Genomic DNA, 115,343 nt, shown 5'->3' with positions numbered 1-115,343 from the left:
TGCAGGCGATCGCCAGTCTTGACCTGGGCGCAGATACCCAGGCCACAGTAGAGCGGCTCAAGTCTCTAGTGGCTCTGCTGCGGGATGTAAAACCAGACCAAGTGGGAGCAGGGGGGACCAGTACTCCAGGTCTTACCCTCGACCTGAGCCTAATTCAGCCCTTTGACTACTACACAGGGCTGGTCTTTGAGGTTGTGACTGGCCCCGAACAGGGCTGTCAGGTTTTGGGGCAAGGAGGGCGCTACGATCATCTGCTGGGGGTGTTTCAGGGCGAGGGCGAGGGGTTCCCAGGAATTGGCTTTGTCTTAAATATGGAGGCGCTGCACCAGGCCCTGCTGCCCACGGGTTACCTGCCCCAAGATACTCCCGCCAGTGACTGGCTGGTGGTGCCGACGGTGCCCCAGGCGGCGGCGGCAGCTTTTACCTATGCCCAGACCCTGCGGGACTCTCCCAGCCTGGTGCGGGCTGAGGTACACCTAGCGGCGGGAGAATCTGCGACGGCAACCCGCGATTTAGCCCGACAGCGCCGCATCAGCCGCATCGCCTGGATTGGCCCTGACGGCTTGCCAGATATTGAATCTCTGAACTAACGTGATGAATGGCTGTGGCTCTCTCTGCACCCAAGTTTCTCGCTCAAGGGCAGGGGCAGGGTAGGTCAATCAGTCTGTAGCTATGCCCGTGAGGAGAATCTGTGGCCCATACCATTGTGACTAACGTTTGCGAAGGCGTTGCCGACTGTGTCGACGCCTGCCCCGTGGCCTGCATCCATGAAGGGCCAGCAAAAAACATCAAAGGCACCGACTGGTATTGGATTGATTTTTCTACCTGCATTGACTGCGGCATCTGTCTTCAGGTCTGCCCTGTGGAGGGGGCAATCTTGCCCGAAGAGCTGCCCGAGTTGCAATGTACTCCTACCTAAAGGTATTCCAACTTAAAAACATCCCTTCCCATAACGCGAACTCGGCCCGTTGGGCCGGTCGCAGCGGGAGACTGGATAGGTATGGAGCTGGAACTCTCTAAACTCGCTTAATCGCTAGGATTAGGCTGACTCCATTGCTGGGCTGAGCCCCGTTGTTTTTACTATGGCCAAATATAGCCTGCGTAGTCGCTTGTTTTGGTCCCATCTGGCGGTGATGGGGGTGGGTATTTTTACCCTGGCGCTGTTTGGTCGCCTCTACACCCCGCGGCTATTTATCGTGTTCTTTGAGCGCTATGAGAACGGGGTGCTGAGCGTGCAGCGGCGCACCCAGATGGTGGAGGGGCTAGAGGCTGCCTGGAGCCGAGGCATGCTGTGGGCTATTTTGGTGGGCGGGGGCACGGCGGGAGGGCTGAGCTACTGGGTGTCGCGGCGCATTATTCGCCCCCTCGATCGCATGGCCGATGTGACGCGATCGGTGGCAGCCGGCCATTTAGACGAGCGGGTGCCGCCGTCGGAAATTATCGAAGTCCAGCGGCTGGCCAGCAGCTTTAACCAGATGGCGGCAGAGCTAGCCGGGGTCGAAGAACATCGCCGGGAGCTAATTGGCGACCTCACCCACGAGCTGCGCACACCCCTAACCATCATCCATGGCTATCTGGAGGGGCTGGCTGACGGGACAGTGCTGCCTGAGACAGAACTGTACCAGCGGCTAGCGGGCGAAACTACCCGTCTTCAGCGGCTGGTAAATGACCTCCAAGAACTGTCTAAGCTAGAGGCGGGCTATCTGCCGATTCAGGCCCAGACGGTGGCTCTGTGTCCGCTGCTCGGTGGCCTAGTGCGCCCCTTTGCCGATCAGTTTCTCAGCGACGATCGAGTGGTGATTACTCTGCAGTGCCCTCCTGATCTGCCTTCGGTCTACGCCGACCCCAGCCGCATTGAGCAAATTGTGATCAATTTGATCAGCAATGCCCTGCGCTACACCGAGAAGGGAGCAGTGACGGTCAACGCCTGGGCCAAGCCGGGGCGGGTCTATGTTGCCATCGCCGACACTGGCATCGGGATTGCCGAGGAAGATGTACCTTACGTGTTTGAGCGGTTCTGGCGGGCCGATCGCTCCCGCAATCGCAACTCTGGCGGCACTGGCCTGGGACTGACCATCTGCCGCCGCTTAGTAGAGGTGCAGGGGGGTGAGATCGAGGTCAAAAGCCAGCTGGGGCAGGGCACTGAGTTTATCTTTTGGCTACCTCAAGGACAGGCAAAATAGCAGATTGCCCTTTACTTGACCTGGGTGACGCGCCAGCTGAGCTTGAGATTGAGCCAGAAGTTCCAGAAGGTGACGATCGCGATCGCCACCAGGTTTGCCAGATAAGCCCAGCGCTGGCCAAACACCAGGTTGTAGACCACATTCAGCACCAGCACGTTGAGCACCAGCCCCGCTAGGCAGACCAGGTTGAACTTGAGCAAGCGCTTCAGCCGAGCTGACCAGCCCCGTTGCAGCATACTGATGTCAGCAAAGGTCCAGGCGTCATTCCAAATGAAGTTGTTGAGAATGGCCACCTCCGCCGCCACAATTTTGCTGCGGGTGAGGGGTAGTCCCAGGGTGCTGTGGAGCAGGTAGAGAATTGCCATATCCACCACTACGCCACTGAGGCCTACCAGGCCAAAGCGCACAAACCGCTGCATCGGAAACCGCTGGTGTAGCTGTCCTAGCCGCCCCCCCAGCCGCAGCCGTAGCAGGTGATGGATGTAGTCGATGTACTGTCGCCAGGTGACCTTGCTGGCCCCTTCCTGGCGCTCTTGAAACACATAGCCCACCTCAGCAATGGTGTCGATGTCACCGCGCCCCAGCACCTCAATCAAAATTTTGTAGCCCTTGGGGTTGAGCAGCGGGCCGGCGATCGCATCCCGCCGCACCATAAAATAGCCGCTCATGGGGTCACTCACCCGGCCTACCACCTGAGGCAACAGCAGCAGCCCCAAGGTCTGTGCCCCCCGAGACAGCACTCGCCGGGCCAGGCTCCATTCGCTGACGCCGCCGCCCTCCACGTGGCGACTGCCCACCGCTAGATCGGCCCCCTTCCCAATGGCTTCTAGCAGCTCGATTAGCACCTCGGGCGGGTGCTGGAGATCGGCATCAATCACGCCCAAAATTTGCCCCTGTGCCCGCTGCCAGCCCCGAATGACCGCCGACGAGAGACCCCGCTCACCTTGGCGACGGATCACCCGCAGCTGTGGGTAGGTAGCGGTAAGGGCCAGAGCCTCCTGCCAGGTTAGATCAGAGCTGTCGTCGTCTACCACGATCAGCTCGTAGTCGTTGGGTAGTGCCGCGTCAAGCAGCGCGGTCAAGCGCTCTACCAGGGGGCGAATGTTTTTACCTTCGTTATAGGTAGGTATTGCTAACGACAGGGTCAGCGTTTGGTGCGTCAGACCAGTTTCTCCACTGCCCAGCCCTCTATGAGCTAGATCTTCAGCTGCGGCTGCGGCTCGGGGCAAAATCTGCAATGGCCCCTCGGGGCAAGACTCGAGCTTTTGCAACTGAGATTGAGGAATCATGGCAACGATGTCACAGACCAAGAATGGCGCAAGCCCGAGACGCTGGGCGCCCGATCTGGTGACGCCGATGCCTGAACCTGACCGGAATTTTACATAAGCACCTATCCTACAGCAGCCGATTCACTGTCGTAAACGACCGAGGTGCCCAAGCGAAAACCGAGCCATCGGGTTTCTCAAACCTCTGGGTCTTGTGCTAGCTGAGCCTCCCTCCGCCTTTGGGCCAGCGCCTCAACCCCTTGGCGGCCAAACCTCAACCCGCAGAATGTGTCCGGCGGTAGAGAGGGGCAGCCATTGGGTTTCGTACCATACAACTCAGTCGACACAGCTCAGTCAACTTTTGGTCATCGCAGCCAAGTTGTACCGACGCTCACCGCACTTCGACTTCTCTACCCAGGCAACCTGTTCTCACCCTAAAAAAATCAGGAGACTGTATGCAACGCTTAATTGCCCTGACGCAAGCATTCTGTGATCGTCATCTGCGATCGCTCGCCCTAGCTGGCCTGGTGGGCCTCATGGGCTGGCTCATGGTCACCTCCCAGCCTGCCTATGCGGCTAATATGGCTGATGCGTCGATCCCAGTCGATCAAGTAATGACCCACGAACCCCGCGGCCAGGCCTACGAAGAGGCCCTTGAGGTGATTGACGACCCCAACGGCGTGCAAAAAACCTATAAAGACAATCTCAAACAGTACCGCCAAGCTCACCCCAAGCAAGAAGGAATCGTTGACGAAGTCAAGGATTTGGTCGATAAAATAACACCCGGCCAAAAGTAAAACTCTATGGGGTCTGCCATTACTCCAGGGAGGGCGATCGCCCTTCCTGGAGTAACGCTGAGGGTTATTCCCTAACTACTGTTTCTTGAGGCACCCGTGGCGAGGCTCGATGGCTCAGCCCTACAGCCTCGCCAATCGTCTCTATCTGGTGCTCCTCAAGCTTTGCCAGCAACCCCTGGAGAATCTGAGGTACCAGCCAAGGCCCTTCATAGACCCAGCCGGTATAAATTTGTAGCAAAGTGGCCCCGGCAATAATCTTCTCCCAGGCGTCAGCGGCGGTAAAAATGCCGCCCACCCCAATAATTGGCAGAGTGCCTCCGGTGCGTTGGTAAATGTAGTGAATGACCTCGGTGGATCGCTGCCGGAGGGGAGCGCCACTAATGCCCCCGGCCTCGTCTGCGACCCGATTGCCGGTTTGCAGCAGGGTTTCGGTTTTGAGCCCCGCTCGGGCAATGGTGGTGTTGGTAGCAATGATGCCCGCTAGACCGTAGGTCTGGGCCAGATCGATAACAGTATCGATGTCGGCCCAGGATAGATCAGGGGCAATTTTGACCAAAATCGGTTTGCTGTCGCGGTTTTCATCCTGCAAGGTGGCCAAGATGGGGCTGAGCTGATCGGCAGCTTGCAGCGATCGCAGCCCCGGCGTATTGGGCGACGACACATTCACCACAAAGTAGTCGCCGTAGGGGTAAAGCTGTTGAAAACTAAACCGGTAATCGGCGGCGGCCTCGGTCAGGGCTGTCACCTTTGACTTGCCCAGGTTGATGCCGATGGGAATGGTGGGGCGGGCCGTTGGCCAGTCAGAACGCAAGCGATCGGCCAGGGCAGCAGCACCCTGATTATTAAAGCCCATGCGGTTGAGCACGGCTTGGTCTGGCAATAGGCGAAACAGTCGGGGCGGCGGGTTGCCGGGCTGGGGGTGGCGGGTCACAGTGCCCAGTTCAGCAAAACCAAAGCCCAGCAGGGGCCAGGCTCCTGCCGCTTGGCCATCTTTGTCAAAGCCAGCAGCCAGCCCCAAAGGATTGGCAAAGGTGAGGCCCCAGCAGGTCTGGGTGAGGCGATCGTCGGCTAAGCAAAACTGCCGCTGGAGCCAGGGGCGAGCGTGACTCAGCAGTGGCCCGGAGTCTGTCTGCCCCAGCCAGGCTAACAGATCGATGGCGCGCTGGTGTAAAAACTCGGGGTCAAGGGTGACCGCATGAAATAGCAGCGGTCGGACAAACTGACGGTAGGGATCTTTCACGGCCTTAGGGGTGTGTGCAAAAGGGTGGGCAGGGTAGACTGGTAGTTAGGCTAGATGTAGACAGACTGCCTGGGCAGTACTGGCTTACCTTAGCCCTTACCTGAGAGAGCACACCAGGTGAGTAATGAGGGTTAGCAGGCTTAGGCAAGGGCGCTGCTGCGGCTTTCGATTAGTCCTCATTGAGGATTAGTCTGCCAAGGGCCATTGCTCTTAGTGTCTATTTCTTATTAAAGCAGCCTCATCTACCATCACCCTAGAACCAACTCAAGGCTGCGAACAGATCGGGGTGGAGTCTACAGAAATAATGGCCGGTAAACCTGATTGACTGTCGTCTTGGGGGGGAAGTCTCCAGGACGGAGTAGGACATGCATCGGGCGGCGGCTCTGCCCTGGGCCTCAAGCAGACCTGGGGTTGAGATTGATGCTGCTCTCTAAGCCAGGTGTAGTCTACTAATCCATTTCCCTGTAAGCGAGGAGACTGTTCACACCAATGGCGCAATCGCGATCTAATGATTCTCCCAGTGATAGGCATGACCAGAAAATCATGGTGCTGTCGCGCCTGCTAAAAGCGCTGCGGGGGGCGACTACGGCAGAGGAGGCGGTGACCATTGCCCTCGACCATGTGCACCAAGAGCTGGAGTTTGAGGTGGCTTGGATGGGGCGCTACGATCGCGTCAACCATCGGCTGATGGCTAAGGGCTGTCACAGCCCAGCCCAAATGCGATCGATTCGCACTGTCATCAACCTGACCCCTGGCGATGTGATGGAGCAGGTGATCGTGCAACAGCGCCCGATGGTTGTAGCCGACCTGCAAAACGAAATTCGGGCCGGGGAGTGGGGCACCATCGCCAAGCAGTTTGCGCTGCAAAGCGCCATCATTTTTCCCATTCGTTACCAGGAGGTTTGCTATGGCCTGCTGGTGCTGGCCTCTACTCACTGGGGCAAAAGCGCCTCGCTGGGAGAGCGATCGTACCTGGCCATTGTCATGGGCGAACTGGCTGAGGCGCTGCACCACTTTGAGTCGGAGCAGCAGCGGCAGCAGGCCAAGCGACTAGACCAACCGCTGCTAGCGCTCATTGGTCATCTAGGCTCTCTCCCCGACATTGACAGTCAGCTCAAAGAAGTGCTGCGCGAGGCCCAGCGGTTTATTGCACCCCACCGATCGCGGGTGTTTTGGCTAGAGCCCAAGGGCAACTATTTTTGGCAGCGTATGCCCTGTGCGGCCCTGCGAGCCACCGTTCAGTCAGGAGGCTACGGTACACCAATTCCTCTGGAGGAGGTGCGGGCGCTGTACCAGGCTCTCTGTAACCAGCAGCTGGTGGTAGTGGGCGAGAGTCGGGGCGCGCACAAAGCGGTGGTATCTGACCGACTGATGCAGCACCTTCAGGCAGAGGCCGTGATGGTGGCACCGATCAGCTCCCAGGGAGACGTGGTGGGCTTTATCTCAGTGGAGAGCAACCGCCCCCGGGTATGGGCCGACACCGAAAAGCAGTTTCTCATCGGGGTGGCCCAGCTGCTGAGCCTGACTTTACCAGCGGCGGCCAGTCGCGAGAGCGATCGCCTCATTCAGCTCGACCGGCACCTCACCGCTGGAGTGATCCAGGGCATCCACGGCGATGTGGACTGGCAGCAAACCCTGCAAACCTGCTTTACCGTGCTGCAAGATCGCCTGGCGATTCAGCAGTTTTTTGTGCTGCTGTTTAACCCCGATCGCAACGGCTATGACCTCTGTTTTCAAAGCCAGGCCAGCCAGCCCCAGGGGGTGCCCATGGTGTGGCCCTGCCTTGACGACGTCGACTGGCAAATGCTGGAGCGCAGCCCTGCGCCGATCTCGGTTGACGACCTGACCCACGACCTCAAGCTGATGGCCTGGCGGCCCTACCTGCTAGAGCTGGGTGCCCGTTCAGTGCTGGTGTGCAATGCGGCCCCCGGTAGAGCGCCAGAGGGCATTGTGCTGGTGTGCGATCGCGTCAGCCGCCAATGGATCGCCACAGAGCAGTCTCTCCTTGAGGCCGTAGCCCGACAGATCGGCGTCATTTTGCACCAGTGGCAGCTCCAGCGCCAGCTCGACCAGCAGCAGCATATCTACGAATCGATTCAGTGGGGGCTGCAGGCGTTGCACAAGGGACTTCTTCCCGATCAGCTAGAGCAGACCACCTTGCAGCACATCATGCAGCTGCTCCAGGGGGGCACGGTGCTGTTGATCAGCTGGCCCGCCGACAGCAGCACCGCTGCGGTGACCCAGGTGGTCAGCCAAGACAGCAACATTCGGGTCAACGCGGCCCATCTCATTCCCCTCAGCAGCGATGCCGTGATTAACTGGGCGCTCCAGACCGACGGCATTTTGCCCCTCAGCGTAGATGAGCTGCCCGCCGACACCGCCGCCTGGTTTAGCGCTCCTAAGGGAAGTCGGCTACTGGTGACCGCCCTCAGAACTGCCCCCACTCACCTGGTCACTGGCGTCGTGGTGGCGGTCTCACCTGAACATCGGCAGTGGACCAGCCACCACCTGACGATCTTTAAGCTGCTCACCAGCCAGCTGGCCTGGTCGCGACGACACCTGGCCATGACTACCATGCTGACCCAGCAGCGCCAGGAGCTGGAAAACCTCAACTGGTACAAGCACCACCGCCTCGAAGATCTCTACCGTACCCTAGGTAAGCTGGGTCAGGAGCTAGGCTACCTGCAAGGGCTAGAATCTCCTATCAGAGAAGAGCTCAAGCTGCTCCACAGCCAAGTGACCGCCGCAATGGAAAATGCTGAGGCAGTGCTGGTAGGCGAACGCTGGCAGATTCATCATCACTATCAAACCATGCCCCTGATCAGCCTGATCAATCGGCTGATCGATCGGGTTAACCCGATTTTAGAAGCCCGTCAGCTCTGGTCTAAGGTGCACAACGAGAGCAACGTAGTCCTGGGCGGCGACATGCTCAAAGTCGAGCTGATTCTCTACGAAGTGATGGCAGCAGCCTGCAATCGATCGCCCCTAGGAGGCCGCATCGATTTGTGGTGTCGTTCCCTGACCCTCGACTGGGTGGAGATTTCTATCACCGACGACGGTCACTGCTCGCCTCGGCTACTAGACGACCTAAACCAGGGCTATCCGGCAGATGTGCTCGCCCCCTCAACCCTAGACGGCCCACCAGGTCTACACCTGGCCATCTGCAAACTGCTCATCGATCAGCTGGGGGGCGAGGTAGCTTTCTCTATACTTGACGATGGCCGCACCCACAGTCGGCTGTTGCTGCCCCTAGCTGGCCATGCCGATCAACCTCGGCCCCAGCTGGCCCCGGCCTCTGCCCAAAGCTCTAACCCAACCTAGAATTAATGTAGGCCCCATTTTCAGAGTGCGGTGTTAGCCAGCACTGGCAAGGAGAGGCGAGGTAGTCTTGCGCTTTTAAGGGCGCTTTTAAGGCGATTTCTGAGTAACAGTTTCACCAATGGTTGGTTCTCGCCTACCCCACAACGACTGTAGCTGCTGTGGGGTAGGCGACCATTCTTGCCCAAAACCTGTCTAGGCGCTACCCCGTCTAATTTTGCTCTAGGGCAGGCCCGGGGGTAATGGCGACCTGGGCCGCAGGGCTTTGTAGCATAGGTGTGTTTATCACTGCCTGGTTGGCGATGGTAAACAGCGGGTTTGACAAAATGCCTGCTAGGGAGGTTGCCACGACCGCCAAAATTAGGCTGACCTGCATGGGGCGCAGACCGGGAAGATCCCAGCGAATGGTGGGGTAGTTTTTGACGACGTCAGACATTTCCTGGGGCTCTTTGACCACCATCATCTTGATCACACGGATGTAGTAGTAGATCGAGATCACGCTGGTGACCAGGCCTACCAGAACCAGCCCGTAGGCACCCGCCTGCCAGCCCGCCCAAAAAATGTAGATCTTGCCAAAGAAACCGGCCATGGGGGGTATGCCGCCCAGGGAAAGTAGACAAATGCTGAGACCGAGGGTGAGCAGTGGATCTTTTTGGTAGAGACCGGCATACTCGCTAATCTGATCGGTGCCCGTACGCAGCGAAAACAAGATCACGCAGGTAAAGCCACCCAGGTTCATAAACAGATAGACCAGCAGGTAGTAGATCATGCTGGCGTAGCCTGCGTCGGTGCCAACGACTAGGCCAATCATCAAAAAACCAGCCTGGCCGATAGACGAGTAGGCCAGCAGGCGCTTCATGCTGGTTTGGGCCAGGGCTACTACGTTGCCTAGCACCATACTGAGAATGGCCAGGGCGGTAAAGACAAAGTGCCACTGCTCTGACACTAGAGGAAAGGCGGTTACCAACAGACGAATGGCCAGGGCAAAGCCAGCCGTCTTAGAGCCTACTGACAAAAAGGCCACAACCGGCGTGGGCGACCCTTCGTAGACGTCGGGAGTCCATTGGTGAAAGGGTACGGCGGCAATTTTGAAGGCAATGCCAGCGATCACAAACACGAGGGCAACAACCAGGCCGATGGGCGCTTCGGTACCGTCGCTGACGATGTTGGCGGCGATCGCCCCCAGCCGAGTCTGGCCCCCAGACAGCCCGTACAACAGCGACGACCCGTAGAGAAAGATGGCTGAGCTGGCTGCGCCAATCAGCAGATACTTAAGCGCTGCCTCATTGGATCGGGGGTCGCGCTTCATGTAGCCAGTGAGCAGGTATGACGAAATACTTAGGGTCTCTAGGGCGACGAAAATCATCACCAGTTCGCTGGCACCAGAGAGAAACATGCCCCCTAGGGTGGCAGTCAGCAAAATCACCAAAAACTCGGCCAGAGAAGTACCTGACTGCTCCACATAGCGAATGGCCATGGGTACCGTGACCACCGCCGACAGGGCAATAATGGCGCGAAAAACAATGCTCAGGTCGTCGGCGTTGAAAGCACCCAGGAAGCCGACGGGGTTGACCATTGACCACTGTAGGACCAGGGCCACCACCGATCCTAGGCCACCGACGATGGCGGCATAGGGCGTCCAGGTCGATGAAGAGCGGCCCTGAATCAGATCGCCCACCAGAATCACTAAAATCGTGGCCAACAGAATGGCCTCTGGCCAGATGGTGCCAGCGTTGAGCAGCGCCCCGAGATTGCCGAGATCCATGGATACCTTTCCGCGAATTTATCCTTAAGCGTACCGTAGTAGGTCAACTGTGCCGTAGCCAGTCAATGGGTCTTTAGTACGTGATGGGCCGATGGTAGCGCGATCGCGCCAGCCCCGCTAGGGGTCACCCAAGCCCTTTTTAGTTTACATAGAGCTAGACGATAACCTAGGAATGATCTATCTATGTAGCTTATAGACCAACCTCAACATGTCCCTCCAGAGTCTCCCCAGGAGACTCCCTGAGCCACTAGATGCTGAAGGTGAATCATTAAGTTTTCATGGATGGGGACACCGAAGAACCTCTCCCTATGCCATACAGTGTTGATCACTGGGGTACGCTCACCCTCGGGTTTGCTCCCGGAGGTTTAACCTAGTGATTGACCACCGCGCCCAAACCGCCGCTCGCTCGCCCATCAACGCCCACACCCGCAACGCCAACCGCCCTATGTCAACCCTTGTCATTGTCGAGTCACCCACCAAGGCCAAGACGATTCGCAACTACCTGCCGGCGGGGTACCAGGTTGAGGCGTCTATGGGGCATGTGCGCGACCTGCCGCGATCGGCCAGCGAAATACCAGCTAACGTCAAAGGTGAGAAGTGGGCTCAGCTAGGGGTCAACCCAGACGATGACTTTGCCCCGCTGTACATCGTGCCCAGCGACAAAAAAAAGGTGGTCAAAACCCTCAAAGACGCCCTCAAAAACGCTGACGAGCTGCTGCTGGCCACTGACGAAGACCGCGAAGGCGAAAGCATTAGCTGGCACCTGCTCCAGGTGCTCAACCCCAAGGTTCCCACCCGGCGCATGGTGTTTCACGAAATTACCCAGGAGGCGATTCAGGCTTCCCTCAGCAACTGTCGCGACATTGACAGCCAGCTCGTCCACGCCCAGGAGACCCGCCGCATTTTAGACCGCCTGGTGGGCTACACCCTGTCGCCGCTACTGTGGAAGAAAATTGCTGGAGGGCTGTCGGCAGGCCGAGTGCAGTCGGTGGCCGTCAAAGTCGTGGTGAAGCGCGAACAGGAGCGCCGCGCCTTTCGCCGAGGCTCCTATTGGGATCTCAAGGCCAGTCTGCTGAAAGACAGCAATGCCTTTGAGGCCAAGCTTTACTCCCTGGGGGGCACTCGCCTGGCCAACGGCAGTGATTTTGATGAGGCGACAGGTCGCGTGGCCGAGGGCCGCGAGGTGGTGCTGCTCGACGAGGCCCAGGCCCGTGACCTCCAGGTTCGACTCCAGGCTGGATTGTGGACGGTCAGCAACCTGGAGGAGCGCCCCAACACCCGCAAACCCTCCCCCCCCTTTACCACCTCCACTCTGCAACAGGAGGCCAACCGCAAGCTCAGACTCTCGGCCCGCGACACCATGCGGGTGGCCCAAAATCTCTACGAGCAGGGCTACATCACCTACATGCGTACTGACTCGGTGCACCTATCAGAACAGGCGATCGCCGCCGCCCGCGCCTGTGTCACCACCAAATACGGCACCGACTACCTCAGCCCCAAGCCCCGCCAATACGCCACCAAATCTAAGGGCGCTCAGGAGGCCCACGAGGCGATTCGCCCTGCTGGTAGCACCTTTAGAACCCCTGCCGAAACTGGCTTGAGCGGTCGCGAAGCTTCCCTCTACGACCTGATCTGGAAGCGCACTGTGGCCAGTCAGATGGCCGAGGCCCGCCAGACCAATATCACCGCCTCTATTGAGGTGGAGAACGCGATTTTTCGCGCTACCGGCAAGCGCATTGACTTTCCCGGTTTCTTCCGCGCCTACGTCGAAGGTTCGGATGACCCCGAGGCGGCGATCGAAAACCAAGAGGTGCTGCTGCCCGCCCTAGCCCAGGGTGACGCGCTCGGCTGTACCGATCTAGAGGCGATCGGCCACGAGACCCAGCCCCCTGCCCGCTACACCGAGGCTACCCTGGTCAAAACCCTTGAAAGCGAAGGCATTGGTCGCCCCAGCACCTACGCAACCGTAATCGGCACCATTATCGATCGCGGCTACGTCAACCTGGTCAACAACAGCTTGATCCCCACCTTTACTGCCTTTGCAGTGACCGAGCTGCTAGAGCAAAACTTCCCTGACCTGGTCGATCTGCATTTTACCGCCCGCATGGAGCAAACCCTCGATGACATCTCTACCGGCGAGGTGGAATGGCTACCCTACCTGAAAGCCTTTTATTCCGGCGATCAGGGTCTAGAGACCATGGTGCAGGAGCGCGAAACCCAAATCGACCCCACCGCTGCCCGTACGGTGCTGCTTGACGACCTGGAGGCCAAAATTCGCATCGGTCGCTACGGCCCCTACGTGGAAATTGGCAATGGCGAAGAGTCGGTCAAGGCGTCGATACCCGCCGACGTGCCCCCCGCCGATCTCGACGCCGAGCAGATTGAGCGCATTATTAAACAAAAGGTCGAAGGCCCTGACAAAGTCGGGCTGCACCCCGATACCGGGGAGCCAATTTTTATGCGCATCGGCCCCTACGGCCCCTACGTACAGCTGGGCGAACCCACCGACGAAAACCCCAACCCCAAGCGGGCCTCGCTCCCCAAGGGCACCCAGCCCGAGGCGGTCACCCTAGAGATGGCGGTGGGATTGCTGATGCTGCCTCGAAACCTGGGAGCCCACCCGGAAACCGGCAAGTCTATCAAGGCGGGTCAGGGGCGGTTTGGCCCCTACATTGTCCACGACCAGGGTAAAGAGGGCCGCGACTATCGATCGCTCAAGGGCGACGACGATGTGCTGACCGTCACCCTGGATCGGGCGCTCGAACTGCTGGCCCAACCCAAGGCAGGGCGAGGCCGCAAGAAAGTCGACCCTCTCAAGGAACTGGGTGCCCACCCCGACGACAATGAACCGATCGCAGTGTTTAATGGCCCCTACGGCCTTTATGTCAAACACGGCAAGGTCAATGCCTCGGTGCCAGAGGGTACCGAGTTAGACAATATCTCCCTCGAAGAAGCCCTGGGGTGGATTAACGCCAAGGCCTCGACCAAAAAAGGCAAGGCCGGTGGTCGAGGCAAAGGAACCAGCTCGCGCACAACCAAGACGGCGGCAGCCAGCAAGGCCAGTGGTACGAAGAAAACCACTAAAGCCTCGACGGCCAAGACCGCTAAAACCACCAAGTCCTCAACGGCCAAGTCAGCGGCTAAGGGCACTGGCAAGAGTGCTGAGACTAAGTCCTCAACCCGATCGAAAACCTCAAAGACCACAACCGGTCGATCGCCATCGACTAAATCCACTGCCAAAACAGAGCCGTCTGACGACGGTGACCTGTAGATCAACCACGCGGGCTGGGGCTGGGGCCAGCCTGCGGCCCTACATAATAAACGACTGGTGGTCAGAGGATTGATGTGCATGGCTAGCAGCGAACTGCTGAGAGCTTTCGTCCGATTCGAGCCGACCGTCGACCAGGTTAATGATGCGATCGGCCACATCGAGGATGCGGTTGTCGTGGGTGACCATGAGAATGGTGCAGCCACGTTCCTGGGCCAGGTGCTGCATCAGTGTCACCACGTCACGGCCCGACTGTTTGTCGAGGGCGGCGGTGGGCTCATCCGCCAAGATCAGCCGGGGCTGGTTGACCAGGGCGCGGGCGATCGCAACTCTCTGCTTTTGCCCCCCCGACAGCGCCGCAGGCTTATAGTCGGCCCGTTCTGCCAGACCCAGTTGACTGAGCATATCCACCGCCCGCTGGCGCTTGCCGCGAAAGTTGCCGGTCAGCTCTACCGCCATTTCCACATTTTGGGCGGCGGTGAGCGACTCAAACAGGTTGTGGGCCTGAAAGATAAAGCCAATGTTGCGGCGAATCTCCACCAGCTGGCGATCGCCCAACCCCACCAACTCTTTGCCCAAAACTTGCAAACTGCCCTCGGTGGCCGATCGCAGCGCCCCGATCAACGTCAGCAGCGTGGTTTTGCCCGAGCCCGATGGCCCGGTCATGATCACAATCTGGCCAGGGTTGAGGTCGAGGCTAATGTCGAAGAGTACCTGTTTGCGCAGGTCGCCCCGGCCAAAGAAGTAGTTAAGATTGCGCACCTTGATGGATGCCTCGACGGGCGGCATCGAGGACGGCATCGAGGACGAAGCAGCAGAATTCATAGCCCAAAAACCTCAGCAGGGTCAGTGCGCTGCACTTTGCGGACGGCCACAGCGCCAGAAATCAAACACATAATGAAAGTGGCTAGATACAGATTAACCACCCGCTCTAGGGTCATTTTGAACAGCAGCCCGGTGACCGCCGCCCCCAGGTTATAAAACAGGGCGCTGATCAGCAGCCCTGGAATAAACCCCAGCACCGACAGAATGATCGCCTCCTGAATCACTACCCCAAACAGGTAGGCGTTATCGTAGCCGATCGCCTTGAGGGTGGCGTACTCCGACCAGTGGTCGGCCACATCGGTGTAGAGAATCTGGTAGACCAGAATAATGCCCACCACAAAACCCATCGCCGTCAGCAGCGAGAACACAAAGCCAATGTTGGTGTTGACTTCCCAGTAGGTGCGCTCGCGGGCGATGAAGCCCTCCGGCCCCTCCATTGGCAACACCAGCACATCCTTGGGTAGACCGTCGCGCAGGGCCGCCACCAAGCGATCGATGTCGGTACCAGGGGCGGTACGCAGCAGGCCAATGTCGGCGGTGGCAAAGCTGCGCTCCTCTTCTTCGGGGCCACGGTTGGCAAAAAACCGCAGAAAGTTCTGGTCGCTCATGATCAGATTGCCATTGCCTGAGGCAAAGTCAGTACCCAGGCTAAAGGTGCCCACAATGCGAATCTCGCGATCGGCCAGCTCGGTGATCACGCCGGTTTCGCGGGGGCCAACCTCAGTGCGCGATCGCTCGTCGATCAGCGCCGTATTTGGCAGGCGCAGCTCCTGCTGGCGGCCTAAAATTTCTGGCAGGGGCAGCACCGGGTCGCTGGGATTGTAGGCGATCACCCGCACCGGGCGGGTTTTGCGGGTGTCGGGGTTTTTCCACCGGGCGTCGCTGAGGTAGAGGGCGTAGGCCCCCTCCACCCCGTCAAAGGCCTGGGCCTGGTAGAGGCGGCGGCGGGCAAAGGCCCGGGGCACAAACATGTTCTCCTTCAGCCGGTTGATGATCACGATCTCGCCGTTGAGCCGCTCTAATAGCTGGGTCTGGCTGTCGTAGAGGGCGTTTTTGAACCCCGTGAATAGAAACATCAGCAGCACCGCAAAGGCTACCCCCGCCATGGAGGTGAGAAATTTCTTGCGATCGTGAATTAGGTTCAGTAAAGCGAGGGGGGTTCGCTGCATGGGGCGATTTTAGATTAGCGGTTGTGGGCGGTGGGCTGGTCGATCGCTGAAAACAGCAGCGGGGGAAATCGTTTGGGCGGCGGCGCCGGGCAAGGCTGCTCACGCCTCCCTTTGCCCAGGGGGAAATCTAAGGGATTTCGTACCGCAAGAAACTGGGGAGATCGGGTTATATCAGGGCAACATTTCGCTGTACCAAAGCACCCTTTCAAATCCCAAATCCAACCTCTAAAATTCATGCGAATACCTCAGCCGGATCTGCCGTTACCGCTTTTCTGACTGAGATCAGCCCCGACAGGGCGCACATCACCACCGTTAGGGTAAACACAAAAAACACCCGAAAGATGGTCATCTGCATGGGCAGCGTGCCCGCCGTGGCGTTGTAGGCCAGATTGTAGAGCCCCAGGGCCAAAATCAGCCCCGGCACGTAGCCCATCAGCGCCAGCAAGATAGCTTCGTGAATGATGGTCTTAAACAGGTAGCCGCCGCTGTAGCCGATCGCCTTTAGGGTCGCGTATTCCCGCAGGTGATCGCGAATGTCGGTGTAGAGAATTTGGTAGACAATTACGGTGCCGACGATAAACGACACCAGCACCCCCAGGCCAAAGATAAAACCGATGGAGGTGGTCTGAATCCAAAACTGGCTCTCTTTGCGGATGATTTCCGGCTTGGTGTAGACCTCCACATCGGCGGGGAGCTGCTCTTGCAAGGCCGCTTTTACCCGCTGTGGGTCGGCCCCTGGCTCCAGCAGCACCAGGCCCAGGTTGATCTGGTTGAGCGATCGCGGCGAAAAGTAGCGCACAAAGTTTTGGTCGCTCATGATCAGCGTGCCGTCGGCGGCAAAGCCCCCGCCCAGATCGTACTGGCCAGCGATGGTGATGCGGCGGCGATCGGCTTCGGTCTCCAGACCGATGGTTTGGGGGCCAAACTCAGGGCGCGATCGCCGGTCGATGAATGCACTATTGGGCAGCTGGAGCGATCGCCGTTTCTCCACCGTGTCAAACTCCGGCATCAGAAACACCGGGTCTTCAGGATTGATAGCGTAGACAAACAGCGCCCGGCTGAGGCTAGTTTCAGGGTTTTTCCAGAGGGCGTATTCGGCGTAGAGGGGCATCACTTTTTGCACCCCCTCAATGCCCGCCGCCTGGTACAGCCGCTCGCGCGGAAAGGCCTTAGTGGAGCTAATTTCTAACGACTGAGGAGAAATTAAAAAAATATCGCCGTTGAACTGGTCGTAAAAATTGGTGGTGGTGCTGACCAGCGCCCCCAAAAAGCCCAGGTTCATAAACATCAGCAGCACCGCAAAGGTCACCCCCGCCACCGCCACCATCAGCCTGGCTCGCTCGTGGAGCAGGTTATGCCAGGCCAGGGGAATGCGGCGAGGGCTGGGACGATTGGGAATGGCAAGTTTCATTGGGCCACCTCAGGAGTCCACATCGATCGCCACATCCACCTGGAGGTTGGTCAGCGTCGCCACCACCTCGCTCTGGTTTACGGCCACCCGCACCTCGACCACGCGGGCGTCGGCGTTGGCGGCGGGGTCGTCGTCGAGCACATCGTTTTTGGCAATTTGCAGGCCAATTTCGGCCACGGTGCCGGTCAGGCTTTCGCCAAAGGCCCCGTTGCGGCTGGTGATGGTAACGGGCTGCCCCACCGCCACTAGCCCAATGTCAGATTCGTAGACCTCGGCCACCACCACCATCTGATTGGTGTCGCCCAGGGCCAGCACCGGGCCATCGTTTGGCGATACCGCCTCGCCGGGGTAGGCAAATACGTCAATCACCTGCCCAGCCAGGGGGGCACGAATAATGGTGCGGGCCAGCTGGGCCTCAGCCAGGGCCAGGCTCTGAACGGCGGAGTCAACCCGGCTGGCCACCTGGGCGCGGGTGGTGGTGGCGCGGGCCGAAACCACCTGAGCCTCGGCATTCTTTATGTCGTTGAGGCGGGCCTGCTCTAGGCGCTGCCGAGTGGCGGTGGCGTTGCCCAAGTCGGCCCTGAGGCGATCGACGGTGGCCTGCTGGCGGTCTAGCTCTTGGCGAGAGATCGCCCCCGACTCGTTGAGTTCTTGGAACCGGGCCAGGTCGATTTCGGCCACGTTTAGCTCGGCTTGGAGGCTGGCGATCGCAGACTCCTGAGCGGCGATCGCCGCCCGCTGCGGCCCGTCGATCTGACTAATGCGGGTGCTGGCCTCCTGCACCTGGGAATTGCCCACGGCGGTTTCAGCCACCAGCTGGGCACGGGCCTCGGCCAGCTGACTGGCCGCCACATCGCGCTCGGCCCGGCGCACGTCGTAGGTGTCCAGGTAGGCGAGAATCTGACCCGCCTGAACGCGATCGCCCTTTTGCACCTCCAGTCGCTCAATCCGTCCGGCCTCGGCGGTGGCTACATCGATAAGGCGGCTGGCAGGCTCGACCCGCCCCAGGGCCACCACCTTCACCTGACGGGGCGGCGGCAGTTCTGCCTGCTCGCGGGCCGCTTGGCGGGTCTGCAACACGTTGCGCACCGCTAGTGTAGATCCGACTCCCCCCAGCAGCAGGGCGGCTAGGAGCAGCCAGAGACCGGGTTTTTTCCAGGGTTGAATAGACTGGGATTGCATAGCTTGCAGATGTAGAGCGGTGAATAGCAAACCAATGGAGCGTGAAGCGAGCCAGTGAACTCAAATTTAACTGAACGGTGTAGTTTAGTCAATTGTTCAAGTAAAGCGTCGATCCCATATAGGGCTGTAGGATGAAATTCGGATTCGGTATCACGCAGCGGCGGGCCAGCGCTGAGGTGACGTCTCGCCCAGGGTTTCCCCACTGGGGGTGGGTGCCCGCTCTACAGCGGCTACATTAAGTCGGCATTGGCTTTTTAGGGATTCCCGTTGGGAGAACTTATACTAGATTCTCCTTGGCTACCCCCAATTCAGCAGGGCAAACAACCGTCTGCCCCTACGGTGCGGCCTTTTGGGAATCGGGGTTGTGTGACTCGGATTTGGCATTAGGCCAGCTTCTAGCTGCCCACTGTTGATTCCACCTTGGCGGCGGCGGGCTCTGGCTCTGCAGGGATGGCCGCTTCAGGATCTTTTTGGCTAAAGATTAGTTCCCCTGCCTCAAGGCTCACCCCAATGGTGCTGCCCGGAGCAAAGGTGTTCTCTAAAATCTTGGTGGCGATCGGGTTTTCGAGCAGTCGCTGAATGGCGCGCTTGAGGGGGCGAGCACCGTAGACCGGGTCGTAGCCACTCTCGGCAATAAAGTCGATCGCCCCATCGGCGATCTCTAGGGCAATCTGCTGGTCAGACAGGCGACGCTGCACCCGGCGAATTTGCAGCGCCACGATCTTGCGCAGCTCTGCTTTACGCAACGAGTGGAAGAGAATGAGGTCGTCTACCCGGTTGAGAAACTCGGGCCGAAACTGCTTTTGCAGCACCTTCATCACCTGCGATCGCATTTCGCCGTAGCGCTCGTCGTCGCCGCCCAGCTCTAAAATCAGATCGCTGCCCAGGTTGCTAGTCATGATCACCACAGTGTTGCGAAAGTCGACCCGGTGACCCTGGGAGTCGGTAATCCGCCCGTCGTCGAGCACCTGCAAGAGAATATTGAAAACATCGGGATGGGCCTTCTCCACCTCGTCCAGCAGCACTACCGAATAGGGGTGGCGGCGCACCGCCTCTGACAGCTGACCACCATCTTCGTAGCCGATGTAGCCAGGGGGTGCCCCCACCAGCCGCGATACGGCGTTTTTCTCCATGTATTCCGACATGTCGATGCGAATTAGGGCATCTTCGGTGTCGAAGAGAAACTCAGCCAGGGCACGGGCCAGCTCGGTCTTGCCCACCCCGGTTGGCCCCATAAACAAAAACGACCCCAGGGGGCGGCCCTGGTCGTTCATACCGGCTCGGGCGCGGCGAATCGAGGCAGCGACGGCCTCGACCGCTTCCTCTTGACCAATGACGCGCTCGTGCAGGTGGCCTTCGAGCTGGAGCAGCTTTTGGCGCTCCGACTCCATCAGCCGGTTGACCGGAATGCCCGTCCACTTGGCGACAATTTCGGCGATGTCGGCCTCGGTGACCTGCTCGCGCAGCATGGTGGTGCCCTGGGCCTGCACTTCGGCAAGCTGGGCTTCTAGCTCTTCGCGATCGCGCTGAATCGCCTCTAGCCGGCCGTACTTGAGCTGGGCGGCCTTGTTGAGGTCGTAGGCCCGCTCAGCCTGCTCAATTTGCAGCCGAATCTGGTCTTCTTCTTCTTTAAGGGCGTGGATGGCGTCAAGGGCCTGTTTTTCGCTTTGCCACTGGCCGCTAAAGGCTTGCTGTTTGGTCTGGAGTTCGACGATCTCGTGATCGATGCGACTGAGCCGTTCTCGAGAGGCTGGGGTCGCTGAGCCGTTTTCGGCCTCTAGGGAAAGTTTTTCCATCTCTAGCTGCATGAGACGACGCTCGATGCTCTCTAGCTCCTCAGGTTTGGAGGTGATCTCCATTTTGAGCTTGGCAGCGGCTTCATCGACCAGGTCAATGGCTTTGTCGGGCAAAAAGCGATCGGCAATGTAGCGGTCTGAGAGTACCGCCGCCGCCACCAGAGCGCTGTCGGCAATGTCGACGCCGTGGTACGACTCGTAGCGCTTCTTGAGCCCTCGCAGAATAGAAATCGTATCCTCGGCGCTGGGCTGACCCACGTATACCTGCTGAAAGCGGCGCTCTAGGGCGGCGTCTTTTTCAATGTGCTTGCGGTACTCGTCGAGGGTGGTGGCACCAATGCACCGCAGCTCACCCCGCGCCAGCATGGGCTTCAGCAGATTGCTGGCATCCATGGTGCCCTGGCCTGCCCCAGCCCCCACCACGGTGTGCAGCTCGTCGATAAACAGCACCACCTGCCCGGCGGAGTCGGTGACTTCCTTGAGCACCAGCCGCAGCCGCTCCTCAAACTCGCCGCGAAACTTGGCCCCGGCAATCAGCCCGCCAATGTCGAGGGAAATCAGGGTGCGGCCCTTGAGCGATTCGGGTACCTCGCCATTGATAATGCGCTGCGCCAGGGCTTCGGCGATCGCGGTCTTACCTACCCCCGGTTCACCAATCACCACTGGGTTGTTTTTGGTGCGGCGAGACAGCACCTGAATCACGCGGCGAATCTCGTCGTCGCGGCCAATAACCGGGTCGAGCTTGCCGTCTCGGGCCAGCTGGGTGAGGTCAATGCCGTATTTTTCTAAGGCATCGTACTGCGCCTCGGGGTCTTGATCGGTCACCTTTTGGCTGCCGCGCACCGCCTGCACCGCCGCCATTAGCTCTGGGCCACCGATGTTAAAGCCCCGCAGCAGCCGCAGCCCAATGCGCTCGTCTTCTTGAAAACCCAGCAGCAGATGCTCGACTGAGATAAATTTGTCTTTGAGGGTTTTTCGAGCGGCCTCGGCACTATCTAGCATGCGATCGAGACTCTGCCCCAGGTAGAGATTGCTGTCGAGACCAGGGCGCACGCGGGCCTGGCGCTTGGCAAAGGTCTCTAGCTCATCCAAGAGCAGGTCGCTGTCGAGCCCTGCCTTGGTCAAGACTTTATGGGCCAGCCCGTCTTCTTCCTGGTCGAGCATGGCGATGATGACGTGCTCAACCTCCATGTATTGATGTTTGCAGCGGCGGGCCACGTCCTGGGCTTCGACAATGGCGTCCCAGGCTTTGGCGGTAAACTTGTCGGGGTCGGTGGGCTGCATAGTCTCCGGGGCGGGCCAGCGCGTGCTTTGCTTTTTGTAACGGTTGGACGTTCAGTATATCAGGTGGGTGTTGGCAGGTGGGTGAGGCCGTGGATTGGGTGCACCTACCACCTCGCGCACCCGGTAGATGGGGCGCTGCTGCGATTCGTGGTAAGTGCGCATGAGCAGCTCGGCCAGCAGGCCAAAGCTAAATAGCTGTATGCCCGCCAGCAGCAGCACCACAGCGAGGACAAGCAGGGGGCGATCGCCGATATCCTGATCGGCCCAAATCTTTACCAGGGTCAGGTAAATGCCCAAGCCCACCCCCGCCGCCATCGACACCAGCCCCAGACTGCCAAAGACATGCATGGGCCGGGTGAGAAAGGTTTGCATAAAGTAAACGGTGAGCATATCCATCACCACTCGCAGGGCGCGGCCCAGGCCGTACTTGCTGGTGCCAAACCGACGGGGATGATGGCGCACCGGAAGCTCGGCAATGCGGGCACCCTCAATCAAGGCTAGGGCGGGCAAAAACCGGTGCAGCTCGCCGTAGAGGTTGAGGTCGCGAATGACCTCGGCCCGGTAGGCCTTGAGAGAGCAGCCGTAGTCGTGCAGGTGTACGCCCGTAACCTTGCCGATCAGCCAGTTGGCCACCTGGGAGGGAATCACCCGCGTCAGGGTATGGTCTTGGCGGTCTCGGCGCCAGCCACTGACCAGGTCGTAGCCCTCGCTGAGGCGATCGAGCAGCCGGGGAATATCGGCGGGGTCATTTTGCAGATCGCCATCGAGGGTGATGACGACACTGCCCTGAGCATGGTCAAACCCGGCAGCTAGGGCGGCAGTCTGGCCATAGTTACGGCGCAGCAAAATGGCCCGCAGAGAGGGGTATTGCTGGGCGAGCTGTCTCAGGCGATCGCCCGATCCATCCGTCGATCCATCGTCTATGCAGAGCAGATCGTAGGGGTGGCCCAGGCTATCCATCGTGGTGGTGATGGCCGCCACCAGATCGGGCAGACTCTCCACTTCGTTGTACACCGGCACCACCACCGAAACCTTTGTTACGTTGACGGCTTCGGAGTCTCCCGAATCAGTAGGGCCAGAACAGGTGGGCGAATGCATGGTAGCCACGAAGGGATGGTAGTCAGCAATTGGAAGCAAGTCCCTGGGCCAGAGATGGTTACGTACCGCCTAGAAAGAGCGCTGGCTCAAGCCTACCTGAGTGTACCGGTCAGCCTTGGAGCCAGGGTAGCCAGGGCAAACCCCAGAGCCTCAGCCAGGGTATTGATCAGCCGATAGAGCAGCACCGCACTCAACACCGCCGCTGGAGCAAAAACTCCCTGCAATAGCCCCAGGGCGATCGCCTCAAAAACTCCCAGCCCCCCCGGAGCCCCCGGTACGACCAGCCCAGCCAGCCAGGCCAGGCTAAAGGCGCTCATAGTGCGCGACCAGTCGCCCAGGGTCAACGGCGTCAGCGCCCCCAGCACCAGGGTAAAGCTCAACCCGCGCAGCAAAACATAGCCGATCTGGCTAGCCAGGGGTTTGAGGGGGTAGTGGCAAAGTCCAGCCGCCAGAATAGAAGGGATGGGTTGAGCGTGAGGTTCGACCGCAGCGGCTTTGGAACGTCCCCAGCGTTGGACAATGGGGTTGAGCCAGCGGGGTCTGAGCCCTTCTAAAACCAACCCCAGCAGCAGTATTTGCCCGACCCAATAGCGGGTTGGGGTAGCCAGCCCCAAGATCAGGGCGGCAGCGACCATGAGCAACGGCTCTAGGGCAACACCGACAATGGCCACGCCCCGATCGATGCCCACCGACTGGAGCGCCCGCACCCGCCCTAAAAAGTGCCAAACATTGCCCGGCAGGTACTTAAGCAGGTTGGTTTGCAGATACACCAGGGTGCTCCATCGCCCTGAAACACTCTGTTGCAGGGCTTGCAGCGTCCAGCTCCAAGTCCAGCCTGACCAGGTATGGGCACCTAGGGTGAGCCCCAAAGACGCCAGCCCTAGCTCCCAACCCCAGGCATCTAGGCGCAGGGTACTGACCTCTGACCGATGGCGGACTAAGGCCTGTAGAAGAAATCCTAGGGCTGCACCCAGACAGACCCAGTGCCCCAGGGTTTTGAGTCTTATAGCGATGGCCATACGCCATTGTGATTTCCTAGACTCGCCTGATCGCGCACATGCGTTGGCCCCACGGTCTCAACAAATATCTTGCCCGGTTAAACCCTTGGTCAGCCCGCTCAGTGGGATTCATGGTGAAAACCCGATCTAGTTCTGATCTAATTTTCTACGCCTTTTCTGCGCCATCACGGCAATCTTGCTACGGGAAAACCATGGCCGCTGACATGAATGCTGTGACCCCCCAAGGGGCCTAAATGCCTGAAACTACCGTACGGAGAGGGAGGGATTCGAACCCTCGGTGCTTGCGCACACCCGATTTCAAGTCGGGCGCATTCGACCACTCTGCCACCTCTCCATGGGGGCACTGTCGGCGATCGCAGCAGTGCCCCCCATCTGTTATATCACTCCCCTGGCCAGGCTCGAAGGGCTATTGAACAAAGCCAGGGGGGAATGCCTAGTTGCCAGCGGTGTGACAGACAATTCACAGGCACAAGGGTGAACAGAGATGGGGGGAGCGCTCGTCACAATGTTTCACATTAATCACGCTTTTCTTTGGAGCCACAGCGCTACCCCTGCGTTTGCCCTCGGGTCAATGCAGAAGTGCACATCAGATGTTGGCCTACTACCCAAATGTTATGAGTCAATCCATGTTCTCGACCTGGCCTGTTACGCTCACTGCCCCCAGGGCTGCGGTCAAGCCTGACCAATTGACCAGTACAGAGCTGGTAGCCCTCTGCCAGCAACGGTTAAGGCCTGAGCGCATGATCTTTGCCGAACTGTTGCGCCGCCACCAGAGTCATGTAGACAAGCTGCTCTATCACCTGGCTCCCGATTGGCCCGATCGCGCCGACCTAGCCCAGGAGGTTTGGATTCGCGTGTATCGCAACATGCGCCGCCTAAACGATCCGGCTAAGTTTAAGGGCTGGCTGGGGCGCATCACCACCAATCTCTTCTATGACGAGCTCCGTCGGCGCAAACGCAATCGCGCCACCCTATCTCTCGATGCACCGTTGCACCTAGAAGATGGCTCGGTTGACTGGGATGTGCCTGCCACCGACCCCGGCCCCGTCGATACCATGATGACCCAGGAGTTTTACAGTCAGCTACACCGGGCGATCGCAGACTTGCCCGAAGTGTTTCGTAGCACCATCGTGTTGCGAGAAATTCAGGGTCTCTCCTACGAAGAGATCGCTGAGATGACCGGGGTTTCCCTGGGCACCGTCAAATCTCGCATTGCGCGGGCACGGCAGCGGCTGCAGGCCGAACTGGAACCCTACGTAGGCCACTAATTCAAACGGCCACTAATCCAAAGCCGCAAGCTTAAGGCCTTGATTCCGTATCACGAGGTGCATCTACTCTTTATCGATCTACCCCCCATGACATAAATTCTCTTCTGGGGATTACCGATTTAAGGAAGTTAGCCTTATGATCGGCATTGGCGATAAAAGCCGATCTTTGGCCTCAACCTCCAATGGCCGGTGCTAGTCGTCTTGGTCGTTGTTAAATTGCATCTTTATTAGGTGTTGTTTCTGGTATGACTACCTCTTCCTACAGACCTAGCCAAGTTCAGCCACCCGCCTCAGATGAAGTTATGAATGAAGCTGAGCTGTCGGCTGCGATTGTGTCCTGTGGCTACGACCTAGATGCCACCAAGCGCGATCGCTTTGAGCTATTGAGCGCCTACCTCGACGGTGAAGTCACCCCCAGTGAGCGACGATACGTGCTTTGCTGGCTCAGAGACGACCCCAGTGCGCGCTGTCTGTACAACCGTCTATTGACGTTGAGGCAGGGCATTCGAACTCAGGCTTGCCCCCCCAACGACAGCGTTGAGAACACCCTGGCTGGGGTATTCCACAGCGTCAACCGGCGTCTGCGGCTGGCGGCTATGGCCACCGCCGGGGTCATAGCCATGGGCGTGATTCAGATGCTCTCAGCAGAAATGGGCGGCAGCTCTGGCCCCTGGCGCAGTGCCCTGGTAGCGCAACCGGAAGCGCTGCAGATTGCCCTTGATCAACCTGCCTTTCCTATTCCTGTAGACGCTGTGGCGCCGTTAGAGGCTGGCTACACCGAGGGGCAGCAGAGCCTCCCCATTAAGTCTGACCTCTAGGTTGCAGCGATTGCCCAATACCAGACCATCTAGAGCCACACGCTGAGTCAGGGCTTTGCCTTAGAGGCGGCATTGGCTGATGCGCATGTACCCTGGCTGAGCTGGCAACGTTGACCTAGAGGTTGTATTCATCTGAGCCAAACTGTGGGTTAATGGCAAGGGTTAATCTCTGTATCGTGCAATTTGAGGGTCAGCTATGACTGAAGCAACCAATCCAAGGGTATTTTTTGACATCACTATCGGTGGCACTCCGGTGGGCCGTGTCGTCATGGAGCTGCGGGCCGATGTGACCCCCAAAACCGCCGAAAATTTTCGCGCCCTCTGCACTGGCGAAAAAGGCGTTGGTGGTGCTGGCAAGCCTTTGCACTTCAAGGGTTCTAGCTTCCATCGCATTATTCCTGAGTTTATGTGCCAGGGGGGCGACTTTACCCGGGGCAATGGCACTGGTGGCGAGTCGATCTACGGCGCTAAGTTTGCCGACGAAAATTTTATCCTCAAGCACGATCAGCCCGGCCTCTTGAGCATGGCTAACGCTGGCCCCAATACCAATGGGTCTCAGTTTTTCTTGACCACCGTGTCTACCCCCTGGCTTGACGGCAAGCATGTGGTGTTTGGCAGCGTGGTTGAGGGCATGGATGTGGTTAGCGCCATGGAGCAGGTGGGCAGTCGCAGTGGCCAAACCGCTGAGCCGGTTGTGATTGCTGACTGTGGCCAGCTCTAGAGAGGGGGTCGAGCTTGGCCGCTGCCCCTTGGAGACAGACTAGGGGATACGGTAGTATCGGCATGAACTTCAGCAGTCGGGAGGGCTAGGCCCATGTTCCATCTGTACTTTGGGGCGTTTGATGTGGTGCTGTACCTGGGGGGCACCTACTTTGCGATCGCCCTGTCAAAGGCGATCTGCGATCAAATGGATGCCGCCGAAGCCCCCCAGCGGGTTACCCCTAAGGCTACCGTTGCACCCATGCAGCCGATCCCTCCCCACTTGGCCGCCCCAGCCACCAAGCGCCAAGAGGTCGGGGTCAAAGTCTCGGTCAGCTAGGCGATCGGCCTTGAAAAATAACCCAGCCACCTTAACCAGACTAGGCGGCTGGGGCAACACCGCGATCGCCTTTGTGTGGGAGGCGGTGTGGAACGCTACGGCGAGACCCTGGTCGCATACCAAACCCGCCGCCGCCCTATGGGTCAACTGCGCCGGGGTACTCTGGCGGCTGGGGCAAACCGATGCCGCTCTAGAATCTCGCCAGCCATTGATACTGACCCCAAAACCTACCCGGCTCTGGGTGGTCGCTCCATCCCCCCATCACCCGCCAGGCCGATGAATCACCTGCTCCATCACCCGCTGCTTGGTCTTCGGGTCAATGCCCAGCAGCCGTACATAGTCTTCGCTATGGTCGCCCAGGCAGCGCTCCAGCGCCGCAGCCACGGCGGCAGTTTCGGTGGGCAGCGCTGGCCCGCTCTGCCAGGCATTGGTGCGAAAGCGGCGCTGATCGACGTGTTCAACGGCAAGGCGATAGCCCTGGGCGAGGAGGGTGCTGATTTGGTCGTGGAGTTCGGAGGAGAGGGAGGAATTTTGGGTTGTGGAGTTTGGATTGTCGTCGGTGGGCAGGGGGTAGGTGGAGGCGTCTGACTCCTGCGGGGGGGCGGCAGAAGAGGCGGTGCCGTTGGCGGGAGGCTGGGGGCTGCGGTAGATGGGGGCTGCCTCAGCGCCGTTGACGGTTGGGGGATTCTGCTGGAGGACGCGGTTGTATTCGTTGGCCAGACGGTTGTGATCGACTCGATGTTGCTCGCGTACTAGGCGATCGCCCACTTCGATCAGGTGCGACAGGCTAAAGTCGGGCCGACGAAAGGTCGGCGGCGTGGTGGTGTTGACCACGCTGCGGGAGACATTCTCTAAACCCACGTCGTCGATAAAGGCGCGAATTTGTTCGTTGTAGATCTGAGCCCGCACCGCCCCAAAAAAGTCGATCGCCTGGGTGGGGAAGGTATCGACTAGCATCGTCACATCCTGAGGAGACAGGCCATCGGGGGCAAAGATGCCGCCGACAATGCCAATGCGATCGCTGCGGTCAGGCTCCCAATAAAACTTCTCCATGCGCCCATCGCGAATCAGCGGCGCGTAGAGGGTCGAGAGATCGTTGCCGGTCACAATGATCGGCACCCGCTGAATTTCGTTTTCGTCGTAGCTGCCGGGGAGCTGAACATTGGTGGGGTTGTCGGCAATGTTCATCAGGGTGTTGTTCACCAGCTGGGTATTGACGGTGTACTGGGTCAGCGCGTCAAACCGGCCCGCACCGGCATCAATGTCGTTGATCATCAGCACCGCCATTTTGCCTCGCACCCGCACCAGCTCCGCCGCCTCCCGGTAGCGCAGGCGAATCAGCCGCGCCGGGTCGCCCGCGTCGGGGCTCTCTAGCTCACCGCCAGAGATGCTCACCACCTCGACCCCCATGCGGTCATACACCAGGTCGCACTGAAAGGTTTTGCCCTCCCCCTTGCGGCCATGCACCCCCAGCAGCAGAGGAATCTTCACCTCCGGCAGCTTCAGGTAGTTTTTGGTGATGTGTACCGCCAGTTTGTCGAGGAACCGGGGCGAGATGTAGTAAGCCATGCCGTTGGTTAAAGGGAAAAAACACCGCGCGAATCAGCTGTACCCAGTACAGTTCAAAGCCAAGTACAGTCCGAGATCGAGCGTTTTTCCTTTAGGCAAAACGCTACGTCTGGACTTGGCTCTGGCTTATATCCAGCCTGCCGCGACTTCATTATTATCTCCCAGGGTGACCCTTCAACTGTCTCAAAAGCCCGCACCCCACCATAAGCAAAGACTATGGTGCTGTCCCGACTCTTCCAAGTCCCCATCCCCTACAGCTTCGCCCGGATGGTAAACGAGTAATCGCCACCGGGTTCCAGCTGGTAATCGCACCGTTCTAAAAAGCGGCTCAACGGCTCACAGATCAGCGCCCGCCCCAGGGATGGCTCTACCCGCAGCTGGCCCTGGCGAAAGCGCCACTGAAACTGCCATTCGTAGGTGCTGGCCCGCACTTCACCTTCAATGCGGCCCTGGCTCCACGACTGGTGGGTAATACGAACGTAGGCAGTGGTTTCAGAGGGGCGACGGGTCACGGCAGTAAACACAAAGCACTATCTAAACTAAACGCGAACAATCGGCCATCATTCAGAGAAATCACTCCCTCCCACAGGTACGATAACCGTAGCGTAGGCTGTGGTCTACCCCAGGAGAGCTATCTGCGATCGATGGGGCAATTCGACCCAGGGCTGTTCTACCCTAGACGAAAAAACGGTAGCCTAGGGAGAAGCTAAACTGTGATTCCCTCCAGTGTGTTCGGCATCTTAGCGGGTGCAGGACGCATTTTGTTTACCCGTTTTCACCAATTGTTAAGGTTGGACCCTGCCTGTGCCCAAGGTTGGCATTATCTACAACGACGTTAAGCCTGCGGCGTGCCAGGCCGCTCTCGAATGGGAGGAAAAGCTGGCTCGCCGTGGCTGTGAGGTCATCCTGGCCACGGGCATGGGCGGCATTCTCGGCTATTCTCAGCCCGATCGCCCTGTCTGCCATACCCCCTTCGACAGCCTGGTGCCGCCCCATTTTGACGCCGACATGAGCTTCGCCGTGGTGCTGGGGGGCGATGGCACGGTGCTGTCTGCCTTTCGCCAGCTGGCCCCCATCGGCGTGCCGCTGCTGACGGTGAACACAGGCCACATGGGGTTTCTCACCGAAACCTACCTCAACCAGCTGCCCCAGGCCATCGACCAGGTGCTGGCGGGCGACTACGAAGTCGAAGAGCGGGGCATGCTAGCGGTAAAACTCTTCCACGGAACTGACCTAGTGTGGGAGGCGCTGTGCCTCAACGAGATGGTGCTGCACCGCGAACCACTGACCAGCATGTGCCATTTTGAAGTGGCGATCGGCTACCATTCCCCGGTCGATATTGCTGCCGACGGCATTATCATCTCTACCCCCACGGGTTCGACGGCCTACTCGCTGTCAGCAGGGGGGCCAGTGATTGTGCCAGGAGTTTCGGTCACCCAGCTAATTCCTATCTGTCCGCACTCTTTGGCCTCGCGGGGGCTGGTGTTCCCCGATCGCGAACAGGTGGCGATTCGCTCGGCCAACCCCGACCCCCTAGTGCTGATCGTCGATGGCAATGCTGGCTGCTACGTGATGACGAAGGACGAGGTAACAGCCTGCCGCGCCCCCTACCCGGCCAAATTTATTCGCCTGAAGCCGCCGGAGTTCTTCACGGTGCTGCGCGAGAAGCTGGGCTGGGGTCTGCCCCACATCGCCAAACCCACCTCCGTGGAGCTGCCCTGAGATTAAGAATCCTTGGTAGATAGCTCTGCCTGTCAGCGTCCATAATTTGGAAACCGTTCTGGGGCAGACCATGGCTGACGATCGAGACCCCACCATTCGATTACAGCTAGACCTGTCGCCCGACCAGCCGGAGCTGCTGGCGGGGTTAGACAACTGGCTGCGGCTGGGGCTGATTTCAGATCGGCAGGTGCGCGACATTGGCCAGACCCAGCTCAGCTGCGAGCTGCCGCCCGAGGTCGCTCCTGCATTAGAACCGCTCCCAAATAACGAAACCAACCCCTTCGTAGAACCGGAAGCCCCCCCCAGCGAAGCGGTGCCCACTCAGGATGCGACCCCAGGGGAAAACCCGCCTATCACCGACTTTACCCCCGCTACCCTGCCGCCCCGCCGAGTCAAAACGACCCCCACCCTCGCCCAGCCTCGCCCCCCCCGTCCCCAACCTCGTCCCACCACCACCCACTGGCTCAACCGCCTGCTGGGCGAACTCAGTGTCGTCTGGCTGCTGGGCTTGGGCGTATTTTTGGTAGTGCTGTCGTCAGCGGTGCTGGCGGCGACCCAGTGGGCCAACTTTAGTGGGGCGGGGCAGTACCTGGTGCTGCTGGCCTACACTCTGGTGTTTTGGGCGGCGGGGCGGTGGTGTCGGCACCGCCCCAACTTGCAGCTAACAGCCAAAACCCTACAGATGATCACGCTGCTGCTGGTGCCCTTAAATTTTTGGGCACTGGATGGGCTGGGGGTCTGGGGTGGGGCGGGGGTGCTAGTGGGGGCAATTGCTGCCATACTCCTCACTCTCGCGGCCCTACAGATACTTCGCCAACAAAATAGCTCAGTGCTGGAGCAGATCAACACCCTTGGCCTGGCCTACCTGCACACCGGTTGGGGCGGGGGTGGCGAATGGGGGCCAGTGCCCCTGCTGGCGGTCTATGCCGGGGTGGTGGGCACCGCCGCTGCCACGGTCTACGACCAGCGCCAGCGACCCATAACGCCGGGGCTGCGCTGGCCCACGGTGGTGATCACCGCTGCCCTGGGGCTGTTGCTGGTGCGCGGTCTGACCACGGGCAACCCAGCGGGCCAGTTTGGCCTGGCCTTTGGCCTCTACGGGGCTACCCTGGTGTGGCTGGGCCAGCGGCGGCTGGTACCCAGGCGAGAGCCCATGCCTGCCTCGAATGAACCCGCCTCGAACGGAGATCTCAGCCCCAATGGAGAACCGGCTGCGGGTCGCCCCTTTCGGTGGGGCATTGCCGTGGGGCGATCGCTGCTGCTGTGGGGCTGGCTGCTGGCGATCTCAGACTGGCTCTTGCAGGCGTTTGGGGTCAGCGTTTTGGGCCTGGTGCTGCGGGGGCAGGCGCTGGGCAGGCTGGGTAAGCGGCGCGATCTGCTGATCGGCTACGGTATCGCCATCCAGCTGGCCTTTGTCGGCTGGGAGGTGTTGCCCAGAGATTTCAGACAGTTTCTCCTCAGCCCCTTCACCGGCTGGGATGGTCTGGAGTTTGGCCAGTGGCCCCTGCTGGGGATCTCGCTGTTTCCCTACGTGGTGGCCTTGATTGCCCTGGGCGACGGGTATCGGCAGCGGGGCAACGCCAAGCTGAGCGGCTTTAGCGACGGCATGGCCCTGGGCAGCAACGGCATGTTGACGGCTATTAGCTTGGCCAGCGGCCCGGTGCTAGTGGTGAATTTGATCGCCTCGGCGATCGCCTCGCTGGTGGTGACCCTGCGCCGTCCCCTGGCCCGCTGGCGGATTGTGCTCACCTACGGTCTGGCCCTGGGGGCAACCCTAGCCGCCATTGACCAGCAATGGCCGGGGCTGGGGCTCGATCGCTGGGTGGTGGTCATGCTCTCGCTGGCGGCGATCGCCCTGGGGATCAGCAAAGCTCTGCCCGGTCTGTGGGGTACGAGCGCCTGGCTCTACGGCGTGGGGCTGTCGGCGCTGACCTACGCTCTGCTCTGGGGCCACCTGGTGAATAGCGGCTATCGCACCGGGCTGAGCTGGGTGGGGCTGGTGATACCGCTGGTGCTGGCGCTGATCGGTCGCCACCGTGCCAGCGTGCTGACCACGGGCATTGCCCTGCCCCTGACCTTGGGTCTCCCCTGGACTAGGCTGGTGGGGTTGGGGACGGCCACGGTGCTGACTAGGGTCAACAGCAGGGTTTACCGGCGGCCAGGGGTGGCGTTTTTGGCGGTGGGCTTTGCCCTGGGCTGGGTCTACAGCAGCCTGGCGGACTGGCTACCCACAGCACCGCGTCAGGCCACTGGCTGGGGGCTGGTCACCGTGGGGCTGATAGCAGGGCTGTGGAGTCTGTGGCGGTGGCTGGGGACTGGTTCCGAGACCTCCCCCAGCGTGGCAATGCCCCCCTTGAAGTCGCTCTACGGTGTGGCCTGCGATCGCTGGGGGCACATTCTCACCGTGGGCTTGCTGCTGTTGAGCACCACCTTTACCGGCTTCTACTACCTGGGCTGGCGATCGCCCACGGGCTTGACCATGGTGGTTCTAGGTGGGCTGCTGCTGGCTTTAGGGCTACGCTACTGGGGCGTTCTGCGTCCCCCAGGGCTGTATCTTGGCGGCTGGAGCCTAGAGCTGCTGGTTGCGGCGCTCATGGTGCAGCGCTACTTTTCTACTGTGGCCCTGGCGGTGCCCACCCTGGGGCTGGGGGCGATCGCCCTGGCGATTTCGGCCAAATTGGGGCGAAATCGCCAGGGATCGCTTCGCGAATCGCACCCTGTATTAGCTGCCGCCCTCCAGAAGCTCACCCTGGCCTACGCGGCCCTGGCCCTGCTCCTGCGGGTCAACACCGCCACGGCCTGGACAGGTGGACTGGTGGTAGTCGCCTCCCTACTGGTGCTTGAGATCGGTCGGCGCAACCAGACCCCGGCGCTGCGGTGGCTGGCCCTAGCTGGCCTATCCATCGGCTGGTACGAGCTGGTGATCTACCAAATGTTGCGGGGGGCCGGAGGGGCCGCCGCCGATGCCCTGCTGGTGCTGGCAGGGGTGGCAGCGCTGATCATGGTGGTCTACCGCCTAGTGGCCGTTCACCTTGACCGCGCCATCGGTCTACCCCAGGGGGAATTGATCTGGGCAGCCCACCTACAGTGGTTTATCGGTAGCCTGCTGCTGCTGGGGGGTGGTCTGGGGCTGGGCTTTGGCCAGGCCACCCTGGGCGGGCTGGGTCTGGGCATCGCCGCTGCATTTTTGCTCTATGCCCTGGCCCAGGGCCGGGTAGGAGACCCCCAGACCGTTCGGCATGCCTGGGTCTACGCCGGGCTGGGGGAGCTAATGGGCTGGTTTGCCCTGGGGCGATCGCTGTTTCCGGCCCTGGCAGTGCTTGATAGCTGGTGGGGCGTGGTGGCCTGCGCCGTGGCGGTGCCGGTGTACTGGGTGCCCTGGGCCACCTGGGGCTGGCCCCAGCGCCCCTGGCGGGTGATGGCGGTGGGCGTTCCCCTGGCGATCGCCCTGGTTACGGGCGGGTTTGGCCACATTCCCACCCTGGGGGTGCTGGCCGGGTTCTACGGCTGGCTGGCTTGGCACAGCGGCAATGTGCGCGTGTCGTACCTGTCGGTGTTCTGCTCGGTTACCGCCATCTGGGTCTGGCTAGACCAGCGATCTATCGACGACAGCCTTGCCTGGGTGCTGCCCCTCGGCCTGGCCCTGCTCTACATCGCCCAGGTTGACCCAGCGCTGAAGTGCCCCGAGGGCCGAAAACAGCGCCACTGGCTGCGGGTGATTGCCCTAGGGCTAATTTTGCTCACCGCACTACTGAGCGATCGCTGGGCCGGGCTGCCGGTGGGGGCAATGGCTCTGGGGGCGATCGCCACCGGTCTGCTGCTGCGCCTGCGCGCCCCGCTCTACGTGGGCACCGTGGTGTTTGTGCTCAACGCCCTCAACCAGCTGGTGCTGCTCAACGCCGCCTTCCCCTTTATCAAGTGGATGGTGGGCATCGTCGTCGGCATCGCCCTGATCTGGATTGCCGCCGATGTCGAGCGCCGCCGCGACCAGTGGCTTCAGCTCACCCAAAACTGGGGGCAAGACCTAGACAACTGGCAATAAGGTTACTGACGAAATCCGATTGAGTAAACCCCAATTCACAATCAGGAACTCCGTCGGGACGTAGCACGCTACACCCGCGTCATCACCGGAACCCCCGTCGGGGCTCAATACCGAATCCGATGCAGCTCAAATTGGTAATCCAGTTCATTAATGGGCGTTGGTGGTCAAGCGCTGACTTTCGTCAAACTGAGTTTGGTCAAAGATGTGCACCGTGCGAATGGGGTAGGGAATGGTGATACCTGCCTCATCACAGGCAGCCTTGAGCGCCATAGCCACCTGGGTTTGAATGCGTCGCACCTCCGCCATTTGGGGTGTCGTCCAGTAGCGCACTTTCAAGTCAATTGAGCTATCCCCAAAGCCCACCACATCGACTTCGGGGGGCGGGTCGCTGAGCACCCCATCGGCGCGGTTGACCACCTCTAGAAAGGCCTGCTTGGCCAGGGGCAATGGCGTCGTGTAATCGACGCCAATATCCAAGTCGGTGCGGCGACTGCGAAAGGCGGTCAGCACCCGCACCGGGTTGGTAAATACGATCGCATTGGGAATTTCCACCAGCTCCCCGGTGTAGGTACGCAGCTGGGTCGAGCGAATTTTAATCGCCTCCACCGTGCCTTCGTAGTCGCCCATCACCACCTGGTCGCCCAGGCGAAAGGGCTCTTCCACCAGCAGCAAAATGCCCGCCAAAAAGTTCTTAAAAATGTCTTGAAAGGCAAAGCCGATTGCCACCGAACCTAGCCCCAGCAGGCCGATAATGTCACCCAATCGCAGGTCAGGAAACACCACCACCGCCGCAATGACGATCCCGATCGTCCAGGTGCCGATGCGGGCGACTTGTATGGCTAGTGATTGCAGCGATCGGCTTGGCACCAGCCGCTGAGTCATGTTACGCACCACCCGCTGAGACAGTTTAGCGGCGTAACCCGTCAGCAGCACCACCAGCAGACCGATCACTATTCCCGGTAAGAGCTGAATAAACTGCCCGACCAAATCAAGCAGACTGGTCTGGATGCGCTCAAGCAAAGGATTCATAGCGATCAATTAAATCAATGGGGGTCAGACCCAATCCGACTCCCAAAACCCCGATTCGAAACCGATACCAGGTGGGGAGCATTGCACTGCAATGCCCCTGGGAACCAGGGGTATGTAGACAGAATTGGGTATAGGCCTTTCGCAGGCTATCACTGAAGCGCGCCATCGTCATCTGTCCCCGTGGACTTACGGCCTTGTAGCCATTAACTGTAGCGAGTGAGCGCGACTCGGTAGCGTTCTTTTTTGGTCACCGCGATCTCGCCAATCTCTAGGCGGCCCTTGCCGCGAATGGCGACGAGGTCTCCCGAGGCCAGGGCGTGGCTGGGCTGGGTCACCGGTTTCCAGTTGACGCGCACGTCGCCGCTGCCGATCAGGTCGGCCATTTTGCTGCGCGACATGCCAAAGCCTGCCGAGGCCACCGCATCTAGGCGCAGGGATGCTTCTACGGTGGTCAGCTCTTTTTTGGCCGGGGGCCGTACCCGCAGCTGATCCCAATCGAGGGGCTGGGTTTTGACTGGCACCGATCGCACCTGAGTCAGCCCCTGGCAGAGAAACTCCGCCAGCTCTGGCACCACAATCACCTGAGCACCGCGCTCACCCAGCACCACAATGTCGCCGATCTTGCCTCGGTCTAGCCCGGTGCCCAAGACCGCCCCCAAAAAATCGCGGTGGTTGGCGGGGTCAAACATAAAATTGCCCGCCACCGTCAACAGCACCAGCGGAATCTGGCTCTGGTCGAGGGGCAGATCGGCTCGGGCCAGGGCCAGACGCTGGCGCTCGGCTTGGGGGTAGCCGCCCCAGGCCAGGCATTGCACCTCGGTCAGCCGTTGAATAAGGGCCTGGGCCTCAGCCTGCTCGGGGGGCGACAAAAAGTCGGTGACGACGACATCCCAGGTTTTAAGGGCCTGGTCAGCCTGGTCGAGAATGCGGGCTAGGCAATCGCGGTGTTCGGTCGCTTTGAGCAGGTCATCCTTGGGCAGCATAGGCAGGGGGGTGGGGGGTAGGGGGCGGGGCGTCAGGCACAGCTAGGGCTGGGGTCTGCCATCGCGATCGCCCCTTGGGTGAGACCGTTCGGGTGAGAACGTTCCTTAATATAGTCATCTCGTTGAGCGCCGACGATGGCTCAGCGCTCTACCTTGTACCTTACACCTCAATCCGGCGGGCGATCGCGCTCGACCGACCGCCTGAGCCGCTACTAGTTGGCCATCGCTTCGGTGACCTCTTTGCGCTTGGCGTAGATGCTCTTGAGATGGCGCTTCACCGTGTTGACGGTGATGTAGAGCTCTTGGGCGATCTCGTCGTAGCTGCGGTTGGCCCGGCGCAGTATCCACACGGCCCGCTCGCGAGGGGTGAGGTTGTACTGAATCGCCTCTAGCTGCGCCGAAGCGTAGGCCGATCGGGTTTTATTCTCCAGGGAGATCAGCAGGCAGGGGTCAGGAGCCCCCGGCAGGTCGAGCCACTGAATGCGGGCCCGAATTTTGTTGCCTGCTAGCGAGACAAATTCTTCGGTGAGCACTACTGGCATTTCACCGTAGACCGTGCGGCTGTCGAGCAGATAGCTGCACATGGTTTTGAGGCAGTCGGGAAGGTTGAGCCCGGTGCCCCCAGCTGCGGGGCGCTCAGCTTTGGCTAGCTCGCGGCAGAGGCTCTGACCTTCGCGATTGCTATGGACACAGGTGCCGTCCTCAGTTAGCACCAAAATACCGTCAACAAACCCTTCGAGTACCGCGTTGAGCAGGGGCAAATCAACGGTCTTGGGGTGAGCTGAGACAGCTTGAGAAAGAAGAGTGGATGAACTCATAGCGACCATGGGGCTTCCTGGTTTTGCAACACAACAGAGTTAGGTGAGTCATCCGGGAACACAGGGAAAGAAATGTGAAACTTGATTTTGATAGAGAGAACCTCACCCGATCTGGGGGGTTCTCCGCAGGGGCAGGTCAGTTTATAAACTGGTCTAGACCGGTTGCGCTCGGTTGACTATCTCTGGTGGGCCGATCGCTGGGGTACCCAGGCTGGGGAATCTGGGGAGCGATCGCCCGCTGCTTGAGCGACAACCTCCGCCAGGGGCGGGAGCGCTTCTAGAGGTTGACAGATACTTCACATAGGCAAAGGACAATTCTGGAAAAATGTGATTGCAGTTCGCTATTTTCTGGGCTGGTTTTTGGGCTAGCTAGCTGCCCTGCCAGAACAGGCCAGGCTCTTGAAAAAAGCATCGCTTGTCTATATCGTTAGGGCGTTCTATGGGGCAAAGGCCGACGGTGGCAAGCTATGACTAGGAATAAGGCACGTCGTTTAGGCCAGGGATGGGGAAGCCACGGGCTGGGCTGGGTGGTCGCCGCTGCGATCGCCCTGCCGACCCTTGGAGGGCTGCCCCCAGCCCAGGGGCAGACGGCCCCATCGACTACCGCAGAGGCGGCCCTCAACCAGGGGCTAGTGCTGATTGAGCAGGGGCAGGTTGCCGAGGCGCTGGCCCAGTTTCAACAGGCGGTCGCCCTCGACCCCACCATGGCGGCAGCCCACTACAACGTGGGCCTGGCCCTGCGTCAACAGGGTCAGATTCAGGAGGCAGCGTCGGCCTTTTGGCAGGCGATTCGAGCTGACCCTGAGTTTGCCCTGGCCTACGCCAATCTGGGCGGTGCCCTGGTAGAGGGCAATAATCTAGACCAGGCCGAGGCCTACCTCCAACGGGCGATCGCCATTCAGCCCGATCTCGGCAATGCTCACTACAACCTGGGGCTGGTCTACCAGTCGCAGCGCCGCTACCCCGAGGCGCTAGCTGCCTTTGAGCGGGCGGGCCAGTACAGCTCAGCAACAGAGTCTTACCTCCAGCGGGGCATTATCTACCTGCAAACCGATCGCAATGCCGAGGCTGAAGCCGTCTTGCAGCAGGCTCTGGCGATCAACCCCCGCTATGCCCAGGCCCACTACAACTTGGGTATAGCCCGGTTTAACCAAGGCCAAACCGAAGCGGCCCTCGACTCGTTTCGCATGGCCACCCAGATCAACGGGGGCTATGCCGACGCCTACTACAGCGCCGGGCTGGCCTTCATCAAGCTCAACCGCCTCGACGAAGCCCGCACGGTGTTGGAATACGCCAAAAACCTCTACATCACCCTGGGCAACCCCGCCTGGGCGGCCAAGGCCCAGGGGTATCTGAGTCAGCTGCCCGCCGCTGAGTAAGGGGTCGGAGTTTGAGCGTTAGACCAGAGCGGCCTGGGGCAAAGGTCTGTTCTAGGACGCTTAGACTGTTACCCAGCATTGTTTTTGTCGGATTAAGGTTGACCTAGAGGAGCTTTTCTGTGGCTAATCCCGATATTTTGGCCCTCGACTTTGACGGCGTGGTCTGCGACGGCCTGCGGGAGTATTTTCAAACGGCGTGGCGGGTCTACAGCGAGGTCTTTGAACCGGGGGCTGAGTCGCCCCCGGAGGATCTAGCCGATCGCTTTTACCCCCTGCGGCCCGTGGTCGAGACCGGCTGGGAAATGCCTCTGGTGCTCTACGCCCTGCGATCGGGGGTGGCCGATCGCGAAATTTTGGCCCACTGGCCCGATTTAATTCCTCAGCTGCTGGCCCAGGCGGGGGTAGAGACGGCCACCCTGGGCCAGGCGGTCGATCGGGTGCGCGATCGCTGGATTCAAGCCGACATTACCGACTGGCTGAGCTACCAGCGGTTTTACCCCGGCGTGCTCGATCGCCTGCGCCAGGCTGTGGCCGACGGGGTCGAGCTGGTGATTGTTTCGACCAAAGAGGGGCGCTTCATTCAGCAATTGCTGGCTCAGGCGGGGCTAGACCTGGCGGGCGACCGCATTCTCGGCAAAGAGGTCAAACAGCCCAAGTACGAGACCCTGCGCCAGATTCAGGCAGCCCAGCCCGCTGCCACCCTGTGGTTTGTCGAAGACCGGGTCAAGGCCCTGCAAGCGGTGCAAAAGCAGCCCGACCTGGGGAATGTGGCTCTGTTTTTGGCCGACTGGGGCTACAACACGGCGGGCGATCGCGCCCTGGCAACCCCCGACAGCGGCATTCATCGCCTCACGCTGGATCAATTTTGCAGCCCTTTGGCTAGCTGGGTGGGTGCGTCTGTCTAGGCGATCGCCGGGGTTTAAGGTTCGTACTGTTGACACCCCTAAGCCCTCTAGCAGCGTGTATCCTAGAGAGTCAGTTTGACACGAGCACTTGCACCCCCGGCGATCAGCCAAGGAGACAGCGTATGTGTGGCATTGTGGGATACATTGGCACCCGGCCCGCCGCCGACATCTTAATGGATGGCCTGCGTAAGCTCGAATATCGCGGCTACGACTCTGCTGGCCTCGCCACCGTGCTCGAAGGCGAGCTGCACTGCGTGCGCGCCAAGGGCAAGCTGCAAAACCTGCAAGACAAGCTCGACGGCGAAGAAAACCCCGCTCGCCTCGGCATTGGCCACACCCGCTGGGCCACCCACGGCAAGCCGGAAGAGTACAACGCCCACCCCCACCGCGATGGCTCGGGCCGCCTGGCCGTGGTGCAAAACGGCATCGTCGAAAACTATCGCGAGCTGCGCGAAACCCTCAAGGCCCAGGGCCACCAGTTTGTCTCCGACACCGATACCGAGGTGGTGCCCCACTTGATCGAGTCGCACCTGAGCCAGCTCAGCCCCGACGACACCCAGGGCAAATCATTGCTACTCGAAGCCACCCGCCGCGCCTGCCAGCAATTAAACGGGGCCTTTGCCCTGGCGGTTATTTCCGCCGACTTCCCCGACGAGCTGGTGGTGGTGCGCCAGCAGGCCCCCCTGGTGATTGGCTTTGGCCAGGGCGAGTTTTTTTGCGCCAGCGACACCCCGGCGATCGTGCCCTACACCCGCGCTGTGCTGCCGATGGAAAATGGCGAACTGGCCAGCCTGACGCCGTTGGGGGTAGAGGTGTACAACTTTGCGGGCGATCGCCAGCGCAAGCACCCCATCACCCTGAACTGGAACCCGATCATGGTGGAGAAGCAGGGCTTTAAGCACTTCATGCTCAAGGAGATCTACGAGCAGCCTGGCGTGGTGCGCACCGCCCTCGAAACCTACATCAACAGCGCCTGGACGGCGGACAGCACCAGTACCCCCCTGTCACCCATTGCCCTGGGCCTGCCCGACGCTCTGCTCGACGGTCTAGAGCACTTGCAAATTGTGGCCTGCGGCACCAGCTGGCACGCCGCTCTGGTCGGCAAGTACCTGATCGAAGAATTGGCCAATCTGCCGGTGATGGTGCAGTACGCCTCGGAGTTTCGCTACGCGCCGACGCCGCTGATTCCTAACACCCTGACCATTGGCGTTACCCAGTCGGGCGAGACCGCCGACACCCTGGCCGCCCTGGAGATGGAGCAAGAGCGGCGGGCCACCCACCCCGACCCCCGCTTTGCCCCCCGCATGGTGGGCATCACCAACCGAGCTGAAAGCTCGCTGTCGCGGCTGGTGCCCCACATCATCGACACCCACGCGGGCATTGAGATTGGCGTGGCGGCGACCAAAACCTTCACCGCCCAGGTGATGGCCTTTTACTTTTTGGCGATCGATCTGGCCTATCGTCGCAAAACGCTGACGGGCGATCGCATCGAAGCGATCCTGAACGGTCTGCACCAGCTGCCCGCCTACATCGAGCAGGTGCTCGAAAGCCAGGAGCGCTATATCGAAGAGCTGGCCCACGAGTTTAACGAGACCCAAGACTTTATCTTTTTGGGTCGGGGCATCAACTTCCCCATCGCCCTCGAAGGGGCGCTGAAGCTGAAGGAAATTAGCTACATTCACGCTGAGGGCTACCCAGCGGGCGAAATGAAGCACGGGCCGATCGCATTGCTCGATGCCAAGGTGCCGGTAGTGGCGATCGCCATGCCCGGCAGCGTCTACGACAAGGTGCTCTCTAACGCCCAGGAGGCCAAGGCCCGCGACGCCCAGCTGATCGGCGTGGTGCCGATGAATGACACCGATGCCCAGGAAACCTTTGATCGCCTGCTACCGGTGCCCGTGGTGGATGAGCTGCTGTCGCCGATTGTGGCGGTGATACCGCTGCAACTGCTGGCCTACCACATCGCGGCGCGGCGCGGGTTGGATGTTGACCAGCCTCGTAACCTGGCCAAAAGCGTGACGGTAGAATAGGGAAAACCCATCGCTGAGAGGTTAGGTGTGGTTGCGATTCCAACTCTAACACCGCAGTTGCTGGAGCAAATGACGGAGGCCATTGTGCAAGCAGTGGCCCCAGACCAGATTGTGCTGTTTGGCTCGCAGGCGCGAGGCAATGCAGGACCGCACTCGGATGTGGATTTGCTGGTGGTGACGGCAGAAGGGTTTGGAGCACACCGCAGCCGACTTAGGGAAATAACCCGCATTTCAAAAGCGGTAGGCAAGTTTGGTATACCGACGGATATTTTGCTCTACAGCCAGCAGGAGGTAGAGGATTGGAAGGGCAGCCGCAACCACATCACAACTAGGGCTTTGCAGGAGGGGAGGGCGATCTATGAACGATGTGGATCAAGCCAAGATATTGCTGAAAGCGGCATTGAGGGATCTACGCGCCCTTGAAGGAATGCGGGATACAAGTGTGTTTGCCGATGAAATTTTTGGTTTTCATGTGCAGCAGGCTACAGAGAAATGTTTCAAGGCTTGGATCGCAGCTATTGGAGAGATTTATCCATTTATTCACAATCTAGGGGTGTTGCTGCGATCGCTGGAGGAGAGGGGCTACAACATTAACCAGACAGAGATGGATGGTGCGATCTCGCTAGAGAATCTGATTGCAGGAGCCTATGCCTAGAGCATTGGTAGTGCGCCAACTGCTCACATCATCTGCAGGCTAGAAACCAACATTTTTTTGCGTGCCATTCCGAAAATGCTATGGTACGCTTGTATTAAGACAGTTTGAACTGCACCTGCGAAGGTTTTCAAGAGTTTTTGGCTAATCTTTAAACCAAATCCAAGTCTAGAAGTAGAGTTTTGTCTGTGGGCAAGCTTCAGATCCTGAGATGAGCCTAGCTCGAAATCCAGCTAGAGATATGCTGAGGTGAATATGGAAACACTTTCTTATGTCAATTAGGCAGACCTAAGCAATCAGTATAGTAAGCTTCCGGGGTCTAAGGTTATGTTGATTAAGCTCATCTACTCAGAAATTGTTTAAAGAACCGGATAAAGAGTCGGGAAAAACTTAAAATGCTGCCTAAAACTTCAGCATAATTAGGGTAAATTTTTACAAGTCTTACTTTAGATATATCAAGCAAGTTAATTTGAAGTTACACAAGGGATTTTAACATGAAGAAAGTTTTGACAGAGGACTATTGCATTGATAAACTTTTGCGTCAAATAGAAAGAAAACTTAACCCTGAAACCGCAGAAAGCATTAAGAACGTTGCGCAGCAAATTGTTGCCAATTGTGTGGATGTTTACGAAAAAAAATTTGGCGAAGGCGACGTTGGCATAGATGGCTCAGGAGTAGTTAAAAATCTTTATAATTCAATTATTCCAGATGAAACCACAGGATTAATTTATGGAAAGGTTCAAAGTGGTAAAACTGTAACTACAATCGCTGCTCTGGCGATGGCTTCAGCCAATAAATTTAAATGTTTTATCGTACTTACTTCAGATAATACATGGCTTGGAAAGCAAACCGCAAGTCGATTTAGAAATGAGCTAGATGGTGGCCCAGTTGTATTTGACTGGGAACAATGGAAAAAGAATTCTAAATCCTTTGGGAAGGATTTGAAAAGTTATATTAAGGACACCGGAGTCGTTTTAGTGTCGACAAAGAACATTCGACATTTAGAGTCGTTGCTTGAAGTTCTAGATGAGGCTGAGGCCAGGCAAGTTCCAAGTCTTATTTTTGATGATGAGGCAGATAATGCGAGCTTGAATACCAATCAAGCCAAACAAACAAAAAAAGCAGGAGTTCCTGACAGTTCAATATTTGATGTGATCGGGAGAATACGCAAAGTAATTCCAAATCATATTTATTTACAGATTACAGCTACTCCACAAAGCCTTCTTTTGCAGAGTTTAGATCATCCTTGCAAACCTGCCTTTTGCATTTTATCAAAGCCTGGAAAGGGATATATGGGAGGAGATCTTTTTCTAGACGATGATAGCCCATATCATTGTTTGTTCGATTCCAATGAGCTCAACATTCTGAAAAGAGGAGTGATTCATCCATCAGACTCTTGGGGAATTCCAAAGGGCTTGAGGCTTGCGTTATGCTGCTTCTTTCTTGGGGCAATGGATAAAATGAATCGCTCTGACAATTCAGAAGAAATTTACTCTTGCTTAGTACATATTTGCTACAAGCGGATTAGTCACGCAAATATTGAGGCTATAATTAGAAACTTCGTCGTTACATTGGATCAGTCTCTGAGACAAAACAGAACCGAAGAGGATGAATCAAAAGCAATTGAGTATCTTCAAGAGGCATATATAGAACTCAAAAAGACTGCTCATAATAATATTTTTGAATTTCATACTTTAGTTAATGACCTAAAATATAAACTTAGAAATGCAATACCCAAGGTAATAAATGCAGATAACCCCAACAAACAACCTGATTATAATCCAGGAATGAATATCTTAATTGGAGGAAATCGTCTTGGGCGCGGAGTAACTATAGAAGGTTTAATGATCACTTACTATGGTCGTGATGCAAAACAGAAGATGATGGATACGGTCCACCAGCATGCACGTATGTTTGGTTACAGAAAAAAACTCCTCGACGTAACTCGTCTATTTGTTCCACGAAATATATTCGATGATTTCTCAGCGATTCATGAATCCGATGAGGGTATGAGAGAACTCATTGGGGATAATCCTAGTGATCTTAGAATTCAACCTGTATGGGTTGGTAAAGCTCTTAAGCCAACAAGAGCAAATGTTCTTGACCCAACTGAAATTAGTGCATTTACCCCAGGTGTTTCAACTTTTCCTCGTAATCCTATGTATAAGAAAGGAGAAGTACAAGCACATACAAAAGTATTGAACTCATTGCTGTCAGATTTCACTGACGAAAAGACTTACTACGAAGTCAAAATAGAATTTCTTATTGAACTCCTAAGCCATACGCCTTCACGGCCAGTTCAAGGTTATGCTTGGGAAGACAAAAGAGTTAAGCAAGCTCTTCTAGCCATGCAAAGAGAAGGCATACTTGTTGGGCGTTTAAATGTGCGCCGAGGAGGGGGTGATGGGTTAGGACTTACTCGAAGGGAGTCATGGGGCAAAGATGGATTCTTTACAAGCTCTTGGATGAGAACTGCAAAGAAAACTTATCCCGATGTTCCAACCCTAATTCTTGGGTATGAAAAAGGCGAAAAAGAAGGAAAGGACTGGGATGATCAACCGTTTTACTTGCCCACGCTTGTTTTTCCCAGAAATAAATTTGTCTTTATGTTTAATTATTCTGACTGAAATGGTAGATAGGACACTATTTTCCAAGCTCTACTAAACTGAAACTCTTTTTCAATGATATACTCTTATGTTGATTGTATATCATTGAGATACTGTAGTGAATGATTATCTATCCCTACTAGACTCAAAGCTTAGAATTCCTAAAATAAGGTCGACTGAAAAGTCGGTATCTATTTTTACAGGTGGTGGTGGACTTGATCTCGGCTTGACGGCTGCCGGCTTTGATATCGGGTTTGCCTGTGACTGCGAAGCAGTTTATTGCGAAACGATTCTTACTAATTTTCCTGAATGTAGAGTATGCCCCAAGGATATAACCAAGATAGGTAGTGCTGATATCGTCTCTGAGATTGGAAGTGCAAATTTTGAACTTCTGTCTGGAGGATCACCATGTCAGTCTTTTAGTATATTAGGTCAAAGAAAATCCTTTGATGATTCTAGAGGAAGGCTTGCTTTTGACTTTATTCGGTTAGTTAATGAACTCAATCCTAGGGCTTTTTTATTTGAAAATGTTCCTGGAATACTGAACCTCAATGGAGGTAGTGATTGGGATAGGCTTTTTGCAGAGTTTAATAGTACTGGTTATAAAATTTACAACCAGGTTCTTAATGCTGCTGACTTTGGGGCTCCTCAGATACGAAAGCGCGTTTTTGTTGTCGGTTTTCGTGACAGACATTACTTCCAATTTCCTCGTCCTCTTTACAGAAATCCTTCCGATCAAAGCAGTCTTCTTGATCCCGATCTTCCGTCATGGTTTCCAGCAAAGCTTGCCTTTGAAAACATCAAAGGGTTGCCAAATAATGAGATTCGTTCGCACGGTGAAAGAGTAACCCAGAGGTACAAAAATGTACCTCAAGGTGGTCGTGATTCTGTTGATCACACAAATAGAATTGACCCCAAAAAGCCTGCTGGAACTGTTTTAGTTGGCTCAAAATCTGGTGGTGGCAGACCTCATATACACCCTTACATGCCAAGACATATTACGGTTAGGGAAGCTGCAAGGCTTCAATCATTTCCGGACTGGTATATTTTTCAAGGAAAGCAAACATCTCAGTACAGGCAAGTTGGTAATGCTGTGCCTCCATTGATGGCACTAGCTCTAGGTAATGAAATAAGGAAAGCTTTAGATAAATATACTGAAAACAAGCCTTTTGATGATCAAAAAAATATCCATAGCGTGAGTTGGGATCTGGCAGTTTAATTAACTTTAGAAACTAAATACTTAATACCTCCGACCATCGGTTGCTAGGATAATAGTAGACACTTTTCAGTACACGGCTAAGCCGCCTTAAACTCAAGTGTTAAACCAACCGCGCTAAGCACCGAGATCAACGTACTTAGAGTGGGGGCATCTTCCCTGTCTAAATCTAGCACTTGCTGCAAATCATCTGTCTCATTTAAGTTGGCCTCGGTGCCGCGCCTTGCTTCAACAACATCTCTAAGCGCCAGCATAAACGCTGCGGTATCGCCATCTTGCAACGTTTCCTCTAAAGACGCTTTCAAATAAAGTGCTGCATAATCTGGGTCTGCAAGCTGAACCAACAAGTCACTTTTATAGTCTCTAACGGGCATAGCTAGCCTTCCCCCTATTCATCAAGATACTCAGCCCAGAATTGTTGCGCCGCCCTGATATCTCTATCTTGCTGCTTTTTCGTCCCCCCAGTCAGCAACAGCACAACCTGCTTACCCGCCAATCCATAATAGATCCGATACCCAGGGCCAAAGAACAAGCGCAACTCATAAACCCCAGCTCCAACGCCTTTAAAGTCGCCGAAGTTCCCCAAACGTAGGCGGTTAAGTCGAGCGCTGATCCGTGCGCGCGTTTGAGCATCAAGGCCCTTGAACCATTCATCAAACGGGCAATCACCCCCACCCGTGACATACTTCTCAAGCTTCCATTCCTCTTGGCCCATAGACACCCCTGAACACAAACAATCTTCAAATATCTTTGACCTCGTTGCCCAGATAGCGTTCTACAAAAGCTTTAGCTGCCAGAGGCTGTAACGTTTTCAAGGCTCTGACGATATCTACAATCGTTTCGCCTGATGGGTCGCTCTTTTCATTTGCCCATCGGTACACGCTGTTGCGTTCAATATCGAGAGCCGCCGCAAGGCTGTATTGGCTCACCTCAAACTCCTCAAGCACTTGCCTGAGCACCTGTCCTGCTTTTCCCATGCCTTCATGGTGTCAGACCAGCCAAGGCACGTAAACAACTGATCTGTTGACGGCAACTAATTTGTTGACTATGATGCCAGTCATCGTTTCTGTTGACATACTATGCGAAACCATCCTCCAACAGGCTCAGGGCAAAATTCAACCCCCGCCGCCCGCTACAATGCCCGCATCGTCACCCCCGCCTCTGTCATAGGTGCAGAGTCAGCCGAGCCGAGCCAAGTCCACCTCGAACTCACCCTCAAACTCCACAGCTACCCCCACCCCGATCGCGAACCCGTCAAAATCCTCGTCATCGGCAGTAAGCGCTCGGTTAGCTCTATCGTCGTCGCCCTTCACCAGCTCGGCTTTGCCGAAATCTTCGAGTGGACAGACTTTCTGAGCGCACCCAATGCCGATAGGCCGTTTCAGTTCCAACCTGGCGAAGTTATGAAAGCACTGGTGAAATTTTTACCTCGAAAAGAGTAGCGAGCAGAAATTAGGCCCGGCTGTCTGGGCGAGACAGCCGGGCCAACCACACAACAATACTAGAAACACGTTCGCCTTAAACCCTCTACCTAAGCACTTAGCCCTGAACCACAGCCACGATCGCCTCCCTCCTACCAGCGATCGCCCATGCCTTAAGGCCTAACACATAGGCAAACCAAATTAATGCCTACTGATTAACGGCTAACGAGTTCTCCGTAACGGCTAACCAACTCTGCTCAGGCATAAATTAGTTCTCGTTAGCAGCTAATGGGGTCTCTGTAGTCACTAACGAGTTTTGCTTAAGGGCAAAGCAGTTTGACTCAGCCGTCAGTGAGGTCTCAGTAGGTCTGAGCCAGTGCTTTATCCGCGTTAACACCTAGGCATGAGAGCGTATAGCCCAAACAAGCGAGGCTATTTTTTCTTTTTCAAGACATTAAGCGTAAAACTACAGAACTTTTTTCACCCTATTTAAAGAGTTCTCGCTCCCTGCATAAAGCTTCCATATCCCCTCAGCCCATCAGGAGTTTTTTAAAACCCAGGCGTCAACTCTGAACTCAAGTTGATCACCCGGTCAGCTCCTCCAGTTCTCTTATTCAAACTCCCAAGGAGTGAGTACCATCATGGCTCGTGCAAAACGTACATCTACCGCGCTACAAAAAGCAGAGCGTCGCGCTTCCGGTATGGGGTCTATCAAACCCAACCTCGACATGGGTAACGGCATGACCCTCTCTTCATTTTGGTTAGCTATCGACGATATGCGCGATCGCCAGAAAAAGTACAACGAACTTCTGTCCACCGTCGATCAGCTCTACAACGAGATGCTAGACGCCGAAAAAGCCCTGGCCGAAAAATCTGAAAGAATGCTGAATGCCGTCGCCGTAGTCTATGGCCGCAATAGCTCTGAATATGAAATGGCGGGCGGCAAGCGGCGGCCTGAGCGGCGACGGTCTAGCCAGTCTGCCGCTGTTCAGCAGTCAGTTGCTTAGTCACTTCACCCAAAACCAAGTCAGTTTGAGGGGCGATCGCATGGCAGTATGCGATCGCTTCTTTCGTTGAAGGCCCTGGTTGATACTCAATGGGTTAATGGTGGGCAGTGGGCCGATCGCTTTACCGTCCAAAAGCCCTCTATAAAATCGTCAGCCGACTCACCCGCTTTGAGATAGTCAAAAAGTGTGGCGCACCTCAGCATGGGCGATCGCTCGCGAGTCTGGTCAAAAACCGTCTAGGCCTCACCCAGTTTGCTCAAGGTGTGGTCTTCGCCGTCGGGTAAGATGATGCGTAAGGGCGCTGACAGCTAGGGCACTCAGGCTACCTGAGCAGCTTATATTTAATTTCAACTGCCTGCTTAATCACCGTCAAACAACCTACGTATAAGCGGTAGCCCTCTGAGAGAAGGTTTGGGCCTGTGGGCAACGTTTGTCAGGCAACGAGATTCCTGACTCTGTCATTTGAGTTTATTGAAATCAACCTATGAGTCTTACGCTTTCTCTAGATCAGTTTGGTCGGTTTATCGACTCTCCAGAAAACAGCAAAGAATACCTGACCATCAGCTTTTCGCCTTCGGCTTCGGCCCGTCAGCAGCGGTGGCGCAACTATGGGCTATCGGCAGATTTTTTAGGCGATTACTTCGCTACATTTTTTCCGGGCAGGGCTAAAGCATCGGGCACCATAGACGATCCGCTGCACGACGATCTCATGCAGCGCGACACCGTGAGAGCGGCAATTAGCTACATCGCCAACGAGCTGCTAGAAAATGCGATCAAGTACCACACCGAGCGATCGCAGGATCCAATCAGCATTTCCCTATTTTTGTACGAAGACTATATTGTTTTTCAGTCATTAAACCTGGTAGAACCCGTTCCCGCTGAGCAATTCAAAGGATTTATTCAAGATATTCTAAACGCTGACGATATTGATACAGTCTTTGCCCACCAGCTAGAGCAGGCCGCTATGGGGCAAGGAGAGTCACACGTGGGCTTTTTGACGATGATGTGTGACTACGGCGTTGAGTTTGGCTGGGGGTTTAAGCCCAGCCCCGACCATGGCGATCTGATTCAGGTCGATGTACAGGCCTACCTCAGTCTAAAGGCGGAGTTTTAAACCACCCTCCACCCCGGCTAACCCTGTCGAGATGATCTATTCTGACGCTATGCTTTCTGTCAATATGATCGAAACCGAAGACTACCGCGTGTACCACCAGGCTGAAGCATCCACCATTGTGCTGGAAGGTTTTTTGCGCTTAGACGGCATGGCGGCCTACCAACCAATTATGGATTTGCTGCTCGCCGCCGCCGAGGGCGAGGTGTGTATCGTCGACTTACACCAGCTAGAGTTTTTGAATAGCTCAGGCATCAGCATGCTCTCCATGTTTGTGGTCAAAGTGCGCGATCGCGGTACCACTCGCCTCAGCTTTCGCGGCTCTGAGGCCATTCTCTGGCAGACGCGATCGCTCAAAAACCTCAAGCGCCTCATGCCCGCCCTCCAGATCGAAATGCTGCGGCCCCAGAGCAGCCCCGACTGAACCCAGCCACAAAAAAGGCGCGATCTAGCGATCGCGCCCCCTGCATCGGCCTTCCCCTAAAGAGAAGGCTGGGTAGATGCATAACTGAATGCGCTACTGGGCCGGTAGGTTGCCGGGGCGCACCGTCAGGGTCTGCTCGCGGCCATTGCGTCGCAGGGTGAGCGACAGGTCTTGCCCCACGCTAGAGCCCTCTACCGCCTGCTGCACAGATCCGCCGTCCTTCACCGGCTGGCCCTCAATGGCGACAATCACATCGCCCGCCCGCAGACCGCTCTGGGCCGCAGGAGAGTTGGGCACTACCGTGGCAATCAGCACCCCTTCCTCTTCATTGACCTCAAAGGGGCTGTTGGGATCGCTGTTGATCTGCTCCTTCATCTGGGGCGACAGGCTGACCATTTGAATGCCCAGGTAGGCGTGCTCAACCCGGCCATTTTGGATGAGCTGGGCGCTGATCCGCTCCACGGTGTTGATGGGAATGGCAAAGCCCAGACCCTGAGCGCCCTGAATAATGGCGGTGTTGACGCCGATCACTTCGCCGTTGAGGTTGAGCAGCGGGCCGCCAGAGTTGCCGGGGTTGATAGCCGCGTCGGTCTGAATGAAGTCTACCCGCTTGTCGGGCACCCCCACCTCGCGGCTAGAGCGGCCCGTAGCGCTGATGATGCCAGCGGTGACGGTGCTGTCGAGACCGAGGGGGTTGCCAATGGCGATCGCCCATTCTCCCGGCTGCAGTTGGTCAGAGTCGCTGATTGACACCGTGGGCAGGTCGCTGGCCTCAATCTTGATCACGGCAATGTCGGTGACCGAGTCGGCCCCCATGACTTGCCCGGTAAAGGTGCGGCCATCTTTTAGCGTCACCTGCACTTCATCGGCTCCGGCTACCACGTGGGCGTTAGTAATGATCTGCCCATCGGCAGAGCTAATAAAGCCCGAGCCCACTCCCCGCTGCACCTGCTCACCCTGGGGTATGGGCAGGTTGTTGCCAAAAAATCGGCGAAAGTTGGGGTCTTGGAACATGGGCGGCAGGTTGGTCTGCACCGTGCGGGCCGCATCGATGCGCACCACCGATGGCCCCACCTGGCGGACAATATCGGCGATCACATTGGGGCCGTTGACCGAGGGGGCGATCGCCACGCGGTTGTTTTGCCCGGCAGGGCTCTCTTCACGCTGGAAGGCGTCGGGCTGAGGTGCGCTCTCTTGAGTCTCGTTTTCGCCGTTACCCCAAAAGCCGTTGTCCCAAAAGACATCGGTGGCTGTCGGGCGACTGGCCGAGGGCTGCATCACGGCGTTCAAAGCTTGGCCCCCAGCAGTGGCGATGCCCGCCCCCAACAGCACCAGCGCCACTGACTTGGCCAGGGGGCTACCAGAAACGCGACCAGAGTCATTCTTATCCATGTGTTGTACCTTCTTTTAGCTCTCGCATGATATTTACAACCATAGGTCTATGGTATGGCGGGGCCATGGCGAGGCCATGGCAGAGCTGTGACACTTTGCCAGCAGGGGGTTGTAGCGTTTGGCAGCGGGGGCGGTTCTCACGATCCTAGGGTTCGGTCTTCAGGGTTGCAGTGAGCTGGGCTAGCTTAAATTCGACCTCACGCCGTGAGGCCAACAGAGAATAATTTTTGGCAAACAGACTGCTCATCCCCTCCTGGGAGGGGCAGGGGTGGGTTCACCTGGGAGGGGCAGGGGTGGGTTCACCCCTAGTACTTAATGCGATCGCGATCCTTATGGGGGGCGGCATATTTGACCACAAAGTCGATGATCTTGCCCGCCACATCTACATCGGTGGCTTTTTCAATGCCCTCTAGCCCCGGCGATGAGTTGACCTCCATGACCACGGGGCCGTGGTTCGATCGCAGCAGGTCAACCCCAGCCACCCGCAACCCCATGGCCTTAGCAGCGCGAATGGCAGTGCTGCGCTCTTCGGGGGTGAGGCGAACCTTGGCCGCCGAGCCGCCCCGGTGCAGGTTAGAGCGAAATTCACCCGGCGCTCCCTGGCGCTTCATAGCGGCCACCACCTTGTCGCCCACCACAAAGCAGCGAATATCCATCCCCCCGGCTTCTTTGATAAATTCCTGCACCAAAATGTTGGCATCCAGCCCGCGAAAGGCTTCGATCACCGACTTGGCCGCCTGCTGAGTCTCCGCCAGCACCACCCCAATGCCCTGGGTACCCTCTAAAAGCTTGATCACCAGGGGGGCACCGCCAACAATATCGACCAGGCCGTCGATGTCTTTGGTGGAATGGGCAAAGCCCGTCACCGGCAGACCAATGCCCCGGCGAGCCATGATCTGGAGCGAGCGCAACTTGTCGCGCGATCGCGAAATCGCCATAGAAGTATTGGCCGGAAACACCCCCATAATTTCAAACTGCCGCACTACCGCTGTACCGTAGAACGTGTTTGACGCCCCGATCCGGGGAATGACCGCATCGATATCGATCAGAGGCTTGCTCTGGTACATCACCTTGGGCTGGTGGGAGGTGATATTCATGTAGCAGCGCAGATGGTCAATCACCTGCATTTCGTGGCCACGAGCTTCGCCAGCTTCCTTCAGCCGCCGGGTCGAGTAGAGAGCGGCATCCCTCGATAAAATCGCGATTTTCATAGCGCCTTAAGGTAAGTCTTGGGGAGAGGCAGAGGTGTGACCATGGGAGGCCGGCGGTTGCCCCGGCAGAGGCTGGAGGTACGATCGCCCTGGGTCTACCAGATATCGTCGGCGCACGGCCTGGCGTCCCAGCAGCATTCTAAAGCCCATCTCATCACGGTTAGTCAGAGTTAGCTCGATTGCCCATAGGGCTTCCCCTATCTGCACAAAGGCTTCTATCACCGGGCGTCGCTCGGCCTGCCCACCAGAGTTGCGTACTAGGCGCTCCTCTAGCAAAGTGGCTTCGGCAGTCACTATATAGTCGTCGTTGCGCTGCATCGGGTGGGCCTGAAAGCGCACCATGGCCATGCCGTCGCGCTCAAAATGCTCCAGATCAAAGGCGTGCAGGGCCGAAGACCGCGCTCCCGTATCAATCTTAGCCTTGATCGCAGTCACGCCGAGGTCAGGTAGCGAGACCCATTCTCGCCAGCCAATAATTGCACTGGTTGCAGCAGCAGAACCCATATTACCTTTGAGAGCATAGCAGTACAGGGGACGGTCTTATCCTAGGGGGAAATGGGTGCAGGTTGGCTGTGGTCGAGGCTTTCCTCCGCCTGCGGCAGGGTTGAAGCGTTGACTAAGCTGAGCGGGTAGAGGGTCTCACTCAGGGCAGCGGCAAAGGCCGCGCTGAGGGCGGGCTGAAACCGCTGATCGCCCTCTAGGGTGAGCTTAAAGTAGGCTAGCCCGAGTACCTGCATGTGAGCCCAAACCAGCTCAGGCCGCAGACCAATAATCTCGGGGGGAATGGGCAAGGGCTGATCGCCGACAGCCACATCGCCAATGGTCGAAAAGTGGGTGCCCTGGCTGATCAACAGCAGGTAGCGCTGGGGCACCGTCAACCAGCTAAAGGGCTCTATTTGCTCAGGAAAGGCCGGGGCGACGGTGTCGGCAGTACCACCCACCACCATGACGGGCACGTCAATCTGGCTGTAGCCGCTCGGGCCAAACAGCTCGCTGCCAATGGGGTTCATGACAAAAATGGCCTTTACCCGTTCATCGGCCAACCCCCGACCCGGATCGCCCACATTGACCGCCTGGCACTGCAACAGCAGCGACGGGTTAAAGGAGAGGGTGCTAGGGGGGCAGGCCGTCGCCAATCTGGCCACATCAAAGGTGGCTCCAGCTAGGGCCAGGGCAGTGTACCCGCCAAACGACTGACCGATGACGCCGACTCGGCTAAAGTCTAGCTGTCTCTGCAACGGCGAGGGGTTGCGGTTAAGGCGATTTAAGGTGTCGAGGGTGAGAGAGACATCCCTGGGTCGGCGCAAAAACTCTTGGTCTTGAACGACTTCACCGGACAATCCGGTCAGCAGAGCATAGAGCTGCTGGTCATTGCTGCCAAAGTGCTCTAGGGCGGCAACCGCTATGCCCCCCGTGGCCAGGTACTCGGCGAGGTAGGCGTAGCTGTCGCCGGTGCCCCCCAACCCATGGGAAATCACCACCAGAGGAAAGCCGCCCACTGGCCTTCTTCGCCCTCCAGGCTGAGCCTGGGGCAGGTAGATCTGCACAGGGCGAGGAAGGCCCGGCACAATGACTTGCAGACGCTCAACGCTGTACTGACGCTCTTGCTGCACCAGTTGCAGCAAGGCCTCGGCATCGACCGGGGTAGCCGCTGCCTGCTGCTGAGCCAGGGTCTGCACCTGGGCAAAGGCTCTCTCCGACTGAAGAATGGCCTGGTTAATCTCCTGGGCGATCGCCAACCCCGCCCCTATATCAATCCGGATAGCTACGGTGGGGTAGGTCTTGAGCACGTTGATCAGAGTAAAGCCACCGTTGGGGTCAGCAGCCGCTAAAATCAGGGCTCCCCGCAGGGCTTGCACATTGGCCTGGCGCACTGGCGTTTGCACAACGCGACCGACCTGTTCTAGCAATAGCACTCCCTGATCGGTATAGAGAAACTGGGCCACCGCTACTGGGCTAATGGTGGCGGGAGTGCTGAGCACCTGCCGCACCTGGCTGAGCTGTTCGTCAGAGAGCCGTAGCTGTTGACTATAGATTTTGAGCTGGGGAGTCAACTCGCCCGTGGTGGCAAACCGCTCCAGATCGGCGATCGGAATCGATCGCTCTAGCACCCCAAGCCCCACCAGCAGGTTTTCAGCGGCATGCCCCGGTGCCATTGCCCCCAGGGCCGCGATCGCACCCAGCACAAACCCTACCCCTCGCCGCCAGCGCCAGAGGGCCAATTTCAGGGTTGCGGTCGGGGTAGAGCGAGTCAAGATCACAGGAAATGAAGGTTATCTGTCGGTAGCACCCGCAATCGAGCGATCTAAAAGCTCGTCTAGCAGCCCCTCGCAGGCGTCAAACAGCAGCTCAACCACGTAGTTAAAGCCCTCTGGCCCGCCGTAGTAGGGGTCAGGCACCTCTCGATCGCGGTGGGTGCGGCAAAAATCGCACATCAGCCGCACCCGATCGCGGTGGCGACCCACGGGGTCGAGGGCGACGATGTCGCGGTGGTTTTGCCGATCCATCGCCAGAATGTAGTCAAAGCGATCGAAGTCTGCGGCTTTAAACTGCCGCGCTTGCCCCAGCAGCTCAACCCCGTAGGTCTTTGCCGCCTGGGTCATGCGGCGATCGGGAGAGCTGCCAACGTGGTAGCCAGCGGTGCCCGCCGAGTCGCAGATCACCTGACCGGTCAGCCCTCGCTGCTGGATCAGATGGTTCATGATGTTTTCGGCCGAGGGCGATCGACAGATATTGCCCAGGCATACAAACAAAAGCCGGGTGGTCATGACTCTAGAGCCTAGAGACCAGGCAGGTTGAGGCCACCGGTCAGCAGCTCCATGCGTTCGCGCATAGTAGCGGTCGATTTTTCGTAGGCGTCTTTCATGGCTGCGGCCACCAGGTCAGAGAGCACCTCGGCCCCTTCGTTGAGGGCGTCGGGGGCAATGGTGACACCCCGGGGCTCCTGATTGCCGCTCATGACTACTTTCACTAGGCCGCCGCCCGACTCACCTTCGATCTCCATATTTTCCAGCTCTTCCTGGAGCTGTTTGGCCCCTTCCTGAATCTGCTGGGCTTTTTTGAAGGCCTCGGTCAGCTCCTTCATTTTGCCCAGCCCAAACCCAAATCCTTGACCTTGTGACATGGAGTATCTCTCGAACGTACAGCGCGCTGGGGGCATCAAACGGATGCCGTCAATCAGCTCTACGATTCTAGCGCCCAGTGGCGAGATCGCAGACTAGGTTTGCAGCAGTGGCCAGGGCGATCGCCATGCCCCAGACTCAGTAGGGCGCTGAGTAGGGTTATCTACCCTTTGCGAGGCGCTAATCTTAACCGTAGGCTTTTAGATATAAACCGATCGATACAACTAAACCTCATTCCAGGCCAGAGGTGGAGTTTTGCCTGTGGGAAACCTCCAAGCCCCAGAGCTGGGCTTGGTTATAGCTTCAGGTTAACTACCGGGGTGTAGCGAGGTTGCTCACGTTAGCCAAGCAAAGAAAAATGGGATTTTTTGATTCAGAGATAGTTCAGCAAGAGGCTCAGCAGCTGTTTCAGGATTACCAATCGCTGGTGCAGCTAGGCGGCAACTACGGCAAGTTTGACCGCGAGGGCAAAAAAATGTACATCGCCCAGATGGAGGCGATGATGGATCGCTACCACATCTTCATGAAGCGCTTTGAGCTATCCGAAGATTTTATGGCCAAGATGACCGTCGAGCAGCTCAAGACCCAGCTGGGCCAGTTTGGCATGACCCCCGACATGATGTTTCAGCAGATGCAGCAGACCCTAGAGCGCATGAAGGCTGAAATCAAGGAATAAGGAAAAGCAATTTTATGGCAGAGTTAGCCGCCGTTCAGGGTGAGGTGCAGCGCTATCGCCAGCGCATTGACAGCCTGCTGATCTACAGTAACGTTTTTGCCAATTCTCTAGGGATCGCCTTTGTCTCGTTACTCGATGCTTTGATCGATGGCGATGCCTCCCTTAGTCTGAAAGCCTACAGCCGCTGGTTTAAGGGGCTGGCGACGAGCGGCGCTGGGTGGGGTGCTTACCTGCTGCAACAAATGGCCTACGCCGACAATGCCTTTACCGATCAAGCCCAGATTCTCAGCTCCGAAGATCTGCCGATCGTCTTGGTTCAGTCTGCGCGCCACGATTTAACCCAGCTTCAGGCAATTTACGAGCTGAGCGGCGATCGCGTTGCCGAGTGGGTACAGACCATTGCCCAACTGCCCGATCGCCCCGTGGTTTGGGCGGTTGCAGAGCCTGCATCGCCGCTTTTAGATTTCCCTTTGACCGCGCCATGGGCCGACGCAGCGCCCGAACTGGCCCAGCACTATCGCCGCTATGGTGCTGGCATCTTCGCCCAGTACCGTGCGTTCACCTGGCACAACGGCACCCTGCAAGGTATTGCCGACCCCGACCCCATTCGCCTTGACGGGCTCACCGCCTACGACCATCCTCGCCAGCAGCTGGTGCAAAATACCCGCGCTCTGCTCAAGGGCTACCCGGCTCTCAACGTGCTGCTCTACGGCAGTCGCGGCACAGGCAAATCGTCTCTGGTCAAGGCCCTAGTGAATGAGTATGCCCCCCAGGGGCTGCGGCTGGTAGAGGTCTCTAAAGCCGAACTGACGGCCATGCCTGAGATCGTGGGGCAACTGCGATCGCGCCCGCAAAAATTCATTATTTTTGTCGATGACCTCTCCTTCGAGGAGGATGACGACACCTTTAAGGCACTCAAGGTCGTGCTGGAGGGGGGCACCGTGGCCCGACCCGCTAACGTGGTGGTCTATGCCACCAGCAACCGCCGCCACCTGGTGCGCGAATATTTCAGCGATCGCCCCCGGCCCAGCGATCAAGACGAGGTGCAATCTTGGGACACCATGCAGGAGAAGCTGTCGTTTAGCGATCGCTTTGGCCTGACGCTCACCTTTGAGCCTGCCGATCAGCCGACCTACCTGGCGATCGTCCACCACCTGGCCCTGCAGGCCAGCATTTCTCTGCCCGAGGACGATCTAACCGCCCGTGCTCTCCAATGGGCTACGAGGCATAACGGGCGATCGGGGCGATCGGCCCGGCAGTTTATCGACTGGCTGGTGGCAGACCTGGCCCTAGGTGACACCCTCACCCCCCTTCCAGGTCCAGATTCTCAGTGAGGGCCATATCCCAATAGCAGGCTTCGATCTGGTGGCCAAGGCGTGCATCGCCGCTTTGGTCGGGGCCACAAACGCTCCATGGGTGCCATTTCCCACCGTATCCGTTTGATTGTCCTAGGGAGTTTGCATCCAAAACTCAGGGTAGACCCTGCCGTCGGCCACGGATCCTGGGTGCTCCATATGCGCTGGCAGCCTAAGGTCGGTAAGACGCGGTTGTAAAGGGCCACAGCCCGCTCAAAATCGTTGGTGCCACCGGAAATGTGAAGGCAATGTCTAAACCAGACGGCTATCACCAAACGTTTAACCCGCCCCGCACAATGAGCCATAGACTCTGCGCGGGGCGGGTTAGTTTGGGCATAGAAATTTTGAGCCGTCTAACGATCAGCCCCCAGCTACCGCAGGCACAATGCTGACCTCGTCGCCATCGCTAAGGGCAGTCTCTTTGCCGTCAAGAAAACGAATATCTTCGCTGTTGACGTAGAAGTTGACAAACCGGCGCAGCTCACCGGCATCGTCACACAGGCGGGCCTTAATGCCGGGGCAGGTGCTCTCCAGGTCGTTCAGCAACTCAATGATGGTGCCACCGTTGCTCTCGATGGTGGCCTGGTCATTGGTGAATTTTTGCAGCGGGGTAGGAATCAGAACTTTTACAGCCATATCAGTTGAGTCAAAATTTGGGAAGGAAGAAATAAACCGTGTAGGTGGGCCTTGCCCACCCTACGATGCTAAGCCAGCAATCTGCCCCCTTAGACTGGGACCTGCTGCCACTCTAGGCGACCCAGGGTTTGAGAGCGCTCTAGAGCCCGCTCAAAGCTGTCGAGCTTGGGCTCGATGGTGAAGGGCTCGCCGATATAGCCCTGCACCGCCTCTTGGGTCTTGAGACCGTTGCCGGTGATATAGACCACCGTGGATTCATCGGGGTTGATTTTACCGGCTTCGACGAGCTTTTTGAGCACCGCAATGGTGGTGCCGCCAGCGGTTTCGGTAAAGATGCCCTCGGTCTCGGCCAGCAGCTTCATACCGGCGATGATCTCGGCATCAGTGACTGACTCGATGTTGCCGTTGGTCTTGCGGGCAATGTCGAGGGCGTAGATGCCATCGGCGGGGTTGCCGATCGCAATAGACTTGGCAATGGTGTTGGGCTTCACCGGGGTGACAAAGTCGCGGCCCTCTTTAAAGGCCTGGGCAATGGGGGAGCAGCCCTCGGCCTGGGCACCGCTAAAGCGCACGGGCTTGTCGTCCACTAGGCCAACTTTTACAAATTCTTGGAAGCCCTTGTAAATCTTGGTAAACAGAGACCCAGAGGCCAGGGGCGCAACAATGTGGTCGGGCAGACGCCAGCCCAATTGCTCAGCCACCTCATAGCCCAAGGTTTTAGAGCCCTCAGAATAGTAGGGCCGCAGGTTGATATTCACAAAACCCCAGCCGTGGGTATTGGCCACCTCAGAGCACAGGCGGTTGACCTGGTCATAGTTGCCCTGTACTGCCATCACTGTGGGGTTGTAGATCAAAGTGCCTAGCACCTTGCCCGCTTCCAAGTCGGCGGGGATAAACACACAGCAGTCGAGACCGGCATGGGCCGCGATCGCCGCCGTCGAATTCGCCAGATTGCCTGTGCTGGCGCAGGACACGGTGGTAAAGCCCAGCTCCCGCGCCCGAGTCAGCGCCACCGACACCACCCGATCTTTAAAGCTCAGGGTGGGCATGTTGACGGCGTCATTCTTTATATAGAGTTCTTTCAGGCCGAGCTGTCGTGCCAGACGATTGGCCCGCACCAGCGGGGTCATACCGGTACCCACATCGATGGGGTTGCTGCCTTCTACGGGCAGAAAATCTTTGTAGCGCCAGATCGACAGCGGCCCCGCCTGAATGGTCTCGCGGCTCACCCGCTGACGGATAGCGTCGTAGTCGTAGGCCACCTCTAGGGGGCCAAAGCACACGTCTTCGCAAACATGCTTGGCACCTAGGTCGTAGGTCTCACCGCACTCTCGGCACTTAAGCGATGAGAATGTCGACGTTGTAGCAAGGGAGCGTTCGATGGACTGAGTCATGGCAACTTCTCTAGGGCTGGTCGGCAGGTGGCAGGCATTTAATCAATTGTGCAAACCGTAACACTGAGTACAATACCTCGTCAAACATACCCGACCAAAAAAGTCGGGTATAGCCAAGATCGCCTAATACAAGGCCTTGGCCTGCTTTCTGGGGCTAGTGGTGGGCAGTGAGCGAGAAAAAAGACTAGAAGAGATTAAAAAGTATTTTCTTATACAAACTCTCTCGGGTCAGTTGAGGTTAAGTGATTTAAAGTCATGGAACGTTTGCATTACTCCATGTGCCAGCCCAGTCACGTTGCCCTATGCTTATTGCCCAGTAGTGCTCTGTACTGCCGGTCTGGCTATGGTTGTAGCCGTGTTGATGAGTATGTCGGTGCAGGTGGTTTCTATGATGCTCTTAGCAGAACGTTATGGTAGTGACCCAAGATAAGCCCCTTGCTAACGTTTTTCGCCAGCTGTCGGGAGGATCCTTTCCCCCCGTAGTTGAGTCCTATGAGCGTGGCAAAACCATTTTTTTTCCTGGTGATCCGGCTGAACGGGTCTACTTCTTGCTGAAGGGGGCAGTCAAGCTGTCTCGCGTGTACGAAGCTGGCGAAGAGATCACCGTTGCTCTGCTGAGAGAAAATAGCGTATTTGGCGTGCTGTCGCTGATTACGGGCAACCGCTCCGACCGGTTTTACCACTCGGTGGCGTTTACCCCGGTAGAGCTGCTGTCGGTGCCCATTGAGCAGGTTGAGCAGGCCCTAGAAGAAAATCCTGAGCTAGCTCTGCTGATGCTGCGGGGCCTGTCTTCCCGCATTTTGCAGACGGAGATGATGATCGAGACCCTGGCGCACCGAGACATGGGGTCGCGGCTGGTGAGCTTCTTGCTCATTCTCTGTCGTGACTTTGGGGTGCCCAGCCAAGATGGCATCACTATTGATCTCAAGCTCTCTCATCAGGCGATCGCCGAAGCCATCGGCTCTACTCGGGTGACCGTTACCCGGCTGCTGGGCGACCTGCGCCAGGAAGGTATGATTTCTATCTACAAGAAGAAAATCACCGTTCACGACCCGGTCAATCTGAGCCAGCAGTTTACCTAGTCCGGTTACCTAGGCATGAGTTGTCTTGACGGCTGAGGCCCTCCTAACCAGCTTATGCACCGGCTAGCTGGAGACCTACGGGAGCTGGGGCCATACATACAGTAGAGTGAAGGCAAATTTTCCGTTGGCCGGTGCATGGTTTCTGGTTACGTATTGATTTTGGCGATTCTGCTGTTGGGGGGTGTAATCGCCACCCTGGGCGATCGCGTCGGTACGCGGGTGGGCAAAGCCCGTCTCAGTCTGTTTAACCTCAGGCCCCGGCAAACCGCCACCCTAGTCAGTATTGCCACCGGCAGCGTGATATCGGCCTCTACCCTGGCGCTGCTGTTTGGCATCAGCAGTCAGTTGCGCACCGGTGTCTTTGAGCTGGGTAGAATTCAGGCTGACTTGGCCCAGGCCGAGGGCGACCTGGCCCAGGCCCAAGCAACTCAAGCGGGGGTTGAGGCAGATCTAGAGTCAGCCACCGTCGAGCGCCAGCGTGCCCTAGCTCGCCTTCAAGAGGTTAACCAGTCGCTCGATCAGGCAGTAGCGCAACAGGAGGCCACCGAGGCGCAGCTAGGCCGTACCGTAGATCGACTCAGCGCTGTGTCGCAGCAGGCCGAAACCCTGCGCCAGTCGACTGAAACCCTGAAGGTAGAGCGCGATCGCCTCTTGCAGCAGCAGGCCACCATTGGTGCCCAGATTGCCCAGCGCGATCGCGCCATTGCCGACCTTGACGAGCAAATTGCCCAGCGCGATCGACAGATTGCCCAGCGCGAAGACCTGCTGGTCAGCCTAGAGGCCGAGCAAGATTTTTTAGAACAGCAGGTGGCTGACCTCCAGACCCAGTTTCAGGGGCTATTTCGGGGCAACATTGCCCTCAACCGCAACCAAGAAATTTTGGCAGGCCAGGGCCGAGCCGAAAACCGCGAGCAGGCAGAGGAGTTTGTGACCGACTTTTTGGTAGAGGCCAACCGGCTGGTCGCCCGAGCGATCGCCCCTGGAGCCTTCATCGACCAACAAATTTTACTGATCAGCAACCGCGAGGTCGAAAGTCTAATCAACCGACTGGCCACGGGTGAAGACTACGTCGTCAGGCTGCTCTCAGCGGCCAACTACATTACCGGTGAGCCCTGCGTCGTTCAGCGGGGCGAACCCTGCGTGCAGGTCTTCTTCGACGCTACCCCCAATGAGCAAATCTATGCCAGGGGCGAGCGCCTGGCCACGGTTAGTCTAGACCCCCCGCCCTACGACAACCGCCAGTTGGTAGAGCGAATGAATTTGCTCCTGGCGGCAGCTCAGTTTCGGGCTCGCCAAGATGGCGTGGTGAGCGACACGTTGCAGGTAGCCGACAATCGCCCCGAAACTATTCTCAACTTTTTAGAAGCGGTGCAGCAGTCAGGCCAAACCTTTGACCTCCAGGCGATCGCCGCCACCGACATCTACACCGCTGGCCCCGTCCAAATTCATCTGGCGGCGGTGCGTGACGGGCGAATTGTGTTGCAAACCAACAGCCAAAATTCTCTGCCCAACGGCAGCGGCCTGCGCGATCGAGAGCCCCGCTAAACTCCACCCCAGTCTAAAAGTAGAGTTCTACCGGTGTACCAAGATCTGATCTCGATCATGGCTGGAATTAACGTGAGCTGGATCAAGAATAATTCTTGGGAAAACACCATGTATTCGTCGGAGCCATTTTGGCCCGTCTCGCCCTCCCGGCATTCATCTCCAGCGGGGATATGACCGACTTTTTACCCATGGGATTGCACCAAACTGACATAGTTATAAGCAAAGTAGGATCCGATCCTAATTATCTCTGGTGGCGAATATTTAATAATGTCTAAAAAAATTTGCAGATAGTTACTATCTGCCCCCACTTCGATACCGTGGGGATCACCTGTGCATAGAATTAACCTACAAATACAAATAAGTTACCTGAGACAAATAAGTCTTAGGTTAAGGCATTGTTTTTTTAGCCTGCCTCGCCCTTGGTGGGGTATCCCTTAACATATCTGGAGCGATCCCATGAAATTTGAGGATATCTATCAGTTCTTCAAGGATCCACCGCCCATTTATCTCAATAAAGAGCTGGCTGTTTGCTACGTGTTGTCGGTGTTGCTCCAGCAAGATTCTTACGGCACTGCGCTGATTCAGCGTTTAGCCGATCAATATATTCACTATCGCCTATCCGACACGGTGCTCTACGGAGCGCTGAAGTTTTTAGAAGATGAAAGCGCCATCGACGGCTACTGGAAAAAAGTAGAGGGTCGCGGTCGCCCCCGGCGGATGTATCGCCTTAACCCCGACTGGCGGCTCCAGGCCGAAGAGTTAGCCGAGTTCTGGAAGACCTACATGGGTGTGTCAGTACAGCCTACCTGTAGTCAGCCGGTCTTTTCTTCGCCCCGATGGTGAACAGGGTTGAACCTGGGCCAGAGCCTATCTCTATGAGCCATGATTTCGTACTCTAGAAGAGTAGCTTCGTCTGGCCCCACCCGTGACCGATACTGTGACCGCTTCAACCCTGCTGCTGACCCTGCTGATGGTGGTGGGGTTAGTCTTTTTTATTCGAGCCTCCACCAAAGACCGTCTGGAGACCGTGGCGGTGGTGCGTTCGGTAGAGCCCCTGGATCTGTTGAAAGAGATCACCACTTACTTTGAAGATCGCGCCTATCGCGTTGTTGCCGCTGAGGCTGCCCCCCAGCGCATTGTGCTGCGGGGCAGGGTGCGGCCCAGTCTTTTTCTAGCTGGCTTTTTAACTCTGCTCGCCGCTGTGGGAGCGCTGTGCTTTGCCCTGGTTTTGACCAATCTCTGGCCTACCTATAGCCCGGTGTTTCTCGGGTTGTTGGCGATCGCCCCTGCCGCCGGGTGGTTTTACTGGCGCGGTTCTGATCGCGACGAAGAAATTGTTCTAGAGGTGCGGCCCGGTTCTGACGGTGCTGCCACATTACCCCAGGCAACGGTATCGGTAACCGCTCACCGCGATGAACTCATTGCCCTAGAGCAGACTTTTGGCCCCTAGAGTAATTGTCTCTGCGACAAAAAAAGAGCTAGCCTTGGGGGCTAGCTCTTTTTGTCTTAGCTTTTAGTGACTTAACACCAACCTAAGCTGCTCGACTTCAGTTTGCCTAGGTCAGCAGTTAAGTGTCGACTAGAGCTTAATGAGCAAGAGTCTCCAGGGCGGCACTCTCTTCATCGTCTTCACACTCGCCAAGCAGTACCCGTAGGCTAGGGAAGAGGAAATGATTCTCTTCGACATACTGAGCGCCAAATAGACCCTTCTCGGCCCAAAAATAGCGGTCAGTGGTATGTTCATTCCGTTTGACCAGCAGCAGGGCTGGGGGGGCAATGCCTTCGGAATGGATAAAATTCCGAGCTGCGGTTACGGGTTTTTCATTGCCGCTCTCAATACTATACTGAGGAACAGCCTCTAGAATGCGACGGCCTTCTAAGCGACGACGACTCTTACGCTTGCGTCTCCTTGCCAAGTTGCCTACCTCCCTCTCATTGGATATTTGGATGTAGTTTCGGTTACAAAATTTGTTAACCAGGCCAAGTATATAGGCTCAAAATAAGAATTTCAACTTCTCTTAAAAATTGGGCTAAAAGCCCTGCAACCCATGATGTGTAATGAATACAAGGTCTTCTTCGGCGGCGGCGGCTGAACAGAATTGTTAAAAAATTGACAAAACTTTAATTTTTCTTCCGTCACACTCAAATGTTGCTCCGTTATGGTGGGTTCTCCCAGCTCTGAATTCATCGCTCTTTGCCAGTCTCAAGTGCTGTTGTTGACCCAGGCTCTAGGGGCAGTGTCGACGGTTATCTATCTGGCTGAGGCTACGGCTGAGTCGGTCGATCCGACCCTAGTGCCCCTGGTGGCCTACCCGGAGACGGCGGATCGCTGGAGTGGGCTAAGGGATGGTTTGACCCTAGGCTCTGAGGGAGAGATAGAGGTTTGGGGAGCATCTCAGGAGTTTGCCCAGGGAGAAGATCAGCGCCAGGGTGGGGCCAGTTTAGGTCTGGCGAAAGATCGGTCTCAGGAGGTCTCGCCAGACCAGCAGGTTGAAGCTTCGCTGGCGAGGCAAGCTGCTCTGCCTCCCGCTAGCAAACCCCAGGGATCTGCGTCTGAGCCTGAGCCTGGGGCGACCTATCCGCTGGTGTTGCCCTTGACCTACGATGGAGTGGTTTTGGGCATGATGGTCAGCACTCGGCAGCTACAGCCTTGGACGGCGGATGACTATCAGCAGGCCGAGCAGGTGGCGACCACCCTAGCGATCGCCTGCATGATGGATCAACGTCAACAGTGGCTCCAGCGCCAGCTCGCCCAGCGCCAGATCACCCAGGCCGATCAGTCTGAGACCTTCCACGATCTGCTCCATCAGTTTCGCAATCCGCTGACAGCGCTACAGACCTTTGGCAAGCTCATCGTCAAGCGTTTACCTCCCGAAGATATTAATTTACCCATTGCCGAAGGCATTGTGCGAGAGAGTCGGCGACTGCAAGATCTGGCTCAGCACTTTGACGATGCCGTCATCGCCGCCGACGCAACCTTTGATAACGAAGGCGATTTGTTACCCAGGGGGCTATTGCTGCCAGCCTCAGGGGGCGGGGCTGAGCCACAGGCTGGGGCCAATACTGACTCCAAGAACGACAGCGTTCAGCAAGAAACGGTGGCTTTGCCCCAGGGCCATGGTCTCGGGCGATCGCTCACGGTTATACCTGGGGCGATCGCCCCGGTAGCGCTGCCTCTAGTGCAGTCTAGGCTGCCCTTGGCCGAAGAAAAAGGCCTAAACCTGGTGTATCACATTCCTAGCCCCCTGCCCCAGGTCTGGCTCGATGCCTCGGCGCTCGGAGAGGTGCTGCACAATCTGCTCGACAACGCTCTGAAGTATGCCCCCGCAGGGTCGCTGGTTTGGGTTACAGCAGGGCTGGTGCAGCATCTCAATGGTGAAGTCTTTCAGGGCATTGCCGTGGGCGATACGGGGGCGGGCATTCCCGCTGATGACCAGCCGCAGTTGTTTAGGCGGCATTTTCGGGGGGTGCAGGCCCAGGGCGAGATTCCAGGTACGGGGCTGGGGTTGGCCATTGTCTACGATTTAGTACAGGGCATGGGAGGGCATATCGACTTGATCAGCCCCGTCCAAGGCACACCTTGGCTACCCCCCGAAGCCAGGGCCTATCCCTCAACCCCAGGAGCGCTGTTTGTGGTTTGGCTGCGATCGCTCACCGCCACGGGCTAGATAGGGTGTGCCTGACGCTACAGAACGTCGCTTCCATAGGAGAATAGAGCAATAGCTATTGCGTTTAGGACAGGGATACTGGTCACGGTTGAGACCAGAGGCAGCGCAGCGACGTATAGCCATCGTTGTCAGCCCATGGCCTAATCGTTTTGACGAGAGCTAAAGAATCAGTTCGCCCCGATGGCTCTCGTCTTGAGTGCCTTTCATCTTTCAAATCACGCTGAAATAACTCTGGATACACCATGGTCACCACTCTTTCTCCCAATGGCTCAGTGCGGCTGGCCCCACCCGCCTCGCTCACCCCCCTGGCGGTACCCGATCGCCTGCTGCTTGGCCCCGGCCCCTCCAACGCTGACCCCTGCGTCATCGCCGCCATGAACCACCAGCCCATTGGGCATCTCGACACCGCCTACCTAGCCATGATGGATGAGGTGCAAGAGCTGCTGCGTTATACCTGGCAGACCACCCACCCGCTGACCTACGCTGTGGCCGGCACAGGGTCAGCGGCGATGGAAGCGACTATCGCCAATGCGGTAGAACCCGGCGATCGCGTTCTGGTCTGCGTCAAGGGCTACTTTGGCCATCGCCTGGTCGATATGGCCCAGCGCTACGGGGCCGATGTGGTGACCATCCACCGCCCCTGGGGCGAAGCCTTTAGCCTAGACGAGTTGACCGCTGCTCTAGAGCAGCATCGACCGGCGGTGCTGGCAATTGTCCACGCCGAAACCTCCACGGGGGTTCGACAACCCCTCGAAGGACTAGGTGACGCCTGCGCCGCCCACGACTGCCTGCTACTGGTCGATACCGTCACCAGCCTGGGTGGAGTGCCGATTTTTCTAGACGACTGGCAGGTTGACCTGGCCTATAGCTGTAGCCAAAAAGGACTGAGCTGCGCCCCTGGCATTTCGCCCTTTACAATGAGCCCCCGCGCCGAAGCCAAGCTGGCCCGTCGCCGCCAGCCCGTGGCCAACTGGTACCTCGATGCCAACCTGCTGCGCAAGTACTGGGGGCCAGAGCGGGTCTACCATCACACCGCCCCGGTCAACCTCACCTACGCTCTGCGCGAAGCCCTGCGACTGCTGGCCGAAGAGGGCTTAGAGGCTCGCTGGCAGCGCCACCAGCAAACCGCTGAATATTTTTGGGCAGGGCTCGCCGATCTGGGGCTAACCTGCCACGTGGAAGAATCTTTTCGATTGCCTACTTTGACCACGGTGCGGGTGCCCGACGGGGTCGATGCCAAGGCGGTCGGTCGTCAGCTCATGGCCGACTACAGCATAGAGGTCGGCGGTGGCCTGGGCGAGCTGGGCGGCAAAGTCTGGCGGATTGGCCTGATGGGTTACAACAGCCAAACAGAAAACGTCGATACCCTGCTGAAAGCGCTGAGCGAAGTACTACATACCGCCTAGAACCAGCAATCCTTCACTCATAGCCCTGGGTCAACAGGGGTTGCTTGAGCTCAGATGATTACAGAGACTCATTCGCAGCGCCCCCGCCAAGATAGGCCGGGGGGGCGCTGCGGCCTAGCATAGGAGGATAGGCCTGAATATCGCAGGGATATCGCATCTGGTGGTGAAGAATGCCGGCCTGGGTGAGGCCCAGCTCGTTGCCCTGGTAGATGCAGCTGCTGCCCTATCGGGAAATGACTAGGGCAGCAAACATGTGGTCAGAGGCCTTCTGCAAGATGGCGTCGCTGCGCTGGAGTTTTAGTTCCAGGTGCGGTTGCCGTCTTCGTCCATCCGTGCCTGACGAATCACGTCGGAAATCTCTTCGGCATCTTTGATATGGTGGAGTGCTTTTCGCCCTTCCTCAGGGTCATCCACCACAAAATAGGTGGGCACAACAATGCGATCGCCGGTAATATCTCCCGTATTAACCGCCACCTGCTGAGATTTTTCCTCTAGAGATTTCTCGCCGTTCACAATATCGCCAGGGTTGAGGATGGTGTCGTTATTTTTCATCATCTGCTTTTGGGCAGCCCGCTGTTCGGGCGAGACATCCTCAGGGGTCAGTGGTTGATGAATACTGCGATTTTGAGGCTCAGAACTAGATTGCTCAGTACGACTCTCCGTAGGAGCATGCTGCTGACTCGATTGAGAATTTTGGCTACTCATATATAGTCCTTCAGTCGTTTATTAGACTGATCCTAGTCACTGCACAGGAGAGGAGTATCGCTCTGTAGAAATAGTTGATCTAAACCAAGCGGCTCGATTTTTTCTGGCATCTCGTTGAGGTACAGCCGTCAGCCAAGGCTAGACCCCATGAACTAGACAACTGGCATAGCGAAAGCTGCGATCGCGCCCCCCCGACGCCACAAATCATCGCCGGTTTAGCCGCCCAGGCAGCAGATGCCCGCCAGCATATCTTTCTCAGCGCCAACCCATCGGTGCAAGAGCGGCTATGGAGAGTGGTCTGCTTTGGCGACTAAACGGTAGCCAAAGATGAGCGCCAGTAGAACGTGAAATGTGATGGGGAACCACAGAAAATTGTTGGCTAGCCCCGTTCCCTGAAACAACAAGATGCTGATGGCTCCCAACGTGAAGTAGATGCAAAATCCCAGACTGATGCCCCTAAGGACTAATGGATCGGTGGAATATCTCGCTGTCCAGGCTATGGTTGCGATCGCCAGTAGAGCGCTGCCAAAATTGCGGGCCATATGCTGTGAAACTGGGTCCAAGGCGACCCCAAATAGAGCACTGAGTTGAACCGGGGCAAGCACATAACCTAGGCCAAAAAGCAGGCCCAAGACCGCTGTTGTTGTCAGCGCTAGTTTGATAGTCATGGTGATCACCAAAATAATAAAAGTCCTGGCTCAACTACCCCGAAGAACCAGGACTCTTGAGAAGCGGAGAGTCTCCATCCGTCTCAAGCTTGGAGGCGGCGAGCATTGTAGAGAGCCGCTCACACACCTCAAATTATTCAAAATACTTTGTCGGGTGGGCACCGCCCACCGAGGCAAGACTGCTTTACCTAAGGAATTTTGCTGAATAGAAAATCTTGTTCTTCGATCGGAGAGGGTAGAGATCGTCTAAAGAAGAAATTTTGAATGGGGTTGTCTATACTCCCCTCTTGGGAGGGGTGCCCGGAGGGCGGGGTGGGTCAAGCCTGAGCCAGGAAAACCCACCCCTGCCCCTCCTAGGAGGGGATTAGCGGCCTCGCTAGCCAAAGCGGCTCGATGTCGAGGCGATCAGGAAGGCAGCATAGGTGAGAATGTAGCCCACCGTAAAGTGAGCCAGACCCACCACCCTTGCCTGCACGATGGAGAGAGCCACGGGCTTGTCCTTCCAACGAACCAGGTTCGCTAGAGGGGTGCGCTCGTGGGCCCACACCAGGGTCTCGATCAGCTCCTGCCAGTAGCCCCGCCAGGAGATCAAGAACATGAAGCCCGTCGCCCAGACCAGGTGCCCAAAGAGGAACATCCAGGCCCAAACCGCCAGATTATTCATGCCGTAGGGGTTGTAGCCGTTGATCAGCTGCGACGAGTTAAGCCACAGGTAGTCTCGGAACCAGCCCATCAGATAGGTCGAGTTTTCGTTGAACTGAGCTACATTGCCCGACCACAGGGTGAGATGTTTCCAGTGCCAGTAGAAGGTCACCCAGCCAATGGTGTTCAACATCCAGAACATCGCCAGGTAGAACGAATCCCACGCGGAGATGTCGCAGGTGCCGCCCCGACCAGGGCCGTCGCAGGGGAAGCTGTAGCCGAAGTCTTTTTTGTCGGGCATCAGCTTAGAGCCACGGGCGTCAAGCGCTCCCTTGACCAAGATCAAGGTGGTGGTGTGCAGACCCAGGGCGATCGCATGGTGCACTAAGAAGTCACCAGGGCCGATATTCAAGAACAGCGAGTTGGCACTGCTGTTGATGCCCTCTAGCCAGCCGGGCAGCCAGACGTTGCCGTAGTTGGGCCAGGCCGTAGTGGCAATGCTGTCGGGGTTGGATAGGAGAGTATCCATGCCGTAGATCAGCTTGCCGTGGGCCGCTTGAATCCACTGGGCAAAGACCGGCTCCACTAGGATCTGTTTTTCGGGGGTGCCAAAGGCGACCACCACGTCGTTATGCACATACAGGCCTAGGGTGTGGAAGCCCAGGAACAGCGACACCCAGCTCAGGTGGGAGATCAGTGCTTCCTTGTGCTCCAACATGCGGTACAGCACGTTGTTTTCGTTGGCCTTCGGGTCGTAGTCGCGAATCAGGAAGATCGCGCCGTGGGCAAAGGCCCCCACCATCAAGAACCCAGCGATGTACTGGTGATGGGTGTAGAGCGCTGCTTGGGTGGTGTAGTCCTTGGCGATGAAGGCGTAGGCCGGCATGGAGTACATGTGCTGGGCCACCAGCGACGTCACCACCCCTAGACAGGCCAGGTGCCAACCCAGCTGGAAGTGCAGCGAGTTGTTGTAGGTGTCGTACATGCCCTTGTGGCCCGCCCCAATCATGCCGCCGAAGGGGGTGCCTCGGGGGGGATTGTGGGCTTCCATGATGGTCTTCATGTCGTGGCCAATACCGAAGTTAGTCCGGTACATGTGGCCCGCAACGATGAAGAGCACCGCGATCGCCAGGTGGTGGTGGGCCATATCCGTCAGCCACAGCGACTCAGTCTGCGGGTGGAACCCACCTAAGAATGTGAGAATTGCATCGCCCGAGCCATTGGCCGTGCCAAACACATGGTTAGCGGTGTCTGGGTTCTGGGCATAGACCCCCCACTGGCCGGTAAAGAACGGCTTCAGCCCCGCCGGGTGAGGCCGTACCGACAGAAAGTTATCCCAGCCCACGTGCTGCCCCCGGGCTTCGGGAATGGCCACATGGATCAGGTGCCCAGCCCAGGCCAACGAACTCACCCCAAACAGCCCGGCCAGGTGGTGGTTCAGGCGCGATTCCGCATTTTTGAACCAGGCCAGACTGGGCCGAAACTTGGGTTGCAGGTGCAGCCAACCCGCAAACAGAAACACCGCCGCCAAAATCAGCAGGAACATAGCCCCGCCGTAGAGGTCGGTGTTGGTGCGCATGCCGATGGTGTACCACCAGTGATACACCCCAGAAAATGAAATGTTAACCGGGTAGCTGGCCCCCGCCTGGGTGAAGGCATCCACAGCGGGTTGGCCAAATTGCGGATCCCAGATCGCGTGGGCGATCGGTTTCACGCCCAGCGGGTCTTTCACCCACTGTTCAAAGTTGCCTTGCCAGGCGACGTGGAAGAGGTTGCCCGAGGTCCACAAAAAGATGATTGCCAGGTGGCCAAAGTGCGAAGCAAAAATCTTCTGGTAAAGATTTTCCTCCGTCATGCCGTCGTGGCTTTCAAAGTCGTGGGCCGTGGCAATCCCGTACCAGATCCGCCTTGTGGTCGGATCGGCAGCCAGGTCCTGGCTAAATTTAGGGAATTTAGTTGCCATGAATCAAAACGAGTACGAATGGGTCAAAGAACGCAATTCGTCAAAAGTCGGTGGTGTGGATTGGTAGAGGCACAGCATGCTGTGCCCCTACGGGAATCCCATGACCAAACGGGTCATCCCACCGCAATTATTCGAGCCAGGAAGAAGGCCCACGTTGTGGCAATCCCTCCCAGTAGGTAGTGAGCCACACCCACGGCCCGACCCTGAGTGATGCTCAGAGCGCGAGGCTGGATCGCTGGAGCCAGCTTCAGCTTGCTGTGCGCCCAAACAATCGACTCGATCAGCTCCTGCCAGTAGCCGCGGCCGCTGAACAAGAACATCAGGCTAAAGGCCCACACAAAGTGCGCCCCTAAGAACATCAACCCGTAGGCCGACAGCGCCGACCCGTAGGAGCCAATTACCTGAGAGGCCTGCGCCCACAGGAAGTCGCGCAGCCAGCCGTTGATGGTGATGGCGCTCTGGGCAAAGTTGCCGCCGGTAATGTGCGACACCGCCCCATCCGGCGAAACCGTACCCCACACATCCGACTGCATCTTCCAGCTGAAGTGGAAAATCACAATCGAGATCGAGTTGTACATCCAGAACAGGCCTAGGAATACGTGATCCCAGCCAGAAACCTGGCAAGTGCCACCCCGACCCGGCCCGTCACAGGGGAACCGGAAGCCCAGGTCGCCCTTGTCGGGAACCAGCCTGGAGCTGCGGGCAAACAGCACGCCCTTGAGCAAAATCAGCACCGTCACGTGGATAGTGAAGGCGTGGATGTGGTGCACCATAAAGTCGGCAGTACCCAGTGGGATTGCTGCCATGGCCACCTTGCCACCCACCGCCAGTACGTCGCCGTTAAACACCGGGCTAACGCCAGCGAGCACATTGGGCGCAGTATTCCCTGCTGCCGCTCCGTGAACGCCTTGGATCCACTGGGCAAACACCGGTTGCAGGTTGATCGCCGTATCCGAGAACATATCCTGAGGCCGCCCCAACGCCCGCATGGTGTCGTTGTGGATGTATAACCCAAAGCTATGGAAGCCTAGGAAAATACAGACCCAGTTGAGGTGCGAAATAATCGCATCCCGGTGGCGCAATACGCGATCGAGGTTGTTGTTGACATGCACCGAGGGCTCATAGTCGCGCACCATGAAGATGGCCGCGTGGGCCGCTCCCCCCACAATCAAGAAGCCGCCAATCCACATGTGGTGGGTAAACAGCGACAGCTGAGTGGGGTAATCTGTCGCCAGGTACGGATAGGGCGGCATCGAGTACATGTGCTGGGCCACGATGATGGTGAGAGACCCGAGCAGAGCCAGGTTCCACGCCAGCTGGGCATGCCAGGAGGTCGTGAAAATCTCGTACATGCCCTTGTGGCCTTCGCCAGTAAACGGCCCTTTATGGGCCTCTAGCACCTCTTTAAAGCTGTGGCCGATGCCCCAGTTGGTGCGATAAAAGTGGCCCGCTACGATAAACAGCACCGCCAGCGCCAGGTGGTGGTGAGCCGTATCTGATAACCACAGCCCGCCGGTTTGGGGGTTGAGCCCGCCCTTGAAGGTCAGGAAGTCAGCATAGACTCCCCAGTTCAGGGTAAAGAAGGGCTTCAGACCCTCAGCAAAGCTGGGGTACAGGTCAGCGATTAAGGCCTTATTGAGAATCCACTCGTGGGGCAAGGGAATCGCCGCTACTGAATCGATGACGCGACCGCCAATAGTCAAAGGGCGACCAGCATCGATCGCATCCAGGCAAGCATTCACCGGCAGCGACACGTGGATCTGCTGACCGGCGTAGCCCAGACAGCCCAGGCCCAGCAGGCCCGCCAGGTGGTGGTTCATCATCGATTCCACGTTCTGGAACCACTCCAGCTTGGGAGCGGCCTTGTGGTAATGGAACCAGCCAGCAAACAGCATTAAACCAGCCATCACCAGCGCCCCAATGGCGGTGCAGTAGAGCTGGAAACTGTTGGTGATGCCGTTGGCTCGCCACATCTGGAACAGCCCAGAGGTGATTTGAATGCCGTGGAAGCCACCGCCCACATCGGCATTGAGAATTTCTTGGCCAAAGATAGGCCAAACCACCTGGGCACTGGGCTTAATGCCAGTAGGGTTGGTGAGCCAAGCCTCGTAGTTGGAGAACTTGGCACCGTGGAAGTACATGCCGCTCAGCCAGATAAAAATGACGGCTAAGTGACCAAAGTGAGCACTGAAGATTTTCCTCGAAATATCTTCTAGGTCACTGGTGTGACTGTCAAAGTCATGGGCGTCGGCGTGCAGGTTCCAAATCCAGGTGGTGGTTTTGGGCCCCTTGGCCAACGTGCGGTCGAAGTGGCCGGGCTTGCCCCATCGCTCAAATGAGACGGGCACCGGATCTCTATCAACCACGACCCTGACTTTTTGTCCCGGTTCAGGGGGACTTATGGTCATGGGACTCTCCTCTCTTCTACTCGAAAATACAGAGCGGATAAAGGCGCTTCCTACTACAGAGACAGATATGAACTGAGCTATAGAAAGCTTCAATAAACCAAGTCCAAGTTCAAACGCGGAGTCTTGCTGGTGGAAAACCCACAGATCTCGAGCTGAACTTGGCCTCAGCCGTTGTCGGGGAAAACTGAACCGAAGCAATGATGCTTTTCCGTGGACGGCCAGGGAAAGAGCCATTGATCGAAGGTTCAGCCGTTAGAAACCGCAGTCAATAGGAGGCTCAAGTCAGTCTGGAACCTAAGCCAGACAGCTGAATCGTCCTAAGGTGACGGCAGGTTAAGTAACAAACTACAGAATCACTACCACCCTTGGACAGCGAAATTTTCACAAGTTAATAACTCTGATGAAATTAAATTCAAAAGCTCAAACAGCAACAAAAACTGGCTGATCGGTATCAGCTTATTTCTCGCATTAGAGAATTTTTAATCTCTAAAAATTGCCATCAGAGAATTATTGAAAGCCGCAAGATTCTCAGAATTCTAGGGTTGGAAGATTTTTCTCTAAAGAAGAAGAAAAGCGGCTGGCTTGCCCAGTGCCCCTCCCCCGAGCATGGGTCGGCCTCGCCCATCGAGATCGGCTATGAGCGCTCTACGGCCCACAGGTCAGGCGGTTATCATGACGCGTCTGCTGATTCAAACCGAGAGCGCCCCGAGCAACCGACTGAGATTTTAGAAAACCCTGCCAGTGTTGGGGTCGCCCCCAACCTGCCGGGCTTTGTGCTACAACTGGCCAGGATTTGGTAGGGACAGGCGCGGCACTTTTCTGGGGGCTGTTTCCGGGTCTTGGCTGTGTAGCTGTGGATATACAGAGTACTTCTCATACCTTGAGAGCTAGTTTACTGGGGTGGCCATGGGGCACAGGCAGCGTCTAATACTGGCGGGGTTGGGGATCGCGATTTTGGCCCTACAGGGGTGTCAGATGCTGTCTGTGGCTGGCGTTTTTAACCCGACCCCGGCTCCGCCAGAAGCGCCTGATCAGCTCACGCCAGCCAACCTGGGGGTGATCGTCAATCGGCGCGATCGCCTTAGCATTCAGATCGCCGAATATTACCAACTGCGGCGTAACATACCGCCGGAGAATGTGATCTGGGTGGAGTTTGACCCTGGCCAGACCGTGATGCCGCCAGACGAGTTTGCCACCCTGTCTGAGACGGTGCGATTGCACACCCCTGCCCCCGTAAAAGCCTATGCCCTCACCTGGGCCGCGCCCTACCGGGTGGGCTGCATGTCGATCACCGCAGCCTTTACCTTTGGCTTTGATGAGTCGTTTTGCGCCGAGGGGTGCAGCCCGACGGCAGTAAGCCCCTACTTTAACGGTGATAGCGATCGTCCGATCGCGGCAACCCCAGGCCTACGACCCACCATGGCCCTGGCCGCTACCAGCCTAGAAGAGGCCAGGGCGCTGATCGAGCGGGGGATTGCCGCCGATGGTGCCGACCCAAAGGGGACAGCCTACTTGATGAATACCAGCGATGGGGCTCGGAATGTGCGATCGCCCTTTTACCCCACCATTCAAACCCAGCTTGGCCCCTGGTTTGAGATTCAGGTGGTGAAGGATGATCAGCTGATTGGCCGCGATGACGTGATGTTTTACTTCACAGGGCTGACCCAGGTGCAGGCGATTGACACCAATCAGTACAGCCCTGGGGCTGTGGCCGACCACCTCACCTCCTTCGGCGGTCAGCTTACCGACAGCAGCCAGATGAGTAGCCTGCGCTGGCTAGAGGCCGGGGCCACCGGCAGCTACGGCACCGTGGTCGAGCCCTGCAATTTTCCGCAGAAATTCCCCCATCCTGGCGTGCTCATGGCCCACTACCTCAACGGCGACACCCTGATCGAGGCCTACTGGAAGAGCGTGCTCATGCCTGGCCAGGGGATCTTTATTGGCGAACCTCTGGCCAGGCCGTTTCCCTGAGGCAGGGCGTCTGGTCTAGCGCCAAAGCCCGATGAATGGATCTGGCTCACGCTGGGTGAAAGAAAAACGACGCGCCCAAAATGGCAAAGGTGGAGAGCAGCAGCACCCCCTCTAGCCAGTTTGACTTGCCATCTTGGCTAATCAGATTGACCACCGCGACGGCAATCACCACCGCGATCGCCTCAAAGGGGCCAAAGTTTAGATCCATGGGCTGACCAATAAACTGGCCCACCAGCACCAAAATGGGAGCCACCAGCAGTGCCACCAGCAGGCTCGACCCCATGGCGATCGAGACGGCTAGATTCATATCATTTTTTAGGGCCATGCGCACAGCGGTGACATACTCCGCCGCACCCCCCACCAGGGGCAGCAAAATTACGCCGGTAAACAGAGCCGTCAGCCCTAAACTATTGGCGGTCTCTTCTACCGCACCGACAAAAATCTCAGACTCAACCGCCACCCCCAGGGTGGCGGCTAGCAGCACCCCCACCCACAGCCACACATTGGGCTTTTCGCCCTCACCGTGCTCGCCGTGGCCACCCTCAAAATCACTCACCCCCACGTCGTAGAGATAGCTGTGGGTCTTGAGCGAAAACAGCAGCGTCAGCCCGTAGACCACGATCATCACCACCGCCACCGTTAACGACAGATGGCTAATGGCTGCGGGTTCCACAATATTGGAGGTGTTAATCACCATGGCCGGCAGCACGATCGCCGTCACCGCCAGGGCCATGGTGCTGCCATTGATGCCCGCCGCGTTGCGGTTAAACTCCTGCTCTTTATAGCGCAGCCCGCCAAAAAACATCGACAGCCCCAGCACCAGCAGCAGGTTGGCCAAAATCGACCCGGTAATACTGGCCTTGACGATATCAATCAGGCCCGCCTTGAGGGCCACCAGGGCAATAATCAGCTCCGTAGCATTGCCAAATACAGCGTTGATCAGGCCGCCGATAGTGGGGCCAGTGACCACCGCCAGCTCTTCGGTGGCGGTGCTGAGCCAAATGGCCAGGGGCACGATCGCGATCGCCGAGAGGCCAAAGACCGCCAACGCTCCCCACTCTAGGCGCTCTGCTGCGATCGAAATGGGAATAAAGACCAACAGTCCTAGGGAAACAATGTTCTGTATTGACATAAACAATCAGCTTAGGGAAGGACCAGCGAAGAGGTTGATGAATAAACCTTAACCAAGTCCAGCCGTGAAATTCTGCCTGGGGAAACGACAGATTCCCAACTGGATTTGGATGAAGCTCAAATGAGTATGCGTTTGCTCTGCCTTTCTCCGCAATCACCTGGCCGATCTTTTTACCAAACTCCACTGTAATCGCCATGGCCAAAGCCGCTGCGGTAGCCTGCCCTTAATCGTCCTCCCCCCTCCCCGGCTTGAGCCTGGAGCCGCTAGAATGCTTTTTCACAGCAATTGTAGTGAAGGATACAACTACTTGACTGGCGATCGCTGCTCTCAATGCCTCACATAGATAACCCCTAAATAACCTCAAATAAACGGAGAAAGCCCATGATGAAATCTACCCTTAGAACCTCTGTTGTGACCCTGGCCTTGGCCGGTCTCGCCCTGGCTGGCTGCAATAGCCCCACCCCTGACGACATTGCCGCCACCCCCGACGAAGCCGCTGTCGCCAGTGAAACCGTAGTGTTTGAATGCCCCGGTGGCGAAACCATTACCGCCGAATTTGACGGCGTCGAAACTGCCGTCGTCACTCTGCCCGATCAAGCACCCGTCACCCTAGCGGCCACCGAAGCTGCCTCTGGCGCTCGCTATAGCGACGGCACCACCACCTTCTGGAACAAGGGCGACGAGGCCTTAGTCGAAGTCAACGACGAAATCGTGCTGTCAGAGTGCAAAATCCAAAATTGATCGACTCTTAGTCACAACCACCAGGGAGTAAACTCCTGGCTCACAGCAAAAGTCTGCTGAAGCGGGCTGGAAAACTTGGCTTCCAATCCTCTTCAGAGACTTTCGGCTTTCGGCGCTGAGTCTAGGACTTCTGTCCTAGACTCAGGGGCCAATCTACGGACTCATGCCACATCAGACTCACAACCCGCCGATTCAAAACCGATATCTTGTAGGGGCATATAGACAGGATCTGGTGTGACTGCTGTTTGCCAAGTATCTGCCAAGCGATCGGGCTACTCAGCAAAGTAAGAACAGGCCAGAGTCGAGATTACGGTAACGATTGCGCCTGCGCTGAGCCTCTGAAACCCCTCCTCCCAGGCGGCCTCTACTGCGTCGACAAGAGCTGCATCATGTGCACTTGGCTAAGCGCCTGGCCCACCACCCGCCGCACGGGTTCTGGTGAAACCTGGATCAGCGTTGGGGTAGCTGAGATATTGTCGGCCTCAGCTTGATCGGGGTGGGCCGCAACGTCAATCACCCGCAGGGTGTAAGCACTGGCCAGCGACTTCTCTAGGGTAGAGTGCAGCAGCCGCAGCATCTTCTCGGTGGCGGCGGTGTCGACACCGTTGACGAACAGTTTAAATTGGTACGACTGGGTCAGCGCTTCGAAGGGCATGGGCATGGCAGGCAGCGCATTGCCCTCGTCCCGCTCCAGTTGAATAATTAAATCGTGGCTTTCCCACAGTTGAGGAAATTGGGGTCGGTAAGACTCAATCATTGCCACAGAGCATTCTTCAACGCTGCCATAGTTGGGCTGCCACTGCCAATCGCCCAGGCCAAATAACACATTGAGCAACGGCTGAAACCGTAGCGCCCGAGGGTAGGCTTCGGCCACGGTGGTGGGTCTAGGGCTGCCGGGGCTGACCCAGCGATCGACGGTGGCGGTAAAGCAGGGCAGCAAAAAATAGGGAGGCTCGATCAGCCCCAGGTGGGTTTGCAGGGCAGCGCAGAGATCGAGGTGCCAGTGGGCCTGCTTTTGCTCATCGAGGCAGTAGACACAGTCGCCCCCAGGGGTAAAGAGGGCAATGCCCTTAAAGCTGGAGGCGGCTGGGCTATCCATCGCAGAGTTAGACACGGCCCCGCAGCATTTGGGCCATCTCGTTTTGCCTGGGCGACATCTCCAGGGCGGTCTCTTCGGTGATGCGGCCCGACTCGTAGAGGGCGTAGAGTGACTGGTTCATGGTGCACATGCCGTCAAAGGTACATTTGGGAATCAACGCCTCGACCTCGTCAAGCTGACCACGCAGAATGTAGTCTTTGATGGCGTCGGTGTTGATCAAAATGTCGTGGAAGGCGGCCCGCTTGCCGTCGGTGGTGCGGCAGAGACCCTGGGCGATCACCGCCACCAGCGACTCTGCCAGCGACACCCGCACCGGGGCCTGCTGCTCGGGTTCGTAGAGGTTGAGAATCCGCTCTACGGTTTTGACGGCGCTGTTAGTGTGCAGGGTGCCCATCACCAGGTGGCCCGTCTGCGCTGCTTTGAGGGCGGTGTTGACCGTCTCCTTGTCCCGCATTTCCCCCACTAGAATGATGTCGGGGTCTTCCCGCAGGGAGGCCTTGAGGGCGTTGTCAAACTTTTGGGTGTGCATGCCCACCTCGCGCTGCTTGATCAGCGATCGCCGGCTGGTGTGCACAAATTCCACCGGATCTTCGATGGTGATGATGTTTTTGGGCATCTCGGTATTGACGTAGTCAATCATCGCCGCCATGGTGGTCGACTTACCTGAGCCAGTCGGCCCGGTGACCAACACTAAGCCCTTATGGTAGTGACACACATCGCGGAAGATGGGCGAGAAGCCCAGCTGATCGAGGGTGAGAATTTTTACCGGGATCAGGCGCAGCACCATGGCGGGGCCGCGCAGGGAGTCAAAAATGTTGATCCGGATGCGGGTGAAGTCGTACTGGGCGGCCCCGTCAAAGTCGAGGGTTTGGCGAAACTCTTGAATTTCGTCGGGCTTGAGAATTTCTTCGAGCCAGCCGTAAAAGGTGGCCTCGTCGGTGACCGGGTACTCGGTGGGGGCCATCTCGCCGCGATCGCGGAACCGAGGCACCTCACCCACCCCCAGGTGAATGTCAGAAAACCCCTTGTCAAAGGCTTCCTTAACGATTCTCTCAAGGGTGAGACCATTGCTCACCTTGAGCGTATCTGCCGCCCTTGGCATCGGCGGTGGCGACGCTGGGCGATGCCGCGTTTGGCCTGGGGCCGGAGCAGCACCCGGAGTAGCGGCGGGGGGAGCGGGAGGTCTCTCTCCGGCGGCTTGGGCGCGGGCCTGGGCCTGGCCCGCAGCGCGAGCAGCGGCTTGGGCACGGGCCTGGGCCTGGGCTGCTGTCGCGGGAGGCCGGGGCGGCGGCGGCGGGGCGGGTTGAGCCCCTGGGGTGTTAGATAACTCAGCCATGAACGGATTCTCCATGATGGACTCGACAGCAACTAAGGATGACAGCCGGACAGTGGCCTCAGGCCCAGCTAACCGGGGAATACAGTCAGGTTGCCCACATTGGGTAGAGAAGTTAGCCCACCCGATTCTCCCCGCCTGCCTCAGGGGCCAGTCAGGGTCTCTGACCGTAGATGTCTTCGACTTTTGGCCTCGGCTGGCCACCGGCCCAAGCTACTGATGAACAGTCTTGGCCAACCAGGGGATTGACTATAACCACAAAGTATACGTTATGAGCCCGATTAGCTCATTGGCTAGCTCATCAGCGTGCGCCCCAGCAGATGACCGTGACTAAACACCGATCGCATTAGCCCCAGTCGCACAGCATTGGGTGCCCGACCAAACAGACCGACCATGGCCTGTACTACCTCCGGCAGCGCCATACTGTCAGCCAAAAAACCAGCCCAGTCGTCGGTGGGCAAGCTGAAAAAAGCCGCAAAAAACTGGTGGAGCTGGGGCGCGTCAAAGGCCATGAGGTTCTCAAGGCCAAACAGGTAGAGGTAGTGCTTGCGCACCCGGTCGGCTGGCCAAAGCGCCTCCCAGGCCCGACTGGCTATGTGGGCGGGGGTAGGCTCGGTGTCTAGGGCTGCGGCGATCGCCTTGGCCAGCCCCGGTCCCCGCCGCAGCAGCGCCCCCACCATGTAGCCCGACGCCGGATGCACCATGCTGGCCGCACCGCCAAACCCCACCACCCGCTGGGTGAAATCGGGCAGGGGCTGATTCATCGGAAACAGACAGCGCTCGACGTGGTGAATATCTTTGACGGCCACTCCCCGATGGCTAAGGCGCTGGTGCAGCCTGTCTTTGAGCGTCTCCATGGCGATGGCGGGATGGTGGGCCAGGGAGGTCTCTTCAACGAAGTAGACCCCATCGCCCAAATCCATGGCGTAGAGAAAGGTGGGCGGCTCTCGCCGCTGGGCCGGGGGCAGATGGTCGTCGCTGAAGTCCATAAAGACCATTTGCTGGGGGGCGACCGGAGGCTGAGAAAACCGTCCCACAATGCCGTAGGCCGCTTGAAACGCCAGATCGGCGGCAGCCGGGCGCTGCACCAATGTGGAGTGGTGGCCGGTGGCGTCGACCACCAGGCGCGCCGACAGCACCGCCCCTGTCTCGGTCGTCACCTGGCTGTGGGTGACGAAATGGTCGATCTGGACGGCTTTGCCTTGGTGCCAGACGACTTGGCCGCGATCGCCCTGGGTCATCCAGTGGTGTTGCAGATGGTCTCTATCGATCAGGCCATACTCTCGGTGTAGGGGCAGAGTGCCGCTGTTGACCCTGACTACACAGTTTTGCCACCGATGCTGCAAGAAAGCGTCTAGGCCCAGGTCTTCTAGCTCATCGACCCAGATACCATAGGTGTTGGGCCAGGGAGAGGCGGGGTCAGTCGGTGCCAACCCCTGCACCGCCACCCCAGCCTCTGCCAGGGCTGCAGCCAGTGAGAGCCCCGCCGGCCCTGCGCCAATGACCAACACATCCTTCATGAACCGCCCGCTATGCTCAACTGCTTTGTGCTTCCCTATCTTACAGAGATAGCGGCAGAGATAGCGCTGCTCCGGGGGAGTTGATGGCGGGGGTAGCCCTGAGAACAGACAAAACAAAAGCTGCTTCTCCGCTGTTTAGAACAGAACCCCTCCGAGTATTGGCGGTATTATTCAGAGGCGATCTTTCCGTGCATGTGGTAGGCATCTAGCCCATGGCAAATCTTGCAACTAGCCCTAACCTGCTGGCTACGGTGGTGGGCATTGTAGCTTTGGGGTTAGCGCCATTGGCCTTTGCGCTGTGTTTTTTTTACACCCGAGACAAGCTCAACCCCGAGCCTCGGGAGTTGATACTCAAGGCGTTTGGCCTGGGGGTTCTGGCGTTTATACCCGTGTTTCTAGTGCGGCAGTTTGTTCCACTACCGCCCTGGCTGACGGTGGTGGTGGTGGTGCCGGTGTTGGCCGAGTTGGCCAAATTTTGGGTGGTGAAGCAGGGCTTTTACCACCATTCAGAGTTTGATGAGCCCGTCGACGGCATTATTTTTGCGGCAGCGGTGGGGCTGGGGTTTGCAGCGCTGGAGGTGGTGGGCTCTATGCTCTATGCCTACTTTGCCGTGGCCAGACTGGGGGTGCCCGGAGAGTCGATTGACAGCGCCTGGGCGGCGGTGTTGAGCATGTTTGCCCTGCGGGGGCTGCTGGCTGGGCCAGGCCACGCTCTGTGGTCGTCGCTGTGGGGCTATGCCCTGGGCTTGGCCAAGTTTTTGCCCGCCGATCGCACCTCGGGGCTGGTGCGCAATGGGCTGCTGGCGGCCATGCTCTCCCACTCGGCCTTTAATGCCCTGGTGCTGGAGTCGAGCTGGTGGCTCAATCGTCTGGGCCTGGTAGCCATCATCGCCCTGCTGGGGTTTGTGGTCATGCGCTGCCTGCGTTACGCCCTGGCGCTGACACCAAACCCAAGATGAAATCTGGTTCAAGGCTGTGGATGTTAAGGCGTCGGGCGGAGAATGGCCTGATGGGACGTTGCGATCGCAGCCCAGGGCAACCCACTGGGCTAAGCATCTGGATTACATCCAAGGGTTGATGCTACGCGCTACTATCAGCCAGTGGGGTTTAAAGCCCGTGTTTGCATGGGTCCCTGCTCTACCATGGTGAATGGCGATCGCAGCCTAACGCGCTCAACTTCTAGCTAACCTATGCCCACTTTCAAAAGCTATCGACCTACCCCGGCTCTAGGGCTTGCCCTCGCCCTGGCGTTCACGGTGTCAGCCTGTAACCGATCGGCGCAGCCCGGAGCGATGGCCCCCCAGGCTGTACCGGTCACTTTGCAGGAGCTTCAGCCTGGCACCTTTGAAGAAGGCTCCGATTTTGTCGGCTCCCTTGAGGCAGAGCAGCGCATCGAGCTCAAGCCTGAGGTAGCAGGTCGGGTGACCCAGGTGTTGATCAGTTCTGGCAGTGCGGTGACCCGGGGCCAGCCGGTGGTGCAGCTAAGCCCAGACCAGAACCAGTCTCAGGTGTCGGCGGCCCAGGCGGCAGCCCAGGCGGCTGGGTTTGGCCGCGATGTGGCCCAGGCTCAGATCGAAGCGGCCCAGGCCCAGGTGGCTCGCACCCAGGCCGATGTAGAGCTAGCCCTGGTGGAGTATCGCCGAGCCGAGCGACTGGTAGCCGCCGGAGCCCTCAGCCGCCAAGATCTCGATACCGCCCAAAATCAGCTCACTGTAGCCCAGGCGGCCCAGCGTCAGGCCGAAGACAACGTGCGGGCCGCCCAGGCCCAGCTCCAGCAGGCTCTGTCTACCTTTGACCAGGCCCAGGCCCAGCTCAATGTTACCCAGGCTGACCTGGGCTTTACCCAGGTGTTGGCCCCGGCCTCGGGCATTGTGGGCGATGTGTCTCTCAGGGTGGGCGACTTCGTTGAGGCGGGCGACACCCTGGGCACCATCACCCAAAACAGCGAGCTGTTTTTGCGCATTCAGGTGCCTACGACCGAGGCCAATCGGCTACAGCTGGGCACCCCCGTCGAGCTGCTCGACCCCGACACTGGGGAAGCCTTGGCCACCGGCAGCCTCAGCTTTGTTTCGCCCCAGGTAGATGGGGTGGGGCAGTCGATTTTGGTCAAGGCTCGCTTCCCTAACGAGGCGGGCAATCTGCGAGACGGCCAGTTTGTGCGGGCGCGGCTGATCTGGAGCACGACAGCGACCCTGCTGGTGCCCACGGTGGCCATCACCCGGGTGGCCGGGCAGAGCTTTGTCTTTGTGGCCACCGATGCCCCCCAGGAAAATGGTCAAACCCGGCGAGTGGCCTCCCAGCGGCCGGTGCAGTTGGGAGATCTACAAGGGGGCAACTACCAGGTGATCGATGGTTTGGAGGCGGGGGATCAGGTGATTGTGACCAATATTCTGCAACTTCGGGACGGTAGCCCCATTGCTGCCGAAACGCCAACATCAGCCAAACCTTTTTAGGTATCTATTCTTAGGTGACTGTTCAGCGATCGCAGTAGCCAGTCTGCGATCGCTCCGCCCGCGCTAGACCATTCTGTGACTAGCTGTTGTCTGTCTGATTTCCACCCCGAACTTCGGTATACCGCCCATGGCGCTGTTCTCTGTCGCTGATACCTTCATCCGTCGCCCGGTGTTGACCACCGTATGCACTCTGCTGATTGTGCTGGCGGGGGCGATCGCCATACCGCTTTTGCCCGTTGAGCAACTGCCCGAGATTGCGCCCTTGCAGATTCAGGTGGCGGCCAACTACACCGGGGCCGATGCCGAAACCGTCGAGAGCAACGTCACCACGGTGCTAGAGCGCGAGATCAACGGCGTGGAGGGGATGGAATTTATCACCTCCAGCAGTACCAATACGGGCCAAAGCGGCATTAACGTCGTGTTTCAGGCGGGGCGCAATAAAGATATTGCCCAGGTAGATGTGCAAAACCGGGTGGCTCGGGCCGAGCCGTCGCTGCCCCCGGAGGTCACCCAGCTGGGGGTGACGGTAAATGCTCAGTCGCCGAGCATTTTGCTGGTGTATCGGTTTTTTACTGACGACGATCGCTACGATGCGCTGTTTTTGAGCAACTACGCCGACCTGTTCATTCTCGATGAGATGAAGCAGATCGATGGGGTGGGCAATGCCGAGGTGTTTGGGGCGGGGCGCTACGCCATGCGGCTGTGGCTTGACCCCATGGCCCTGGCCAGCCAGCAGCTCACCCCAGGAGATGTGGTGGCGGCTCTACAAGAGCAAAATGTGCAGGTGGGCGGCGGCGCTATCGGGGCTCCCCCCAGCGATGTCGATCAGGCCTACCAGTACACAGTGCGCCTACCCGGTCGCCTAGAGGAGGCCAGCGAGTTTGAGAACCTGGTGATCAAGGTGGGCGAGGGCGGTAATCTGGTGCGCCTGCGGGAGGTGGGCCGGGCAGAGCTGGGGGCCGAAGACTATAGCTTCAATGCTCGCACCCAGGGCAAGCTGGCGGCGGGGCTGCTGGTGTACCAGCTGCCGGGCAGCAATGCCCTGGAGGTGGCCCAAGCGGTGCGCGATCGCATGGCCGAGCTGCAAGATAGCTTTCCTCCGGGCTACCGGGCGGAACTGGTGTTTGACACCACCGACTTTGTGCGGGTGTCGCTGCAAGAGGTGCTGGTTACCCTGGTGACGGCGATCGCCCTAGTGCTGCTGATTTTGTTTATATTTTTGCAGGACTGGCGATCGACCATCGTGCCGGCGATCGCGATTCCGGTGTCGCTGATCGGGGCGATGGCATTTTTACTGGCCTTCGGCTTTTCGATCAACACTCTGACCCTGTTTGGCTGCATTTTGGCCTCGGGGGTGGTGGTAGACGACGCGATCGTGATTGTTGAGGCGATCGCCGCCAAAATCGACCAGGGTATGCGCCCCCGCCTAGCCGCCCTCGACGCCATGCAGGAGCTGTCGGGGGCGGTGGTGGCCACCTCATTAGTGCTGATGGCGGTGTTTATTCCGGTGGCATTTTTTCCGGGCAGCACAGGCAAAATCTACCAGCAGTTTGCCCTCACCATTGCCTTTGCGATCGTGGTGTCAACCTTCAACGCCCTCAGCTTTTCGCCCGCCATGTCGGCGCTGCTGCTGCGCCCTACCCCTCCCGGCCCTCGCAGCGGCCTGCTGGGCCGTTTCTTCGACCGGTTTAATGACGCTCTCCGGTGGACCATCGAGCGCTACCGACGGCTAGTGCGGGTGTTGATTCGTCTGCGCTACGGGGTGTTGGCACTCTTTGCAATCGGCCTGGTGCTGATGGTTTTCATGCTGCGAGTGGTGCCCACGGGCTTTGTACCCGAAGAAGATCAGGGCTACTTTCTCGGTATTGTGCAGGCCCCTGACGGGGTATCGCTGGAGTACACCAAGGCGGTGATGGCCGAGGCCGATACTCTGCTCAATCAGTTCCCCGAGATCGAGAGTACCTTTATGCTGTCGGGCTTTGGCTTTGATGGGCCGTCGCCCAACCGGGGGGTGTTCTTTGCCACCCTGGCCCCCTGGGCCGATCGCCGTGCGCCCGAGTCGACGGTGGCCGGGCTATTGCCCCAGGTAAATGGTGCCCTCTCTGGCATTCAAGAGGCGCTGGTGATTGCCTTTAACGCACCGCCGGTACCGGGCTTTAGCCCGACTGGTGCGCTAGAAATGCAGCTGCAAGACCGCAGCGGCAATCAGATGAGCATTGACGAATTTTTGGGCAACGCCTACGCCATTATGGGGCTGGCCAACGAGTCGCCTGCGTCGATGGGGGTGTTTACCCAGTTCACGGCCAGCTCGCCCCAGGTGGCAGTGTCAGTCAACCGCGATCGCCTCAAGGCGCTCGATATCGACATCGACGAAGCCCTCACCACCGTCAGCACTTACCTGGGCTCTCGCTACGTCAACGATTTCACCAGTGGTGGTCGCAACTACCGGGTCTATGTGCAGGCCGACCAGAGCTTTCGCAACGACCCCAGCGACATTAGCAGCCTTTACGTGCGATCGCGCCAGGGGGGCATGGTGCCCCTCGGCGAAGTGATTACCCTGAGCGAAGTGGTGGGGCCATCGACCATCAACCACTTCAACCTGCTGCGATCGATCAAGCTCGAGGGCATGCCCGCACCGGGGGCCAGCACGGGCCAGCTGATTGCCGCCATGGCCGACGCCCATAGCCAGGCCGCTCTGCCGGTGGTAGGTCTGGCCTGGCAGGGCACCGCCCGCGAAGAAATAGCCTCGGGGGGGCTGGCGACCGTTATCTTTGGCCTGGGGGTGCTGGTGGTATTTTTGGTGCTGGCCGCCCAGTACGAAAACTATATTGACCCGATCATTATTTTGCTGACGGTGCCCCTGGCGATCTTGGGGGCGCTGGTGTTTCTCTTTTTGCGCGGTCTCGACCTCAACATCTATGCCCAGGTGGGCCTAGTGATGCTGATTGGTCTGGCCAGCAAAAATGCCATTTTGATCGTTGAGTTTGCCAACCAGGCCCGCAGCCAGGGGCTGGGGCTGATACCGGCGGCGATCGCCGCCGCCGAGCAGCGCTTTCGCCCGATTGTCATGACCGCCATCTCATCGCTGGTTGGGTTCTTTCCGCTGCTGATTGCCACTGGGGCGGGCAGCGCCAGCCGCTGGTCAGTGGGCTACACGGTTTTTGGTGGTCTGCTGGTGGCCACGGTGCTGAGTCTCTTTGTGGTGCCGGTGCTCTACGTAGTGCTTAAGGGCCTGAGCGAGCGCCTGTTTGGTGGGCCGGGGTCACCGCCCATCCTGACGACCGCCGCTGACCTGAGCCAGGACAGCTCCTTTCAGGATAGCGAGGCCGTCGCCCCCCTGCGATCTCAGGGAGAAAGCCCCACCTAGGGAAAAGCTGCTGCGATCGCGGTACTAAAATCGACAGCAACGATCTAACCAACGCAGCCCTCTCTGACGCAACACTGACTGACGCAACACTGACGCAACACACTTTAAGGAGCCAGATCGGTATGGATGGGGAGCGATCGCAGGAAGAACTCATGGCCCGCCTCGAATACCTAGAGACCAGGGTGGAAGGCTTTATTCAGCAGGGCCTCATCGAGCGCATTGCCCGTCTCGAAGATTCCCTGACCCTAGTGACCGATGTAGAGCGCTACCAACCGCTGCAGCGACTGCTCAAAACCGGTAAGCTCCAGGCCGCCGACGAAGAGACCGTGCGGGTGATTTTGCAGGAGGCGGGTACCCTTGCCCGCGAAGACCTTACTCCCGACGCCATTCGACAGTTTCCGTGCAGCGTGCTGCGGGTGATCGATCGCCTGTGGACGACCTATACCGGCGGGCGGTTTGGCTTTAGCGTGCAGCTCAAGCTCTACCAGTCAGTGGGGGGCACCCTAGAGAGCGCGATCGCCCAAGACGCCGCTATGCTCAATCTTTTGGGCGATCGCGTCGGCTGGCGCCACAGCGGCCAGTGGAAAACCGTCGACGAAGCCCAACACAATCTAGAAGACCCCGTCGGCTGTTACCCCATCATCTGGTGGAATTCGCCCTACGGCGCTAAGATGGTCAACTACTTTATGGCTCGGCTCTTTACCTGCAATCTGTAGCCATCGCCGGAGTCATCCAGTTTTCTCATGCCCCTGGTCTCACCCCATTGCCCAGACCCAGAGGGGTGAGATTTTTATCGGTTGCTGCTTTGTTTTTTAGAAAGCAGCCTAATCAAACAATCCCTCTACGGTTTGGCGAAAGGCAATTAGAGCATGGGTCTCTTGCAAGGGCTTTAGAGCTTCTATCAGTTGGTCAGAGAGATCGGAGCTGACAATGGTTTTAAGCTCAATATTGGTGTTGTAGCCTGCAATATCGCCCATGCGTCTGCCATGGCTCCCGGCTCCTTGGGCCGGTACCAGGGTGTATCCAGAAACGTTAAGCTCCGTCAGCAGCTTAATCAGTCGATTTTGCAGAACGGCCTCACCGATGATGGTGACCAGGGTTCCTTTGGTTAAAGAAGACGACATACTAGACCTCTAACAGTGATTATTGAAGCCAATCAGCTAAGTTGAAAACTTGGCTGCATGAGCTCTCTGACGGTTTTCCTTGAAATGCCTGAAAGGTCAGTAAAATTTGTTTGGTGCTTTTTAATGCCGGTTATATTGGCATCTGTTAGGTCAACGTGATCTAATATGGCCCGACTCAAGTCAGCGCCAAACAAATTTGCACCGCGCAGACTTACATTCCTCAGCGTTGCTCCATGCAAGTTAGCATGGGCTAGATCGACATCATCTAAATTTGACTGTTCTATGATCGCGCCAGTCAACCGAGAACGACGAAAATCAGCACTGACTAAATTGACCTGACTAAAGCGAGCTTCTACTAAATTGGCATCTACAAATTTAGTACTGCATAAATCAGCATGACTAAAATTAGCTAGGCTTAATTTTGCTCCAGTCAAGTCAGCATTGCATAGATCGGCTCCGTCAAGCATCGTCTCAATGAGAATAGCGCCAATTAAGGTTGCGCCGCTGAGATTGGCTTGACGTAAAACTGCATGACTTAAATTTGTGCCTGCCAGGTTGGCATTGCTCAAGTTGGCCTTTACCAGGCTGGCTTTGTTTAAGTTTGCCTGACTCAGGTTGGCATTGCTGAAATCAGCCCCGTCTAAGGGCTGCTCGCTAAAATCTTGCCCGCTCAAGTTTGTATTGGCATAGTCGTGACTCACGATGCACCTCCTAAACAACTGATTCAACCATGGCTAGTGCCTGGGCGTTTTGCGCCCTGACAATGGGTGCAAGTCATTCTTTATAGAATTGACGATCTGCGGTTTGATGTCTGGTTTGAATCGGTGGAGAGTAATACCAAAGTTTAAACACCTCAAAAGGTATCGCCCCAGAGGGTAGCGCGATGGAAAAATGGAGGCCACCAGTATTAGCTGGGCGTGAGCAAGTTTTGTCCACCGCGAAACATAAATTTCTAAACCCGTTCTGACAAGAGCAGGTGGGGACATCCCGTGACCCGATCAACCTAGGGGCGATGAAAATTTATGAAGGGAAGTCGTAGCGCTTGGGATCTTTTTTGGGTTTCTTGGAGCTGGCGTCGGCCTTCGGCTTTTTAGTTTCCTTGTTGCTTTTCTTTTCTTTTCCCATGACCAGATGACCTAACGTAAGAACTTGACTATTGCTAACCGAATTAATGCTTGCGGCTTAAGGTTTTGCCCTTAGGGCCGACAAGAGATTTATCGCTCAGAGAGGTGCTTTGACTAACCCGATAAAGCGCCAGCTCTACGAAGTTTTAGACCTTACGCAGACTTGCTAGGGTGCTAAAACCAGACTGGGCATTTCCGTTAGCTAACACTGATTGCCTTCAGATACAATCATTTTAGTAGGTGTTGATCAGCTTTGTCCCGATCGCGTTTAATTCTTAGGAAATAGCCTGCACCCAGACCTCCATCTCAGTCAAGTTTAAGGGGCCATACTGGGTGGCGAGGGCGACATCGGCGGCGTCGCGACCGTAGGCGATGATGATGCGATCGCCCCGAGGTTCGGGCTGGGTGGCATCAAAGGTGTACCAGCGATCGCCCACGTAGGCCTCAAACCAGGCGTGGAGATCCATCGGCTCAAGGTTGTATAGGTAGCCCACCACCATGCGGGCGGGAATGGTGAGGCTGCGGCAGAGCGCCAGGCCGAGGTGCACAAAGTCACGGCAGACGCCAACCCGGTTTTTCTCGGTCTCTAGGGCTGAGGTAGAGGCGTCGCTGGTGTCGTAGCGGTACTCGATGTGGGTGTGAATCCAGTGGCGGATGGCCTCGACCTGGTCGTAGGCAGGCTCGATGTCGGCCACAATATCGTTGGCCAGCTCTGCCATCAGGTCTGACTGACAGTAGCGGCTGGGCAAAAGAAACTGAAGCGTGGCGTCGGGCAGGTCTTGCACTGGCACAAACTCGGCCCCAAACTGCACATCGATGCGATCGGCGACCTCTGCGGTGACCGTGCTGCGCACCTGAAGTTTGCCCGTCGGAGCCACCAGCCGCTGACAGAGGTTGCCGTAGCTGTCGATGTAATCGACTACGGGCACCGAGGGTACCAGGTGCAGGTCGGCCTGAAGAATTTGTTGAGCAGCCCCACCCTGGGGCTGTAGCATCAAAATTAACGGAGACGGTTCGGTGGCCTCAAACAAAAGCTCGCACCCGGCGTTTAGTCGCATTCGATCCCTCGGTAGTCTTCTTAGAATAACGGGGCAGATGGGCGGATTATCTCAGTCTTAGATCAGTTTTTGGAGCTGAGCAGCGCCATTTATCGCCCAATGGGCACCCGCACTTCGTCCATGGGGGGCTGAGCCGTCATACTGTCTGCATCTAGACCCACTCAGCGCCATCAGTTTAGACTAAGACTCACCTCTGGTATGTCTCTCCCAAAACCCTCTCCCGCCGATGACACTGTACCGGCCTCTGCCGAACCAGAGGCGACGTTTCCGGTGGTGGCAATTGGGGCGTCGGCGGGGGGGCTAGAGGCCTTTACCCAGCTGCTGAGCCATCTGCCCACTACGACGGGCATGGCCTTTGTGCTGGTGCAACACCTCGACCCCAACCAGCCTAGTCTGCTGAGCGAAATCATTGGCCGCATCACTGAGATGCCGGTGCTAGAGGTGACCGATGGGCTAGCGATCGCCCCCAACCAGATCTACGTGATTCCGCCCAACCAGGCGATGACCATTGAAGCAGGCACCCTGAGGCTGCGACCACGACCGCGATCGCGCACCGGCAGCCGCCTGATCGACAGTTTTTTTAGCGCCCTGGCTCAGGAGCGGGGCGCTAAGGCCATTGGTGTGGTGCTCTCGGGGGCCGATGCTGACGGCACCCTGGGCCTGGAGGCGATTAAGGCAGCGGGAGGTATCACCTTTTCGCAGTCGGAGGCGTCGGCCAAATTTAGCAGTATGCCCCACATGGCGATCGCCACCGGCCAGGTCGATTTCATTCAAACGCCAGAGGAAATCGCCCAGACTCTGGCCAACCTCAGCGCCCACCCCTACGTCGCAGGCTCCAGCCTCGTAGAGCCTGCGGTGCCCCCGGAGGAAGACAATGCCCTGGCCACCATTCTTGCCCTGCTAAAGCGGGCCACCAAGGTTGACTTTGCCCAGTACAAACCCACCACCGTTAAGCGGCGCATCTTTCGTCGCATGGTCTTGCACCACCTAGAGAGCCTAGAGAGCTACGGCCAGTACCTCCAGGCCAACCCTGAAGAGGTGCAGGCGCTGCACCAGGAAATTTTGATCGGGGTGACCAGCTTTTTTCGCGATGGCGAAGTGTTTACAGCTCTAGAGCAGACGGTGTTTCCGGCGCTGCTGCGCGACAGTCAACGGCTGGCCCAAGCAGGGCCAGGCAGCTCCGACTCGCCCCTGCGGATTTGGGTGGCAGGCTGCTCGACGGGCGAAGAGGCCTACTCCATCGCCATCTGCCTGCTAGAGTACCTGGGCCGCCACAGCGCTAACCCGTCGATTCAAATTTTTGCCACCGATGTCAGCGAGCCAGCCATCGAGGTGGCCCGCTTTGGCTGGTACTCGCCCATTCAGGTGAGCGACGTGTCGCCAGAGCGGTTGCAGCGTTTTTTTGTGCCTACCGACGGCGGCTACCAAATCAGCAAAGTGGTGCGGGAGCTGTGCATTTTTGCCTGCCAAAATTTAATCACCGACCCACCCTTTTCGCGGCTAGATCTAATTAGCTGCCGCAATGTGTTGATCTACTTTGGGGCAGCATTGCAGAGCCGGGTGCTGCCCATGTTTCACTACGGCCTCAAGCCCAACGGCTTTTTGCTGCTGGGATCGTCAGAGACGGTGGGGGAGTTGAGCTATCTGTTTTCGCTGGTAGACAGCCGCTGCAAGCTCTACGCCAAGCAGGAGGCATCGCTGCCGCTGAGCTTTGACTTTGACCCCACTACCTACACCCCCACCGCCCACCCCCCTCGGCCTGAGCCAGCCCGCGATCGCCCCCAAGATAGCGACCTCTACGCCCTGGCCGACCAAACCGTGCTCAATCGCTACGGCCCGGCGGGAGTGCTGGTCAATGGCCGGCTAGAGATTTTACAGTTTCGGGGCCAGACGGGGGCCTACCTGGAGCCTGCCCCCGGTCGCGCCAGCCTCAACCTGCTCACCATGGCTAGAGAGGAGCTACGCCTCGACCTACGCACCACCCTCTACCAGGCTCAGCAAACCGGCCAGGAGGTGCAGCGGCGATCGCTGCTGCTGACAGCGGGCGATCGGCCCCACCCAGTGCAGATCGACGTGGTGCCCCTTAAACCTCAGCCGGGGGGCAACGCCTACTATCTGGTGCTATTCAGTGACTGTCTGGAGGGGAGCGCCGTCGCTGTTCCGGCTGATGATGACGACCCCACCTCGACCTTAGAGATCAATCAGTATGTGCAGGAAAATCTCGCCCTGCGCCAGGATCTCGACACCACGCGATCGCACCTACAGTCGATCATCCAAGAGCAGGAGGCCACCAACCAAGATCTACGGGCCGCCAACGAAGAGATTCTTTCTAGCAACGAAGAGCTGCAAAGCACCAACGAGGAGCTGCAAACCGCCAAGGAAGAAATTCAGGCGACCAACGAAGAACTCAGCACCATCAACGACGAACTCTATCGCCGCAACGTTGAGACCGCCCGCATCAGCGACGACTTTCAAAACCTGCTCAGCAGCATCCACATTCCCATTCTCATGCTCGAAGATGACCTGAGAATCCGTCGCTTTACCCCTACCGCCGCCGCCCTGTTTAATCTGATTCCTGGCGATGTGGGCCGCCCCCTGGGCGATATCAACCACCGGCTGGCAATCACCGACCTAGAGGCCAGAATTTTGAGCGTGACCAACACCCTAGAGCAGAGCAGCCAGGAGGTGCAAGACCAAGACGGTTGCTGGTATGACCTGCGGATTCGCCCCTATCGCACCCTTGACAACCGCATTGACGGTGCGGTGTTGGTGTTGGTAGACATCGACAGCCTCAAGCGCAGCACCGACCAGCTGCGCCAGGCTCGCGACTACGCCGACGCCATTGTGCAGACCTTGCGTGAAGCCCTGGTGGTGCTCACCCACGACCTGCGAGTGGTGACGGCCAATCAGCAGTTTTATCAGACCTTTCAGGTGAGCCCCGACGACACCGAGGGGCGATCAATCTTTGAGCTGGGCAACGGCCAGTGGAATATCCCTCAGCTGCGATCGCTGCTCCACGAGCTGCTGCCCCAAAATTTGCAGGTCGATGACTTTGAAGTGGTGCACAACTTTGAAACCATTGGCCCCCAGACCATGCGGCTCAACGCCCGCAAGATGACTCAGACCAACGGCGACGATTTAGTTTTGTTAGCGATCGAAATCGTAGGCGATCGAACCCCCAAGGGAGAATAAAGGAGACGTAGCGACAGTTGGGGATTTTTCTTACCCTCTTAAGAAGGGGAATAAGCTAGCTTTGGCTGGTAGTCTTCGATCTCCAGGTGCGCCCCTTTGCGAATAGATCTATCTCGGCTTAGGGACAATTCTAGGAATAAAAATACCGAAGAATTTTGCCTCCTTCTACTTGCCGCTCTAATAATTGCCGTGATTTGTGCAAGATTGTTCATTTTTTCTCCATAGCCAGGCAGAATATCTGGCCTAAGACAACTGTTTTTAATGTGTAAGCTTGGTATAATTTAGAGATGAACGACAAGAACTTTTAAGCTGAAGTTAAACCTTGGAGGAAGGTGCCGTTAGCTACATTTTTTTTGGGATGATTAACAATCCCTAGAAAGGCTGACCCATGGGTATCTCTCATCACATCGAGGCAGTCTACCAACGTGCCCTGCGGCTGCGCGAACAGGCCACCACCAACCCCATTGACCCATCTCTGCTAGAGCTGGCTCTCAAAGACCTCTACCTGGTGCTCGAAGAACTCCAGGCTGTAGATGCAGAGCTGCACCAGCAAAACCAGATACTCAGCGACACCCGGCACCAGGTTGACCTTGAGCGCCAACGCTACCGCACCCTGTTTGAGCTAGCCCCCGACGGCTACCTGGTCACCGACGAAACTGGCAAAATCTACCACGTCAACCGGGCGGCAGAGCTACTATTTACCTCACCTCAGGATGGGCTGGTGGGCAAGCCTCTGATGATGCTGATCGAGCCGGGCGACTGGTCAGAGTTTCAGCAGCGACTGGCCCAGCCCGGCCCAGCCACCCCTTGGGAGGTCACCCTCAAGTCGCGGCAGGGGGAGGCGGTGACGGTGGCGATCGCCACCAATTTCCTCAAAAACAACCGCCCAGGGGCCACCACTATTCTTTGGTCCCTGCGAGATGTGTCTCAGCAGCGCCGTATGCAGCAGCAGCTCCAAGCAACCCATGCCGATCTTGAAGGTCTAATTGCCGCCCGCACCGCATACCTAACCCAGGCCAATGCCAAGCTACGCCAAGATCTCAGCGACTGCCGCCAAGGTAAGGCTCCATGGACATAATGCTTAAGCGCATTGATGCCGTGCAGCAACAGGCGCTGCTGCTGCAGGAGCAGGCCACCGCATTTCCCATTCATCCTGAACTGCTGGCCGTGGCCCTTGAAAATCTCAGTCTGGTGCTCGAAGAGCTGCGCACTGCCCACGATGAGCTGGCTCAGCAAAATCAAGCCCTAGCCAACTACCGTCAGCAGCTTGAGACCGAGCGCCAGCGCTACCAAGACCTGTTTAACCTCGCCCCCGACGGCTACCTGGTGAGCGACGCCAAGGGCATCATTCAGGCAGGCAATGTAGCGATCGCGGCCCTGCTGCGTCTGCCCCAGGAGTTGCTGGTGGGCAAACCCATGGTGTTGTTTCTGCCGGTCAAGCACCGCCGTGCCCTCTACGCTCTGCTGGCCCAGCTCAATCACACCAGCCCGCTCTTGCCGATCAAAACCTGGGAAACCCAGATTGTGCCCCGCGAGGGTGAGGGCATTCATGTAGCCATTACCGTCTCCATGAGCCGTGAGCGAGGTGAAGCGCGCCTGCGCTGGCTGGTGCGCGACATCACCGATAAAAAGCAGGCCGAGGCTAAAATTCACCGCCAGGTTTTCTACGACCATCTCACTGGTCTGCCCAACCGCGCCTTTCTCGATACCTACCTGCCCAAGGTGCTAGCCCAGGCCAATCGCCAACAGAGCCAAGTGGCGGTAGCTTTTTTAGACCTCGACAAGTTCAAAGACATCAACGATGGTCTGGGCCACGAGGTCGGTGACCACATGCTGCACCAGGTGGCCCAGCGGTTGACCCACTGCCTGCGGGAAGAAGATCTACTGGTGCGCTGGGGGGGCGATGAGTTTATTTTGGTGCTCTCGCAGCTGACGGCGGCAGAGTCGGTGGTGCATACCTGCGATCGCATTTTAGAGAGTCTGCGGCCTGACTTTGCGATCGATCACCACCGGCTGCACATCGGCACCAGCATCGGCGTCGCCCTCTTTCCACAAGATGGCACCGACCCCACCTCTCTGCTGCGCCACGCCGACCACGCCCTCTACCAGGCCAAAAACCAGGGCCGCAATACCTACCGTTTCTACCAGCCAGATTGACCATCAACTGTGATGGCGAACCTAGACATCCAAGCTAGTAGTCAGTGCCCACCCCTTTGGGAATGGGGTAGAGCGAGGGCTTTGCTATATGATCGGTAGAGATTGAGCTACCGAGGGAGACCAATTGTGCGCGAAATTTTGATTAGCTTAGGAATTTTGGTGGCCTGCTGCGTAGTACTGGTGGTGGCCCAGTTCACTGGCCCCCAGCCCGAGGCGATCGCATCAAATCTCAGCACTACTGAGATTGCCACCGAGGCCGTTGCCCTGGCCGAGCCACCTGTGCAGGTGGCCCAGGCAGCCGCAGATTTAAGTCCTATTACTGCTGAAACTACTGCCGATATGTCCGAAGCAAACCTGGTAACCACTGACTCTGGCCTACAGTACATCGACATCGTCGAAGGCACCGGGGCCATGCCCCAGGCCGGGCAGCGCGTTACTGTGCACTACACCGGCACCCTTGAAGATGGCACCAAGTTCGACAGCTCCCGCGATCGCGGTCGGCCCTTTACCTTTCAGATTGGCGTAGGCCAGGTGATCAAGGGCTGGGATGAAGGGGTCGCCACCATGCGGGTAGGGGGCCAGCGCCAGCTGGTGATTCCGGCTGAGCTGGGCTACGGTAGCCGAGGGGCGGGTGGTGTGATTCCTCCCAATGCCACTCTGCTGTTTGATGTTGAGCTATTGCGCATTGGCTAAGGTTTGAAGCGATCGAGCCGCTAGGCTCCCTGGGCCATGCCCAGGGAGCCTTTAATATGTAATCCGATTGGGTAAACTCCGATTCACAATCGGGATCCCCATAGGGGCATACCCTTACGTCGTGCAACACATGCTACACCCCTACAAAGCGGGTGTATTTGAGTAACCTCAGTTCGGGATAGCGCTGTCCCCTCCTTTGGAGGGGTGCCCGAAGGGCGGGGTGGGTTAAAACTGCTCCAGCAGAATAATCAGCTGCCTAAGGTGATGTTCCGCCGCTAACCCAGACTGACCCACCCCTTACCCCTCCCAGGAGGGGACAGCAGGCCTGCTTTTGCAGAGAATTTTCTTATCTCAAACTCAGGTTGAGTAGGATACGGTATAAGACTGTATCACCTGAATATGGTCGCAGGGTTAGCAATAGCGTCTAGGCAGAGGCCGGGCTGTGCTCAGCCCCCGCGCTCGACCATGGTAATGCGATCGCCCAGCTGCCGAATGGTCTGGGCCAGATCTAGGTCGCGCTTGAGCTGTTTCTCAATTTTGGTGCAGCTATAGAGCACCGTGGTGTGGTCTTTGCCGCCAAAGGCATGGCCAATTTTAGGCAGACTGAGGTCGGTGTGGCGGCGCATGAGGTACATGCCGATCTGCCGTGCCTGGCTGATCTCACGGCGGCGGGATGCGCCCTTGAGGTCGTCGACCGATACTCCAAACTGTTCGGCCACGGCGGCAATTACTGCGCCGGGAGAGGCCTCAATTTTGTCGGCGGGCGGGTTGAGCACCGCCATCAAATTTTCTACGGTCATGGGCAGCCCCGAGATCGACGTGTAGGCGATCGCTCGAATCAGCGCCCCCTCTAGCTCGCGAATGTTGGAGGTATAGCTGGCAGCGATGTACTCGATCGCCCCCCGAGGAATCTGCACCTGCTCGTACTCCGCTTTCTTTTGCAAAATAGCAATGCGGGTTTCGTAGTCGGGTGTCTGAATGTCAGCGATTAGCCCCATCGAGAACCGCGAGATCAGCCGGTCTTGCAGACGCATGATCTGGTTGGGGGGGCGATCTGAGGCCAGCACAATCTGCTTACCCGCCTCGTGCAGCGTGTTAAAGGTGTGAAAAAACTCTTCCTGGGTGTATTCTTTGCCTTCGATAAATTGAATGTCATCCACCAGCAGAATGTCCACATCTCGGTAGTGAGCGCGGAAATACTGCATGCTGTCGCGGCGAATAGCGGTGATCAGATCGTTGGTGAACTGCTCGGTGCTCACGTAGGCCACCCGCGCCTGGGGGGCGATCTCTTGGCGGTAATGGCCGATCGCCTGCATCAGATGGGTTTTGCCCAGCCCTACCCCGCCACAGAGAAATAGGGGGTTAAACTCGCGCCCTGGCGACTCAGCTACGGCCAGGGCGGCGGCGTGGGCCATACGGTTGTTGGCTCCCACTACAAAGCGCGAAAACACCGCTTTGGGGTTGAGGGAATTGTAGTTTTCTTGGGCCGGGGTCTTGATCTCCACGGGGGCCGAACGCGATGCCAGGGCAGGGCGCTGGGGCGGCGCGGGCCTGGGGGACGAGGACGGCCATGCCATCTCGGCCATGGGCAATAGCGGTGCTTCGGGGGCACCGCCGTCGGGCACCACTGTCACCTGCAGCTCAATAGACTTGCCCAAAATATTGTTGACCACCTGGGTAATGGTGGCTGCATAGTGCTTTTGCACCCAGTTGCGGGCAAAAGGGTTGGGGGTCGAAATCACCAGGGCGCGATCGCTAAGCGCCTGCACCTGGGCCGGTTTAATCCAGGTTTCAAAGGTGGGACGACTCAGCTCCACCTGAAGCTGGCTCAGCACCTCTTCCCACAAGTGATTTAGAGCCTGATCCACGGTTTACCTCTTAAATAGCCGCTGCTTCACATGTTCGCCACCCAGAGACAGCGAGATCGCTGAGGCCAACTATTTTAGCCTCCGCCCAATCAGCATTCTGACCTCAGACCTAAAGACGGCCAGGTAGGTGCAGACGGCAACCGCCTGTCCACAGACTAGACGGGCCTGGCCCAAGCCGCCGTAGGGGATCTCTAGAGTACTAGATATAGGGTGGAAAAATGTCTAGATTCTACATATAGCGCTTTAACAGATGTTGGATCCTGTCGTGCCCCTGTAAGTCAGGCGCTAAACGCACCCCGCTGGTCTATTGAACCACAGGGCTCTCATCTCTGGGGACGATGTATACAATGAATAGAGTGTTGCGATCGCACTCCGATCGCGCCCCTTGACCAGCCAGCCCAGCGAACCTGCCCATGCCAGACCCATCTGCGCCGCCCCCAGGCCCCAATTCAGCGACTGTGGTCACCCTCGACCACCCGGTGCTGCGCCAGGTAGCCCAGCCCGTCACCGCCCTGGCCGAGCCATCGCTACAGCGGCTGATCGATCAAATGTTGACCACAGTACGTACCGCCAATGGCGTCGGCATAGCCGCTCCTCAGTTGGGCCACTCGCTACGGATAGTGGTAGTCGCCTCACGCCCCAACCTGCGCTACCCCCATGCTCCGCAGATGACGCCCACGGTGTTGATCAATCCAGTTTTACTGGCGGCCAGCGATGAGATGGAGCTGGGCTGGGAGGGCTGCCTCAGTGTGCCAGGGGTGCGGGGCCGGGTGCCGCGCCATGAACAAGTGGAGGTGGCGTACTGCGATCGCCATGGGCAGCCCCACCGCCAGATCTGGACAGGCTTCGTCGCTCGCATTGTGCAGCACGAGATCGATCACCTCGATGGCAAGGTGTTTCTCGACCGAGTGCAGGCTGAAACCGACCTGCTCTCAGAAGCAGCCTACCAGGCGCTAGAAATCGCCACCCTGCCCTAGTTCTTACCCAAGCCGACCCACAAAACCCCGATTCAACAGGGCGCATGCAATGCGCCCCTACGGTTTGACCCGTTGAGAATCGGGGGTATGCGATTCGAATTTGGTGGGATCTCGCCGCTGACTTTAGCTACAGAGATCGGTTGTCCAGTCTTGGGAGCCTCGGCCCATCTGGCACCGCACCTGCTGACCGGCCCAGTCTAGCCGCCACTGATCACCCTCGGGCACAAACTCCAGGCGGTAGCGCATGCCATTGACCGAGTCATCGGCCAGGCCCGTCTGGGTTAGGGCCACTAGCACTTGGTCATCAGATTCATCGACCACCACTACCTCTTCGACAAAATTGCCTTCCCCTGGCTCAGGGCTGCCAAAGACATCGAGGGCAACTTGCCTGGGGTCTGCGCCTACCAGGCTTTCATCTGCGGGCAGGTCTACTTCGCTGTAGGCAGCACGATCGTCTACCACTGCCCCATCGACTTGGGGCGATTCTGTCGTCGGTGCCCCCTCAGTCACCGGAGGCGTTGGGGCAGAATCACAGGCAACCAGAGACACCATTAAGGCACCGACAGTCAAAGCAGGGATCAAGTATGTTTTAAGCATGGGGGCTTCTCTTTACACAAAACAAACATCAAATAACAGTAACCTAGATCACAAAATACCGATTCTCTCGCAGGATATATGCCCCGATCGCGCCTTTACCACACCCCTGCTAATGAACGCGAGAATCCGGAAAGTTCACTCCTCAGCAAGCAGGGCTGGAGTTCGCCCAACGCTGCAAAACCCGCGTGACCCCTGGCCGAGTTTGCCCTCCACCAGGGGTCTATATCAAATATCTAGTTCCTTAAAGCTGCTCGATCGCCCGGATAGTGGCTAAGGATTGTGCTTTGACATCCTGGCGGTCGAGCTCTTCGACGATGGCCGCTTGGCTGCCCCGCTCAATCATTTGGGCCTGACGCCGGAGGGCGGCACGGTCGGCGGGTCGGTAGGTGAAGGGGGCAATGACTGCGATCGCCTCTAGCAGCCGGATGGTCACCGCCACACTCGACCGCCCATTCTGCCGAATTTGGTTAAAGGCAGTATCGGTAACATCGGTAAACGTCAAAGAGGGCAGCGACAGTCGCAGCTGGTTTTGCTCGTCGTAGCGGTGGGGCGAGGGCATGTCGCGCCGGGCCAGACGGCACAGAGTGGCGCTAATTTGGTCTATGCAGCGGATGGCAGTAAACGGATCGTTAATGCCGGGTGACAGGGCGCGCACCGCAATCTCAACCAGCTGGTTAATGGAAAATTCTAGGTCTTGCTGGTTGGTACGCTTAGAGCCCAGCACAAAGGCTCCATCAACCTGAGATGTCAGGGATTTATTGACCTTGTCTTTAGGGAATACCCGCGCTAGCTCACTACCCTGCACCACAAAGCGACCGGGGCGCGACTGCACTTGAATCATCAGATCGTTGTCTGTGGCAATCTGCATGAGTTGGCCATCGTCAAAAGCCTGAAGATAGCCATCATCCTTGGCGTTGACCGGGTAAGAGTGGCGGTTAAAATCGGTGGGGAGTTCGGCGGCGGCTTCGGTCTGGCTTGAAAAGCTGTGCTCGGTGGTTTCAGGAAACAGCCGCTGGATAGCGTGATCCAGGTCTTCGCCGACGGCGTTGATCACGTTATCGACCTGAATAGATGAGGCGGCGTGGTGCAGAAAGTAAATGAGCACGCCAATGCTGGCGATCGCTAAACCAATAGCGCAGGTGACCGCCACATGGGGCACAAACTCGCGGCCCTCTGACTCGTTTACGGTGCGCAGCACCATCAGGCAGTACACAAAGGTAGAAATAAACGTCCCCAGCACCACCTGGTTACCGGTATCTTGCATAAAATTTCGCAGCAGACGCGGCCCAAATTGGGAAGAGGCCAGTTGTAGCGCCACAATCGTGATGGAAAAGGCCGTGGTGGCCACGCTCACCATCGAACCGGCGATCGCAGAGAGTACCGCCCGAGACCCGCTAGGCCCCAACGAATACACCCAGCTCACATCGCTGATAATGTCAGACTCTAGCCGGTGATCGATACCAATAGTAAAAAACGAAAGCCCGATGGCTAGCCCAACCATGAGCGATGGCACAAACCAAAAGCTAGAGTTTAAAGAATCCCACCATTTGCTTAACTTGATCGACTTCATCAAAAGTTAAGCCTCCAGAGCGCATTGCCTAATCTGCTATCTTGCGGGGTGGCCAAGACGACTGACTGCCCAGTAGTAGTCTATCCAGAAAAGGGGCAGTGCCCCTGGGTTAGCCCATAACCCGCGTTAGTTGGGGTCAGTCAAAATAAAGTCATTTTCAACCTCGGCGAGTTGATTACCCACCGGGCGATCGCCCGCATCCGCCAGGCCCAGGTGCTCGACCTGCGGCTAAACTCGGTTTACACCGGCAGCCCTCAGATCTCATTAGGCAATTTGCGCGCACCCCGGCCAGGCATTGCCGCATTGTAGAATCATCGAGAAAGACGAAGGCAAGGACTAAACCCGCTTGAGAGAAAACTCGTTTGAATTTTACAGCCTTGCCTTTTTAGCAATTATTCTCGGGCGCTATTTTCTAGTTGCAGGGCTCACCTACTGGGTGTTTTACGGCTCCGAGAGGGCTCAAAAGATGTTCCCCCGGTCTCCCTCCTGGCGGATAATTCGCCACGACATTCAGCTATCGGCGATCGCAGCAGTGGTATTTGCGATTGCCGCCGCCCTCATTCTCTCGGCCCACAGTGCCGGGTTAACCCGCCTCTACAGCGACCCCCACGCCTGCGGTCTGTGGTACCTGGGGGCCAGCTACGGGGCCGCGCTGGTGTTGCAAGACACCTACTTTTACTTCACCCATCGCCTATTTCATCATCCCAGACTCTTTGCCTGGCTGCACCGGGGGCACCACCGATCGCGCTACCCCACCCCCTGGACATCTTTTGCCTTTGACCCCCTAGAGGCCGTGGTGCAGGCGCTGTTTTTGGTGGGGTTGGTGTTTGTACTGCCGCTGCACTTCATCACCATGATTGCCGTCCTCACCACCATGACCGTGTGGGCGGTGATCAACCACCTGGGGCCAGATCGCCTCCCGGCCCTATTTCCCCACCACTGGCTAGGGCAATGGGTGATTGGCCCTGCCCACCACTCCCTTCATCACCTCAGATACACCGTTCACTACGGGCTTTACTTTACCTTTTGGGATCGGCTCCTGGGCACTCAAGATTCTGGCTATGCCCAGGCCCTCAACAACTCTTTTTTACCAGATAAGTAAGGCGACTTCGGAAAAACAGTTTCCTCAATGGCAATATCATTGCTCTTTTTATTACACCTTGGCAAAGAAATTAGGCCTTGCCGTAATTTGATAAACCTGAGGATATGTCCCTGCCATAAAGGCCCCGACACACATTAATAGATAAAATTCCCAGTGACGCTTCCATTCATCAATGGTTTTAAAGGGGGTTGAGTCGAGCATGAGCTGAATATGAGGCTTGATATCATCCCAATTTTTTTGGAAGTAGTGATTCCAAGAACGTAAAGTTGCCGGGTAGTTGTCGAAAATATTGTTCTCTTTGATCTTTACAAACTGACGATTACTCTCGATCGCCTTACCCAGCTCCGATGGAGAGCCCAGCGAAGCATGGGGAAATATGTATCGATTGATATAAGGATCAGAGATTAAAGTGGGATGATCAGATCCAATCGTTTGTATTCCCAGCAGTCCATCAGAACTGATTACCTCACGCACATTGCCTAGGATATGGGGCCAGTTTCGGGTGCCGCCATGTTCAATGGTTTCAAGAAAAATGCACTTTGTAATCTGCTCAACCCCAGCTTGAGCGAGAATATTTGGATAGCGATTGTGGTAGCTATGATTAAAGAAGTGATAATTCTTCATTCCCTCAAACTTAGAACGACAGTAGTCGACCTGTACGTCTGAGATGGTGATTCCAACATAGGTGATATTGAACTGATGCTTTAAGTAGTCTGGTAGCGTTCCCCATCCGCAACCACAGTCTAAAACTATATCCCCATCGCTAATGTTCAGTTCGTCAACCCAATAGGCTAAGTTTTGATTTTGGGCAGCGGTAAGGTTTTCGGGTATTTGAGTCAGCCCTGTCCAATCTCCCGTCGTATATTTCATCGACTCTCCCAAAAAACCTTCATACAATTCAGTCGGAAGGTCGTAGTGGGTCTTAGCAACATCCATTTGCCGAATCAATGAAATATTAAAGACCTTGTAGAGCAGCTGCTCTAAAAACAAGTAAGGCGAATTGGGCAGCTCAAAAACAATGGAATTCCTTCTTTCTTCTACATTGAGAGCAAATAGGCGCTCAAACAAAAGGTCAAGTCGCTCACAGCGCCATAGGCCCTGAATGTAAGTATTGCCAAGCCCTAGAGTTTTGAAGGTCTTAAACTGACTGATTACTTTCTGGCGCTGATTATCTCTACAAACAATATCCCAAGGGTTTACTCCTGTTAAAGCGTCCTGCTCCGACAAAACTCGGATATCTTGGCGAATCAAAAGTTGATCAACTAAATCTACTGATTCAAAGCTAGCAGCTGGAATTCTTTGACGAACTTGCGATAGCGAAGACATAATTACCCTCTCTATATTTAGCAGAAAAAGAATTTAGAAGTGCCTAATGCTTACTAGTATCTATAGTAGATTCTTCGATCTAGGGGGCAAGTCTTAGGCGGCAGCTAAATGCATATTATTTACAACTCTTTATCAAACTTTGCGGACGTCGCCTTGCTGACAGAAAAGTAGGCTATGAGCGCTGATGAATGAAATTAAATCACTGCAATCATTTGCTCAGGTTCGCTCATTTCGCAGCGATTTTTCAAAATTGTCCCCGGCAGAGGGGGCTGATAGCCTTTGGCCGAGGTGTTGACTAAAGTTGTGCACTCCTTCGCGTCACTAAGCGTTTTTGTCAATCGGCACGGGGCTGTCAAGAGGAGACGCATTGAGACCAAATCCGAGTCCCATAACCCCGATTCCCCAAAGGCCAAGCCGTAGGGGCAAACGGTTGTTTGCCCGGCTGAATCGGGGGTAGCCAAGGAGGATTTAGTATGAAACCCTCTCATACACAGATTTTCTTAGGTTGGATCAAGGGCGAGGGCAGAGGCCGATCGCCATCGCCGAAGTCGTCCGTTTCCCTCATGCCCCATGCGGCCTGACCCAACGCGGCCTGAGAGGATGTTTTAGAAGGGTCAGTTTGAGGATCAAAAGCTACCTGTACGGATCACCCAGTTCCTTAAAACCCTCATTCCTTCGTAGCAGTTCCTCGGTAGTCCAGGTAGTTCAAGCTACTCCGTCAGACTCTTCAAACACCCTCTGACCCAACTACGATCGTCCAACCTTCAGCACCAGTTAAAAATCTTTTCGCACCCAGGGTACTAACCAGTCGCTAGGGTGCGGAAAGGTTTGGAGAAAGGTTCTCGCCGACGCGAGTGCACAGTCCACCGCCAGCAGCGGCATTCCTTCAGAAGCTTGGTATAATCCCCGGCAGCACCTATGGGATACAGCGGCATGGCAGACTGGCAAATTATTTCGGGGGGCATTACAGCGCCCAAGGGCTTTCAGGCGGCGGGCATTGTCGCCGGGCTCAAGCCGTCGGGTGCCCCCGATCTGGCGCTGATTTATTCAGACTGTGAGGCGATCGCCGCCGGAGTCTTTACCACCAGCCACGTGCGTGCTGCCTGCGTCGACTACTGCCGTCAACGCCTTGAGGCCCGCCCCAGTGCCCGTGCCATTCTCATCAACGCGGGTCAGGCCAACGCCTGCACCGGTAACCAGGGCTGGGTCGACACCGTCGAAAGTGCTGCCGCCCTCGGGTCTGCGTTAAATCTGCCCCCCGAAGCCGTGCTGATCGCCTCCACCGGGGTGATCGGCCAGCGCATCAAAATGGATCAGCTCAAGGCGGGCATTCCTACCCTGGTCGAGAGCCTGTCAACCGAGGGCTCAGACGCTGCCGCCGGGGCGATCGTCACCACCGACCTGGTGACCAAGACCATCGCCATGGAAACCACCATTCACGATCGCCCGGTGCGCATCGGCGGCATTGCCAAGGGATCGGGCATGATTCACCCCAACATGGCGACCATGCTGGCCTTTATCACCTGCGATGCCACCGTGTCGCCTACCCTCTGGCAAGACATGCTGCGCCGTGCTGCCGATCGCAGCTTTAACCAGATCACCGTCGATGGCGACAGCAGCACCAACGACACCCTGATTGCCCTGGCCAACGGCGAGTCGCGCACTCCTGCCATCACCGACGAGGGGGCCGAGGCCGACCAGCTCGAAGCCATGCTCACCGCCGTCTGCCAATACCTGGCCAAGTGCGTGGCCCGCGACGGCGAAGGGGCCACCTGTTTGATCGAGGTCAGCGTCACTGGGGCTGTCACCGCTGCCACTGCGGGGCAGGTGGCTAAGGCGATCGCCGGGTCATCGCTGGTTAAATCGGCCATCTTTGGCCATGACCCCAACTGGGGCCGTATTGCGGCCGCCGCCGGGCGGGCCGGGGTGCCCTTTGACCAGAGCGACCTGCGGGTGCAGCTGGGCGATATTTTGCTGATGGAGCGCGGCCAGCCCCTGGCCTTCGATCGCCCCGCCGCCAGCGCCTACCTCACCGCTGCCACCCAGGGCGAATACCTCAAGACCGACACCGTTGCCATTCAGGTCAGCATTGGCGATGGCCCCGGCAGTGGGCAGGCCTGGGGCTGCGACCTCAGCTACGACTACGTCAAAATCAACGCCGAATACACGACTTAGCCCCTACCCCGCCTGAATGCCCAGGGGCGGCCCCAGCCGCCGGGGGCGGTGCTTGGCCAGGCGCGAGTAGGCCTGCCAATTTTGAGCCTTGCCCTGGAGTCGGGCCTTGAGCCGCTGGGCTGCCAGGGCATAGCCGCCATCGGCCCCGTCGATCAGGTGAAAGTGGCGATCGCGGCGATCCATGATCAGGCAGGTCATCAGCGCTCGGTCAGAGACATGAATGCCGTAGGCCAGGTGGCCTTGCTCTAGGCGAGATTCTAAGTAGCGCACCAGCTGCTCGGTCTGGGCAGGGCTACCGGCGATCACCATGCGCAGCAGGTCGTCAATTTTTTGATAGTCGGAGGCGGCCCGCACATCGGCCTTGTACTGGCCCCAGTCGACGCCTCCAGCCTGCACCTTGCCGGCCATCAGGCCCAGGCCCACCAGGGTTTCGAGGTAGGCCTGGGCGGTGTAGAGGGCGCGATCGCCCCAGTGCAAACTTTTGGCCCTGGCCTTAGCTTCGGCCCGCAGCCGCCCTGGGTTGACCGACAGATTGAGCGCAGCGGCGGCGGCCACCGGGTGGTAGCTTTCGCCGCCGCCATAGATGCTGCCAATGGTTTCGAGCACCTCGCGGTAGAGATAGTCATTCACATAGCCACCGCTGGGCAGGGCCGCCACAATCAGGCTCAGAGTGTGGCCCTGGGGGCTAGGAATATCTTGCCAGCGGCACTCCAGCCCGGCCAGGTTGGCGGTGGTGCGATCGCCCGGTACATCTAACCGATAGATAGGGTTGGCCTTGATCAGCTCGGTGGCATAGGTGAGGCCACCGCCGATAAAGCTGGCCTGGCAGTAGGTGGGGCTGAGGCGAACTTTGGCCACCCGCACCGGATGCTGGGGCCATACCGCCGTCAGCGGCACAATGCCCACCCGCAAATCGAGGCCAAAGGAGTCGCGGGCCAGGGCACGAACGCCCAGCAGCGCTTCGCGAGCGGCCTGCACAGCGGCGGGGGGCACCAGCAGCACCGCCCCATCGCCGCCAAACACAAAAGGCACCTCCAGCGGGGCTACGGCATTGAGCACCGCCATGATCGAGCTGGCCCCCAGCACATTGACCTCTTTGTACTGCCCCTGGGCGATCGCCTGGGTCGAAGCCACCACGTCGGTAATCAGGGCATACCAGTCGGCGGGGGCGTCAGTATAGTTGCTGGGGTTCGCCAACGCTAGAAATTGTTCTAGGGGCGGCAGATCGGCATAAAACCTATCAGAAGCCATGACAGCCAAACCAAAAATAGATTACAGACGGCTAAAGGGCACCCTAGCGCAACGTCTCCGGATATTTCTTATTTTGAGACGTTATCAACCTCTATTCAGACTGCCCAGCCCGGAGCGAATGGTATCTTTGCATACTGTTTATCCAGGTTCTTCGAGACCTTACAGCTTTAGAGCCGGGAGAGATCTCGCTCTGGGGCAGCTCAACGCCCTAACGCCTCAAATTAATCTGAGGAGAAATCTTGACAGTAGTGCGACCTAAGCTGTTATAGTATCAAAGCGATAACGATGGGGTGTCGCCAAGTGGTAAGGCACCGGGTTTTGGTCCCGGCATTCCTAGGTTCGAATCCTAGCACCCCAGTTAATTTATTAATTTGCTCATATTTTTGGCTGGTATAGGACTTAAGGTGGTTCTATATTGGCCACTTGTGCGCCTGGGTTTTTCTCAACTTCTACCCAGAGATGTATTCCTAGGCGACAGCAGCACGATAGGGTAATCATGCTGAGTTATCGCTGTAGCAGGGGTACCGCTATCGACTGTCTTGAGTCGATAACAGGCCTGAGGAGATGATGCAATTGCTCAGCGGCATTACCTATCCAACCCCATGATCGACTACTTTCGCACAAGCGTTCTTCCCCGGCGATCGGTGCAGCTGCTCGTGCAGACGGCATCTACCTGGCAGCGAGAAAACTGTTCTCGCATGTCGGCGGCGCTGTCTTACTACGCGCTGTTTTCACTGTTTCCCATTCTGCTGGTGATTTTAAGCGTACTGGGCTCATTTTTAGGCCCCGGTACCGATGCAGTGCAGTACGTCGAAGATGCGATCGATCAATTTTTGCCGCCCGATGCCCAGGCATTAGTCGTCACTACAATGCAAAGTCTGTACGGGTCTAGCCTGGGCGCTGGGCTAGTGGGTTTTGGGCTGTTGCTCTACTCGGCTAGCACCGTTTTTGGGGTCTTGAGCAGCTCGGTCGATCAAATATGGCAACCAGACGAGGCCGATCTAGAGGCCACCAACGGGCTCAAACAATCGGTATTGGCCTACCTGGCCAACCAGGCCACCGCCTTTCTGCTCGTGCTTAGCATTGCACTGCTGCTGCTGGTTTCGATGGCCTCAACCCTGGCGATCAGCACCCTGATCAATCTGGCTAGCGCAGTGAATACGCTGTTGCCCAACGTGCCGCTAGCCAATCTGCCCTTGGCCAGCGGCCTCCATCTGGGCTCGTCATTTTTTATTCTGGCTTTGGCGGTTTTGGGGTTAATTCGGGTGTTGCCCGCACGCCACGTTCCCTGGAGGGATATTTGGCCTGCGGCCCTGCTGACGTCAGCGTTGCTGGTGGGGCTACAGCGTTTGGTCAGCACCAGCGTGATCTCTATCGGCGAGCAGTATCTCTCCTACGGGGTGATTGGCGGCGTCATGATTTTGCTGTTATGGATCTATTTCACCTGCCAGATTTTTTTCGTAGGCTGTGCCTTTTCCCACAGCTATGCCCAGCTTTTTGGTAGCCAGCGGCACCAGCAGGCCGGGGCAAAATCTACGCCAGATAGGTGTACTGGCTGAGGCTGCGTTCGTAGTGCTGAATCAGCAGCTGCGACTCTTCGAGGGTGATGCGGTTGTCTTGCAGCGATCGCTCTGACCGACGCCGAATATTCTCAATCATGTCTTCGGCGTTGTACTGCACATAGCCCAGCACCTCGGTCATGGTGTCGCCCTTCACCACCTGCTCAACCTGGTAGCCCTTGGGGGTCATGTGAATGTGCACCGCATTGGTGTCACCAAACAGGTTGTGCAGGTTGCCCATAATTTCTTGATAAGCCCCGCCGAGAAACATGCCCAGGTAGTAGGGCTGATCCGGCTCCAGAGGGTGCAGCTCTAGCACCTGCTTAACATCTCGCAGGTCGATGAATTTGGTGATTTTGCCGTCGCTGTCGCAGGTGAGGTCGGCCAGGGTGCCCCGGCAGCTGGGTTCCTCATTGAGCCGGTGAATGGGCAAAATCGGGAACAGCTGCTCGATCGCCCAGGTGTCGGGCATCGACTGAAACACCGACAGGTTGACGTAGTAGATCGAGGCCATGCTCTGGTGCAGCTCCTCGATGTCTTCGGGCACGTGGTCGGCATCGCTAACCACCGACAGCGCCTTGCGGCAGCAGGCCCAAAACAGTCGCTCGGCCCGCGCCCGCGCCGACAGGCTGAGATAGCCAAAGTTAAACAGGCTAATAGCCTCCTCTTTGAACTGCACGGCGTCGTTGTACAGCTCTTGCACAGTGTTGGGGGTGAGACTCTGATAGATCTCGTACAGCTCACGCAAGATCATGTGGTCGTCGTCGCCAGGCACCTCAACTTCTTCGTGGGTGGGAGCATCGCTGCTGCCCAGCACGTCAAAGACCAGCACCGACTGGTGCGACACCAGCGCCCGCCCGCTCTCGCTCACTAGGGTGGGCACCGGCACGCCCTTGACCCGGCAGGCCTCTTGCACCTCGGCCACCACATCGTTGGCGTAGTTTTGGGTGCTGTAGTTTTTGGAGGCGTAGAAGGTGGTTTTAGAGCCGTCATAGTCGACCGCCAGGCCGCCGCCCACGTCTAGATAGCGCATGCCAGCGCCCAGCTCCGCCAGCTCAACGTAGATGCGGCTGGCCTCTCGCAGGGCCTCTTTGACCACGCTGATGGCCGAAATCTGCGAGCCAATGTGAAAGTGCAGGAGCTGGAGGCAGTCGAGCATGTTGGCCTGCCGCAGGCGATCGACCACGGCCAGGATCTCGGGCACGGTGAGGCCAAATTTGGCGCGATCGCCCGCCGAAATGCCCCAGCGGCCGCTGCCCTTGGTGCTGAGCTTGGCCCGCACCCCCAGCACAGGGCGAATGCCCAAGCGCTGGCTGGCCTCAATGGCGATCTCCAGCTCATTCATCTGCTCGATGACGATGATCGGCTGCTGACCCAGCCGCTGGCCCAGCATGGCGGTCTCGATATAGTCCTTATCTTTGTAGCCGTTGCAGATTAGCAGCGCCCCCGGCGTATCGAGGGTGGCCAGAGCGATCAGCAGCTCGGGCTTTGACCCGGCCTCTAGGCCAAACTGGTAGGGCCGACCGTAGCGCACCACATCTTCTAAAAGCTGCCGCTGCTGGTTGCACTTGACGGGGAAGACGCCCCGGTAGACGCCTGAGTATTTGTAGCGGGCGATCGCCTTGGCAAAGCAGGCATTGATGCGCTCAATGCGGTCTTCGAGAATATCGGAAAAGCGAATCAGCAGCGGCAGGTTGAGGTTGCGCTGCTTGATCGCCTCGACTAGATCAAATAAGTCTAGGGAACCGCCGCGATCGCCCCTGGGCGACACCGTTAAATGCCCCTCGGCATTGATCGAGAAGTAGGGCTCTCCCCAGCTGTGAATGCGGTACAGCTCTTCGCTGTTTTCGATCGTCCAGGTAGCAGCGGCCTCTGGGGTTTGCAGCATGTTTTCTAGGGTGGCCCGGTGCAGGCGAGGGGAGGCAGAAGACAGAGAAGACGCCGGAAGGGGCGGTTGCTGGGCCATATTCATAGACGGGAGAGGCTCGCTGGATAGATGCGTGGGTCAGCGGCCAGGTCGTCTGCCGCAACAGGTCTGCCGCCATAGGGCGCGACCCAAATTGTAACAAAGAGTTATGGCGGAATATCGGTGCTGTCGCTGTTGGGCCAGGCCGATCTGCTGCGGTTTTTGCCGAAGAGCCAAATGGTGGGCAAACCCATCTGGGTAATGGGCTTTTGCCAGTGGCTGCGCCCCAAGCCAGAGGCCCAGGCTCAAGGACTAGTTGATCTCCGGCACGTAGCGATCTGCGTAGTCTTGCTCGGTATGGGGCACAAGGATGATGACAGCATGCATAGGCTAATGCACATTCACCTGGTCAATGAGGCGATCGCCTCATTGACCAGGTGGTTATAGTCTTGCTCAGTGAGGGGCACTTCGAGTGATTGCACGCGTGGGGTTTTCATAGCATCGCCCCGATCTTGAGTACTCCTGTTTTCCAGGGGTGGGCCAAAATAGGAAGCAACCTGCCCCTTGCGCCAAAATCGCCCATGCTCAAGCAGATTGGACAGTCCGTTGTACGCTGGTCGCCCCTTGGCAGTAGTGCTCTAGCTTTTACATCATTTTTGGTCAAACAAGACTGGCTGGTGGCCATTGCCCTGTTTCCAGCGACGGTGATCTCTGCGGTCTGGGCGGGCTACAGCGAAAACTTCATTGATCGCCTGAGCGAAATCTACAGCGAAAGGGCTGGGAACCATGCCAACGTTGTGGCTCGGTGGCTCGATAGCCTGTTAGAAACGCTGCGATGGCAGTTCTTGGGATTTGAGAGCAAGTATCGCAAGCTGCAAGCAAAGCCCTACCAAGAGTACGGCACAGAGGGCTTTCAGCCAGATAAAACCGCCATCCCCCTGCTCGAAGAAGTGTTTGTGCCGCTGGATCTGAGCGGGGCGATCGGCAGCGAGGCATTGGGGGTGGGGAGCCTGGTACAGGCCAAAAAACTCCGCGCCGACTGGCAAAACGACCCCAGCCTGCGGTCTGAAAACCTGGACATTTGGAAACTGCTGGCTCGCACCCGTCGCGATCGCCCCTTTCGGCAGATGAGCATTTTGGCCAAGGGCGGCATGGGCAAAACCACCCTGCTGCGCCACATCACCCTGATCTATGGCCAGCGCCAGCACCGCCGCCACGGTGCCCCACCGCTGATTCCGGTGCTGCTGCGCCTGCGCGACTGGGTAGAGCTGCTCACCCAGGAGACTCCCCCCAGCCTGCCCCAGCTGATCGTGGCCCACCACGTGCCCAACCTGTCCAAAAACCATCCGCTCACTGCGCCCATCTCCTGGGCCGAGCGGCTGCTGATCAGCGGCAAAGCCCTGGTCATGTTCGACGGGTTCGATGAAATTCCCGCCGAAAAGCGGCCCCAGGTTAGCCAGTGGCTGAGCGGCCAAATGGCCGAATATCCCGAATCGGTGTTCATCCTTACCTCTCGCCCGGCGGGCTACCGCGACTACACCGCCCGGCGGCCCGCTATTCCCATCTACGTCAACAAATTCAACCCGGCCCAGCAGGAGGACTTCATTCGTCGCTGGTACCTGTGCCAGGAGCGGTGCTGCCGCAGCGATCGCCAGCGCCGCCAAGCCCAAGCGGTGGCCACCGATCGCGCCAGCGACCTGATCGCCCAGCTAGAGGCCCGCCGCAGCGAACTGGGCTACATGGCCGAAAACCCGCTGCTGCTCAACATGCTGGTCACCTTTCACCGTTTGGCCCCCAATCGGGAACTGCCCCGCCAGCGCCTCGGCCTCTACCAGGGCATCTGCAAGCTCCAGCTCGACGATCGCCCCCGCGCCCGGTTCATTCAAATGCCGCTGCCCTACAGCAAAAGCATGGCTCTGCTGCAAGCGATCGCCATTGGCATGGTCACCTCCAAAGCCAAGCGCCTGACCATCAACCGGGCCACGCTGCTGCACTTCCTCAGCCAGCATCCGCTGCTGCAAGACGAAGCAGTGGAGCCCGCCGAGTGGCTTCAGGCGATCGTCGATATCAGCGAACTGCTGGTGGAGCGCGAACCGGGGGAATACGAGTTTCCCCACGCTAGCTTTCAGGGATTTTTTGCCGCCACCTGGCTGGCCAAACCCCAGGACAGAGACACCCTGCAAAAAAATGCCCAACTGGTGCTGCAAAACTGGAACGATGCCCTCTGGCGCGAAACCGTGCTGCTCTACACCGCCCAATTACCCCCAGGGCTGCTCAGCCAGGTGATTCGCAAAGCCTGCGAACCCGGCGGTGAAGCGGCAGAACTCGCCGCCCTGGCCCTGCAAGAATATCCCCGCCCTGAGAAAATTGGGGATGACCTGAAAGCACTGCTTCAGGATTTGACCACCGTTGCCCAAGACTCGAAATATCAAAAGCTGGAGGAATTGCTGAAAGCGGGGCAGTGGCGCGAGGCAGACCAGGAAACCTATCGGCTGATGATTGCCACCGTGGGCAAGGAAGAGGGGCAGTGGTTTGATCGCAAAGATTTAGAAGAGTTTCCCTGTGAAGATCTGCTGGCAATTGACAGACTGTGGGTGAACTACAGCAACGGCAAGTTTGGCTTTAGCGTGCAAAAGAAAATTTATGTCGAGACAGGCAACCCGCTCGATGGCCAGTATCATGAAGAAACTTGGAAAGTATTTTGTGAAGCGATCGGCTGGATGAAGGACGGAAGCTATCAACTCAGCAATCTCAAAGCAGACCCTAAATTTTCTCCCGAGGGAGGGTTTCCCGTTTGGGTGGTGGGTGGTTTGGGGTTGGGGTTGGGGGTTGGTGGTTCTCTTCTCTCGCGCGGGGAGGCGGGGTTCTCTTCTCTCGTGCAGAGACTTGTGAACTGTAGCACGAGCCAGTTCTAGCGATTTTTTAAAGTTTGCAAAGCACTGCTTTTTACACGATTTACCTACCTTTCAGCGATCTGTTACCTGGCACCAGCGGGCACCCCAGATGTAGGGTGCATTCGCGGCCTCAGCAGCCTTTGTTAATGACCGACTCACTCCCATAGCCGCAATGCACCACTCCCATTCGGCAAATTTCTCAACGTACAAATTTGGTGCATTGCTTCGCGAATGCACCCTACGGGTTGGAGTAGCGGTGGATGGTTGAATAGGAGCATCCCAGACGTAGGGTGCATTCGCGGCCTCAGCAGCCTTTTTTAATGACCAACTCACTCCCATAGCCGCAATGCACCACTCCCATTCGGCAAATTTCTCAACGTACAAATTTGGTGCATTGCTTCGCGTTGGCGGAGCCTCGCCTGAGCGTTATGCACCCTACGGGTTGGAGTAGCGGTGGATGGTTGAATAGGGCCAATCAATAGCATGATGAACTAATCCGTGCTTCACCGGATTTTGATGGATGTACTCGCAATGATTGACAAAATCCTGCTCATCCCGGATGCAATGCTCCCAATAGCGACGCTGCCAAAGATTCCCCTCTCGCCGACGCTCTCCCGATGGGGATTTCTTCGATGGCAACGCTAACTCTTGCCCGCAAGCCTTAGTAACCATCAGCTTGATCAACCGCCACCGTTTAGCGTAGTCGATGTCGTCCTTCGGTAACGTCCAAACACAATGGAGGTGATCGGGCAGCAGCACAAGAGCGTCAATGCTAAAGGGGTATTTCTGGCGGATGGTGATCATAGCTTTCCGTAGAGATTGTCTACCTAAGTCGGTACAAAGCCACGGATAACGTTGATACGTGACATGGGTGAAGAAATAGCTGCCACCTGCTCGATACAGGCGTCGATAATCAGACATAGACCACCACAATGCACCACTCCAGGGTGCCCGTAGGGTGCATTCGCGGCCCAAGCATTCTTTGCCAATAACCGATTCATCCCCATGGCCGCAATGCACCACTCTCGTTTGGCAAATTGCTCAACCTATAGATTTAGTGCATGGATGCGCGTTGGCGGAGCCTCGCCTGAGCGTTATGCACCCTACGGGGCTACCAGGCCGCAGGCTGAAAGGCCGTATCGTTAGCCAGGGCCACCGTGTCACCGGTCTGCTTAATCACAAACAGCCCCTGCTGGTAGGCGTAGCGGTCTACCCCCTCGTCAATTTCGATGCCCGCCACCGCCCCATAGATGCGGTAGCTCGAATAGTGGGGAAACGCCTGCCGAAACCGCCCCAGCCGCGCCAAAAAATCATCCACATCCTGCCGCCCCAGGCGCGACTTCACCTCGATCGCCACCGCCACATCGCCATCCACAGCAAAAATGTCGATCTCCATCTCGGCCCCAGGCCGCTTCGACTGCATGCGCCGAGAAATTTCCTGTACCTCGATGCCCCGCTCCTGAAACAGGCGAATCACCGCCGGAGCCACTAGATTTTCCACAAATTGGCCCCAGCGGGTGGTCAGCCCCGCCACCTCGCGGCTGGTGTTGGCGGCAACACGCTCCAGGCGTTGCAGACGGCGATCGGCTTCAGCATTTAACTCAGCCATGCGGCGATCGGCT

95 protein-coding genes, 2 tRNA genes and 1 pseudogene (2 of these 98 cut by a window edge) are annotated in these 115,343 nt (G+C 57.6%); 50 read left to right on the top strand and 48 right to left on the bottom strand.

All coding sequences use genetic code 11. From position 1 onward, the window contains the following. The 3 genes from AC0QKW_RS23190 to AC0QKW_RS23180 all read left to right on the top strand — a co-directional run. Positions 1-590, top strand: the final stretch of a protein-coding gene (locus AC0QKW_RS23190) for an ATP phosphoribosyltransferase regulatory subunit (protein ID WP_473153476.1). The gene continues 655 nt to the left of window position 1, outside the view; 590 of the gene's 1,245 nt are visible here — the last part of the coding sequence; its start codon lies beyond the left edge, outside the window; it ends in the stop codon at positions 588-590. A 101-nt stretch (positions 591-691) separates the two neighbouring features. After that, positions 692-919: an indolepyruvate ferredoxin oxidoreductase subunit alpha gene (locus AC0QKW_RS23185; RefSeq protein ID WP_473153475.1), complete on the top strand. Its 228-nt coding sequence runs from the start codon at positions 692-694 to the stop codon at positions 917-919. A gap of 163 nt (positions 920-1,082) precedes the next feature. Then, a complete protein-coding gene (locus AC0QKW_RS23180) occupies positions 1,083-2,183 on the top strand; it encodes a sensor histidine kinase (RefSeq protein ID WP_473153474.1) in 1,101 nt (366 codons plus the stop codon). 11 nt (positions 2,184-2,194) lie between these two features. Here AC0QKW_RS23180 and AC0QKW_RS23175 read toward each other — a convergent pair whose 3' ends face one another. Then, positions 2,195-3,472: a glycosyltransferase gene (locus AC0QKW_RS23175; RefSeq protein ID WP_473153473.1), complete on the bottom strand. Its 1,278-nt coding sequence runs from the start codon at positions 3,470-3,472 to the stop codon at positions 2,195-2,197. A 431-nt stretch (positions 3,473-3,903) separates the two neighbouring features. On the opposite strand from AC0QKW_RS23175, the gene AC0QKW_RS23170 reads away from it, so the two are divergent. After that, complete coding sequence (locus tag AC0QKW_RS23170) at positions 3,904-4,245, top strand: hypothetical protein (RefSeq protein WP_473153472.1); 342 nt, start codon at positions 3,904-3,906, stop codon at positions 4,243-4,245. 64 nt (positions 4,246-4,309) lie between these two features. Here the strand turns inward: AC0QKW_RS23170 and AC0QKW_RS23165 are convergent, their stop codons facing one another. Continuing rightward, entirely contained in the window at positions 4,310-5,485 is a 1,176-nt protein-coding gene (locus tag AC0QKW_RS23165; protein WP_473153471.1) for a quinone-dependent dihydroorotate dehydrogenase, read from the bottom strand. A 543-nt stretch (positions 5,486-6,028) separates the two neighbouring features. Here AC0QKW_RS23165 and AC0QKW_RS23160 point away from each other — a divergent pair. Further along, complete coding sequence (locus AC0QKW_RS23160) at positions 6,029-8,806, top strand: sensor histidine kinase (protein WP_473153470.1); 2,778 nt, start codon at positions 6,029-6,031, stop codon at positions 8,804-8,806. A 208-nt stretch (positions 8,807-9,014) separates the two neighbouring features. Here AC0QKW_RS23160 and AC0QKW_RS23155 read toward each other — a convergent pair whose 3' ends face one another. Beyond that, a complete protein-coding gene (locus AC0QKW_RS23155; protein ID WP_473153469.1) occupies positions 9,015-10,568 on the bottom strand; it encodes an NAD(P)H-quinone oxidoreductase subunit N in 1,554 nt (517 codons plus the stop codon). 445 nt (positions 10,569-11,013) lie between these two features. Between AC0QKW_RS23155 and topA the strand changes: the two genes are divergently transcribed. Then, positions 11,014-13,839 carry a type I DNA topoisomerase gene (gene topA / locus AC0QKW_RS23150; RefSeq protein ID WP_473153663.1) on the top strand — a complete coding sequence of 942 codons (2,826 nt, stop codon included), beginning with the start codon at positions 11,014-11,016 and terminating at the stop codon, positions 13,837-13,839. 39 nt (positions 13,840-13,878) lie between these two features. Here the strand turns inward: topA and AC0QKW_RS23145 are convergent, their stop codons facing one another. From AC0QKW_RS23145 to AC0QKW_RS23110, 8 genes are all read right to left on the bottom strand, one after another. Next, complete coding sequence (locus AC0QKW_RS23145; protein ID WP_473153468.1) at positions 13,879-14,661, bottom strand: ATP-binding cassette domain-containing protein; 783 nt, start codon at positions 14,659-14,661, stop codon at positions 13,879-13,881. After that, positions 14,658-15,830, bottom strand: coding sequence for an ABC transporter permease DevC (devC, locus tag AC0QKW_RS23140; RefSeq protein ID WP_473153467.1), 1,173 nt, complete (start codon positions 15,828-15,830; stop codon positions 14,658-14,660). The genes AC0QKW_RS23145 and devC (AC0QKW_RS23140) overlap by 4 nt, the downstream gene beginning before the upstream one ends. Before the next feature lie 232 nt (positions 15,831-16,062). Continuing rightward, positions 16,063-17,241 carry an ABC transporter permease DevC gene (devC, locus tag AC0QKW_RS23135; RefSeq protein ID WP_473153466.1) on the bottom strand — a complete coding sequence of 393 codons (1,179 nt, stop codon included), beginning with the start codon at positions 17,239-17,241 and terminating at the stop codon, positions 16,063-16,065. Between the two features lie 9 nt (positions 17,242-17,250). Beyond that, positions 17,251-18,423 (bottom strand): HlyD family secretion protein, encoded by a 1,173-nt coding sequence (locus AC0QKW_RS23130; RefSeq protein WP_473153465.1) that lies wholly within the window; start codon positions 18,421-18,423, stop codon positions 17,251-17,253. 395 nt (positions 18,424-18,818) lie between these two features. Beyond that, positions 18,819-21,503, bottom strand: a complete 2,685-nt coding sequence (gene clpB / locus AC0QKW_RS23125) for an ATP-dependent chaperone ClpB (RefSeq protein ID WP_473153464.1) — start codon at positions 21,501-21,503, stop codon at positions 18,819-18,821. 51 nt (positions 21,504-21,554) lie between these two features. Further along, the gene (locus AC0QKW_RS23120) at positions 21,555-22,601 is read right to left on the bottom strand and encodes a glycosyltransferase family 2 protein (RefSeq protein ID WP_473153463.1); all 1,047 of its coding nucleotides are present in this window, start codon (positions 22,599-22,601) and stop codon (positions 21,555-21,557) included. 92 nt (positions 22,602-22,693) lie between these two features. After that, on the bottom strand, positions 22,694-23,620 hold the full coding sequence (locus AC0QKW_RS23115; RefSeq protein ID WP_473153462.1) for a UPF0104 family protein: 927 nt from the start codon (positions 23,618-23,620) through the stop codon (positions 22,694-22,696). Between the two features lie 251 nt (positions 23,621-23,871). Continuing rightward, positions 23,872-23,954, bottom strand: a tRNA-Ser gene (locus AC0QKW_RS23110). A 280-nt stretch (positions 23,955-24,234) separates the two neighbouring features. Here AC0QKW_RS23110 and AC0QKW_RS23105 point away from each other — a divergent pair. From AC0QKW_RS23105 to AC0QKW_RS23085, 5 genes are all read left to right on the top strand, one after another. Next, positions 24,235-24,888, top strand: a complete 654-nt coding sequence (locus AC0QKW_RS23105) for a sigma-70 family RNA polymerase sigma factor (protein ID WP_473153461.1) — start codon at positions 24,235-24,237, stop codon at positions 24,886-24,888. A 302-nt stretch (positions 24,889-25,190) separates the two neighbouring features. Beyond that, positions 25,191-25,706, top strand: a complete 516-nt coding sequence (locus AC0QKW_RS23100; protein ID WP_473153460.1) for an anti-sigma factor family protein — start codon at positions 25,191-25,193, stop codon at positions 25,704-25,706. A gap of 196 nt (positions 25,707-25,902) precedes the next feature. Further along, positions 25,903-26,427: a peptidylprolyl isomerase gene (locus AC0QKW_RS23095; protein WP_473153459.1), complete on the top strand. Its 525-nt coding sequence runs from the start codon at positions 25,903-25,905 to the stop codon at positions 26,425-26,427. A gap of 93 nt (positions 26,428-26,520) precedes the next feature. Next, on the top strand, positions 26,521-26,745 hold the full coding sequence (locus AC0QKW_RS23090) for a hypothetical protein (RefSeq protein ID WP_473153458.1): 225 nt from the start codon (positions 26,521-26,523) through the stop codon (positions 26,743-26,745). A gap of 10 nt (positions 26,746-26,755) precedes the next feature. Beyond that, entirely contained in the window at positions 26,756-27,025 is a 270-nt protein-coding gene (locus AC0QKW_RS23085; RefSeq protein WP_473153457.1) for a hypothetical protein, read from the top strand. Here AC0QKW_RS23085 and AC0QKW_RS23080 read toward each other — a convergent pair. Together AC0QKW_RS23080 and AC0QKW_RS23075 are read right to left on the bottom strand one after the other, a co-directional pair. Continuing rightward, positions 27,007-28,314: a ribulose bisphosphate carboxylase small subunit gene (locus AC0QKW_RS23080; RefSeq protein ID WP_473153456.1), complete on the bottom strand. Its 1,308-nt coding sequence runs from the start codon at positions 28,312-28,314 to the stop codon at positions 27,007-27,009. The genes AC0QKW_RS23085 and AC0QKW_RS23080 overlap by 19 nt on opposite strands. A gap of 251 nt (positions 28,315-28,565) precedes the next feature. Then, on the bottom strand, positions 28,566-28,826 hold the full coding sequence (locus AC0QKW_RS23075) for a DUF3146 family protein (RefSeq protein WP_035985153.1): 261 nt from the start codon (positions 28,824-28,826) through the stop codon (positions 28,566-28,568). 292 nt (positions 28,827-29,118) lie between these two features. On the opposite strand from AC0QKW_RS23075, the gene AC0QKW_RS23070 reads away from it, so the two are divergent. Next, entirely contained in the window at positions 29,119-30,036 is a 918-nt protein-coding gene (locus tag AC0QKW_RS23070) for an NAD(+) kinase (protein WP_473153455.1), read from the top strand. Between the two features lie 70 nt (positions 30,037-30,106). Further along, complete coding sequence (locus AC0QKW_RS23065) at positions 30,107-34,078, top strand: SCO7613 C-terminal domain-containing membrane protein (RefSeq protein WP_473153454.1); 3,972 nt, start codon at positions 30,107-30,109, stop codon at positions 34,076-34,078. 147 nt (positions 34,079-34,225) lie between these two features. Here the strand turns inward: AC0QKW_RS23065 and AC0QKW_RS23060 are convergent, their stop codons facing one another. The 3 genes from AC0QKW_RS23060 to AC0QKW_RS23050 all read right to left on the bottom strand — a co-directional run bounded on the left by AC0QKW_RS23060 (position 34,226) and on the right by AC0QKW_RS23050 (position 36,908). Next, the gene (locus AC0QKW_RS23060) at positions 34,226-35,107 is read right to left on the bottom strand and encodes a mechanosensitive ion channel family protein (protein WP_473153453.1); all 882 of its coding nucleotides are present in this window, start codon (positions 35,105-35,107) and stop codon (positions 34,226-34,228) included. Positions 35,108-35,310: 203 nt separating this feature from the next. Continuing rightward, positions 35,311-36,090: a photosystem II S4 domain protein gene (locus AC0QKW_RS23055; RefSeq protein ID WP_473153452.1), complete on the bottom strand. Its 780-nt coding sequence runs from the start codon at positions 36,088-36,090 to the stop codon at positions 35,311-35,313. A 212-nt stretch (positions 36,091-36,302) separates the two neighbouring features. Then, positions 36,303-36,908 carry a helix-turn-helix transcriptional regulator gene (locus AC0QKW_RS23050; protein WP_473153451.1) on the bottom strand — a complete coding sequence of 202 codons (606 nt, stop codon included), beginning with the start codon at positions 36,906-36,908 and terminating at the stop codon, positions 36,303-36,305. Positions 36,909-37,375: 467 nt separating this feature from the next. Between AC0QKW_RS23050 and AC0QKW_RS23045 the strand changes: the two genes are divergently transcribed. The 7 genes from AC0QKW_RS23045 (at position 37,376) to AC0QKW_RS23015 (ending at position 45,699) form a co-directional block, all read left to right on the top strand. Beyond that, complete coding sequence (locus AC0QKW_RS23045; RefSeq protein WP_473153450.1) at positions 37,376-38,287, top strand: tetratricopeptide repeat protein; 912 nt, start codon at positions 37,376-37,378, stop codon at positions 38,285-38,287. Between the two features lie 119 nt (positions 38,288-38,406). Then, the gene (locus AC0QKW_RS23040; RefSeq protein ID WP_473153449.1) at positions 38,407-39,192 is read left to right on the top strand and encodes an HAD family hydrolase; all 786 of its coding nucleotides are present in this window, start codon (positions 38,407-38,409) and stop codon (positions 39,190-39,192) included. Between the two features lie 122 nt (positions 39,193-39,314). Beyond that, a complete protein-coding gene (gene glmS / locus AC0QKW_RS23035; RefSeq protein WP_473153448.1) occupies positions 39,315-41,222 on the top strand; it encodes a glutamine--fructose-6-phosphate transaminase (isomerizing) in 1,908 nt (635 codons plus the stop codon). Between the two features lie 69 nt (positions 41,223-41,291). Continuing rightward, complete coding sequence (locus AC0QKW_RS23030; RefSeq protein ID WP_473153662.1) at positions 41,292-41,645, top strand: nucleotidyltransferase domain-containing protein; 354 nt, start codon at positions 41,292-41,294, stop codon at positions 41,643-41,645. Beyond that, complete coding sequence (locus tag AC0QKW_RS23025; protein ID WP_473153447.1) at positions 41,581-41,877, top strand: HEPN domain-containing protein; 297 nt, start codon at positions 41,581-41,583, stop codon at positions 41,875-41,877. The genes AC0QKW_RS23030 and AC0QKW_RS23025 overlap by 65 nt, the downstream gene beginning before the upstream one ends. A gap of 491 nt (positions 41,878-42,368) precedes the next feature. Then, positions 42,369-44,501, top strand: coding sequence for a Z1 domain-containing protein (locus AC0QKW_RS23020; protein WP_473153446.1), 2,133 nt, complete (start codon positions 42,369-42,371; stop codon positions 44,499-44,501). 97 nt (positions 44,502-44,598) lie between these two features. Beyond that, a complete protein-coding gene (locus tag AC0QKW_RS23015) occupies positions 44,599-45,699 on the top strand; it encodes a DNA cytosine methyltransferase (protein ID WP_473153445.1) in 1,101 nt (366 codons plus the stop codon). A gap of 77 nt (positions 45,700-45,776) precedes the next feature. On the opposite strand, the gene AC0QKW_RS23010 is transcribed toward AC0QKW_RS23015, so the two are convergent. Genes AC0QKW_RS23010 through AC0QKW_RS23000 form a run of 3 tightly spaced genes read right to left on the bottom strand, consistent with a single transcriptional unit; the run spans position 45,777 to position 46,673 of the window. Beyond that, positions 45,777-46,070: a helix-turn-helix domain-containing transcriptional regulator gene (locus AC0QKW_RS23010; RefSeq protein ID WP_473153444.1), complete on the bottom strand. Its 294-nt coding sequence runs from the start codon at positions 46,068-46,070 to the stop codon at positions 45,777-45,779. 14 nt (positions 46,071-46,084) lie between these two features. Beyond that, on the bottom strand, positions 46,085-46,411 hold the full coding sequence (locus tag AC0QKW_RS23005) for a type II toxin-antitoxin system RelE/ParE family toxin (protein ID WP_473153443.1): 327 nt from the start codon (positions 46,409-46,411) through the stop codon (positions 46,085-46,087). Positions 46,412-46,436: 25 nt separating this feature from the next. After that, the gene (locus tag AC0QKW_RS23000; protein WP_473153442.1) at positions 46,437-46,673 is read right to left on the bottom strand and encodes a helix-turn-helix domain-containing protein; all 237 of its coding nucleotides are present in this window, start codon (positions 46,671-46,673) and stop codon (positions 46,437-46,439) included. A 102-nt stretch (positions 46,674-46,775) separates the two neighbouring features. Between AC0QKW_RS23000 and AC0QKW_RS22995 the strand changes: the two genes are divergently transcribed. From AC0QKW_RS22995 to AC0QKW_RS22980, 4 genes are all read left to right on the top strand, one after another. Then, positions 46,776-47,138 (top strand): hypothetical protein, encoded by a 363-nt coding sequence (locus AC0QKW_RS22995; protein ID WP_473153441.1) that lies wholly within the window; start codon positions 46,776-46,778, stop codon positions 47,136-47,138. 620 nt (positions 47,139-47,758) lie between these two features. Beyond that, the gene (locus AC0QKW_RS22990; RefSeq protein ID WP_473153440.1) at positions 47,759-48,124 is read left to right on the top strand and encodes a hypothetical protein; all 366 of its coding nucleotides are present in this window, start codon (positions 47,759-47,761) and stop codon (positions 48,122-48,124) included. A 484-nt stretch (positions 48,125-48,608) separates the two neighbouring features. Further along, entirely contained in the window at positions 48,609-49,238 is a 630-nt protein-coding gene (locus AC0QKW_RS22985; RefSeq protein ID WP_473153439.1) for a slr1658 family protein, read from the top strand. Positions 49,239-49,287: 49 nt separating this feature from the next. Further along, positions 49,288-49,659 (top strand): slr1659 superfamily regulator, encoded by a 372-nt coding sequence (locus tag AC0QKW_RS22980; RefSeq protein WP_473153438.1) that lies wholly within the window; start codon positions 49,288-49,290, stop codon positions 49,657-49,659. Positions 49,660-49,752: 93 nt separating this feature from the next. On the opposite strand, the gene AC0QKW_RS22975 is transcribed toward AC0QKW_RS22980, so the two are convergent. The 6 genes from AC0QKW_RS22975 to AC0QKW_RS22950 all read right to left on the bottom strand — a co-directional run bounded on the left by AC0QKW_RS22975 (position 49,753) and on the right by AC0QKW_RS22950 (position 55,386). Beyond that, positions 49,753-51,051, bottom strand: a complete 1,299-nt coding sequence (locus tag AC0QKW_RS22975) for an HhoA/HhoB/HtrA family serine endopeptidase (RefSeq protein ID WP_473153437.1) — start codon at positions 51,049-51,051, stop codon at positions 49,753-49,755. Positions 51,052-51,356: 305 nt separating this feature from the next. Next, positions 51,357-52,262 (bottom strand): 30S ribosomal protein S6--L-glutamate ligase, encoded by a 906-nt coding sequence (gene rimK, locus AC0QKW_RS22970; protein ID WP_473153436.1) that lies wholly within the window; start codon positions 52,260-52,262, stop codon positions 51,357-51,359. A gap of 6 nt (positions 52,263-52,268) precedes the next feature. Continuing rightward, positions 52,269-52,766: an ATP-dependent zinc protease family protein gene (locus AC0QKW_RS22965; protein ID WP_473153435.1), complete on the bottom strand. Its 498-nt coding sequence runs from the start codon at positions 52,764-52,766 to the stop codon at positions 52,269-52,271. A gap of 41 nt (positions 52,767-52,807) precedes the next feature. Further along, on the bottom strand, positions 52,808-54,517 hold the full coding sequence (locus AC0QKW_RS22960; protein WP_473153434.1) for an alpha/beta hydrolase: 1,710 nt from the start codon (positions 54,515-54,517) through the stop codon (positions 52,808-52,810). Between the two features lie 18 nt (positions 54,518-54,535). Then, the gene (locus AC0QKW_RS22955; RefSeq protein ID WP_473153433.1) at positions 54,536-55,030 is read right to left on the bottom strand and encodes a low molecular weight protein-tyrosine-phosphatase; all 495 of its coding nucleotides are present in this window, start codon (positions 55,028-55,030) and stop codon (positions 54,536-54,538) included. Between the two features lie 11 nt (positions 55,031-55,041). Further along, the gene (locus AC0QKW_RS22950) at positions 55,042-55,386 is read right to left on the bottom strand and encodes a YbaB/EbfC family nucleoid-associated protein (protein ID WP_473153432.1); all 345 of its coding nucleotides are present in this window, start codon (positions 55,384-55,386) and stop codon (positions 55,042-55,044) included. Between the two features lie 356 nt (positions 55,387-55,742). Between AC0QKW_RS22950 and AC0QKW_RS22945 the strand changes: the two genes are divergently transcribed. Then, positions 55,743-56,060: a DUF1825 family protein gene (locus tag AC0QKW_RS22945; protein ID WP_473153431.1), complete on the top strand. Its 318-nt coding sequence runs from the start codon at positions 55,743-55,745 to the stop codon at positions 56,058-56,060. Positions 56,061-56,074: 14 nt separating this feature from the next. After that, entirely contained in the window at positions 56,075-57,394 is a 1,320-nt protein-coding gene (locus tag AC0QKW_RS22940; protein WP_473153430.1) for an ATP-binding protein, read from the top strand. Between the two features lie 39 nt (positions 57,395-57,433). Here AC0QKW_RS22940 and AC0QKW_RS22935 read toward each other — a convergent pair. The 3 genes and pseudogenes from AC0QKW_RS22935 to thrC all read right to left on the bottom strand — a co-directional run. Then, positions 57,434-57,720, bottom strand: a pseudogene (locus AC0QKW_RS22935) (VOC family protein); the annotation flags it as partial. A 55-nt stretch (positions 57,721-57,775) separates the two neighbouring features. Continuing rightward, on the bottom strand, positions 57,776-58,051 hold the full coding sequence (locus AC0QKW_RS22930; RefSeq protein ID WP_473153429.1) for a MoaD/ThiS family protein: 276 nt from the start codon (positions 58,049-58,051) through the stop codon (positions 57,776-57,778). An 89-nt stretch (positions 58,052-58,140) separates the two neighbouring features. After that, positions 58,141-59,445 (bottom strand): threonine synthase, encoded by a 1,305-nt coding sequence (gene thrC, locus AC0QKW_RS22925; RefSeq protein WP_473153428.1) that lies wholly within the window; start codon positions 59,443-59,445, stop codon positions 58,141-58,143. A gap of 410 nt (positions 59,446-59,855) precedes the next feature. Between thrC and ntcA the strand changes: the two genes are divergently transcribed. From ntcA to AC0QKW_RS22905, 4 genes are all read left to right on the top strand, one after another. Then, positions 59,856-60,527, top strand: a complete 672-nt coding sequence (gene ntcA, locus AC0QKW_RS22920) for a global nitrogen regulator NtcA (RefSeq protein ID WP_473153427.1) — start codon at positions 59,856-59,858, stop codon at positions 60,525-60,527. Positions 60,528-60,662: 135 nt separating this feature from the next. Then, the gene (locus AC0QKW_RS22915) at positions 60,663-62,072 is read left to right on the top strand and encodes a DUF3084 domain-containing protein (protein WP_473153426.1); all 1,410 of its coding nucleotides are present in this window, start codon (positions 60,663-60,665) and stop codon (positions 62,070-62,072) included. Positions 62,073-62,528: 456 nt separating this feature from the next. Continuing rightward, positions 62,529-62,915, top strand: coding sequence for a PadR family transcriptional regulator (locus AC0QKW_RS22910; RefSeq protein WP_473153425.1), 387 nt, complete (start codon positions 62,529-62,531; stop codon positions 62,913-62,915). Positions 62,916-62,997: 82 nt separating this feature from the next. Next, entirely contained in the window at positions 62,998-63,522 is a 525-nt protein-coding gene (locus AC0QKW_RS22905; protein ID WP_473153424.1) for a cofactor assembly of complex C subunit B, read from the top strand. Between the two features lie 136 nt (positions 63,523-63,658). Here the strand turns inward: AC0QKW_RS22905 and AC0QKW_RS22900 are convergent, their stop codons facing one another. Further along, positions 63,659-63,988, bottom strand: coding sequence for a DUF3155 domain-containing protein (locus tag AC0QKW_RS22900; protein WP_473153423.1), 330 nt, complete (start codon positions 63,986-63,988; stop codon positions 63,659-63,661). A gap of 243 nt (positions 63,989-64,231) precedes the next feature. On the opposite strand from AC0QKW_RS22900, the gene AC0QKW_RS22895 reads away from it, so the two are divergent. Then, complete coding sequence (locus AC0QKW_RS22895) at positions 64,232-65,740, top strand: GAF domain-containing sensor histidine kinase (RefSeq protein ID WP_473153422.1); 1,509 nt, start codon at positions 64,232-64,234, stop codon at positions 65,738-65,740. 242 nt (positions 65,741-65,982) lie between these two features. Next, positions 65,983-67,146: a pyridoxal-phosphate-dependent aminotransferase family protein gene (locus AC0QKW_RS22890; RefSeq protein WP_473153421.1), complete on the top strand. Its 1,164-nt coding sequence runs from the start codon at positions 65,983-65,985 to the stop codon at positions 67,144-67,146. 297 nt (positions 67,147-67,443) lie between these two features. On the opposite strand, the gene AC0QKW_RS22885 is transcribed toward AC0QKW_RS22890, so the two are convergent. From AC0QKW_RS22885 to psaA, 4 genes are all read right to left on the bottom strand, one after another. Continuing rightward, positions 67,444-67,851 (bottom strand): hypothetical protein, encoded by a 408-nt coding sequence (locus AC0QKW_RS22885; protein ID WP_473153420.1) that lies wholly within the window; start codon positions 67,849-67,851, stop codon positions 67,444-67,446. 284 nt (positions 67,852-68,135) lie between these two features. Next, a complete protein-coding gene (locus AC0QKW_RS22880) occupies positions 68,136-68,519 on the bottom strand; it encodes a hypothetical protein (RefSeq protein WP_473153419.1) in 384 nt (127 codons plus the stop codon). Between the two features lie 376 nt (positions 68,520-68,895). Next, positions 68,896-71,124: a photosystem I core protein PsaB gene (psaB, locus tag AC0QKW_RS22875; RefSeq protein WP_473153418.1), complete on the bottom strand. Its 2,229-nt coding sequence runs from the start codon at positions 71,122-71,124 to the stop codon at positions 68,896-68,898. A 113-nt stretch (positions 71,125-71,237) separates the two neighbouring features. After that, a complete protein-coding gene (psaA, locus tag AC0QKW_RS22870) occupies positions 71,238-73,532 on the bottom strand; it encodes a photosystem I core protein PsaA (protein ID WP_473153417.1) in 2,295 nt (764 codons plus the stop codon). A gap of 975 nt (positions 73,533-74,507) precedes the next feature. Here psaA and AC0QKW_RS22865 point away from each other — a divergent pair. Then, entirely contained in the window at positions 74,508-75,503 is a 996-nt protein-coding gene (locus AC0QKW_RS22865; RefSeq protein ID WP_473153416.1) for a TIGR03790 family protein, read from the top strand. 46 nt (positions 75,504-75,549) lie between these two features. Here AC0QKW_RS22865 and cax read toward each other — a convergent pair whose 3' ends face one another. Further along, a complete protein-coding gene (gene cax, locus AC0QKW_RS22860; RefSeq protein WP_473153415.1) occupies positions 75,550-76,635 on the bottom strand; it encodes a calcium/proton exchanger in 1,086 nt (361 codons plus the stop codon). A 381-nt stretch (positions 76,636-77,016) separates the two neighbouring features. On the opposite strand from cax, the gene AC0QKW_RS22855 reads away from it, so the two are divergent. Further along, positions 77,017-77,376, top strand: coding sequence for an MliC family protein (locus tag AC0QKW_RS22855; protein WP_473153414.1), 360 nt, complete (start codon positions 77,017-77,019; stop codon positions 77,374-77,376). Positions 77,377-77,740: 364 nt separating this feature from the next. Here AC0QKW_RS22855 and AC0QKW_RS22850 read toward each other — a convergent pair whose 3' ends face one another. The 3 genes from AC0QKW_RS22850 to crtL form a co-directional block, all read right to left on the bottom strand. Next, positions 77,741-78,490, bottom strand: a complete 750-nt coding sequence (locus tag AC0QKW_RS22850; protein ID WP_473153413.1) for a circadian clock KaiB family protein — start codon at positions 78,488-78,490, stop codon at positions 77,741-77,743. Continuing rightward, positions 78,483-79,811 carry a type IV pilus twitching motility protein PilT gene (locus AC0QKW_RS22845; RefSeq protein ID WP_473153412.1) on the bottom strand — a complete coding sequence of 443 codons (1,329 nt, stop codon included), beginning with the start codon at positions 79,809-79,811 and terminating at the stop codon, positions 78,483-78,485. The genes AC0QKW_RS22850 and AC0QKW_RS22845 overlap by 8 nt, the downstream gene beginning before the upstream one ends. 290 nt (positions 79,812-80,101) lie before the next feature. After that, a complete protein-coding gene (crtL, locus tag AC0QKW_RS22840; protein ID WP_473153411.1) occupies positions 80,102-81,328 on the bottom strand; it encodes a lycopene beta cyclase in 1,227 nt (408 codons plus the stop codon). A gap of 212 nt (positions 81,329-81,540) precedes the next feature. On the opposite strand from crtL, the gene AC0QKW_RS22835 reads away from it, so the two are divergent. The 4 genes from AC0QKW_RS22835 (at position 81,541) to AC0QKW_RS22820 (ending at position 87,864) form a co-directional block, all read left to right on the top strand. Further along, on the top strand, positions 81,541-82,287 hold the full coding sequence (locus AC0QKW_RS22835) for a PrsW family intramembrane metalloprotease (protein ID WP_473153410.1): 747 nt from the start codon (positions 81,541-81,543) through the stop codon (positions 82,285-82,287). 231 nt (positions 82,288-82,518) lie between these two features. Further along, a complete protein-coding gene (locus AC0QKW_RS22830; RefSeq protein WP_473153409.1) occupies positions 82,519-83,781 on the top strand; it encodes an efflux RND transporter periplasmic adaptor subunit in 1,263 nt (420 codons plus the stop codon). Between the two features lie 127 nt (positions 83,782-83,908). Beyond that, complete coding sequence (locus AC0QKW_RS22825; protein ID WP_473153408.1) at positions 83,909-87,148, top strand: efflux RND transporter permease subunit; 3,240 nt, start codon at positions 83,909-83,911, stop codon at positions 87,146-87,148. A gap of 152 nt (positions 87,149-87,300) precedes the next feature. Next, positions 87,301-87,864 carry a GUN4 domain-containing protein gene (locus AC0QKW_RS22820; protein ID WP_473153407.1) on the top strand — a complete coding sequence of 188 codons (564 nt, stop codon included), beginning with the start codon at positions 87,301-87,303 and terminating at the stop codon, positions 87,862-87,864. 108 nt (positions 87,865-87,972) lie between these two features. On the opposite strand, the gene AC0QKW_RS22815 is transcribed toward AC0QKW_RS22820, so the two are convergent. From AC0QKW_RS22815 to AC0QKW_RS22805, 3 genes are all read right to left on the bottom strand, one after another. Next, positions 87,973-88,272, bottom strand: a complete 300-nt coding sequence (locus AC0QKW_RS22815) for a P-II family nitrogen regulator (RefSeq protein ID WP_473153406.1) — start codon at positions 88,270-88,272, stop codon at positions 87,973-87,975. A gap of 32 nt (positions 88,273-88,304) precedes the next feature. Then, positions 88,305-88,973 (bottom strand): pentapeptide repeat-containing protein, encoded by a 669-nt coding sequence (locus AC0QKW_RS22810; protein WP_473153405.1) that lies wholly within the window; start codon positions 88,971-88,973, stop codon positions 88,305-88,307. A gap of 698 nt (positions 88,974-89,671) precedes the next feature. Then, positions 89,672-90,454, bottom strand: coding sequence for a transglutaminase domain-containing protein (locus tag AC0QKW_RS22805; RefSeq protein WP_473153404.1), 783 nt, complete (start codon positions 90,452-90,454; stop codon positions 89,672-89,674). A 198-nt stretch (positions 90,455-90,652) separates the two neighbouring features. Between AC0QKW_RS22805 and AC0QKW_RS22800 the strand changes: the two genes are divergently transcribed. The 4 genes from AC0QKW_RS22800 (at position 90,653) to AC0QKW_RS22785 (ending at position 96,496) form a co-directional block, all read left to right on the top strand. Beyond that, a complete protein-coding gene (locus AC0QKW_RS22800; protein ID WP_473153403.1) occupies positions 90,653-93,646 on the top strand; it encodes a chemotaxis protein CheB in 2,994 nt (997 codons plus the stop codon). A 388-nt stretch (positions 93,647-94,034) separates the two neighbouring features. Beyond that, positions 94,035-94,724 carry a PAS domain S-box protein gene (locus AC0QKW_RS22795; protein WP_473153402.1) on the top strand — a complete coding sequence of 230 codons (690 nt, stop codon included), beginning with the start codon at positions 94,035-94,037 and terminating at the stop codon, positions 94,722-94,724. After that, positions 94,715-95,803: a diguanylate cyclase domain-containing protein gene (locus tag AC0QKW_RS22790; RefSeq protein ID WP_473153401.1), complete on the top strand. Its 1,089-nt coding sequence runs from the start codon at positions 94,715-94,717 to the stop codon at positions 95,801-95,803. Before AC0QKW_RS22795 ends, AC0QKW_RS22790 begins: the two co-directional genes overlap by 10 nt. Positions 95,804-95,929: 126 nt before the next feature. After that, positions 95,930-96,496 (top strand): FKBP-type peptidyl-prolyl cis-trans isomerase, encoded by a 567-nt coding sequence (locus AC0QKW_RS22785; protein WP_473153400.1) that lies wholly within the window; start codon positions 95,930-95,932, stop codon positions 96,494-96,496. A 446-nt stretch (positions 96,497-96,942) separates the two neighbouring features. Here AC0QKW_RS22785 and dnaA read toward each other — a convergent pair whose 3' ends face one another. Further along, complete coding sequence (dnaA, locus tag AC0QKW_RS22780; protein ID WP_473153399.1) at positions 96,943-98,364, bottom strand: chromosomal replication initiator protein DnaA; 1,422 nt, start codon at positions 98,362-98,364, stop codon at positions 96,943-96,945. Positions 98,365-98,777: 413 nt separating this feature from the next. Here dnaA and def point away from each other — a divergent pair, with 413 nt between their 5' ends. Next, on the top strand, positions 98,778-99,341 hold the full coding sequence (gene def, locus AC0QKW_RS22775; protein ID WP_473153398.1) for a peptide deformylase: 564 nt from the start codon (positions 98,778-98,780) through the stop codon (positions 99,339-99,341). Between the two features lie 123 nt (positions 99,342-99,464). Here def and AC0QKW_RS22770 read toward each other — a convergent pair whose 3' ends face one another. Continuing rightward, a complete protein-coding gene (locus tag AC0QKW_RS22770; RefSeq protein ID WP_473153397.1) occupies positions 99,465-99,938 on the bottom strand; it encodes a hypothetical protein in 474 nt (157 codons plus the stop codon). A 241-nt stretch (positions 99,939-100,179) separates the two neighbouring features. Further along, positions 100,180-101,508, bottom strand: a complete 1,329-nt coding sequence (locus AC0QKW_RS22765) for a DUF2254 domain-containing protein (protein ID WP_473153396.1) — start codon at positions 101,506-101,508, stop codon at positions 100,180-100,182. Positions 101,509-101,679: 171 nt separating this feature from the next. Between AC0QKW_RS22765 and AC0QKW_RS22760 the strand changes: the two genes are divergently transcribed. Together AC0QKW_RS22760 and AC0QKW_RS22755 are read left to right on the top strand one after the other, a co-directional pair. After that, on the top strand, positions 101,680-101,817 hold the full coding sequence (locus AC0QKW_RS22760; RefSeq protein ID WP_473153395.1) for a hypothetical protein: 138 nt from the start codon (positions 101,680-101,682) through the stop codon (positions 101,815-101,817). 37 nt (positions 101,818-101,854) lie between these two features. Continuing rightward, positions 101,855-102,610, top strand: a complete 756-nt coding sequence (locus AC0QKW_RS22755; RefSeq protein ID WP_473153394.1) for a sterol desaturase family protein — start codon at positions 101,855-101,857, stop codon at positions 102,608-102,610. Between the two features lie 51 nt (positions 102,611-102,661). Here AC0QKW_RS22755 and AC0QKW_RS22750 read toward each other — a convergent pair whose 3' ends face one another. After that, positions 102,662-103,936, bottom strand: coding sequence for a class I SAM-dependent methyltransferase (locus AC0QKW_RS22750; protein WP_473153393.1), 1,275 nt, complete (start codon positions 103,934-103,936; stop codon positions 102,662-102,664). A gap of 933 nt (positions 103,937-104,869) precedes the next feature. Between AC0QKW_RS22750 and argJ the strand changes: the two genes are divergently transcribed. Continuing rightward, the gene (gene argJ / locus AC0QKW_RS22745; RefSeq protein WP_473153392.1) at positions 104,870-106,111 is read left to right on the top strand and encodes a bifunctional ornithine acetyltransferase/N-acetylglutamate synthase; all 1,242 of its coding nucleotides are present in this window, start codon (positions 104,870-104,872) and stop codon (positions 106,109-106,111) included. 3 nt (positions 106,112-106,114) lie between these two features. Here the strand turns inward: argJ and AC0QKW_RS22740 are convergent, their stop codons facing one another. After that, positions 106,115-107,362 (bottom strand): DUF3095 domain-containing protein, encoded by a 1,248-nt coding sequence (locus AC0QKW_RS22740; RefSeq protein WP_473153391.1) that lies wholly within the window; start codon positions 107,360-107,362, stop codon positions 106,115-106,117. Positions 107,363-107,648: 286 nt separating this feature from the next. Between AC0QKW_RS22740 and AC0QKW_RS22735 the strand changes: the two genes are divergently transcribed. Together AC0QKW_RS22735 and AC0QKW_RS22730 are read left to right on the top strand one after the other, a co-directional pair. Then, positions 107,649-107,720, top strand: a tRNA-Gln gene (locus AC0QKW_RS22735). A 244-nt stretch (positions 107,721-107,964) separates the two neighbouring features. Further along, the gene (locus AC0QKW_RS22730; protein WP_473153390.1) at positions 107,965-108,921 is read left to right on the top strand and encodes a YihY/virulence factor BrkB family protein; all 957 of its coding nucleotides are present in this window, start codon (positions 107,965-107,967) and stop codon (positions 108,919-108,921) included. On the opposite strand, the gene speA is transcribed toward AC0QKW_RS22730, so the two are convergent. Beyond that, positions 108,896-110,893 carry a biosynthetic arginine decarboxylase gene (speA, locus tag AC0QKW_RS22725; RefSeq protein ID WP_473153389.1) on the bottom strand — a complete coding sequence of 666 codons (1,998 nt, stop codon included), beginning with the start codon at positions 110,891-110,893 and terminating at the stop codon, positions 108,896-108,898. The two genes, AC0QKW_RS22730 and speA, sit on opposite strands and share 26 nt — an antisense overlap. 117 nt (positions 110,894-111,010) lie before the next feature. Here speA and AC0QKW_RS22720 point away from each other — a divergent pair, with 117 nt between their 5' ends. Together AC0QKW_RS22720 and AC0QKW_RS22715 are read left to right on the top strand one after the other, a co-directional pair. Then, on the top strand, positions 111,011-111,274 hold the full coding sequence (locus AC0QKW_RS22720) for a hypothetical protein (RefSeq protein WP_473153388.1): 264 nt from the start codon (positions 111,011-111,013) through the stop codon (positions 111,272-111,274). 134 nt (positions 111,275-111,408) lie between these two features. Further along, complete coding sequence (locus tag AC0QKW_RS22715) at positions 111,409-113,742, top strand: GUN4 domain-containing protein (protein WP_473153387.1); 2,334 nt, start codon at positions 111,409-111,411, stop codon at positions 113,740-113,742. Between the two features lie 414 nt (positions 113,743-114,156). Here AC0QKW_RS22715 and AC0QKW_RS22710 read toward each other — a convergent pair whose 3' ends face one another. Both AC0QKW_RS22710 and AC0QKW_RS22705 read right to left on the bottom strand, forming a co-directional pair. Continuing rightward, complete coding sequence (locus AC0QKW_RS22710; RefSeq protein ID WP_473153386.1) at positions 114,157-114,642, bottom strand: REP-associated tyrosine transposase; 486 nt, start codon at positions 114,640-114,642, stop codon at positions 114,157-114,159. Between the two features lie 190 nt (positions 114,643-114,832). Beyond that, a protein-coding gene (locus AC0QKW_RS22705; protein WP_473153385.1) for a DUF8196 domain-containing protein crosses the window boundary here: on the bottom strand, positions 114,833-115,343 show its 3' portion. It continues 134 nt past the right edge of the window; 511 of the gene's 645 nt are visible here — the last part of the coding sequence; its start codon lies off the right edge, out of view — the gene reads right to left on this strand; it ends in the stop codon at positions 114,833-114,835.

The organism is Pseudanabaena sp. PCC 9330 (genome assembly GCF_055795045.1).
Note: the sequence above shows the minus strand (reverse complement) of the source record. Positions and strands in the feature narration are given on the sequence as shown.

Coding starts and splice junctions, on each gene's coding strand:
- AC0QKW_RS23180 (WP_473153474.1), top strand. CDS start 1,083: ATGGCCAAATATAGCCTGCGTAGTCGCTTGTTTTGGTCCCATCTGGCG.
- AC0QKW_RS23175 (WP_473153473.1), bottom strand. CDS start 3,472: ATGATTCCTCAATCTCAGTTGCAAAAGCTCGAGTCTTGCCCCGAGGGG.
- AC0QKW_RS23170 (WP_473153472.1), top strand. CDS start 3,904: ATGCAACGCTTAATTGCCCTGACGCAAGCATTCTGTGATCGTCATCTG.
- AC0QKW_RS23160 (WP_473153470.1), top strand. CDS start 6,029: ATGGTGCTGTCGCGCCTGCTAAAAGCGCTGCGGGGGGCGACTACGGCA.
- AC0QKW_RS23155 (WP_473153469.1), bottom strand. CDS start 10,568: ATGGATCTCGGCAATCTCGGGGCGCTGCTCAACGCTGGCACCATCTGG.
- topA (WP_473153663.1), top strand. CDS start 11,014: ATGTCAACCCTTGTCATTGTCGAGTCACCCACCAAGGCCAAGACGATT.
- AC0QKW_RS23145 (WP_473153468.1), bottom strand. CDS start 14,661: ATGAATTCTGCTGCTTCGTCCTCGATGCCGTCCTCGATGCCGCCCGTC.
- devC (WP_473153467.1), bottom strand. CDS start 15,830: ATGCAGCGAACCCCCCTCGCTTTACTGAACCTAATTCACGATCGCAAG.
- devC (WP_473153466.1), bottom strand. CDS start 17,241: ATGAAACTTGCCATTCCCAATCGTCCCAGCCCTCGCCGCATTCCCCTG.
- AC0QKW_RS23130 (WP_473153465.1), bottom strand. CDS start 18,423: ATGCAATCCCAGTCTATTCAACCCTGGAAAAAACCCGGTCTCTGGCTG.
- clpB (WP_473153464.1), bottom strand. CDS start 21,503: ATGCAGCCCACCGACCCCGACAAGTTTACCGCCAAAGCCTGGGACGCC.
- AC0QKW_RS23120 (WP_473153463.1), bottom strand. CDS start 22,601: ATGCATTCGCCCACCTGTTCTGGCCCTACTGATTCGGGAGACTCCGAA.
- AC0QKW_RS23115 (WP_473153462.1), bottom strand. CDS start 23,620: ATGGCCATCGCTATAAGACTCAAAACCCTGGGGCACTGGGTCTGTCTG.
- AC0QKW_RS23105 (WP_473153461.1), top strand. CDS start 24,235: ATGAGTCAATCCATGTTCTCGACCTGGCCTGTTACGCTCACTGCCCCC.
- AC0QKW_RS23100 (WP_473153460.1), top strand. CDS start 25,191: ATGAATGAAGCTGAGCTGTCGGCTGCGATTGTGTCCTGTGGCTACGAC.
- AC0QKW_RS23095 (WP_473153459.1), top strand. CDS start 25,903: ATGACTGAAGCAACCAATCCAAGGGTATTTTTTGACATCACTATCGGT.
- AC0QKW_RS23090 (WP_473153458.1), top strand. CDS start 26,521: ATGTTCCATCTGTACTTTGGGGCGTTTGATGTGGTGCTGTACCTGGGG.
- AC0QKW_RS23080 (WP_473153456.1), bottom strand. CDS start 28,314: ATGGCTTACTACATCTCGCCCCGGTTCCTCGACAAACTGGCGGTACAC.
- AC0QKW_RS23065 (WP_473153454.1), top strand. CDS start 30,107: ATGGCTGACGATCGAGACCCCACCATTCGATTACAGCTAGACCTGTCG.
- AC0QKW_RS23060 (WP_473153453.1), bottom strand. CDS start 35,107: ATGAATCCTTTGCTTGAGCGCATCCAGACCAGTCTGCTTGATTTGGTC.
- AC0QKW_RS23055 (WP_473153452.1), bottom strand. CDS start 36,090: ATGCTGCCCAAGGATGACCTGCTCAAAGCGACCGAACACCGCGATTGC.
- AC0QKW_RS23050 (WP_473153451.1), bottom strand. CDS start 36,908: ATGAGTTCATCCACTCTTCTTTCTCAAGCTGTCTCAGCTCACCCCAAG.
- AC0QKW_RS23045 (WP_473153450.1), top strand. CDS start 37,376: ATGACTAGGAATAAGGCACGTCGTTTAGGCCAGGGATGGGGAAGCCAC.
- glmS (WP_473153448.1), top strand. CDS start 39,315: ATGTGTGGCATTGTGGGATACATTGGCACCCGGCCCGCCGCCGACATC.
- AC0QKW_RS23030 (WP_473153662.1), top strand. CDS start 41,292: ATGACGGAGGCCATTGTGCAAGCAGTGGCCCCAGACCAGATTGTGCTG.
- AC0QKW_RS23025 (WP_473153447.1), top strand. CDS start 41,581: ATGAACGATGTGGATCAAGCCAAGATATTGCTGAAAGCGGCATTGAGG.
- AC0QKW_RS23020 (WP_473153446.1), top strand. CDS start 42,369: ATGAAGAAAGTTTTGACAGAGGACTATTGCATTGATAAACTTTTGCGT.
- AC0QKW_RS23010 (WP_473153444.1), bottom strand. CDS start 46,070: ATGCCCGTTAGAGACTATAAAAGTGACTTGTTGGTTCAGCTTGCAGAC.
- AC0QKW_RS23005 (WP_473153443.1), bottom strand. CDS start 46,411: ATGGGCCAAGAGGAATGGAAGCTTGAGAAGTATGTCACGGGTGGGGGT.
- AC0QKW_RS23000 (WP_473153442.1), bottom strand. CDS start 46,673: ATGGGAAAAGCAGGACAGGTGCTCAGGCAAGTGCTTGAGGAGTTTGAG.
- AC0QKW_RS22995 (WP_473153441.1), top strand. CDS start 46,776: ATGCGAAACCATCCTCCAACAGGCTCAGGGCAAAATTCAACCCCCGCC.
- AC0QKW_RS22990 (WP_473153440.1), top strand. CDS start 47,759: ATGGCTCGTGCAAAACGTACATCTACCGCGCTACAAAAAGCAGAGCGT.
- AC0QKW_RS22985 (WP_473153439.1), top strand. CDS start 48,609: ATGAGTCTTACGCTTTCTCTAGATCAGTTTGGTCGGTTTATCGACTCT.
- AC0QKW_RS22980 (WP_473153438.1), top strand. CDS start 49,288: ATGCTTTCTGTCAATATGATCGAAACCGAAGACTACCGCGTGTACCAC.
- AC0QKW_RS22975 (WP_473153437.1), bottom strand. CDS start 51,051: ATGGATAAGAATGACTCTGGTCGCGTTTCTGGTAGCCCCCTGGCCAAG.
- rimK (WP_473153436.1), bottom strand. CDS start 52,262: ATGAAAATCGCGATTTTATCGAGGGATGCCGCTCTCTACTCGACCCGG.
- AC0QKW_RS22965 (WP_473153435.1), bottom strand. CDS start 52,766: ATGGGTTCTGCTGCTGCAACCAGTGCAATTATTGGCTGGCGAGAATGG.
- AC0QKW_RS22955 (WP_473153433.1), bottom strand. CDS start 55,030: ATGACCACCCGGCTTTTGTTTGTATGCCTGGGCAATATCTGTCGATCG.
- AC0QKW_RS22950 (WP_473153432.1), bottom strand. CDS start 55,386: ATGTCACAAGGTCAAGGATTTGGGTTTGGGCTGGGCAAAATGAAGGAG.
- AC0QKW_RS22945 (WP_473153431.1), top strand. CDS start 55,743: ATGGGATTTTTTGATTCAGAGATAGTTCAGCAAGAGGCTCAGCAGCTG.
- AC0QKW_RS22940 (WP_473153430.1), top strand. CDS start 56,075: ATGGCAGAGTTAGCCGCCGTTCAGGGTGAGGTGCAGCGCTATCGCCAG.
- AC0QKW_RS22930 (WP_473153429.1), bottom strand. CDS start 58,051: ATGGCTGTAAAAGTTCTGATTCCTACCCCGCTGCAAAAATTCACCAAT.
- thrC (WP_473153428.1), bottom strand. CDS start 59,445: ATGACTCAGTCCATCGAACGCTCCCTTGCTACAACGTCGACATTCTCA.
- ntcA (WP_473153427.1), top strand. CDS start 59,856: ATGGTAGTGACCCAAGATAAGCCCCTTGCTAACGTTTTTCGCCAGCTG.
- AC0QKW_RS22915 (WP_473153426.1), top strand. CDS start 60,663: ATGGTTTCTGGTTACGTATTGATTTTGGCGATTCTGCTGTTGGGGGGT.
- AC0QKW_RS22910 (WP_473153425.1), top strand. CDS start 62,529: ATGAAATTTGAGGATATCTATCAGTTCTTCAAGGATCCACCGCCCATT.
- AC0QKW_RS22895 (WP_473153422.1), top strand. CDS start 64,232: ATGGTGGGTTCTCCCAGCTCTGAATTCATCGCTCTTTGCCAGTCTCAA.
- AC0QKW_RS22890 (WP_473153421.1), top strand. CDS start 65,983: ATGGTCACCACTCTTTCTCCCAATGGCTCAGTGCGGCTGGCCCCACCC.
- AC0QKW_RS22885 (WP_473153420.1), bottom strand. CDS start 67,851: ATGAGTAGCCAAAATTCTCAATCGAGTCAGCAGCATGCTCCTACGGAG.
- AC0QKW_RS22880 (WP_473153419.1), bottom strand. CDS start 68,519: ATGACTATCAAACTAGCGCTGACAACAACAGCGGTCTTGGGCCTGCTT.
- psaB (WP_473153418.1), bottom strand. CDS start 71,124: ATGGCAACTAAATTCCCTAAATTTAGCCAGGACCTGGCTGCCGATCCG.
- psaA (WP_473153417.1), bottom strand. CDS start 73,532: ATGACCATAAGTCCCCCTGAACCGGGACAAAAAGTCAGGGTCGTGGTT.
- AC0QKW_RS22865 (WP_473153416.1), top strand. CDS start 74,508: ATGCTGTCTGTGGCTGGCGTTTTTAACCCGACCCCGGCTCCGCCAGAA.
- cax (WP_473153415.1), bottom strand. CDS start 76,635: ATGTCAATACAGAACATTGTTTCCCTAGGACTGTTGGTCTTTATTCCC.
- AC0QKW_RS22855 (WP_473153414.1), top strand. CDS start 77,017: ATGATGAAATCTACCCTTAGAACCTCTGTTGTGACCCTGGCCTTGGCC.
- AC0QKW_RS22845 (WP_473153412.1), bottom strand. CDS start 79,811: ATGGCTGAGTTATCTAACACCCCAGGGGCTCAACCCGCCCCGCCGCCG.
- crtL (WP_473153411.1), bottom strand. CDS start 81,328: ATGAAGGATGTGTTGGTCATTGGCGCAGGGCCGGCGGGGCTCTCACTG.
- AC0QKW_RS22835 (WP_473153410.1), top strand. CDS start 81,541: ATGGCAAATCTTGCAACTAGCCCTAACCTGCTGGCTACGGTGGTGGGC.
- AC0QKW_RS22830 (WP_473153409.1), top strand. CDS start 82,519: ATGCCCACTTTCAAAAGCTATCGACCTACCCCGGCTCTAGGGCTTGCC.
- AC0QKW_RS22825 (WP_473153408.1), top strand. CDS start 83,909: ATGGCGCTGTTCTCTGTCGCTGATACCTTCATCCGTCGCCCGGTGTTG.
- AC0QKW_RS22820 (WP_473153407.1), top strand. CDS start 87,301: ATGGCCCGCCTCGAATACCTAGAGACCAGGGTGGAAGGCTTTATTCAG.
- AC0QKW_RS22815 (WP_473153406.1), bottom strand. CDS start 88,272: ATGTCGTCTTCTTTAACCAAAGGAACCCTGGTCACCATCATCGGTGAG.
- AC0QKW_RS22805 (WP_473153404.1), bottom strand. CDS start 90,454: ATGCGACTAAACGCCGGGTGCGAGCTTTTGTTTGAGGCCACCGAACCG.
- AC0QKW_RS22800 (WP_473153403.1), top strand. CDS start 90,653: ATGTCTCTCCCAAAACCCTCTCCCGCCGATGACACTGTACCGGCCTCT.
- AC0QKW_RS22795 (WP_473153402.1), top strand. CDS start 94,035: ATGGGTATCTCTCATCACATCGAGGCAGTCTACCAACGTGCCCTGCGG.
- AC0QKW_RS22790 (WP_473153401.1), top strand. CDS start 94,715: ATGGACATAATGCTTAAGCGCATTGATGCCGTGCAGCAACAGGCGCTG.
- def (WP_473153398.1), top strand. CDS start 98,778: ATGCCAGACCCATCTGCGCCGCCCCCAGGCCCCAATTCAGCGACTGTG.
- AC0QKW_RS22770 (WP_473153397.1), bottom strand. CDS start 99,938: ATGCTTAAAACATACTTGATCCCTGCTTTGACTGTCGGTGCCTTAATG.
- AC0QKW_RS22765 (WP_473153396.1), bottom strand. CDS start 101,508: ATGAAGTCGATCAAGTTAAGCAAATGGTGGGATTCTTTAAACTCTAGC.
- AC0QKW_RS22750 (WP_473153393.1), bottom strand. CDS start 103,936: ATGTCTTCGCTATCGCAAGTTCGTCAAAGAATTCCAGCTGCTAGCTTT.
- argJ (WP_473153392.1), top strand. CDS start 104,870: ATGGCAGACTGGCAAATTATTTCGGGGGGCATTACAGCGCCCAAGGGC.
- AC0QKW_RS22740 (WP_473153391.1), bottom strand. CDS start 107,362: ATGGCTTCTGATAGGTTTTATGCCGATCTGCCGCCCCTAGAACAATTT.
- AC0QKW_RS22730 (WP_473153390.1), top strand. CDS start 107,965: ATGATCGACTACTTTCGCACAAGCGTTCTTCCCCGGCGATCGGTGCAG.
- speA (WP_473153389.1), bottom strand. CDS start 110,893: ATGAATATGGCCCAGCAACCGCCCCTTCCGGCGTCTTCTCTGTCTTCT.
- AC0QKW_RS22715 (WP_473153387.1), top strand. CDS start 111,409: ATGCTCAAGCAGATTGGACAGTCCGTTGTACGCTGGTCGCCCCTTGGC.
- AC0QKW_RS22710 (WP_473153386.1), bottom strand. CDS start 114,642: ATGTCTGATTATCGACGCCTGTATCGAGCAGGTGGCAGCTATTTCTTC.